The organism is Pararhizobium sp. A13 (genome assembly GCF_040126305.1).
Taxonomy (GTDB): domain Bacteria; phylum Pseudomonadota; class Alphaproteobacteria; order Rhizobiales; family Rhizobiaceae; genus Pararhizobium.
Window position 1 is genome coordinate 386,098 of record NZ_CP149510.1, and the last position, 115,343, is coordinate 501,440.

106 protein-coding genes and 2 pseudogenes (1 of these 108 running past the window's edge) are annotated in these 115,343 nt (G+C 61.7%); 44 read left to right on the top strand and 64 right to left on the bottom strand.

All coding sequences use genetic code 11. The annotated features are described in order from the left end of the window. The 3 genes from WI754_RS01895 to WI754_RS01905 form a co-directional block, all read right to left on the bottom strand. Positions 1–145 carry the start of a metallophosphoesterase gene (locus WI754_RS01895; protein ID WP_349435955.1) on the bottom strand. The gene continues 989 nt to the left of window position 1, outside the view, so the window shows 145 of its 1,134 coding nt (coding positions 1–145); the start codon lies at positions 143–145; its stop codon lies beyond the left edge, outside the window. Between the two features lie 87 nt (positions 146–232). Continuing rightward, positions 233–1,825: a DHA2 family efflux MFS transporter permease subunit gene (locus WI754_RS01900; protein WP_349435957.1), complete on the bottom strand. Its 1,593-nt coding sequence runs from the start codon at positions 1,823–1,825 to the stop codon at positions 233–235. A 162-nt stretch (positions 1,826–1,987) separates the two neighbouring features. After that, positions 1,988–3,214 (bottom strand): HlyD family secretion protein, encoded by a 1,227-nt coding sequence (locus tag WI754_RS01905; protein WP_349435958.1) that lies wholly within the window; start codon positions 3,212–3,214, stop codon positions 1,988–1,990. 131 nt (positions 3,215–3,345) lie between these two features. Here WI754_RS01905 and WI754_RS01910 point away from each other — a divergent pair, with 131 nt between their 5' ends. The 3 genes from WI754_RS01910 (at position 3,346) to WI754_RS01920 (ending at position 5,913) form a co-directional block, all read left to right on the top strand. Beyond that, entirely contained in the window at positions 3,346–4,065 is a 720-nt protein-coding gene (locus WI754_RS01910) for a TetR/AcrR family transcriptional regulator (protein ID WP_349435959.1), read from the top strand. Positions 4,066–4,179: 114 nt separating this feature from the next. After that, positions 4,180–5,019, top strand: coding sequence for an AraC family transcriptional regulator (locus WI754_RS01915; RefSeq protein WP_349435960.1), 840 nt, complete (start codon positions 4,180–4,182; stop codon positions 5,017–5,019). Between the two features lie 144 nt (positions 5,020–5,163). Further along, positions 5,164–5,913 carry a TerC family protein gene (locus tag WI754_RS01920; protein WP_349435961.1) on the top strand — a complete coding sequence of 250 codons (750 nt, stop codon included), beginning with the start codon at positions 5,164–5,166 and terminating at the stop codon, positions 5,911–5,913. 93 nt (positions 5,914–6,006) lie between these two features. On the opposite strand, the gene WI754_RS01925 is transcribed toward WI754_RS01920, so the two are convergent. From WI754_RS01925 to WI754_RS01940, 4 genes are all read right to left on the bottom strand, one after another. Beyond that, positions 6,007–6,381, bottom strand: a complete 375-nt coding sequence (locus WI754_RS01925; protein WP_349435962.1) for a VOC family protein — start codon at positions 6,379–6,381, stop codon at positions 6,007–6,009. 450 nt (positions 6,382–6,831) lie between these two features. Continuing rightward, on the bottom strand, positions 6,832–7,368 hold the full coding sequence (locus WI754_RS01930; RefSeq protein WP_349435963.1) for an SRPBCC family protein: 537 nt from the start codon (positions 7,366–7,368) through the stop codon (positions 6,832–6,834). 88 nt (positions 7,369–7,456) lie between these two features. Then, positions 7,457–7,951 carry an SRPBCC domain-containing protein gene (locus WI754_RS01935; RefSeq protein WP_349435964.1) on the bottom strand — a complete coding sequence of 165 codons (495 nt, stop codon included), beginning with the start codon at positions 7,949–7,951 and terminating at the stop codon, positions 7,457–7,459. Next, positions 7,935–8,282 carry a metalloregulator ArsR/SmtB family transcription factor gene (locus WI754_RS01940; RefSeq protein ID WP_349435965.1) on the bottom strand — a complete coding sequence of 116 codons (348 nt, stop codon included), beginning with the start codon at positions 8,280–8,282 and terminating at the stop codon, positions 7,935–7,937. The genes WI754_RS01935 and WI754_RS01940 overlap by 17 nt, the downstream gene beginning before the upstream one ends. 279 nt (positions 8,283–8,561) lie before the next feature. Between WI754_RS01940 and gltX the strand changes: the two genes are divergently transcribed. The 3 genes from gltX (at position 8,562) to WI754_RS01955 (ending at position 12,000) form a co-directional block, all read left to right on the top strand. Continuing rightward, a complete protein-coding gene (gene gltX, locus WI754_RS01945; RefSeq protein WP_349435967.1) occupies positions 8,562–10,019 on the top strand; it encodes a glutamate--tRNA ligase in 1,458 nt (485 codons plus the stop codon). A gap of 188 nt (positions 10,020–10,207) precedes the next feature. Further along, the gene (lysS, locus tag WI754_RS01950; protein WP_349435968.1) at positions 10,208–11,704 is read left to right on the top strand and encodes a lysine--tRNA ligase; all 1,497 of its coding nucleotides are present in this window, start codon (positions 10,208–10,210) and stop codon (positions 11,702–11,704) included. Between the two features lie 122 nt (positions 11,705–11,826). After that, the gene (locus WI754_RS01955) at positions 11,827–12,000 is read left to right on the top strand and encodes a DUF1328 domain-containing protein (protein WP_349435969.1); all 174 of its coding nucleotides are present in this window, start codon (positions 11,827–11,829) and stop codon (positions 11,998–12,000) included. Between the two features lie 106 nt (positions 12,001–12,106). Here the strand turns inward: WI754_RS01955 and WI754_RS01960 are convergent, their stop codons facing one another. Further along, a complete protein-coding gene (locus WI754_RS01960) occupies positions 12,107–12,925 on the bottom strand; it encodes a hypothetical protein (RefSeq protein ID WP_349435970.1) in 819 nt (272 codons plus the stop codon). Positions 12,926–13,230: 305 nt separating this feature from the next. Between WI754_RS01960 and WI754_RS01965 the strand changes: the two genes are divergently transcribed. The 9 genes from WI754_RS01965 (at position 13,231) to WI754_RS02005 (ending at position 23,971) form a co-directional block, all read left to right on the top strand. After that, positions 13,231–14,466 (top strand): FAD-dependent oxidoreductase, encoded by a 1,236-nt coding sequence (locus tag WI754_RS01965; protein WP_349435971.1) that lies wholly within the window; start codon positions 13,231–13,233, stop codon positions 14,464–14,466. A 95-nt stretch (positions 14,467–14,561) separates the two neighbouring features. Further along, a complete protein-coding gene (locus WI754_RS01970) occupies positions 14,562–15,521 on the top strand; it encodes a nucleoside hydrolase (RefSeq protein WP_349435972.1) in 960 nt (319 codons plus the stop codon). A gap of 60 nt (positions 15,522–15,581) precedes the next feature. Then, positions 15,582–16,592: a ligase-associated DNA damage response exonuclease gene (locus WI754_RS01975; protein WP_349437693.1), complete on the top strand. Its 1,011-nt coding sequence runs from the start codon at positions 15,582–15,584 to the stop codon at positions 16,590–16,592. Between the two features lie 3 nt (positions 16,593–16,595). Further along, positions 16,596–18,245: a cisplatin damage response ATP-dependent DNA ligase gene (locus WI754_RS01980; protein WP_349435973.1), complete on the top strand. Its 1,650-nt coding sequence runs from the start codon at positions 16,596–16,598 to the stop codon at positions 18,243–18,245. Between the two features lie 45 nt (positions 18,246–18,290). Then, on the top strand, positions 18,291–18,479 hold the full coding sequence (locus WI754_RS01985) for a DUF3008 family protein (protein WP_018328029.1): 189 nt from the start codon (positions 18,291–18,293) through the stop codon (positions 18,477–18,479). Between the two features lie 96 nt (positions 18,480–18,575). Then, positions 18,576–21,248, top strand: a complete 2,673-nt coding sequence (locus WI754_RS01990) for an EAL domain-containing protein (protein WP_349435974.1) — start codon at positions 18,576–18,578, stop codon at positions 21,246–21,248. 171 nt (positions 21,249–21,419) lie between these two features. Beyond that, positions 21,420–21,638, top strand: coding sequence for a hypothetical protein (locus WI754_RS01995; protein ID WP_349435975.1), 219 nt, complete (start codon positions 21,420–21,422; stop codon positions 21,636–21,638). A 75-nt stretch (positions 21,639–21,713) separates the two neighbouring features. Further along, a complete protein-coding gene (locus WI754_RS02000) occupies positions 21,714–22,058 on the top strand; it encodes a FlxA-like family protein (RefSeq protein WP_349435976.1) in 345 nt (114 codons plus the stop codon). A gap of 476 nt (positions 22,059–22,534) precedes the next feature. Continuing rightward, positions 22,535–23,971 (top strand): efflux transporter outer membrane subunit, encoded by a 1,437-nt coding sequence (locus WI754_RS02005; protein WP_349435977.1) that lies wholly within the window; start codon positions 22,535–22,537, stop codon positions 23,969–23,971. A 143-nt stretch (positions 23,972–24,114) separates the two neighbouring features. Here the strand turns inward: WI754_RS02005 and WI754_RS02010 are convergent, their stop codons facing one another. Both WI754_RS02010 and WI754_RS02015 read right to left on the bottom strand, forming a co-directional pair. Beyond that, the gene (locus WI754_RS02010) at positions 24,115–25,374 is read right to left on the bottom strand and encodes an ATP-binding protein (RefSeq protein WP_349435978.1); all 1,260 of its coding nucleotides are present in this window, start codon (positions 25,372–25,374) and stop codon (positions 24,115–24,117) included. A 2-nt stretch (positions 25,375–25,376) separates the two neighbouring features. Continuing rightward, positions 25,377–26,090: a response regulator transcription factor gene (locus WI754_RS02015; protein WP_349435979.1), complete on the bottom strand. Its 714-nt coding sequence runs from the start codon at positions 26,088–26,090 to the stop codon at positions 25,377–25,379. A 401-nt stretch (positions 26,091–26,491) separates the two neighbouring features. Between WI754_RS02015 and WI754_RS02020 the strand changes: the two genes are divergently transcribed. From WI754_RS02020 to mnhG, 6 genes and pseudogenes are all read left to right on the top strand, one after another. Beyond that, positions 26,492–29,353 carry a monovalent cation/H+ antiporter subunit A gene (locus WI754_RS02020; RefSeq protein ID WP_349437694.1) on the top strand — a complete coding sequence of 954 codons (2,862 nt, stop codon included), beginning with the start codon at positions 26,492–26,494 and terminating at the stop codon, positions 29,351–29,353. Next, positions 29,353–29,688 carry a Na+/H+ antiporter subunit C gene (locus WI754_RS02025; RefSeq protein WP_349435980.1) on the top strand — a complete coding sequence of 112 codons (336 nt, stop codon included), beginning with the start codon at positions 29,353–29,355 and terminating at the stop codon, positions 29,686–29,688. Before WI754_RS02020 ends, WI754_RS02025 begins: the two co-directional genes overlap by 1 nt. Before the next feature lie 6 nt (positions 29,689–29,694). Continuing rightward, positions 29,695–31,318: pseudogene (locus tag WI754_RS02030) on the top strand (monovalent cation/H+ antiporter subunit D). 3 nt (positions 31,319–31,321) lie between these two features. Further along, complete coding sequence (locus WI754_RS02035) at positions 31,322–31,810, top strand: Na+/H+ antiporter subunit E (RefSeq protein WP_349435982.1); 489 nt, start codon at positions 31,322–31,324, stop codon at positions 31,808–31,810. Then, complete coding sequence (locus WI754_RS02040) at positions 31,807–32,088, top strand: K+/H+ antiporter subunit F (RefSeq protein WP_349435983.1); 282 nt, start codon at positions 31,807–31,809, stop codon at positions 32,086–32,088. The genes WI754_RS02035 and WI754_RS02040 overlap by 4 nt, the downstream gene beginning before the upstream one ends. Further along, the gene (gene mnhG, locus WI754_RS02045) at positions 32,085–32,465 is read left to right on the top strand and encodes a monovalent cation/H(+) antiporter subunit G (protein WP_349435984.1); all 381 of its coding nucleotides are present in this window, start codon (positions 32,085–32,087) and stop codon (positions 32,463–32,465) included. The genes WI754_RS02040 and mnhG overlap by 4 nt, the downstream gene beginning before the upstream one ends. 9 nt (positions 32,466–32,474) lie before the next feature. Here mnhG and cobM read toward each other — a convergent pair whose 3' ends face one another. Both cobM and cbiE read right to left on the bottom strand, forming a co-directional pair. Beyond that, positions 32,475–33,233 carry a precorrin-4 C(11)-methyltransferase gene (gene cobM / locus WI754_RS02050; protein ID WP_349435985.1) on the bottom strand — a complete coding sequence of 253 codons (759 nt, stop codon included), beginning with the start codon at positions 33,231–33,233 and terminating at the stop codon, positions 32,475–32,477. Next, positions 33,230–34,492: a precorrin-6y C5,15-methyltransferase (decarboxylating) subunit CbiE gene (gene cbiE, locus WI754_RS02055; RefSeq protein ID WP_349435986.1), complete on the bottom strand. Its 1,263-nt coding sequence runs from the start codon at positions 34,490–34,492 to the stop codon at positions 33,230–33,232. The genes cobM and cbiE overlap by 4 nt, the downstream gene beginning before the upstream one ends. Between cbiE and WI754_RS02060 the strand changes: the two genes are divergently transcribed. Beyond that, positions 34,491–35,261: a cobalt-precorrin-6A reductase gene (locus WI754_RS02060; protein WP_349435987.1), complete on the top strand. Its 771-nt coding sequence runs from the start codon at positions 34,491–34,493 to the stop codon at positions 35,259–35,261. The genes cbiE and WI754_RS02060 overlap by 2 nt on opposite strands. Here the strand turns inward: WI754_RS02060 and WI754_RS02065 are convergent. From WI754_RS02065 to cobF, 5 genes are all read right to left on the bottom strand, one after another. Beyond that, positions 35,225–35,989, bottom strand: a complete 765-nt coding sequence (locus tag WI754_RS02065; RefSeq protein ID WP_349435988.1) for a precorrin-3B C(17)-methyltransferase — start codon at positions 35,987–35,989, stop codon at positions 35,225–35,227. The genes WI754_RS02060 and WI754_RS02065 overlap by 37 nt on opposite strands. Further along, positions 35,986–36,723, bottom strand: coding sequence for a precorrin-2 C(20)-methyltransferase (locus WI754_RS02070; protein ID WP_349435990.1), 738 nt, complete (start codon positions 36,721–36,723; stop codon positions 35,986–35,988). The genes WI754_RS02065 and WI754_RS02070 overlap by 4 nt, the downstream gene beginning before the upstream one ends. Further along, entirely contained in the window at positions 36,720–37,352 is a 633-nt protein-coding gene (locus WI754_RS02075) for a precorrin-8X methylmutase (RefSeq protein ID WP_349435991.1), read from the bottom strand. The genes WI754_RS02070 and WI754_RS02075 overlap by 4 nt, the downstream gene beginning before the upstream one ends. A 2-nt stretch (positions 37,353–37,354) precedes the next feature. Then, entirely contained in the window at positions 37,355–38,725 is a 1,371-nt protein-coding gene (cobG, locus tag WI754_RS02080) for a precorrin-3B synthase (RefSeq protein WP_349435992.1), read from the bottom strand. Positions 38,726–38,862: 137 nt separating this feature from the next. Further along, positions 38,863–39,633, bottom strand: coding sequence for a precorrin-6A synthase (deacetylating) (gene cobF, locus WI754_RS02085; RefSeq protein WP_349435993.1), 771 nt, complete (start codon positions 39,631–39,633; stop codon positions 38,863–38,865). Positions 39,634–40,019: 386 nt separating this feature from the next. Between cobF and WI754_RS02090 the strand changes: the two genes are divergently transcribed. The 3 genes from WI754_RS02090 (at position 40,020) to WI754_RS02100 (ending at position 44,083) form a co-directional block, all read left to right on the top strand. Next, complete coding sequence (locus WI754_RS02090) at positions 40,020–41,723, top strand: type I secretion system permease/ATPase (protein WP_349437695.1); 1,704 nt, start codon at positions 40,020–40,022, stop codon at positions 41,721–41,723. A gap of 11 nt (positions 41,724–41,734) precedes the next feature. Continuing rightward, complete coding sequence (locus WI754_RS02095) at positions 41,735–43,048, top strand: HlyD family type I secretion periplasmic adaptor subunit (protein ID WP_349437696.1); 1,314 nt, start codon at positions 41,735–41,737, stop codon at positions 43,046–43,048. 126 nt (positions 43,049–43,174) lie between these two features. Next, positions 43,175–44,083 carry a DMT family transporter gene (locus WI754_RS02100; protein ID WP_349435994.1) on the top strand — a complete coding sequence of 303 codons (909 nt, stop codon included), beginning with the start codon at positions 43,175–43,177 and terminating at the stop codon, positions 44,081–44,083. Here the strand turns inward: WI754_RS02100 and ung are convergent. After that, the gene (gene ung / locus WI754_RS02105) at positions 44,068–44,781 is read right to left on the bottom strand and encodes a uracil-DNA glycosylase (RefSeq protein ID WP_349435995.1); all 714 of its coding nucleotides are present in this window, start codon (positions 44,779–44,781) and stop codon (positions 44,068–44,070) included. The two genes, WI754_RS02100 and ung, sit on opposite strands and share 16 nt — an antisense overlap. 185 nt (positions 44,782–44,966) lie before the next feature. Here ung and modA point away from each other — a divergent pair, with 185 nt between their 5' ends. From modA to modC, 3 genes are all read left to right on the top strand, one after another. Beyond that, the gene (modA, locus tag WI754_RS02110; protein WP_349435996.1) at positions 44,967–45,761 is read left to right on the top strand and encodes a molybdate ABC transporter substrate-binding protein; all 795 of its coding nucleotides are present in this window, start codon (positions 44,967–44,969) and stop codon (positions 45,759–45,761) included. Between the two features lie 71 nt (positions 45,762–45,832). Next, a complete protein-coding gene (gene modB / locus WI754_RS02115) occupies positions 45,833–46,534 on the top strand; it encodes a molybdate ABC transporter permease subunit (RefSeq protein ID WP_349435997.1) in 702 nt (233 codons plus the stop codon). Beyond that, the gene (modC, locus tag WI754_RS02120) at positions 46,531–47,598 is read left to right on the top strand and encodes a molybdenum ABC transporter ATP-binding protein (RefSeq protein WP_349435998.1); all 1,068 of its coding nucleotides are present in this window, start codon (positions 46,531–46,533) and stop codon (positions 47,596–47,598) included. Before modB ends, modC begins: the two co-directional genes overlap by 4 nt. On the opposite strand, the gene WI754_RS02125 is transcribed toward modC, so the two are convergent. The 8 genes from WI754_RS02125 to WI754_RS02160 all read right to left on the bottom strand — a co-directional run bounded on the left by WI754_RS02125 (position 47,573) and on the right by WI754_RS02160 (position 55,292). Then, complete coding sequence (locus WI754_RS02125) at positions 47,573–47,980, bottom strand: winged helix-turn-helix domain-containing protein (RefSeq protein WP_349435999.1); 408 nt, start codon at positions 47,978–47,980, stop codon at positions 47,573–47,575. The two genes, modC and WI754_RS02125, sit on opposite strands and share 26 nt — an antisense overlap. A gap of 100 nt (positions 47,981–48,080) precedes the next feature. Continuing rightward, on the bottom strand, positions 48,081–48,818 hold the full coding sequence (locus tag WI754_RS02130; protein ID WP_349436000.1) for an SDR family oxidoreductase: 738 nt from the start codon (positions 48,816–48,818) through the stop codon (positions 48,081–48,083). A 128-nt stretch (positions 48,819–48,946) separates the two neighbouring features. After that, entirely contained in the window at positions 48,947–50,014 is a 1,068-nt protein-coding gene (ugpC, locus tag WI754_RS02135; protein ID WP_349436001.1) for a sn-glycerol-3-phosphate ABC transporter ATP-binding protein UgpC, read from the bottom strand. Beyond that, positions 50,011–50,838, bottom strand: coding sequence for a carbohydrate ABC transporter permease (locus tag WI754_RS02140; RefSeq protein ID WP_349436002.1), 828 nt, complete (start codon positions 50,836–50,838; stop codon positions 50,011–50,013). The genes ugpC and WI754_RS02140 overlap by 4 nt, the downstream gene beginning before the upstream one ends. Next, positions 50,835–51,737 (bottom strand): sugar ABC transporter permease, encoded by a 903-nt coding sequence (locus WI754_RS02145; RefSeq protein WP_349436003.1) that lies wholly within the window; start codon positions 51,735–51,737, stop codon positions 50,835–50,837. The genes WI754_RS02140 and WI754_RS02145 overlap by 4 nt, the downstream gene beginning before the upstream one ends. A gap of 322 nt (positions 51,738–52,059) precedes the next feature. Next, a complete protein-coding gene (locus WI754_RS02150) occupies positions 52,060–53,292 on the bottom strand; it encodes a sugar ABC transporter substrate-binding protein (protein ID WP_349436004.1) in 1,233 nt (410 codons plus the stop codon). Between the two features lie 91 nt (positions 53,293–53,383). Beyond that, positions 53,384–54,286, bottom strand: coding sequence for a sugar phosphate isomerase/epimerase (locus WI754_RS02155; RefSeq protein ID WP_349436005.1), 903 nt, complete (start codon positions 54,284–54,286; stop codon positions 53,384–53,386). A gap of 13 nt (positions 54,287–54,299) precedes the next feature. Next, positions 54,300–55,292, bottom strand: coding sequence for a Gfo/Idh/MocA family oxidoreductase (locus WI754_RS02160; protein ID WP_349436006.1), 993 nt, complete (start codon positions 55,290–55,292; stop codon positions 54,300–54,302). Between the two features lie 171 nt (positions 55,293–55,463). Between WI754_RS02160 and WI754_RS02165 the strand changes: the two genes are divergently transcribed. Both WI754_RS02165 and WI754_RS02170 read left to right on the top strand, forming a co-directional pair. Continuing rightward, positions 55,464–56,501, top strand: coding sequence for a LacI family DNA-binding transcriptional regulator (locus tag WI754_RS02165; protein WP_349436007.1), 1,038 nt, complete (start codon positions 55,464–55,466; stop codon positions 56,499–56,501). Positions 56,502–56,605: 104 nt separating this feature from the next. Next, the gene (locus WI754_RS02170) at positions 56,606–57,937 is read left to right on the top strand and encodes an FAD-binding oxidoreductase (protein WP_349436008.1); all 1,332 of its coding nucleotides are present in this window, start codon (positions 56,606–56,608) and stop codon (positions 57,935–57,937) included. Here WI754_RS02170 and dhaK read toward each other — a convergent pair whose 3' ends face one another. The 20 genes and pseudogenes from dhaK to WI754_RS02270 all read right to left on the bottom strand — a co-directional run bounded on the left by dhaK (position 57,938) and on the right by WI754_RS02270 (position 77,451). Then, positions 57,938–58,933 carry a dihydroxyacetone kinase subunit DhaK gene (gene dhaK, locus WI754_RS02175; RefSeq protein WP_349436009.1) on the bottom strand — a complete coding sequence of 332 codons (996 nt, stop codon included), beginning with the start codon at positions 58,931–58,933 and terminating at the stop codon, positions 57,938–57,940. 93 nt (positions 58,934–59,026) lie between these two features. Then, positions 59,027–59,437, bottom strand: coding sequence for a hypothetical protein (locus WI754_RS02180; protein WP_349436010.1), 411 nt, complete (start codon positions 59,435–59,437; stop codon positions 59,027–59,029). A 1-nt stretch (position 59,438) separates the two neighbouring features. Next, on the bottom strand, positions 59,439–61,028 hold the full coding sequence (locus WI754_RS02185) for a putative PEP-binding protein (protein ID WP_349436011.1): 1,590 nt from the start codon (positions 61,026–61,028) through the stop codon (positions 59,439–59,441). Then, positions 61,012–61,356, bottom strand: a complete 345-nt coding sequence (locus tag WI754_RS02190; RefSeq protein WP_349436012.1) for an HPr family phosphocarrier protein — start codon at positions 61,354–61,356, stop codon at positions 61,012–61,014. The genes WI754_RS02185 and WI754_RS02190 overlap by 17 nt, the downstream gene beginning before the upstream one ends. Continuing rightward, positions 61,353–61,754 (bottom strand): dihydroxyacetone kinase phosphoryl donor subunit DhaM, encoded by a 402-nt coding sequence (gene dhaM, locus WI754_RS02195; protein WP_349436013.1) that lies wholly within the window; start codon positions 61,752–61,754, stop codon positions 61,353–61,355. The genes WI754_RS02190 and dhaM overlap by 4 nt, the downstream gene beginning before the upstream one ends. Continuing rightward, a complete protein-coding gene (gene dhaL, locus WI754_RS02200; protein WP_349436014.1) occupies positions 61,751–62,392 on the bottom strand; it encodes a dihydroxyacetone kinase subunit DhaL in 642 nt (213 codons plus the stop codon). The genes dhaM and dhaL overlap by 4 nt, the downstream gene beginning before the upstream one ends. Next, complete coding sequence (locus WI754_RS02205) at positions 62,389–64,035, bottom strand: dihydroxyacetone kinase subunit DhaK (RefSeq protein WP_349436015.1); 1,647 nt, start codon at positions 64,033–64,035, stop codon at positions 62,389–62,391. The genes dhaL and WI754_RS02205 overlap by 4 nt, the downstream gene beginning before the upstream one ends. 72 nt (positions 64,036–64,107) lie before the next feature. Further along, positions 64,108–65,118 (bottom strand): ABC transporter ATP-binding protein, encoded by a 1,011-nt coding sequence (locus tag WI754_RS02210; RefSeq protein WP_349436016.1) that lies wholly within the window; start codon positions 65,116–65,118, stop codon positions 64,108–64,110. Beyond that, positions 65,111–66,208 carry an ABC transporter ATP-binding protein gene (locus WI754_RS02215; protein ID WP_349436017.1) on the bottom strand — a complete coding sequence of 366 codons (1,098 nt, stop codon included), beginning with the start codon at positions 66,206–66,208 and terminating at the stop codon, positions 65,111–65,113. Before WI754_RS02215 ends, WI754_RS02210 begins: the two co-directional genes overlap by 8 nt. Before the next feature lie 3 nt (positions 66,209–66,211). Further along, positions 66,212–66,415 carry a hypothetical protein gene (locus tag WI754_RS02220; protein WP_349436018.1) on the bottom strand — a complete coding sequence of 68 codons (204 nt, stop codon included), beginning with the start codon at positions 66,413–66,415 and terminating at the stop codon, positions 66,212–66,214. Continuing rightward, on the bottom strand, positions 66,412–67,365 hold the full coding sequence (locus WI754_RS02225) for a carbohydrate ABC transporter permease (RefSeq protein WP_349436019.1): 954 nt from the start codon (positions 67,363–67,365) through the stop codon (positions 66,412–66,414). The genes WI754_RS02220 and WI754_RS02225 overlap by 4 nt, the downstream gene beginning before the upstream one ends. Further along, a pseudogene (locus WI754_RS02230) lies at positions 67,362–68,329 on the bottom strand (sugar ABC transporter permease). Before WI754_RS02230 ends, WI754_RS02225 begins: the two are co-directional and overlap by 4 nt. A gap of 80 nt (positions 68,330–68,409) precedes the next feature. Continuing rightward, complete coding sequence (locus WI754_RS02235; RefSeq protein ID WP_349436020.1) at positions 68,410–69,735, bottom strand: extracellular solute-binding protein; 1,326 nt, start codon at positions 69,733–69,735, stop codon at positions 68,410–68,412. A 410-nt stretch (positions 69,736–70,145) separates the two neighbouring features. Continuing rightward, positions 70,146–71,030, bottom strand: coding sequence for a formyltetrahydrofolate deformylase (purU, locus tag WI754_RS02240; RefSeq protein WP_349436021.1), 885 nt, complete (start codon positions 71,028–71,030; stop codon positions 70,146–70,148). 162 nt (positions 71,031–71,192) lie between these two features. After that, entirely contained in the window at positions 71,193–72,500 is a 1,308-nt protein-coding gene (gene glnT / locus WI754_RS02245) for a type III glutamate--ammonia ligase (RefSeq protein ID WP_349436022.1), read from the bottom strand. A gap of 108 nt (positions 72,501–72,608) precedes the next feature. Further along, the gene (locus WI754_RS02250) at positions 72,609–73,937 is read right to left on the bottom strand and encodes an FMN-binding glutamate synthase family protein (RefSeq protein ID WP_112847196.1); all 1,329 of its coding nucleotides are present in this window, start codon (positions 73,935–73,937) and stop codon (positions 72,609–72,611) included. A 15-nt stretch (positions 73,938–73,952) separates the two neighbouring features. Then, positions 73,953–74,639 (bottom strand): GXGXG domain-containing protein, encoded by a 687-nt coding sequence (locus tag WI754_RS02255; RefSeq protein WP_349437697.1) that lies wholly within the window; start codon positions 74,637–74,639, stop codon positions 73,953–73,955. Positions 74,640–74,677: 38 nt separating this feature from the next. Next, positions 74,678–75,583: a glutamine amidotransferase family protein gene (locus WI754_RS02260; RefSeq protein WP_349436023.1), complete on the bottom strand. Its 906-nt coding sequence runs from the start codon at positions 75,581–75,583 to the stop codon at positions 74,678–74,680. A 110-nt stretch (positions 75,584–75,693) separates the two neighbouring features. Next, positions 75,694–76,392, bottom strand: coding sequence for a helix-turn-helix domain-containing protein (locus tag WI754_RS02265; RefSeq protein WP_349436024.1), 699 nt, complete (start codon positions 76,390–76,392; stop codon positions 75,694–75,696). A gap of 78 nt (positions 76,393–76,470) precedes the next feature. Next, positions 76,471–77,451 carry a GlxA family transcriptional regulator gene (locus WI754_RS02270; RefSeq protein WP_349436025.1) on the bottom strand — a complete coding sequence of 327 codons (981 nt, stop codon included), beginning with the start codon at positions 77,449–77,451 and terminating at the stop codon, positions 76,471–76,473. Positions 77,452–77,541: 90 nt separating this feature from the next. Here WI754_RS02270 and WI754_RS02275 point away from each other — a divergent pair, with 90 nt between their 5' ends. The 5 genes from WI754_RS02275 (at position 77,542) to WI754_RS02295 (ending at position 82,889) form a co-directional block, all read left to right on the top strand. Then, complete coding sequence (locus WI754_RS02275) at positions 77,542–78,792, top strand: sarcosine oxidase subunit beta family protein (protein ID WP_349437698.1); 1,251 nt, start codon at positions 77,542–77,544, stop codon at positions 78,790–78,792. Positions 78,793–78,801: 9 nt separating this feature from the next. Next, complete coding sequence (locus tag WI754_RS02280; protein WP_349436026.1) at positions 78,802–79,074, top strand: sarcosine oxidase subunit delta family protein; 273 nt, start codon at positions 78,802–78,804, stop codon at positions 79,072–79,074. Beyond that, positions 79,071–82,028, top strand: a complete 2,958-nt coding sequence (locus WI754_RS02285) for a sarcosine oxidase subunit alpha family protein (RefSeq protein WP_349436027.1) — start codon at positions 79,071–79,073, stop codon at positions 82,026–82,028. The genes WI754_RS02280 and WI754_RS02285 overlap by 4 nt, the downstream gene beginning before the upstream one ends. After that, the gene (locus tag WI754_RS02290) at positions 82,021–82,593 is read left to right on the top strand and encodes a sarcosine oxidase subunit gamma family protein (RefSeq protein ID WP_349436028.1); all 573 of its coding nucleotides are present in this window, start codon (positions 82,021–82,023) and stop codon (positions 82,591–82,593) included. Before WI754_RS02285 ends, WI754_RS02290 begins: the two co-directional genes overlap by 8 nt. 155 nt (positions 82,594–82,748) lie before the next feature. Further along, positions 82,749–82,889: a hypothetical protein gene (locus WI754_RS02295; protein ID WP_018328078.1), complete on the top strand. Its 141-nt coding sequence runs from the start codon at positions 82,749–82,751 to the stop codon at positions 82,887–82,889. A 14-nt stretch (positions 82,890–82,903) separates the two neighbouring features. Here the strand turns inward: WI754_RS02295 and hutC (WI754_RS02300) are convergent, their stop codons facing one another. Continuing rightward, complete coding sequence (hutC, locus tag WI754_RS02300) at positions 82,904–83,674, bottom strand: histidine utilization repressor (RefSeq protein ID WP_349436029.1); 771 nt, start codon at positions 83,672–83,674, stop codon at positions 82,904–82,906. Between the two features lie 91 nt (positions 83,675–83,765). Then, complete coding sequence (locus WI754_RS02305) at positions 83,766–85,106, bottom strand: formimidoylglutamate deiminase (RefSeq protein ID WP_349436030.1); 1,341 nt, start codon at positions 85,104–85,106, stop codon at positions 83,766–83,768. A gap of 100 nt (positions 85,107–85,206) precedes the next feature. On the opposite strand from WI754_RS02305, the gene hutI reads away from it, so the two are divergent. The 5 genes from hutI to WI754_RS02330 all read left to right on the top strand — a co-directional run bounded on the left by hutI (position 85,207) and on the right by WI754_RS02330 (position 91,251). Continuing rightward, entirely contained in the window at positions 85,207–86,457 is a 1,251-nt protein-coding gene (gene hutI / locus WI754_RS02310) for an imidazolonepropionase (RefSeq protein WP_349436031.1), read from the top strand. 47 nt (positions 86,458–86,504) lie between these two features. Then, positions 86,505–88,040, top strand: a complete 1,536-nt coding sequence (hutH, locus tag WI754_RS02315; RefSeq protein ID WP_349436032.1) for a histidine ammonia-lyase — start codon at positions 86,505–86,507, stop codon at positions 88,038–88,040. Next, positions 88,041–88,859 carry an N-formylglutamate deformylase gene (hutG, locus tag WI754_RS02320; protein WP_349436033.1) on the top strand — a complete coding sequence of 273 codons (819 nt, stop codon included), beginning with the start codon at positions 88,041–88,043 and terminating at the stop codon, positions 88,857–88,859. Continuing rightward, the gene (gene hutU, locus WI754_RS02325; RefSeq protein WP_349436034.1) at positions 88,856–90,529 is read left to right on the top strand and encodes a urocanate hydratase; all 1,674 of its coding nucleotides are present in this window, start codon (positions 88,856–88,858) and stop codon (positions 90,527–90,529) included. Before hutG ends, hutU begins: the two co-directional genes overlap by 4 nt. 155 nt (positions 90,530–90,684) lie before the next feature. Then, the gene (locus WI754_RS02330) at positions 90,685–91,251 is read left to right on the top strand and encodes a HutD family protein (RefSeq protein WP_349436035.1); all 567 of its coding nucleotides are present in this window, start codon (positions 90,685–90,687) and stop codon (positions 91,249–91,251) included. Between the two features lie 3 nt (positions 91,252–91,254). Here WI754_RS02330 and WI754_RS02335 read toward each other — a convergent pair whose 3' ends face one another. From WI754_RS02335 to WI754_RS02365, 7 genes are all read right to left on the bottom strand, one after another. Further along, entirely contained in the window at positions 91,255–92,175 is a 921-nt protein-coding gene (locus WI754_RS02335) for an arginase family protein (protein WP_349436036.1), read from the bottom strand. Between the two features lie 2 nt (positions 92,176–92,177). Next, positions 92,178–93,335, bottom strand: coding sequence for an N-methyl-L-tryptophan oxidase (gene solA, locus WI754_RS02340; RefSeq protein ID WP_349436037.1), 1,158 nt, complete (start codon positions 93,333–93,335; stop codon positions 92,178–92,180). 26 nt (positions 93,336–93,361) lie between these two features. Beyond that, positions 93,362–94,858, bottom strand: a complete 1,497-nt coding sequence (hutH, locus tag WI754_RS02345) for a histidine ammonia-lyase (protein ID WP_349436038.1) — start codon at positions 94,856–94,858, stop codon at positions 93,362–93,364. 2 nt (positions 94,859–94,860) lie between these two features. Beyond that, the gene (locus tag WI754_RS02350) at positions 94,861–95,631 is read right to left on the bottom strand and encodes an ATP-binding cassette domain-containing protein (protein WP_037121139.1); all 771 of its coding nucleotides are present in this window, start codon (positions 95,629–95,631) and stop codon (positions 94,861–94,863) included. 32 nt (positions 95,632–95,663) lie between these two features. Then, positions 95,664–96,374, bottom strand: a complete 711-nt coding sequence (locus WI754_RS02355) for an ABC transporter permease subunit (RefSeq protein WP_349436039.1) — start codon at positions 96,372–96,374, stop codon at positions 95,664–95,666. A 16-nt stretch (positions 96,375–96,390) separates the two neighbouring features. Next, positions 96,391–97,113, bottom strand: coding sequence for an ABC transporter permease subunit (locus WI754_RS02360; protein ID WP_349436040.1), 723 nt, complete (start codon positions 97,111–97,113; stop codon positions 96,391–96,393). 142 nt (positions 97,114–97,255) lie between these two features. Beyond that, positions 97,256–98,095, bottom strand: coding sequence for a transporter substrate-binding domain-containing protein (locus tag WI754_RS02365; RefSeq protein ID WP_349436041.1), 840 nt, complete (start codon positions 98,093–98,095; stop codon positions 97,256–97,258). A 197-nt stretch (positions 98,096–98,292) separates the two neighbouring features. Between WI754_RS02365 and hutC (WI754_RS02370) the strand changes: the two genes are divergently transcribed. Then, complete coding sequence (gene hutC, locus WI754_RS02370; RefSeq protein ID WP_112847155.1) at positions 98,293–99,060, top strand: histidine utilization repressor; 768 nt, start codon at positions 98,293–98,295, stop codon at positions 99,058–99,060. A 54-nt stretch (positions 99,061–99,114) separates the two neighbouring features. Here hutC (WI754_RS02370) and WI754_RS02375 read toward each other — a convergent pair whose 3' ends face one another. Next, positions 99,115–99,708, bottom strand: coding sequence for a TetR/AcrR family transcriptional regulator (locus WI754_RS02375; protein ID WP_349436042.1), 594 nt, complete (start codon positions 99,706–99,708; stop codon positions 99,115–99,117). Between the two features lie 184 nt (positions 99,709–99,892). Between WI754_RS02375 and WI754_RS02380 the strand changes: the two genes are divergently transcribed. Beyond that, entirely contained in the window at positions 99,893–101,113 is a 1,221-nt protein-coding gene (locus WI754_RS02380; protein ID WP_349436043.1) for an efflux RND transporter periplasmic adaptor subunit, read from the top strand. A gap of 37 nt (positions 101,114–101,150) precedes the next feature. Further along, on the top strand, positions 101,151–104,381 hold the full coding sequence (locus WI754_RS02385; protein ID WP_349436044.1) for an efflux RND transporter permease subunit: 3,231 nt from the start codon (positions 101,151–101,153) through the stop codon (positions 104,379–104,381). A gap of 78 nt (positions 104,382–104,459) precedes the next feature. Here WI754_RS02385 and WI754_RS02390 read toward each other — a convergent pair whose 3' ends face one another. From WI754_RS02390 to WI754_RS02420, 7 genes are all read right to left on the bottom strand, one after another. Next, positions 104,460–106,241 carry a PAS domain-containing methyl-accepting chemotaxis protein gene (locus WI754_RS02390; protein ID WP_349437699.1) on the bottom strand — a complete coding sequence of 594 codons (1,782 nt, stop codon included), beginning with the start codon at positions 106,239–106,241 and terminating at the stop codon, positions 104,460–104,462. 730 nt (positions 106,242–106,971) lie between these two features. Beyond that, positions 106,972–108,993: a beta-N-acetylhexosaminidase gene (locus WI754_RS02395; protein ID WP_349436045.1), complete on the bottom strand. Its 2,022-nt coding sequence runs from the start codon at positions 108,991–108,993 to the stop codon at positions 106,972–106,974. 22 nt (positions 108,994–109,015) lie between these two features. Further along, entirely contained in the window at positions 109,016–109,492 is a 477-nt protein-coding gene (locus WI754_RS02400; RefSeq protein WP_349436046.1) for a GNAT family N-acetyltransferase, read from the bottom strand. Positions 109,493–109,721: 229 nt separating this feature from the next. Continuing rightward, positions 109,722–110,477, bottom strand: a complete 756-nt coding sequence (locus WI754_RS02405) for an ABC transporter ATP-binding protein (RefSeq protein WP_349436047.1) — start codon at positions 110,475–110,477, stop codon at positions 109,722–109,724. Continuing rightward, positions 110,471–111,538: an iron ABC transporter permease gene (locus WI754_RS02410; protein ID WP_349436048.1), complete on the bottom strand. Its 1,068-nt coding sequence runs from the start codon at positions 111,536–111,538 to the stop codon at positions 110,471–110,473. The genes WI754_RS02405 and WI754_RS02410 overlap by 7 nt, the downstream gene beginning before the upstream one ends. Beyond that, positions 111,538–112,680, bottom strand: a complete 1,143-nt coding sequence (locus tag WI754_RS02415; protein WP_349436049.1) for an ABC transporter substrate-binding protein — start codon at positions 112,678–112,680, stop codon at positions 111,538–111,540. The genes WI754_RS02410 and WI754_RS02415 overlap by 1 nt, the downstream gene beginning before the upstream one ends. A 78-nt stretch (positions 112,681–112,758) precedes the next feature. Beyond that, a complete protein-coding gene (locus WI754_RS02420; protein ID WP_349436050.1) occupies positions 112,759–113,895 on the bottom strand; it encodes an ABC transporter substrate-binding protein in 1,137 nt (378 codons plus the stop codon). A gap of 125 nt (positions 113,896–114,020) precedes the next feature. Between WI754_RS02420 and WI754_RS02425 the strand changes: the two genes are divergently transcribed. Continuing rightward, positions 114,021–114,827, top strand: coding sequence for a class I SAM-dependent methyltransferase (locus WI754_RS02425; protein WP_349436051.1), 807 nt, complete (start codon positions 114,021–114,023; stop codon positions 114,825–114,827). Positions 114,828–114,885: 58 nt separating this feature from the next. Here the strand turns inward: WI754_RS02425 and WI754_RS02430 are convergent, their stop codons facing one another. Beyond that, complete coding sequence (locus tag WI754_RS02430; RefSeq protein ID WP_349436052.1) at positions 114,886–115,257, bottom strand: hypothetical protein; 372 nt, start codon at positions 115,255–115,257, stop codon at positions 114,886–114,888. Positions 115,258–115,343: the final 86 nt, after the last annotated feature.

Below are 115,343 nucleotides of genomic sequence, written 5' to 3' on the forward strand. Positions count from 1 at the left end.
AGATGAATGTCGCATCGATCGGCAGAGACGGAGATTTCGCAGCGACCGCGGAGAATGCGGGACCGGCGGACGGCAGGACAAAGAGACCGGCGAATTTTTTGAGAAATGACCGTCTGCAGAGCGGGAGAAGAACGTCGTCATCCATGCAAAATGCCCTGAAGGATTGCCTTCAGGGCATTCTGACGGATGATTCAAACGGCGTACAGATAATGGTTCGCGGTTGCGATTGTCGTCAATGACCACCCCCGCCGCCGCTTGGCGCTGCCTGCGGCTTCTTGATCAGGAACGCGCAGACGACCAAGGCTCCGAACAGGCAGGTCAGGATCAGGAAGACGTCGATGAAGGAGAGGATCGTCGCCTGCTGCTGCACCATGCCGGAGAGCTTCTGGATCGCGATCGTCGCGCCATCGAGACCGTGCGAATTGTATTTCGCGATCATGTTGTTGAGCTGGTCGATGGCTTCCGGGTTGCCCCACTGAACATGCTCCTGCAGCCGGGCATAATGCTCTTCCTGGCGCTGGGTCAGGATCGTGTTGATCGCGGCCAGGCCGACAGCGCCGCCGAGGTTGCGGGTCAGGTTGAACAGGCCCGAGGCGCCGCGAACGCGCTCCGGCGACAGCGTGCCGAGCGCGACGTTGTTGATCGGCACCATGCAGAGCATCAGGCCGCAGCCGCGCAGGATCTGCGGAACGAGAAGCTCGTAGAAATCCCAGTCAGCCGTCAGGTGGCTCATCAGCCAGGTGCCGGCGGCGAAGCTGGCAAAGCCGATCGCCATCATCACGCGCGGATCGAGCTTCGTCGACAACTTGCCGGCGATAGGCGCCGTGCAGAACATCGCAAGGCCCGAAACGAACATGGTTTCGCCGATCATCAGCGAATCATAGCCGCGTATCCGGCCGAGATAAAGCGGGTAGAGATAAGTCAGGCCGTAAAGCCCGATGCCCATGATGAAGGAGAACAGGGAGCCGAAGGCGAAGTTGCGGTTGGCGAAGGCCCTTAAATCGACGATCGGAAAATCGACCTTGAAGGCGCGGTAAAAGAAGACCAGGGCACCGATCGCGGATGCAACCGCCCCCATGAGGATGTATTCGTCGCTGAACCAGTCATTGGCATTGCCTTCCTCGAGCACATATTCGAGCGAGCCGAGGAAGACGGCCATGGAGAGCAGGCCCCACCAGTCGAACTTCTTCATCAGGCCGAGTTCCGGCTTGTCGAAGTCGATGAAATTCCAGGTGATGATCGTGACGATGATGCCGGGAATGATGTTGACCAGGAACAGCCAGTGCCAGGAGAAGGCATGGCTGAGATAGCCGCCGACCGTCGGGCCGATGGTTGGCGCGAGCGTCGCGACGAGGCCGATGATCGGCGAGACGATGCTGCGCTTGGAGGGCGGGAAGATCGTGAAGGCTGCCGCAAAGACCGACGGGATCATGCCGCCGCCGATGAAACCCTGCAGCGCCCGGTAGACGATCATCTGGTCGATATTGGTGGCGGTTGCGGCGAGCGCACTGGCGATGGTGAAACCGGCAGCCGAAACCGAAAAGAGGACGCGGGTGGAGACGATGCGCGCCAGCGTGCCCGACAGCGGGATCATGATCACTTCGGCGATCAGATAGGCCGTCTGCACCCAGGCGACCTCGTCGGAGCCGGCGCTCAGGCCCGCCTGGATTTCCGCAAGCGAGGCCGAGACGATCTGGATATCGAGGATCGACATGAACATGCCAAACACCATCGCGAAGAAGGCGATCAGGCGTTTGGGGTCCATTCGCTCTTCCGCGCCGGCGGCAGGAAGGGGCATTGTACCCGCTGTAGCAGTGGCAGCCATTGGCTCTTGCTCCCGGCCCGGTTCACGTTCCAACGAACGGAGCGGCCAATGAAAATAGAAACATCAGGGTTTTCGGCGCGAGCACAGCCGAAACGACAGGGTCAACCCCTTCGGATGAACCGCGCCTCCAGGAAGCGCGGCATCATTTTTCCAATCACCCGATTACTTGACCGCGGCAATATCCTGCTTGTGCGGCGCCGTGCGGGTATCGACATCGACGACGACGCTGAGGCCCGCGCGTAACCGTCCGCTGTCCAGCACGTCCTTGGGGAAGACAATGCGCACCGGCACGCGCTGGATTACCTTGGTGAAGTTGCCCGTGGCATTTTCAGCCGGCAGCAGCGAGAAGACCGAGCCGGAGGCCGGCGAGATCGACTGGACGGTACCGACGATCGGCTCCTCGTCGAAGGCGTCCACATGGATGTTGACCTTCGAGCCCGGAACCATGTGGGCGATCTGCGTTTCCTTGAAATTGGCGTCGATATAGAGCTGCTCGACCGGGACGAGGGCAGCCAGGCGCTGGCCGGCGGACACCAGGTCTCCGTCCTGAACCGCCAGATTGCCGACGATACCGTCATAGGGCGCTTTCAGGACCGTGAAGCCCAAGTCGCGCTCGGCCTTGTCGCGCGCCAGTTCGAGCGAGCGGATGGTGCTCTCGGCCTCGGCGCGCTGCGCGGTCAGGACCGCGATGTTGGCGTTCGCAGCAACGATATTGGCGTCGGCACCGCTGAGGTTGGCCTTGGCCTGATCGAGCGCGACCTGCGCGCTGTCGAGGGAGGCGACCGTACCGACTGCCTTTGACTGGAGGTCGCTGGCTCGCCTGAGCGTAATTTCGGCACCCCGGACGGTCGCCTCAAGGGCGGTTTTCTGTGCTTGCGCCTGCTGCAGGCTGGCCTTGGCGCCGCCGATCTGCGCATCGAAACGCTGCAATGACAGCTTTTCGGTGTCGATCTGCGCCTCAGCCTGGTCGGCGGCAATCCGGTAGTCTTCGTTGTCGAGCGTGATCAGCGGGTCGCCAGCCTTCACATGCTGGTTGGCAACGACGTTGACCTTCTCGACATAGCCGGAAACCTTCGGTGAGATCGACGCGATATCGCCTTCGATATAAGCATCGTCCGTCGAGATCATGAAGCGGCCGTTGGTCCACCATTCATAGCCGTACCAGCCACCGGCGGCGAGCACGGCGATGGCAATCATGGGCATCAGAAGCTTGCGGCGCTTCGGCGCCGGCTTTTCCTCCGCCACGACAACCTGCGGTGCCGCTTGCGCCTCGACAGCGGGCTCGGTTACGCTCCTGGCTTCCGGGGCCACATTGTGTTCGTTCGGAGCTTCGAAATCGTCGCCGACGGGGCGGACGTGCGCAGCACCGGTCTTGCTTGAAACTGACATATTGCGTCACCAACCCTTATGTGGGAGAATTCGAACCGAACCGTTCAGTTCGATTGACATAGTGCCAATTCGATCGCATATCAAGGGGAAATCGAACCGATCGGTTCGAAAAAGTTAACAACGAGACAACAATGTCCGGACACGAAGAAAAATTGGCAGAACCGAATTTGACGGAGACCTTGGGCAGTGAGAACTGTCCGGCCGGCGCATACGCTCTTCCCGGCCGCCGCGCCGCCGGTGAGGATCCGGCAAAACGCGAGCAGATCATCGATGGCGCCAAGCGCGTGTTCATGAGCATGGGCTTCGACGCCGCCAGCATGAACGACATCACGCGGGAAGCTGGCGTATCGAAGGGCACCATCTACGTCTATTTCGAAAACAAGGAAGAATTGTTTGCGGCGATGATCGAGCGTGAGCGCAACCGCGTCGTTCAGACCGTCAAACATGCGCTCGACGATCACGAGGCGATCGAAGAGGCGCTTTTCGACTTCGGCCTGACGCTGACCACGCACATCACCTCCGACCCCACGATCCGCGCCATGCGCATGGTGGTGGGCGTCAGCGACCGCATGCCTCAACTGGCCAAGCGCTTTTTCGCGGCGACGCCGGAAAACGGCTTCACCGTCCTTCGGGCCTATCTCGACAGGCAGGTCGCCGCCGGCGCGCTCCACATCGAGGATACCGACCTGGCCGCCCGGCAATTCATCGAACTCTGCCTGGCTGGCATGTTGAAGCGCCGCCTGTTCAGCGAAATGACCGAAGCGCCCGAACGAGGCTATATCGAAAAAGCCGTGTCCTCGGCCATCAGGCTGTTCCAGGCGGGCTACGGCCCCAAGGCGGAAAATCGCTGACCGCCTTGCCTTGTCGCTCGCCCTGCGCCAGTTTTCTTCCTATTCAGCAACGACGATCAAACGCGGCTCGGCTACAGGCGCTAAAACGATATCCGGCTTACTGCAGGAGGTGGGATGAACGCTATCAGCAAGGCGGTGTGGTTCATCGAGAGCCATTTCGCCAAGGATATTTCACTGGATGAAATCGCGGAGACGGCGGGTCTCTCCCGCTATCACCTGTCGCGTGTCTTCGGCCTGACGACAGGCCGGTCGATCAGTGGCTATATCCGGGCCCGGCGTCTCAGCGCTGCGGCCGCAGCGCTCGCCGATGGCGCACCCAGCATTCTCGCAGTCGCCCTTGATGCGGGCTACAACTCGCATGAAGCCTTCACCCGTGCCTTCCGCGATCATTTTGGCGTGACGCCGGAAGAGGTCCGCAACCGGGGGCACATTGGCGATCTCGATCTCATGGAGCCTATCCGCATGGACACCGCACCCCTCCCCAAACTGGAAGGACCCCGTTTTGAAACCACGCCTGCCATGCTGATGGCGGGGCTGCAGCAAACCTACGACTATGGCGGCAACGCCGGCATTCCCTCGCAATGGCAGCAGTTCAACGCGTATTTCGGCGAAATTCCCGGCCAGATCGGCAACGTCGCCTATGGCATCTGCACGCAGGAGGAAGGCCAGGACGCCAGCTTCCAATATATGACCGCTGTCGAAGTGCGCGATACCGATGGGCTGCCGGCGGGCTTCCAATGCCTGAAGCTTCCCGCCCAGACCTATGCGGTGTTTGCCCATCGCGGCCACATCTCCGGCATCCAGGCCACCTGCGATGCGATCTTCACCGACTGGCTGCCCTGCTCCGACTACAAGCACACCGGACTCCCGGACCTGATGGAACGCTATGACGACCGATTCGACCCACGAACAGGCATGGGGCTGACCGAAATATGGATTCCGGTTAAGAATTAACGGTATCAACAGCCGCTGGATCAACCTCCAGCGCTTGCCATGGCGCAGATTCCGCATACATAGGGGAAGTCTTTCGCCCGCGCTGCCCACCGGTTGCGCGGGCTCCCTTATGTGCCCTTTGAATCGAGGAAGGAACCGCCCCGGATGCAGGACATTTTGCTCCTCATGCAAGATCCGACTGCCTGGATCGCCCTGATCACGCTGATCGTCATGGAAGTCGTGCTTGGCATCGACAACCTCATTTTCATCTCGATCCTGACCAATAAACTGCCGCCGGAAAACCGCGAAAGCGCCCGCCGCATCGGGATCGGCCTCGCGCTGGTGATGCGGCTTGCGCTGCTCGGGACGGTCGCCTGGATCGTGCAGCTGACGACGCCGGTGTTCGAAGCCTTCGGCCATGGTTTCTCCTGGAAGGACATGATCCTGATCGCCGGTGGCCTGTTCCTCGTCTGGAAGGCCACCAAGGAAATCCACCACAATGTCGATCCGGCTGACCATGAAGAGGACTTCATCGCCAGCTCGGTGACGACCGGCTTTACCGCCGCGATCGGCCAGATCCTGTTGCTCGATCTCGTCTTCTCCGTCGACAGCATCATCACAGCGGTCGGCATGACGCCGCACCTGCCGATCATGGTCGTCGCCGTCATCGTCGCCGTTACCGTCATGCTGGTCGCCTCCGGCCCGCTCGCCCGCTTCATCGAGAAGAACCCGACCATCGTCATGCTGGCGCTCGGCTTCCTGCTGATGATCGGCACGACGCTGATCGCCGAAGGCGCGGGCTTCCATGTCCCGAAGGGCTATGTCTATGCCGCCATGGCCTTCTCGGCGCTGGTCGAGGTGCTCAACATGCTGTCGCGCCGCAAGCGGCAGAGGGAAAAGGCGCTGAAACAGTAAGCGCGCGATAAGAACCGGGGCCAAAAAACCCCGGCTTCACAGGTTAAGGGGAGCGTCGCCGCTTGGCTGCGCTCCCCTTTTCATGACGTCATGTCACGGCCGATGGGCGAATTCCACCAGGATGTTGCCGGGAATGGTGACATAGAAGGCATAGGCGCCATGCATGTTGCGGGGGTCGGCGATCAAAAGGCCCGCGGTCGCAAGCTGTCCAAATATGCCATCCACATCAGCGGAGCTCTCCAGAAGAAAGCCAATGTGGTAGGTCTGGGCATCCAGCGCCACCTGATCAGCGCCACCGAGCTTTTCGATCGGCGGGCTGATGACGAGGACCAGGCCGGAGCCATCCGTCAGATGGTAGAATTGATCATTGCCGCGCTTGTCGATCAGCAGGAAATCGAGATGATCGAGGAAGAAACGCGCGGTGGCAGCAACGTCGGCACTGTAAAGGTCGATATGGTTCAATCGCATGTGCAATCTCCGTTTTTAAAGAATGGACGACGGATTGCACGAAACCGAAGGCACAACCCGCCGCAGGCCGGTGCGAATGCACCGGGACTACGCCGCGGGTTCGAACAGATGTTCGAGCAGAGCTTGGGGTATCCCCTCAAGGGACCGGGCTTACCATATCCGATCCTGCCTTTTTCGACGGCGTTTTCTAGCGAAAAATGTCCGTCTTCGCAATGACCGGCAGGCAACCGTGAAAAAGCCCCGGGACCGCCCATCCCGAGGCTTTTCAACGTTTGCACACAGTGAGGATACGAAGCCGAAGGGGTAAGGAGCTCGTCTGCCTTTTCGTTGGCCACGAAGAGAGACCGGAAAAATCTCCGTGTTCTCCATCTCCCTCAAGTCCGGTTGTCACGGCTCGCATTCCTCGCCGGGAAAACGGCCTGCCGCCGTAATGGTTCCACCCTTTTTCGACTATTTTTCCGTGATCGCCTTGAGGTTTTCCAACCCCTGCGCAAAGTCCTTGCCGATCATCTGATCCATATCGAAGAACAGGCCCATGACCTTGGCGATGAGCGGGTTCGCCCCGTCCATCGCCCACGTCACCGTTGTCCCTTGAGCCCCCGGCGCAAGCGTGAAGGTGGCCGTATTGTGGGCCTCGAAAGGTCGGCTGAAATCGAGCTTGATCAGGATTTTCGAAGACGGCGCCGATTCGACAATCTCCATCCGCCCTGCCCCGGCCTTGCCGCTGCCGTCCCAGGCATAGACGGCGCCCTTTCCGATTTCGGCGCCGGTGATCGAGCGCGTCATCGAAGGGTCGAGCTTTTCATAGGGCGACCAGGACTGCCATTGGTGGAAATCGTTGATCAACGGAAAGATCTTCTCCGGCGGTGCATTGATCGCCGCCGTTCGCTCAATGTGGAACACATCCGGCTTGGTCGAGGCGAACACGACAACAGCCAGCAATAGCACAACAATGACGGCGACGATAATCAGCAGAATTTTCAGCATATTCGGGTTCCTGAAACGGGATGGATTGAGACCTGCCTGAAGGCGTTGATCATATGTGCTTTCAGGCAGGTGACGGGTAAGCAAAAAGTCAGCCGGCGTTTTCCGCCGCAGCGGCGACAACCGTTGCCAGCTTTTCGAGGCTCTGGCTCCAGCCTTCCTCCATACCGTCGAGTGCGGGCAGCATGGCCTCGGTTGCTCTGAGCACGTGAGCGTGCAGCGTCATTTCGGTCTTGCCATCCTTCTCTACGAAGGTCACCGTATTCAGCGCTTCCAGCATGGTGACGCCGTCCTCGCTGTCATACGTACTGGTAAAGACCAGACGCTCGTTTTCGACGATCTCCTTGAAGGTGCCGTTTGACGGATACATGCGTCCATCGGGACCCTTCATATGGATGCGGATGACACCGCCCGGCCTGAGGTCCACCTCGCAGACGGGGTTGGTAAAGCAATGCGGCCCCCACCACTGAGCAAGGTGATACGGGTCCGTCCAGACCTTGTAGACCAGCGCCGCCGGAGCATTGAACGTCCGGGTCAATACGAGGTTGGCCTTCTCGGCCGGCACGAATTCAGCTCTTGCGGTCATTCTCATTTCCCCTTTGAAGCTTCTGCAGATAGAGGTCGAGCTTGTCGAAGCCCTCCTCCCAAAATTGGCGATAGTTCTCGAGCCAGGCGTTGAGGTCCTTCAGCGGCTCGGCTTCCAGCTTGCAGGGACGCCATTGCGCCTCCCGGCCGCGGCTGATCAGCCCTGCCTTTTCCAGCACCTTCAGGTGTTTGGAAACCGCAGGCAGGCTCATGGCGAAGGGTTCAGCCAGTTCGTTGACCGACGCTTCGCCCGACGCCAGGCGCGCCAGGATCGCCCGGCGCGTCGGGTCGGCGAGCGCTGAAAGGGTAACGCTAAGGCGATCCTGATGCATTTTACTAAACCAATAAGTTAATTAACTTTCAGGTTAAATAAAACAACTCCAATGGATTGTCAACAGCCTGCCTCGAAGAGCCTGCAGGCGATCGAGGCGCAGTTTTCCTTGACGCGCCCTTTTGAATATGGTCTCACGCCAGCCAAATGGAATTTCCGGTATTTTCCGCCATTTCAGGCATCAATCGGGCACTTCCTTCCCTTAAAAGCATGCGCCTTCGCATCCGGACAGCATTCTCCGGCAGCAGGGCCGAAAGCACGTAAAGCACGGGCCAGGATCATGACAGACAGACCAGTCCGGGTGCGCATCGCACCTTCTCCCACCGGCGAACCCCATGTCGGCACCGCCTATATCGCGTTGTTCAACTATCTCTTCGCGCAGAAACAGGGCGGCGAGTTCATCCTGCGCATCGAGGACACCGACGCGACCCGTTCGACGCCGGAGTTCGAGCAGAAGGTGCTGGATGCGCTGAAATGGTGTGGTCTGAAATGGTCGGAAGGCCCGGATATCGGCGGCCCCTATGGCCCCTATCGTCAGAGCGACCGCAAGGACCTCTACAAACCTTATGTCGAGAAGATCGTCGAGGCCGGCCATGGCTTCCGCTGCTTCTGCACGCCCGAGCGGCTGGCGGAAATGCGCGAGGCGCAGCGCGCTGCCGGCAAGCCGCCGAAATATGATGGCCTCTGCCTGCATCTCTCTGCAGAAGAAGTGACCAGCCGCGTCGCCGCCGGCGAGCCGCATGTCGTGCGGATGAAAATCCCGACCGAAGGCTCCTGCAAATTCGTCGACGGCGTTTACGGCGAAGTCGATATCCCGTGGGATGCGGTCGATATGCAGGTGCTGCTCAAGGCCGACGGCATGCCGACCTATCACATGGCCAACGTCGTCGACGACCACCTGATGAAGATCACCCATGTGGCGCGCGGCGAGGAATGGCTGTCTTCGGTGCCGAAGCACATCCTGATCTACCAGTATCTCGGTCTTGAGCCGCCGGTGTTCATGCACCTGTCGCTGATGCGCAATGCCGACAAGTCGAAGCTGTCGAAGCGCAAGAACCCGACCTCGATCTCCTATTACACGGCGCTCGGCTATCTGCCGGAAGCGCTGATGAACTTCCTCGGCCTGTTCTTCATCCAGATCGCCGAAGGCGAGGAGATGCTGAGCATGGCTCAGCTCGCCGAAAAGTTCGACCCGGCCAACCTCTCGAAGGCCGGCGCGATCTTCGATATCCAGAAGCTCGACTGGCTGAACGGCCGCTGGCTGCGCGAAGGCTTGAGTGAAGACGAATTCGCCGCACGGGTTTTGTCCTGGGCGATGGAAAACGACCGCATCAAGCAGGGCCTCAAGCTCTCCCAGTCGCGCATTTCCAAGCTCGGCGAACTGCCGGATCTCGCAGGCTTCCTGTTCAAGTCCGATCTCGGGCTTGACGCCTCCTCCTTTGCCAAGATCAAGTCGACGCCGGAAGAACTGGTCGAGATCTTCAATACTGTCCAGCCGGATCTGGAAAAGATTCTCGAATGGAACGTCGAGACGATCGAAGCGGAATTGCGCGCGATCGCCGACCGGATGGGCAAGAAGCTGAAGGTCGTTGTGGCGCCGCTGTTCGTGGCCGTGTCCGGCTCTTCGCGCTCGCTGCCGCTGTTTGATTCCATGGCGATCCTTGGTCGCTCCGTTGTGCGCCAGCGCCTGAAGGTCGCCGGCCAGGTGGTCGCCTCGATGGCAGGCAGCGGAAAGTAAGGGGTGAACCCCTCCCCCTTGTGGGGAGGGATTGGGGAGGGGATTTTCTGCCGAGAAAGAACCCATCCCCTCCGCTTCGCTCCGACCCTCCCCACAGGGGGGAGGGTTGAGACCGCGCCAGCCGCTGCGTCCGACGACTAGATTAAGACGCGAACAAAAATTCATGCCGCATCGATGAGGCGAAGACAATGAACGACAAGACCCAGGAAACTGCCCTCTCCTCCGACGTCACGGAAGTTCGCGCCCAGAAGCTGAAGCTGCTGCGCGAACAGATCGGCGACGTCTATCCGGCGCATTTCCACCGCACGATCACCAATGGCGAGCTCGCGGAAAAATACGAGAACCTCGAGCCTGACACGGAAACGCAGGATGTCGTCACCGTTGCCGGCCGCGTCTATTCCTCGCGCAATTCCGGCATGTTCATGGATATCCGCGACGCCTCCGGCAAGATCCAGATCTTTTCCCACAAGGACACGACCCCGGAAGAGGCGCGCGCGCTGCTGCCGATGATCGACATCGGCGACATCATCGGCGTGACCGGCGTCGTCCGCCGCACCAAGCGCGGCGAACTGACGATCAATGCGCAAGAGATCACCATGCTGACGAAGTCGCTGCTGCCAATGCCGGAAAAGTGGCATGGCCTGTCCGACATCGAGCTGCGCTATCGCAAGCGCCATCTCGACATCATGACGAACGAGGAATCGAAGCTGCGCTTCCAGCAGCGTTCGAAGATCGTCTCCGGCATCCGCCGCTTCATGGAGAATGACGGCTTCATGGAAGTCGAGACGCCGATGCTGCACTCGGTCTATGGCGGTGCGACGGCCGAGCCCTTCAAGACGCACCACAACACGCTGAAGCTCGACATGTACCTGCGCATCGCGCCGGAGCTTTACCTGAAGCGGACGCTGGTCTCCGGCCTCACCGACAAGGTGTTCGAGATCAACCGCAACTTCCGTAACGAAGGCGTCTCCACCCGGCACAATCCTGAATTCACGATGATGGAGTGCTACTGGGCCTATGCCGATTACGAGGACATCATGGACCTCGTCGAGCGGCTCTTCTCCGAACTGGCGATGAAAATCCACGGTTCGACGGAATTCCTGTTCGGCGACAAGGAAATGTCCTTCAAGGGTCCGTTCCGCCGCGTGCCGATGCCGGATGCGGTTATGGAAGCGACGGGTATCGACTTCCTCTCCATTAAATCTGACGAGGAGGCGCGCGCGGCCGCCAAGGCTGCCGGTTTCGCCGTCGAGAAGGACGCGACCTGGGGCGAATGCCTGGCCTTCATCTTCGAGGAAGAGGTCGAACCTACGCTGATCCAGCCGGCCCATGTCACACATTTCCCGAAGGACATTTCGCCCTTTGCCAAGGAAGTGCCGGGCGAGCCGCGTCTTGTCGAACGCTTCGAGACCTATTGCAACACCTGGGAACTCGGCAACGCGTTTTCGGAGCTCAACGATCCGGAAGAGCAGCGCGCCCGCATGGTCGAGCAGCTCGAACAGGCCCACGCCCGCGGCGAAAAGGCAAAACAGCTGGACGACGAATTCCTCGACGCCATCGACCAGGGCATGCCGCCCGCCGGCGGTCTCGGCATCGGCGTCGATCGGTTGATCATGCTGCTCACCAACGCGCCGTCGATCCGCGACATCATCCTGTTCCCGGCTCGCCGCAGCAAGGCGGACTGAGAAAATAATTCTCCGCTACGAACGCGCCGCCACCCGCACACGGCGGCGCTTCCCTTTCGGCACGTGGAACCTTTCCCGATCCTGCGCGTCAACCTCGGCAGAATCGGCAAAGGAACCCTTCCATGCTGAAATGGGCGCTTATCTTCCTCGTCATCTCCCTGATCACGGGCTTCCTCGGTTTTTCCGGCGTCTCGGCCGCAACCGCGACGATCGCGCGCGTTTTGTTCGCCATCGCGCTGATCATCTTCCTGATCTTTGTGGTTCTTGCCTTCATCGCTGGTAGCGCAGTGGTTTGACGCAGGAGCGGCCCCGATCTCAGGTATGCGGGTACATGGAGAACTCCGCGGGCGTGTTTGCCGCCCGCGGTCGCCTCAATAACACTGCTAACGCCTGGCAGGCCCGTTAATGGCCGACTGCTTCGCTTTCAGGCTTCTCGGCCGAATGATCTGCTGGCACCTCTGCGGCCGGTTCAGCGCTGTCGCCCCAGACCATCGCCATCATCGAGCCGAATACGCCCTTTTCTTCGGCCTTGATCTCGCCATGCTCCGGTATCGGCTCTCCACCATGTTCCGGCGCCGTGGCACCGGCTCCATCCTCCACGGTCGCCTCGCCATGACCGGCGGCAGCCTCTTCGCCGTGCGCGCCCGACGCCGATCCGGCGGCTCCCGCCGCGGCTGCAGCGGCTGCGGCGATGGGATCGAAACAATCGGACTTGTCGTCCATCGCCATCATTGTGCTCTTGATATCGTCCGTCGACAGAGTGACGTCGCGGCCATGGAACAGGCCTGCCGTGTTGGCCTTGCCGTCATTGTAGCGCGCGACAAACGGCGTGCTCATGCCCGGCATCCTGGTCGGATCGGGCGCGAACAGCACTTCCGCACCGATGGCGGCTCCGCGGCGCGCGGCGCGATCCTGCGGTCCGGCCTGGTCGAGAACAACGACCTGGTAGAGATCGGCCTTTTCTTCCTTGGCAAGCAGGCCGGTGATCCGCAATGCCGTGCGCACGCGATCGACACCGTTGGCAGCCTCCGTGCTCACAAATTTGCGCACCCAGCGCTGGCCGTTGCGCCGCATTTTCAGCGTCTCGACGGTGGTGCAGGCACGGCCCGAAAGCGAAGGGGCTTTCTCCCTGCCGACGCCCAGGAGCGCATCCGTGCCGGAATAGACGGCAAACGCGCCGGATGCGCCGGACAGGACCAGCACCCCGGCTATGACGAACATGACCTTCCGTGGGAGGCGTATCTTCTTGAAGACCGACTTCACGCGCGCCGCTCCGTCATTCGCTCAACTCCGACCATTGTGAAACGAGACGGCAGTCTACGCGGTCGATGTTTCGGAAGTTTAAACGCCTCCGGCGACGATGTCCGCACAAAGATAATTTCGCGACGGCCGGCATCGTGCCGGCCCGCCGCACGCTGTTCCGATTGGGACAGGGAAATTGCCGTGAAAATCGGAAGAGACGGCTTGATCGAAACCCTATGGCGGGCGAAGACAGGCGGAGGCAAAAGGTAGGCTCGGGGCAGAACATGGCGCGCATTGGCATCGCAGGAGCAGGCATCATCGGATGCGTCACCGCCATTCACCTGATCGAGCAGGGTCACGACGTCAAGGTGTTCGAAAAGGACCTCGGCGGTCTGCCCGCCTCTGTCGGCAATGCAGGGATTCTCGCCGTGCCCGAAATCGATCCGCTGGCACGTCCCGACATGATCCTGTCGGCCCCGAAATGGCTGCTCGATCCACTCGGGCCGCTCACCCTGCGCTGGCAGGACCTGCCGGCGCTCACGCCCTGGCTGGCGAACCTACTGATGGCCGCAACGCCCGCAAACGTAGCGCGCTCGCGCAAGGCACTGCTGGGACTGATGCGCGAGGCCCTTGGCGCGCACGGGGACGTTGCCCGCATGACCGGCCTTTCCGGGCACATGAAGCCGACCGGTGCACTGACGATCTTCGACAGCGAAAAGGCCGTTGACGCTGCTTTTCACCATGCAAGCGAGAACGCGGCGCTGCTTGGACATACGGTCGAGAAACTCGATGCCAAACGGGCCCGGGCGCGAGTGCCGGCGCTGGAAGGCAACTTCGCCGGCGGCGTCTTTTCCGCAGGCTACCAGACTTTCCTCGACCCGCTCGCCCTGCTGAGACACCTTCAGGCCTATGTCCGCGAGCGCGGGACGCTTGTCGATGCGGAAGTGGTCAGCGTTCGACAGGAAGCCAACGGTGTGACTTTCCTTACCAGGGGCGAAACGCCCGCCACCTTTGACAAGGTTGTAATATCGGCCGGTGTCTGGTCGCGGACGCTGGTGCGCGGTCTCGGCCTGAAGGTCCTGCTCGAGACCGAGCGAGGCTACAACACCACTTTCACCAATCCGCAGGTGACACTGGATCTGCCGGTATTCTTCGCCGAACATGGCTTCGTCGCCACGCCGCTCGAGAATGCCTTGCGCGTCGGCGGCGCGGTGGAACTAGCAAAGCCGGACGCGCCGGCCAATTTCGCCCGCGCCGCCGCCATGCGCCAGAAGATGCGGCGCTACGTTCCAAGCCTGCCGGAAACCGGCGGGACGGAATGGATGGGCCGCCGGCCCTCGACGCCGGACTCGCTACCCGTCATCAGCCTTTGCCCGGCTGACCCGCGCATCGCGCTCGCCTTCGGCCACGGCCATCTCGGCCTGACGCTTTCGGCGATCACCGGCAGGATGATCGCCGAGCTTCTGAATTCCGGCGAGAAGCCGGATCTCGCCCCCTTCAACATCCAGCGCTTCCAGTGACGCCGGCGCGCCATTGCGCGGTTGACTTTTGACGGCCATGCCGATTTCAGTCGCGGCAGTTCCGCAGCATTTCAAAACAAAGAAAAGAAGACATCATGCACAAGGTAATTTTTGATACTGACCCCGGCGTCGACGACGCAATGGCGCTGCTTTTCCTGCACAATCACCCCGAGATCGACCTGATCGGCATCACGTCCGTGTTCGGCAATGCCTCGATCGAGACGACGACGCGCAACGCGCTGTATCTGAAGCAGCAATGGAGTATCCCCGCCCCCGTCGCCAGGGGCCTTGGCGAAACGCTTGATCCGACGCGTCCGCATGTCGATTGGCCGACCGGCATCCATGGCCATGATGGTCTCGGCAATATCGGCGCGCCTGAAACGGTCGATCTTGCCTGCGATCCGCGGCCGGCGCATCGCTTCATCATCGAGACCGTGCGCGCCAATCCCGGCGAAGTGACCCTCGTTGCCGTCGGCCGGATGACCAATCTGGCGCTGGCGCTCCGCGACGATCCGGACATTGCCGTTCTCGTCAAGGAAGTCGTTATCATGGGCGGCGCCTTCGACATGCGCGGCAACATCACGCCTGCCGCCGAAGCCAATATCCATGGCGATCCCGAAGCCGCCGACGCGGTGATGACGGCACCCTGGCCTGTCGTTGTCGTCGGCCTCGACGTCACCGAACAAACGGTGATGACACGCGCAAGGTTGGCGGCGATCGTCGCAACCGGCGGCGCGCGGGCCAAGCTGCTCTCCGACATCTCGCAATTCTACATCGATTTCTACGAACAGCACGTCGAAGACGGCATGGTGATCCATGACAGCTGCGCCTGCGTCTACGTCGTCGCGCCGCATCTCTTCACGCTGCGCAGCGGTGCGATCCGGGTCGTTTGCGGCGGCATCGCCGATGGCCAGACCATCCAGAAGGCCGACGATCATCTCTTCCCCCCAAGTGCCTGGGACAATCTGCCGAGCCAGAACGTCTGCACGGCGATCGATGCGGACGCGGTGCTCGACCTGATCTCCGAAACCCTCTCGCTGAACCCGGCAGCCTGACGCATAAAAATTCAACCGCGATAGCTGGCAGCCGGTGGATTGCCAGCTATCTTCGTCTCCATGAAACCGGAAACGCTGCTCTATCCGACGCCCAAGGGTCTCTATTGCGAGAAGGGCGGCTTTTATATCGATCCAGTCCAGCCCGTCGAAAAGGCGCTGATCACCCATGGCCATGCGGATCATGCGCGCGCCGGTCATACCCATGTGCTGGCGACGCGCGAGACGCTGGACATCATGCGCATCCGCTATGGCGATGCCTTCTGCACTACATCCGAGGAAGCCGTGCTCGGCGCCCGAACCACCATCGGCGACGTTGCCGCCAGCTTTCACCCGGCTGGCCATGTCCTCGGCTCCGCGCAGATCGCGGTGGAGGCCAATGGGACCCGTATCGTCGTTTCCGGCGACTACAAGCGCCGCCGCGACCCGACCTGCCACCCCTTCGAACTGGTGCCGTGCGATGTCTTCATCACCGAGGCGACATTCGGCCTGCCGGTCTTCCACCATCCCGACGACCGCGGCGAGGTCGCGAAACTGCTCAACTCGCTGCGGCAATTTCCGGAGCGCGCCCATCTGGTCGGTGCCTATGCGCTCGGCAAGGCGCAAAGGATCATCGCGCTCCTGCGCGAAGCGGGCTACGACCAGCCGATCTTCATCCACGGCGCGCTGGCGAAACTCTGCGATTACTACGAGAGCCGAGGCATAAGCCTCGGCGATATCCGCCCGGCGACGCTTGACACGCAGGACAAACAATCCTTCGCGGGTGCCGTGGTCATCGGCCCGCCTTCGGCCTTCGCCGACAAATGGGCCAGACGCTTCCCCGATCCCGTCGCGATCTTCGCTTCCGGCTGGATGCTGGTGCGCCAGCGGGCCAAGCAGCGCGGTGTCGAATTGCCGATGATCATTTCGGATCATTGCGACTGGCCGGAACTCACCGAAACCATTCGCGCGATCAATCCGGCGCAGGTCTGGGTGACGCATGGCCGCGAGGAGGCCCTTGTGCGCTGGTGCGAATTGCAGGGCATCGTCGCCCGGCCGCTGCATCTCGTCGGCTATGACGACGAGGGGGAATAGCCGATGCGCGCCTTCGCCGAACTGCTCGACCGGCTGGTCCTTACCCCGCAGCGCAACGCCAAGATCAAGCTGATGGCGGACTATTTTCTTGACGCCCCGGACCCAGACCGCGGCTATGCACTGGCGGCGATCGCCGGCACGCTGACACTCAAGACCGTCAAGCCGAACGTACTCAGGCAACTGGTACTGGAGCGGATGGATGAGGTCCTGTTCCGGTATTCCTACGACTATGTCGGCGATCTCGCCGAGACGATCTCGCTGGTCTGGGTAAGACCGTCCGGTAGCGAGATTGCGGTGCAGAACCTTTCGCTCGGCACCGTCATGCACCAGTTGGAAATGGCCGGACGCGCCAACGTCCATGGCCTCGTCCGCAACCTGCTTGATCAGCTGGAAGGGTCAAGCCGTTTCGCCTTCCTCAAGCTCATCACCGGTGGCTTGCGCATCGGCGTTTCGGCACGGCTCGTCAAGCAGGCGCTTGCCGACATGGGCAATGTCGATATCACCGAGATCGAGACGCTGTGGCATGGCCTGTCGCCGCCGTACACGGCGCTGTTTCGCTGGCTCGACGGCAAGGCGGACAAGCCGGAACTGGACATGCCGGCCGTTTTTCACGCCGTGATGCTGGCAACCCCCGTCGGCGACAACGATCTTGCGGCACTCGACCCCAAGGACTTTGCCGCCGAGTGGAAATGGGACGGCATCCGCGTGCAGCTTGCCAATCTGGCAGGCATGCGCCGGCTCTATTCGCGCAGCGGCGACGATATTTCCGGAGCTTTCCCGGACATCCTGGAGGCGGCGGATTTCGAGGGCATCATCGATGGAGAGTTGCTGGTCGGCGGCACGATGCGCACCAATCGCGCCACCCGGACCTTCTCCGACCTGCAGCAACGGCTGAACAGAAAGACCGTGACCCGCAAGATGCTCGAGGAATATCCGGCCTTCATCCGCGGCTACGACCTCCTGTTTACCGGCCGGCACGATATCCGGCAGGAAAGTTTCCTGACGCGGCGGGCGGAACTTTCCACGCTCATCGAAAAAGCAGAGCCGTCCCGTTTCGATCTTTCGCCGCTCGTCCCTTTTTCGAGCTGGGAGGAACTCGACCGGCTGCGCGCCGACCCGCCCGATCCGGTCATCGAAGGCATCATGCTGAAACGGCTGGACTCGCCCTATACCGCCGGCCGGTCGAAGGGGCCGTGGTTCAAATGGAAGCGCGAGCCCTACAATGTCGACGCGGTGCTGATGTATGCCCAGCGCGGGCACGGCAAGCGGTCGAGCTACTACTCAGACTTCACCTTCGGCGTCTGGACGCAAAGCGACGGCGCCGACGCGCTGGTGCCGGTCGGCAAGGCCTATTTCGGCTTTACCGACGCGGAACTCGAAGTCCTCGACCGCTATGTGCGCAACAATACCGTCGAACGGTTCGGTCCGGTCCGCTCGATCCGGGCCGAGCCGGACCATGGTTTCGTCGTCGAGGTTGCCTTCGAGGGCATCAACTTTTCCACCCGGCACAAATCCGGCGTCGCCATGCGCTTCCCGCGCATTTCCCGGCTTCGAACGGACAAGCTGCCACGGGACGCGAACCGGCTTGAAACGCTGCTGGCGATGATCGGCCAGCCTGACGGCGATCTGGACGAGGTGAGGGAACCAATTTAGCTTGGCGAGTGTTGGTCGGCAGCATCTGACCAAAGGAGAAAGACGATGCCTGCCAAATCCCAAGCCCAGCAAAAGGCGGCCGGCGCCGCGCTCGCCGCCAAACGCGGCGACATGAAGAAGTCCGAGCTCAAGGGGGCTTCCAAGAGCATGGAAAAATCCATGTCGGAAAAGGAACTCAAGGAGCTGGCGGAAACGGATCGCAAGAAACTGCCGGAGAAGAAAAAATCCAAGTAAGCGCCTGCCCTGAAATCAGGACATAGCGGCACATATTGTTAAGACCGCTTTGCGACAATGCGGCCCGATTGCAGGAAGAACGGCTTTGGGGCTTGCGTGTTTTCGAAACTGTCGACCGTGTTTAGAACGTCAAAGATAGTTCGGTTTTTCAAACCGAACTATCTGCCGACCTATGTTGCCCTCGTGATCGTGGCCACGGCGGGGATGTTTGCCGAGCAGCAAAACCGCGCGGTGCATGCCGCCAGGGCTCGCGCTTCCGTTGCGGCCCAGCTTGGCCCGATCCGCTCGCGGCTCGAAGCCAACATCAATGGCGATATCCAACTCGTCCGCGGCCTGATCGCGACGATTGCGACAGAGCCCGGCATGACCCAGAAGCGGTTCTCCGATCTGGCGCGCAACCTTTTCAACGAGCGCTCGCGGCTGCGCAATATCGCAGCCGCTCCGAATCTCGTCGTCTCTCTCGTCTATCCGATTGAGGGAAACGAGAAGGTCTTAGGGCTCAACTACCGCAAGAACGAGAACCAGCGTGCCGCAGCAATGCGCGTTCGCTCCTCCGGGAAAATGGTGCTTGCCGGCCCGCTTGATCTGGTTCAGGGCGGCAAGGGACTGATCGGCCGCTTCCCGGTCTCTCTTTCCGTGGGCGGCGAAACCAACCGCTTCTGGGGCATCGTCTCCGCGATCATCGACGTCGATCGCCTCTATCGGGACAGCGGCCTTCTTTCGCAGACGCTGGACCTCGACATCGCAATCTCGGGACGGGACGGCCTGGGCGAAGAGGGCGCGTTGTTTTACGGCGACAGCACCGTGAAAAGCGCCAATCCGGTCGAAGTCAATGTCTTTCTGCCAGGCGGTTCTTGGGTGATCAGCGCCGTACCGAAGGGCGGGTGGGTCGACACGCCGCCGAACGCCTGGCTGATCCGAAGCCTCGTCCTGCTCGGTGGCCTCTTCATCCTCGTACCGATGTTCATCACCGGCCGGCTGATGCAGGAGCGGCAACGCAACATCCGGGTGCTTGAGCACAACAAGGACCAATTGCAGGAACTGTCCCATCGCCTGAAGATCGCGCTCGAGGCATCGCAGATCGGCATTTGGGAACTCGACATTTCCTCCGGCAAGCTCCTGTGGGACGAGCGGATGAAGGAACTCTACGGGCTGCGCGGCGACGTACGCGAGATCTATGAGGATTGGCGCGATGCGCTGCACCCGGACGACCTGCAAAGGGCCGAAAAGGAATTCAGCAACGCCCTTCTCCATGGTGAAAACTACGTCTCGCAGTTCCGCATTCGTCTTTCCGGCAACCGGACCCGGCATATCCGCGCGGTCGGCTCGATTTATACCGGTGCCGGAGGCAGAGAAAAAATCGTCGGCGTCAACTGGGACGTGACGGCCGATGTCGAGAACAGCGAGCGGCTCGAAGCGGCCAAAGGACAGGCCGAGGCGCACAGCGCCGAACTGGAAGCTGCCCGGCATCGCATGGAATTCAATGCCCTGCATGATCCGCTGACGGGCTTGCCGAACCGGCGCTATCTCGATGAGATTCTCGTCGACAGACGTTCCAGCGCCGCGACGCAGGACCTCGCCAGCATTTTCCACATCGACCTCGATCGCTTCAAGGAAATCAACGACACCCTCGGCCACGCGGCCGGCGATGAAATCCTGCGGCATGCCGCCCAGATCCTGCGCGACAACACCGGCGACGACGATTTCGTCGGCCGCATCGGTGGGGACGAGTTCGTCATCATCTCCCGCAATGGCGGCGTCGAGGGCCATGACGCCGCTCTCGCGCAGCGCATCATCGATGCCATGAGCGTGCCGGTCAAATACAAGGAGCAGGACTGCCGCATCGGTGTGAGCATCGGCATCGCACACCAGACGAAACGGGAAGAGGCGTTGACCCACGTGCTGGTAAACGCCGACATTGCGCTCTACGAAGCAAAGCGCCGCGGTCGCAACCGACACGAAGTTTTCACCCATTCGCTGAAGACGGCAGTTTTCAAGACGAAGCAGACTGCGGACGAAATCCTGCGGGGGCTCGAGCAAAACGAATTCATCGCCTATTTCCAACCCCAATTCTGCCCCGCCAGCCTGGACATCACCGGCGTCGAGGCGCTGGCGCGGTGGGACCACCCGACCAAGGGGTTGCTGGCGCCGCACGCCTTCCTCAAGACGGCAGAGGACATCAACGTCCTTTCCGAGATCGACCAGAGGATTCTCGAACAGGCCCTGTTCCAGTCCCGCCGCTGGGAAGCGAGCGGCATCGATATTCCAAAACTATCGGTCAACCTGTCCTATCACCGGCTGCATGACGAGAGACTGATCGACCGCCTCAGCCAGTTGATCATTCCGAAGGGTAAAGTCTCGTTCGAATTGCTGGAATCGATTTCATTCGACGAGAGCGACATGACCGTTCTGTCCAATGTCGAAAAGATCAAGAACCTCGGCATCGACATTGAGATCGACGACTTCGGCACCGGCTATGCCTCGATCGTCAGTCTTTTGAAGCTCACGCCGCGTCGCCTCAAGATCGACCGGCAGCTGGTTATCCCGATCCTCACCTCCGCGAAACAGCGCCAGCTTGTCGCCTCGATCATCGATATCGGCACGTCGCTGGGCATCGAAGTCATCGCCGAAGGCGTCGAAACGATGGAGCATGCCCGCATCCTCAAGGATCTGGGCTGTCATGGCCTGCAAGGCTATGCCTTTGCCCGACCGATGAGCGCCAACGATCTCGCCAATTTTGCGCGTGAGCGGCGGTGGCTCGCCGCTTGATTCGCTTGCTCATTTCGTGATTCGCGCACAGCACGGCCGTTGACACGGCGATCAGCCGCATCTGCAAGCTGCGCACGGGTAAATCCGACGCAGGGATCCGTATCGATTTGTTTCCGCTATCGACATTTTTGTATTGCAACGTTTCCTCTCTGTGTCTTGTCCCCACGGAACATGTCTGGAGAGCGAAATTTCCAGCCCGCCGATAAACGCGCCGTTGAGAACGTCGCCGCGCCCGCGCGCCCCGGCGGCGAAATAATCTTTCCAGAAACCTCGCAAACCGGCACCGCTGATAGTCAAATCGTCCTCGTTCAGCAGATGGTGCCAGAACAGGCACGTTTCCGGGATGTTTCCAGCGCCCATTTTCTCAGGAAAACAATGGTGATTTCCTAAAGATTGCGGTCAGCTTTCGTTAGTGGATCGATGCGTTTCCTCGTACGTCCGAAACGAAAACGCAAAGGAAACAAAATGGTTGGAGCGATTTCAAGCACCTCACTCCTATCGAGTACCAGCAGCACAAGCAGCAGCAGCAGCAGCAGTGCCCAGATCGCGTCGCTGCAGGCGCAGATCGAAGCCAAACAAACCGAACTTGAAGAAGCCAAGACCGAGGACGACAAGGCGGAAATAACCGAGGAAATCGCCGAACTGCAGGCGAAGCTCAAAGCGCTGGAAGCCGCGGAAGCTCGAAAGGCCCAGGCGCAGCAGACGGCAGCTTCGAATGGTCAAAGCGGCCAGGAAGAACCGGCCACCCTCATCGGCACCCGCAATTTCCAGGACGGCGAGCAGTTCGGCAACCGCGAGCTCTGGGTCTGACCTCCTCCTGATCGGGCAGGCGTGACATCGGGCAGGCATGACGCGGCCCGCGATCGACATCATGAGCAGCTTGAACCGTCATCGGCAATGATTGCCGGACACAAGTTGCTCTTGCAACCTCCGCCTCGCAGCGCGGCCTTCGACCATGCCGGAAGCAATTCGATACCGCATCGAAAAACTTTAGACACGCGCAACCTTTATGGATCATGCTTGTCTCTAGTGATTCGGGCTGCCCGCTGGCCCAAAAACGGAGCGATGGCTGGAAAAATGACCGCCTGCCGGGAAATTTCTCCATGCCCCTTGAAATCAGCGGCGAAGTAGCCAAGCCGTGGCACTTGGGAAACACCTGATCCTGAGGATGGCCCTTTTGCCCCCGATCTTTGCAATTGTTCCCTCGCAAGCTGCGCGGAAAATGTTAAAGACGGACAAAGTGAATCGTTTGTTACCGGCTCGGGACGGGCCGGATGGGGATCCAGATGAAAACAGTAAAAGTGCTCTTTCCCTTGAGCCTTCTTCTTCTTTCCGGCTGCGTTGTCGGCCCCAACTACCAGGCTCCCAACGCAGCACTGCCGGCAAAATTCTCGCAAGGCGGCCATGCTGAAGCTGCCGAAGTAACGCTCAACCCCTGGTGGGAAGCCTTCCGCGACAAGAAATTGAACAGCCTCGTCGCCCAGGGCATGGGCGAAAACCTTGATGTCCAGCAGTCGCTGGAGCGCATCATCGAAGCCCGCGCCAACGTTGTCGTTGCCGGCGCCGGCGGTCTGCCGAACATCGACGCCGGGGGATCAGCCACCGCCGAAGGACAGGATGGTTCCTTCATTGGAGGCGGTCACACCGAAACCAAGACACTCTCGGCCGGCGCAGATGCGTCCTGGCTGATCGATCTGTTCGGCCAGTATCGCCGCGCCAAGGAATCGGCGAGTGCGTCGCTCGACGCCGCCTACGATGACGTCAATGTCGCCCGCCTTGCCTACCTGTCCGACCTGACCACCACCTACATCGAGGCGCGCTATAACCAGGAAGCCTACGCACTACAGCAGCAGAGCCTCGCCTCACGGCGCGAAACCCTGAAGCTGACGGAGGACATCAAGGCGGCGGGTGCTGCGTCAAGCCTCGACGTGGTTCAGGCCGAAGGTCTCGTCAATACGACGCTTGCCGAACTGCCTGGCTATCAGACAGGGTTCAATCAGGCAGCAAACCATATCGCCACCCTGCTCGGTCTGCCGGCGACATCGGTGACCGCCGGCCTGCGCAAGGGTTCGGCGCAGCCCTGGCCGCGCTACAACACCAAGATCGGCATTCCCGCCGACCTGGTCCGCAACCGTCCGGATATTCGCCGGGCAGAGCGCCAGCTGGCGGCTGCCACGGCATCGATCGGCGTCGCTGAAGCCCAGCTCTATCCGAGCCTGACGCTGAGCGGCTCCATCGATGGTTCGCGCATCGTTGCTTCCGCTGCCAGCGGCGGTCTCTCCGCCTGGTCCTTCGGTCCGAGCCTCAATATACCGATCTTCAACGGCGGCCAGCTGAAGGCCAATGTCGATATCGCCAAATCCGCCGCTCAACAGCAGTATCTCGCCTGGAAGCAGGCCGTGTTGAACGGCATCGAGGAGGTCGAGAACGCACTGGTCGCGCTGCGCAACAACTACGAGACCGTTGCAGCACTGCGCAAGGTCGTCGATTCCTCCGAGGAGGCGCTCGGATTGGCGCGCGAGAGCTACAAGGGCGGCGCAACGTCGCTGCTCGACGTGCTCGATGCGGAACGCTCGCTCGCCGCGTCGCGTGTCTCGCTCGCAGCCAGTATCCGCAATCTGGCCAACAGCTACGTTTCCCTGAACGTCGCCATCGGCGGCGGCTCAGCCATCGAACCGCCAGACAGCAAGGCCAACGAGGGCAAAACGTCCGCAGCTTACTGACGACGCAACCCATGAAAATGACGAGCGCGGCTGATTTCGATCGGCCGCGTTTTCGTTTGCAGCATCGATAGGTCCGCCACGCTCCCGCAGGGTCTTAATTACGCACGAACTTCGCGGCATGGTCAGCGCAAGGAAACCTGCCATCAATCCTGTACAGGCGTACACAGCGGCAGGCGAACGGTCTGCAGGAGGCCGCCTTCGCTGCGGTTGACGATGGCGATCGTGCCGCCGTGGTTTTCGATAATCTCACGCGAGATGGCGAGGCCGAGACCGGCGCCCGGCACAAGCTGCCGACGCGCCTGATCGACACGGAAGAACGGCTCGAAGACGCGGTCGAGCAGGTTCTGTGGGATGCCGGGACCGCTGTCGGCAATCGTCAGCACAGCTTCCGCCCCATTGCTGGAAAGAGCCACACCGGCGCCCTGACCATGGGTCGCGGCATTCACCACAAGATTGCGGATGGCACGCTTCAGCGCAAAGGGCGCACCCTTGACGAAGACGGGCGCGATCGCGCCCTGCTCCACGGGCAGGCCCGTTTCGCAGATCTCTGCCGCGACCGAACGAACAACCGCGTCAAACGCCACCTGTTCCCGCGCGGCGGGGCTGACCTCTTCTCGCACCAAACGGATAGCGCTGTCGGCGATATGGTCGAGTTCGTCGAGATCCTTGAGCCAGGATTGCCGGTCGTCGCCATCGCCGACGAATTCCGCCCGAAGCCGCATACGCGTCATCGGCGTGCGCATATCGTGCCCGGCGGCCGCAATCATCCGCATGCGGCTCGACACCGCCGCATTCAGCCGTGTCGCCAGCCGATTGATGGTCTTTGCGGTGGTGCGCACTTCCATCGGCCCGGTTTCCGGCAGTTCCGGAATGATGCCGTCTGGCCGGATGTTGGCAATCGTCTCGTCGAGGAGGCGCAACGGCCGCATCATGACGTTGCTGGCATAGATTGCGATCCCCGCCATGCCGATCGCGACGAGGGTGAGGTAGGCGGCAAGCGGCAGAATCGGAAACGGGCCGGGACCAGGAAAATCCAGGTAAGCCCAGCGGTCACCATCAAGGCGAACGGCAATGCCTTTGGAATGCCGATTGAAGTTTTCGAGCACGACGACGTCGGAGGTGTAGCCCAGCCGCCTGCCTTCTGCGAGAACGTTACGGGTCTGCTCCCGATCTACGCGATTTTCCGCAGGCTTTTGCTGTATCGGAATGCGCATTGTTTCCGCTGCGGATGGATCAGCCCGCAGCAACAGGGCGGTGAGTTCGGCCTTCTCCGCCAGAGCTTGGTCAAACGCGGCTTCCGGCGGCTTGCGCAGCAGCGTTGCCGTCACGAAGGCCGCGACAACCAACACGAGCACGACCGAGGCGACGAGCAGCGCCGTAAACCGGGTGCGCAGCGACCACATGCCTAGTTGCTCCGCTCGACGGGCACCGCGAGCTGATAGCCTTTGTTGCGCACCGTCTTCAGCATGCTGAACACGCTGGCATCGCCCAGCTTGCGGCGCAGACGGCTGACAAGAATGTCGATCGACCGGTCGAAGGGGTCGGCCGCCCGCCCTTGCGTCAAATCGAGCAGCGAATCCCGCGAAAGTACGCGGCCAGGACGCTGCAGGAAGACCATCAGCAATTCGAACTCTCCGCCGGTCAGATCAACAGGCGTGCCGTCGGGAGAAAGCAGAGTGCGGCTTTCGATATCCGCGACGTAATTGGCAAAGACGTATTGCCGGCCGCCTGCGGGTTGCGGGTCGCTGCGGCCACGCCGCAGGACAGCTCGGATGCGAGCGGCCAGTTCACGCGGATTGAACGGCTTGCCAAGATAGTCGTCGGCGCCGAATTCGAGACCGATGATCCGGTCGACATCTTCCTTCAGCGCCGTCAGCAGGATGATCGAAAGCTGCGGCGCACGCTCGCGCAAAGCGCGGCAGAGATCGAGCCCCGACCCGTCCGGCAACATGACGTCGAGAACGAGAAGATCGATCTTCAGCTCTGCGAGCTTTGCCTCGCACTCGGCCTTGCTGCCTGCGAGGCTGACACGAAAACCCTGCCCGTCCAGATATTTTCCGAGCAGGCGGCGAATCTCGAGATCGTCATCGACGACCAGTATGTGCGGTGTTGTGTCCATGCCGCACTTATACCAGTAGCGGACCAAAACACACGCAGCCCGGCCGGCCGACACGGCCGTTTTCTGTGTCGAAACATTTCCGGCCACGGGGCAATTACATTCCGTTACAAAAAATTGCCCGAATATTTCCGGAAATGCGCTTCGAACCAATTGCCGCAGGCACCGGATTTTATGGCGACAACGGGTTGGCATTGCTGCCGAAATCACACATAAAAACACTTGGCCCCTGCACCGTTCGCGGCGCGCTTCGGGCACCCGCCACGGCACACGAACGCTATGGCATTCGCGGGCCCGTCGCGGTCCTTTCAGTCGGAAAGATTTGAGGAAACGGGCACATCGAGATCGCGCAAACATTGCTTCTGGTCCTCGTCCTCGCGCCTTTCGCGGGAAGCCTCGCTGCAATCTGCATTCCGACCGACAAGGGCACGCCCGCTGCCTGGCTTTCCGGAGGCGTCGCCCTCTTTTGCCTGGTGACGGCGGCGGCTCTCTATCCGATCGTCGCGTCCGGCGAGGTCCTTCGCTACGAGGTGAACTGGCTCCCGGAACTCGGGCTGAATTTCACCCTGCGCATGGATGGTTTTGCCTGGATGTTCGCGAGCCTGGTGACGGCGATCGGCCTGCTCGTGGTCGTCTACGCCCGTTACTACATGTCAACCAGCGATCCGGTGCCGCGCTTCTTTTCGCTGTTCCTCGCCTTCATGGGCGCGATGCTCGGCCTCGTCCTTGCCGGAAATCTCATTCTGCTGGCGATCTTCTGGGAACTGACCAGCATCATCTCCTTCCTGCTGATCGGCTACTGGCACCACAATGCGCATGCCCGCGAAGGCGCCCGCATGGCGCTGACGGTCACCGGCACCGGCGGGCTGTGCATGTTCGTCGGGCTGATGCTGATCGGCCATATCGTCGGGAGTTACGATCTCGATACCGTCCTCTCCTCGGGCGACGTGATCCGCAACGATCCGCTCTACATGACCGTGCTGATCCTCATCCTCCTCGGTGCACTGACCAAGAGCGCGCAGTTCCCGTTCCATTTCTGGCTGCCGCATGCCATGGCCGCACCGACGCCGGTCTCGGCCTATCTGCACTCGGCAACCCTCGTCAAAGCCGGCATCTTCCTGCTCACCCGCCTCTGGCCGGTCATGGCAGGCACCGACGCCTGGTTCTGGATCGTCGGTCTGGCGGGGTTGAGCACGCTGCTGCTCGGGGCCTATTTCGCGATCTTCCAGCAGGACATGAAGGGTCTGCTCGCCTATTCGACGATCAGCCATCTCGGCCTGATCACCGTGCTGCTCAGCCTCGGCAGCCCGCTGGCGGCGGTCGCCGCGATCTTCCACACGATGAACCACGCGACTTTCAAGGCCTCGCTGTTCATGGCGGCGGGGATCATCGACCATGAAACCGGCACGCGTGACATGCGGCGACTGAGCGGCCTCTTCAAATACATGCCGTTCACCGCGACGCTTGCCATGGTCGCCAGCGCCGCGATGGCCGGCGTGCCGCTGCTCAATGGCTTCCTGTCGAAAGAAATGTTCTTCGCCGAGGCGATCGAAACGCACAAATACAACATCCTCGACACGGTGACGCCCTATGTCGCGACGCTGGCGAGCATGTTTGCCGTGACCTACTCGCTACGCTTCATCCACAGCGTGTTCTTCGGCCCGCCGCACGACCTGCCGAAGATGCCGCACGAGCCGCCGCACTGGATGCGCGCGCCGATCGAATTCCTGGTGTTCGCCTGCCTCGTCGTCGGTATCGTCCCCTCCTGGACCATCGGGCCTTTCCTGCATACGGCGGTCAAATCGGTGCTCGGCGATGCAACGCCGGTCTACAGTCTCGCGGTCTGGCATGGCTGGAACGTGCCGCTGCTTATGAGCTTGATCGCGCTTGTCGGCGGCGTTGGCCTGTTCCTGATCATGAAGTCCTACCTTGCCACCAGCGTCGAGGGCCCACCCTTCTTCCGCCGTCTCGAAGGCCAGCGCATCTTCGAGCGCGTGCTCGTCACGCTGTCGTGGAAATGGGCGCGGTCGATCGAGATGCGGGCAGGCACGCGCCGCCTGCAGCCGCAGATGCGTATCCTGATTGCCGTTGCTTTGCTGGCTGGCTCGATCACGCTGCTGACGCAAGGGTTCAAACCGGCGGCGATCGTTCTGCGCAGCATCGATCCGGCCTTTGCGCTGATTTGGCTGATCGGCATGATCTGCGCCGTCGGCGCTGCCTATCAGGCGAAATTCCACCGGCTGGCGGCCCTGGTGCTGCTTGGCGGCGCCGGGCTTGTCACCTGCATCACCTTCGTCTGGCTTTCGGCGCCCGATCTCGCAGTCACGCAGTTGCTCGTCGAGATCGTCACCACGGTTCTGATCCTGCTCGGCCTGCGGTGGCTGCCGAAGCGGATCGAGGACCCCGACGATCCGGAAATGATGACAATGTCCGTGCGCCTGCGCCGCTTGCGGGATCTTGTGGTCGCCTTGTTTTCCGGCCTCGGCATGATGCTCGTCTCCTACACGATGATGAGCCGCGAGGCGCCCGATACGATTTCGAGTTATTTCCTCGAGCGCGCCTACAAGGAGGGCGGCGGTACGAATGTCGTCAACGTCATCCTCGTCGATTTCCGCGGCTTCGATACGCTTGGAGAGATCGCCGTGCTCTGCATCGTCGCGCTGACGGTCTTCGCGCTGCTCCTGCGCTTCCGCCCGGCAACCGAGAGCCTGGAAACGCCCGAACAGCAGCGCGTGCAGAATGCTTTCGACGACGAACATCCGGACCGCAAGAAGGGCGACAGCATCGCCGAATACCTGCTTGTCCCTTCGGTCATCATGCGCTGGATGTTCCCCGTCATCGGCATGCTGGCGGCCTTCCTGTTCTTCCGCGGTCATGACCTGCCGGGTGGCGGTTTCGCCGCCGGCATCGCCATGTCGATCGGTTTCATTCTGCAATATATGGCCGGGGGCACGCGCTGGGTCGAGGAACGGCTGCGCATCCACCCACTGCGCTGGATGGCGATCGGTCTTGTCATTGCCACGGCGACAGGCCTTGGTTCATGGCTGTTCGGCTATCCGTTCCTCACCTCGCATGCCCAGTACGCCTCGCTGCCAATCATCGGCAAGATACCGCTGGCCAGCGCGATCCTGTTCGATCTCGGCGTCTTTTCGCTTGTGCTGGGTGCCACCGTGCTGATCCTGATCGCGCTCGCACACCAGTCCGTACGTGCACCGCGGGCGCAGGCCATCCGGGCGGCGAGAGCGTCTGCGAAGGAGACCGCGTAATGGAACTCGTGCTGTCTGCAGGCATTGGCGTGCTCACCGCTTCCGGTGTCTGGCTCCTGTTCCGGCCGCGGACCTATCAGGTCATCATCGGCCTGTCGCTGCTGTCCTACGCCGTCAATCTCTTCATCTTCGGCATGGGCCGCCTCAGGGTCAACGCGCCGCCGCTGCTGGAGCCAGGCGGCGCCGGCGGGCTTTTGACGCACACCGACCCCATTCCGCAGGCGCTGGTGCTGACTGCGATCGTCATCGGCTTTGCCATGACGGCGCTCTTCCTGGTGGTGTTGCTCGCCTCGCGCGGCTTCACCGGAACCGACCATGTGGACGGCAGGGAGTAACGCGGCATGAACGAGCTGCATCACCTGATCGTCCTGCCGATCCTGTTGCCGCTGGTGACAGCGGCGGTACTGATCCCTGTCGATGAGCGCAATCGCACGCTCAAGGGCGTGCTGGGTTTTGCCTCGACCATGCTGGTCTTTTTTGCCGGCGTCATTCTCATGCGGGCGGCGGCCACGTCCGGCGATGGAGATTCCGGAGCGGTCGTCTATCTGCTCGGCAACTGGCCGGCACCCTTCGGCATTGTCCTCGTGCTCGACCGCCTGTCTGCGCTGATGCTGGTCCTCGCCTCAGTTCTGGCGCTGGCTGCACAGGTGTTTTCGATGTCAAAATGGCACCGCGCAGGGCACCATTTCCATTCGCTCTTCCAGCTCATGCTGGCCGGGCTGAACGGCGCCTTTCTGACCGGCGACCTCTTCAACCTGTTCGTCTTTTTCGAAATGATGCTGGCCGCCTCCTACGGCCTGTTGCTGCACGGCTCGGCCGATGCGGGTGAAGGCTGGTCTGCACTACATTGCCGTCAACCTTGCCGCATCCTCGCTGTTTTTGATCGGCGTCAGCATGATCTATGGGGCGACCGGCACGCTCAACATGGCCGACCTTGCACTGCGGATCGGAACGATCGGCCCGGAAAGCCGGATGCTGATGGAGGCGGGTTCTGCCCTTCTCGGCATCGCCTTCCTCGTCAAGGCCGGCATGTGGCCACTCGGCTTCTGGCTCCCTGCGGCCTATTCGGCCGCAACGCCGCCGGTGGCCGCGATCTTCGCTATTCTCACCAAGGTCGGCGTCTATATCCTCCTACGGCTTTCCTTGCTGCTCTTCGGCAGCGACGCCGGGAGTTCCGCCGGTTTCGGACAATCGATCCTGCTCTACGGAGGCTTGCTGACCATCGGTTTCGGCGCGATCGGCGTCCTTGCCTCGCAGGCGATGGGCAGGCTGGCGGGGTACTGCGTCCTGGTCTCCTCCGGCACGCTGATGGCGGCCATCGGGCTCGGCAATGGCGCCGTCATCGGCGGCGCGCTGTTCTATCTCGTCAGCTCGACGCTGACGATCTGCGCCTTTTTCCTGCTGATCGAACTGGTGGAACGCGCCCGCGACGCCGGCGCCGACGTTCTGGCCGTCACCATGGAAGCCTATGGCGACATCGACGAGAACGAGGAGGAAAAGGAGGAGGGCGTGGCGGTACCCGGCACCATGGCCGTGCTTGGCCTCTGCTTCTCCGCCTGCGCCATTCTCCTCTCGGGCCTGCCGCCACTCTCCGGTTTCCTTGCCAAATTCGCGATGCTGCATGGCCTTTTCAACCCCGGCAGCTTCGGCGGCGACGCGCCGGTTTCGGGAGCGGAATGGACCTATACCGCCCTGCTCATCCTGTCTGGTCTCGCCGCGATGATCGCCATGAACCGCGTCGGCATCCGCACCTTCTGGACCTCGATCGAAGGCACCATCCCGCGCGTCTTCCTGATCGAGATCGCCCCTGTCCTCATGCTTCTGGCGGTTTGCGCCTTCTTGAGCCTGCAGGCCGGCTCGGCGATGCGCTACATGGATGCCACCGCCAAGGCGTTGACCGAACCGCAAAACTACATCGGTCGCGTGATGTCGGCGCCGAGCGCCGGGCCGATGGCAGGGGATTGAGCCATGCGCTACTGGTTCCCCTATCCGCTGCTCTCCTTGTCGCTTCTTGCTTTCTGGCTGCTGGTCAATCAGTCGATTTCGCCCGGCCATATCCTGCTCGGCAGCGCGCTCGGCATTTCATGGGCCTGGATCATGGTCAACCTGCAGCCGGACAAGACCCGGCTGCGGCAATTTCGCCGCATTGCCGTCCTCACCAGCCACGTCGCCATCGACGTACTGCGCTCCAATCTGGCGGTCATGGGCGTGATCCTGCGCGGCGGAAACCGTCCGGTGAATTCCGGTTTCGTGACGATCGACCTCAGCCTGCGTGACGACAATGCACTGGCGCTGCTCGCCTGCATCCTGACGGCAACGCCCGGCACGGCATGGCTGGAGTTCGACCGGCAGGCCGGCGTTCTCACGATCCACGTCCTCGACCTCGAAAACGGAGAGCGTTGGTCAGACCTGATCAAGCGCCGCTACGAGGCCCCGCTGAAGGAGATATTCGAATGAACGAACTCTTCATCATCTGGTCGATTCTCGTCTCTCAGATATTGCTCGGCCTGGCGATGGGATGCGCCCTGTTTCGCATCGCCCGGGGTCCACGCGCACAGGATCGCATCCTCGGCCTCGATGCGCTCTATATCAACGCCATGCTGCTGCTGCTGACGTTCGGAATCCGCACCGCCAATTCGATTTATTTCGAAACGGCCCTGATCATCGCTCTGCTCGGCTTCGTTTCCTCGATCGCCTTTGCCAAATTCCTGATGCGCGGCGAGGTGATCGAATGAGCCACCTGACCGACCTTCCGATTTGGGCGGCGATCCCGGTCTGCCTTCTGCTTCTCTCTGGCTCGGCAATCTCCCTTGTCGGCTCGATCGGGCTGATCAGGCTGAAAACCTTCTACGGCCGCCTGCATGCGCCGACGCTCGGCTCCAGCGCCGGCACCATCCTGATCTGCCTTGCCTCGATGATCACCTTTGCCGTGCTGCAGAACCGCTGGATTTTCCATGAGGTCCTTATCGTCATCTTCGTTATCCTGACGACACCGGTGACGCTGATGCTGCTTGGGCAGGCGGCGCTCTATCGGGATCGCATCGAGGAGCGTACAGACGTGCCGCGCAAGACGGCGGGTCCGGAGCCGGATCTGTCGGCGATCGATATCTGACCGCGAAGACTATTCGCGGCCGCGGAAGCGGCGCTGGTAGGCGGCGTCATAGAGCGCGCTCTCGCGAAAGCCCTTAGCTTCCAGCGTCCGGCCGACGAAGATCAGGGCCGTGCGCTCAATGGGCTCCGCCGCAACCTTGGCCTCGATATCGCCAAGCGTTCCCCGCACCACGCGTTCGTCCGGCCAGGACGCCTTGACGACGATGGCAACCGGGCAGTCGGCGCCGTAAAGCGGCGTGAGTTCCTCGACCACCTGCGGAAGCGCGTGGATCGCCAAATGGATCGCCAGCGTCGCACCCGTCGCACCGAAACCGGCCAGCGTCTCGGCATTCGGCATCGGCGAGGCGCGGCCGGAAACACGGGTCAGCACGAGGCTCTGGGCCACTGCCGGAATGGTGAGTTCCCGGCCAAGGGTGGCGGCAGCAGCGGCAAAGGCCGGGACGCCCGGCGTCATGGTATAGTCGAGCCCGTGTTTCTCCAGCCGGCGGATCTGTTCGGCAACGGCGCTCCAGACCGAGAGATCGCCGGAATGCAGCCGTGCCACATCGTGACCCGCGGCTGCAGCCGTTACATATTCGGCTTCGATCTCGTCGAGCGACATCGGCGCGGTATCGACGATACGGGCGCCCTGCGGGCAATATTGCAGCAGTTCCATTGAGACGATCGAGCCGGCATAGAGGCAGACCGGGCAACGGGCGATCAGGTCGCGGCCGCGAACGGTGATCAGGTCTGCGGCACCGGGGCCAGCGCCGATGAAATGAACTGTCATGCTGTTTCCTCTTGAAATTCCGGCTTCACCCATGACCATTGCGTCACCGGCATGGCCGGGCGCCAGCCTGTCATCGCCCCCACCGGCAAAGCACGGGCGATATCGATGCGGATGAGCGAGCCGCCCAGTCGGGCGTGATGGTCCAGAAGCATCGCTTCCATCTGTGTCGTCACGGCATTTGCAACCACGCGGCCACCGGGCTTCAAAGCCGCAAGGGCCGCGTCCATGACACCGTCTTCGCTCCCACCGCCGCCGATGAAGATCGCGTCCGGACTTGGCAATCCTTTCAGCACGGCAGGTGCAGTGCCCTGAACGACGACCAGTCCCGGCACGCCAAAGTTCGCCGCATTGCGCTTGATGCGTTCCGCGCGTTCGGCAGAGCCCTCAACCGCGATTGCCTTCATGGCCTGATCGGAGAGCAGCCATTCGATGCCAATCGACCCGGAGCCGGCCCCGACATCCCAGAGCAGTTCGCCACGGCGTGGCGCCAGCGCCGACAGGGTCAGCGCGCGGATTTCACGCTTGGTGATCTGGCCATCATGCTCGAACAGGCCATCATCGAGCCCCTTCGTCAGCGGCAGGACACGCGCGCCGTCACCCACCGCGACCTCAACGGCGCAGATGTTCAGCGGGTTGATACCGCTCAAGGAAAACTCAGACGCAATCTGCGAGGTAACCCGCTCATGCACCCCGCCCAAAGCCTCGAGCACGGTCAATCTGGATCGGCCAAACCCGCTGCCGGCGAGCAACGCAGCCAGCACCGCCGGGCCTTGCCCGTCCGAGGTCAGCGCAAGAACACGGCTGCCGGGCTGAAGGTGTGGCCGGATCAGATCAATGGGGCGGCCATGCAGCGAAATCGTCACCGTCTCCTGCAGCGCCCAGCCGAGGCGCGAAGCGGCGAGACTGAAGGAGGATGGCGACGGAAGCACCCGCATCTCGATGGGATCGATATGCCGGGCGAGCGTGACACCGACGCCGAAGAAGAACGGATCGCCGGTGGCGAGCACCACGACGGACGCTCCCCGAAGCGCGATGACGGCCTCCATGGAACGTTCGAACGGGCTCAACCAGACATGGCGGTCGCCATGGATCAGTGGCCCGGCCAATTCCAGATGACGCGCGCCACCGAAGACGACCGATGCGCTGGCGATCCATCGCTTGGCCTCGTCGCCGAGACCCGCTAAACCATCTTCGCCAAGGCCGATGATCGTCAGCCAGGGCGCACTTTTGCCAGAAGACGGGGACTGATCGTCAGACATGAGCAAACACCGCATCCTGATTCTCGGCGGCACCACGGAAGCGCGGCAACTGGCGGCCGCCCTGGCGGATCGCGTGGATTGCGACCGGCTGCTTTCTTTGGCCGGACGGACGGCGGAGCCCATGGCCCAGCCGGTACCGGTGCGCAGCGGCGGCTTCGGCGGCAGCGACGGGCTTGCCCAATTCCTCAAGACGGAAAAATTCGATCTCTTGATCGACGCGACACATCCCTTCGCGGCGCGGATCTCGCAGAATGCGGCGATCGCGGCGAGGGAAACCGGAATTCTCTTCTTCGCCTTGCGCCGTCCCGGCTGGGAACGGCAGCCCGGCGATCGCTGGACCAGCGTTGCCTCCGTTGCCGAAGCAGCCGGAGCGCTCGGCGAAACACCGAGATGCGTCTTCCTCGCCATCGGCCGGCAGGAGGCTTTCCACTTCGAAAGCGCGCCGCAGCATCACTATCTGGTCCGCAGTGTCGATCCGGTGACGCCGCCGCTCGCCGTTCCCGACGCGCGTTATCTGCTGGCCACAGGTCCCTTCGAGGAGACGGCAGAACGAGAGCTTCTGACTAGCAACCAGATCGAGGTCATCGTCGCCAAGAACAGTGGCGGCAAGGCGACCTACGGCAAGATCGCTGCGGCGCGCACGCTCGGCATCGAGGTGATCATGGTCGAGCGCCAGCAGCCGGCCAATGTCCGTACCGCCGATACCGTTGAAGAAGCGCTCGGCCTTGTCGATCACCTTTTCTCCCCGGAAATGAATCGCGGCGTGTAGACGAGGTCCGGCTTGTCCGGACGCGGGATGATCCGTGTTTCCGGCGAGCCGATGATGACGCAGGTCGCCATGTCGGCCTTCTGTGCGTCGGCGCTTCCAAGCGGCATGACCAGCATGCGTTCGTCCGGACGACCGGCAGCGCGACCGAAGATCACCGGCGTTTCCGCAGGCAGCACCGTGCGCAGAATGTCAAAGGCTTCGCCCAGCTGCCAGGGCCGCGCCTTGCTGATCGGATTGTAGAGCGCGATCACCAGGCCGGCCTCTGCCACCAGCTTCAGCCGGCGCGTGATGACATCCCACGGCTTGAGATTGTCGGAAAGCGAAATGGCGCAGAAATCATGGCCGAGCGGGGCGCCGATACGAGCGGCCACGGCAAGCATCGCGGTGACGCCGGGCGTGATGACGAGATCGATCCCGCGCCAGTCGTCCGGTCCCTTGTCGATCGCCTCGCAGATGGCCGCAGCCATCGCGAAGACGCCGGGATCGCCGCCGGAGACGACGCAGACATTGGTTCCTTCGGCCGCGTGGCGAAGTGCTGCCTGAGCACGATCGAGCTCCTCGCGATTGTCAGAGGCGATACGGTTTTGATCCGGCCGCAGCGACAGGCGGTCAAGATAGGGACCATAGCCAAAGAAATCCGTCGATTTCGACACGGCATCGACCGCCTCGGGCGTCATCTGCTGCGGACCGCCGGGACCAGTACCGATCACATATAGCGTACCGCTCATGGCCGATCCTTCCATCCGGGCACCAGCACCAGCGAGAAATAGGGCGCCTCGTCATCGGCTTTTTCGGCAAGCGGGATCATGGCGGAATTGGCCATCGTGCCGCGCTCGACGTAAACCGCCTGGGTGAGCTTGCCGGCGGCTGCGAGCGCCCGGCGGATCTTCGGCAGATTGCGGCCGACCTTCATGATCACGGCAGCTTCCGTATCGCCGAGACGGCGAACGAGCTGCGTCTCGGCCATGGTACCGGGAAGGACGGAGAGGACGTCATCGCCCTGAACGATCGGCAGGCCGGCGAGCGACCAGCAGCCGGACATGGCGGTAATGCCCGGAATGACCTCAACCGGGAAACGTCCAGCGAGCCGCACATGCAGATGCATATAGGAGCCGTAGAACATCGGATCGCCTTCGCTGAGGATCGCGACGGTGCGTCCGGCCTCCAGATGTTCGGCAACGGCGGCGGCTGAAGCATCGTAGAAGCCAGTGATCTGGCTCTTGTAGTCTTCGTGTTCCTTGTCGATCTCGACCGTCACCGGATAGTAGAGCGGCAGCTCGATCAGGCCCGGCTTCAGCAGTCCCTCGACCACAGCGCGGCCGTTGCCACGCCGCCCTTCCTTGGCGAAATAAGCGAGCACATCGGCTGCTTCCAACGCTTTGACGGCCTTGAGCGTGAGGAGTTCGGGATCGCCCGGACCAGTGCCGACACCGATCAGCCTGCCTGGTGAAAGCGCGCTCACAGGCCCGGCCTCGCCAGCGAATTGACGGCGGCCGCCGTCATCGCGCTGCCGCCAAGCCGGCCGCGCACGATGGCATAGGGCACGCCATAGGAATTTTCAGCCAGCGCATCCTTCGATTCCGCTGCCCCGACGAAACCGACCGGCATGCCGATGATCGCCGCCGGTTTCGGCGCACCGTCACGCAGCAGTTCCAGCAGGTAGAACAGCGCGGTCGGCGCGTTGCCGATGGCGACGACCGAACCGGCCATCCGCTCGACCCACAGCCTGAGCGCCGCCGCCGAGCGGGTATTGCCGATCTCACGGGCGATATCGGCGGTCTGCGGCTCGCGGAGCGTGCAGATCACGTCGTTATCGGCCGGCAGACGCGCGCGGGTGATGCCGTGGGAAACCATGAAGGCATCGCAGAAGATCGGCGCGCCCGATTTCAGCGCCTGCCGGGCAGCCGGAACGAAGCCGGGGGAAAACTCGAAAAACCGGGCGGCATCGACCAATCCGCAGGCATGCACCATGCGAACGGCGAGATCGGCCTCGTCTTCGGAAAAGCGGGAAAGATCGGCCTCGCTGCGGATAATGGCAAAGGAGCGCTCGTAGATGGCGTCGCCATCCCGGATGTAATCGTATTCAGGCATCTCTATCCCTGTTGAACCGCGGCGGTGATGACCTCCGCTCCGAGCCGTGTAAGGCAGGAGCGTGCCGATTCGCCAGCCCGTTTCCTCTGCCGCACCAGCGCCTCGAGGCGTTCCATCGCGGATCTTATCGTTTTCTCTTCGATGTAGGCATTCGGCGCGGCCGAGGCAGGACCATTTACGACAAGGCCATAGCCTATTGGCGCAGCCGTGATCGTCAGCGCCGATGAGGAGGGTTTGGCGCACCCTTTTGCACAGCCGGAGACGTGGACGGTCAGCGAGCCATCGAGAAGCGAGGGCGCGGCGTCGATCACCGCTTGCGCGACCGCCCGTGTATCAATCAAAGCCGAAGCACAGGCGCCGATACCGGCGCAGGCGGCAATGTCATTGCGCGGATCGCCCGGAAAGGCCCTGAGGCCATGACCGAGCGCCAGTGCCTGTGCGGCGGCGACCCGGTCAGCAACGATCCCCAGAACCATCAACCCATGATCGGGCGCGAGGCGGATTTCCGTTGCCCCGAAAATTTGTAGCGCCTCAAGGAATATTCGAAGGTCCCGCGAGCGGATTTGACCGAAGGCCAAACCAACGCCCAACGCCGCACGATCTGCGCCAAGGTTGTGGATTCCGGCGGAATTCGGCGCGGGCTCCACTCGCTCGACTGCATCGAGATCGGCCATCGAAGCGAGGCTGGCCCGCAACGTGGCGGCATCGATATCCCGGGCACGCGCACTGACGCCCGTCGCGGCAAGGGTTTTCAGAATGGTCAGGACGGCCGCAAGGACCGCCGATTCGTCCAGAAAAGCGACCCGCCGGGACGTCGCTTCCGTGCCAGCAAGAGCCAGCTGCCACAGCGTCTTTCCTCCGACGCAAACGGCACGCAGGCGGATATCGGCGGTTACCCCACCGAGATGCAGGTGCCCACCACCATCGACGGTGATCGACAATTTCGGCGCAAGGGTAAGCGGCGGCCGGTGTTCGGCAACCGCGGCCCGGAGTTGTGCAGCGAGAGGCAGGGGATTGACGATCTCGGAGGGGTCCAACCCCGCCAGAGGCGGCGTTTCGATTGCGAGCCCTTCGGCAACTCCGATCCCGGCATCTGCAATTTTCGAGGCGAGGAGCGGCACCGTCGCCGCCGTCAGACCGCGGATTTGCAGATTCCCTCGCGCCGTGACTTCGAGGATACCGTTTCCGCAGATCTCGGCGGCATCGGCTACCGCGATCAATTCACCCAGCGCAAAGCCAGGCTTTGCCGGGCGCAGGCGCACGAGAAGGCCGTCACCCGTCACCATCGGCGTTGCCAGCGACGGACAAGCGCCGCGACGCATCGAGGATCGATGTCCGGCCGGATTCTCAACTGATACAGCACAGATCGTCATCGCGGTTGGCCGGTCATCTCCCGTTTCATCAAAGACGCGGCCCAGATCGCCGCGGTTCCGTCCATATAGCATTCTACAACAGGGACAAACCAGCCGCCATGCGATGCGGCGGACAACGGGGTGGACCGTGCCGGCCGCTATTCCTCGAAATCCCTGCCTTTTTGCAGGAGATAGATATCCATGATCCAGCCGTGGCGCGCCCGTGCTTCGGCCCTCGTTCTTAGAATATCGTCCCGTACGTCGGCGAGCCGGCCGGAGATGACGATTTCCTGCGCCGTGCCGAGATAGGCGCCCCAATAGATCCGCGCATCCGGATCCTCGATCGTCATGAAGGCTTGCTCGCCATCCAGCATGACGACCGCCGTCTCGGTTTTCTCCGGAAAGCTCTCGGCAAGCCGGCGTCCCGTGGTGATCTCCACCGGCTTGCCAACGAGATTGAGCGGTATCCGGTGGCTGGCGGCGAGCGCCTGGATGCTGGTGATGCCGGGAATGACCGAATAGTCGAACGTCACTGTGCCCAGGGCGCGAACCCGCTCGATGATGCGGATCGTACTGTCATAGAGCATTGGATCGCCCCAGACGAGGAAGGCGCCGGCCTGGCCGTCCTTCAGCTCGTCGAGCAGCAGCCGTTCATAGGCCGTGGCGATTGCTGCATGCCACTGGTCGACACTCTGGTGATAGGAGCGCTCTGCAGTCTGACGGACGGGAACCGCGAACTCGACGACGCGGCCTTGCGGCCGCGTGACATAACGCGAAACGATATCGCGGCGGATATCGGCAAGCTGCGCCTTTGCCGCGCCCTTCGTGGGGATGAACAAAACGTCGACGCTGTTCAGCGCGTTGATCGCCTGAATGGTCATATGTTCCGGATTGCCGGTGCCGATACCCACGATCAGAACGTTTTTCATGCCCAAGCCCTTGTCACGCCGCGTCCGTCTTTGGCCGATTGACCGAACTGAGGCAAGGCTGCGCAAGCGCCTTACCACCTGAACTGAGCTTAAGTATCCGATTAAACACAATAAATATTTTCGAGAAACACAGCGCAAAATGTGGCAATATCCAGCAAGTTCCATTAAGAACGCGAAAAATTCATATATTTAGCGCAAAAAAGCCGGAAAAGACCGCGCAAAAGCATGTTCCTGACGCGACCGACCCACGGGTCATGCGACTTTAATTGTGGCACACTGGTGCATTCCATTGAGGCGGCAGCCGTCTCGCGAGGACCTCTACAGTGAAACATTCGAAAAGTACCCAGAGCATTACCGATCCTATTCAGGCCTTGCGCGACTGCAAGATGGCCTTCGTCGGCGTGTTCATTGCGAGCGCTCTTGTCAATATTCTTTACCTGACGGGCTCCTTCTTCATGCTGGAGGTCTATGATCGGGTACTACCCAGCCGAAGCATCCCGACCCTTGTCGCGCTCTGCTTGCTGGCCCTGTTGCTCTATGCTTTCCAGGGCGCCTTCGAAATGGTGCGCGGCCGCATGTTCGTGCGCATTGCCGGCGCGCTCGATGAAGCCATGAGTGGCCGCATCTATCGCGCCGTGGTCCAGGCTCCGTTGAAATTGCGCACACAGGGCGACGGCCTGCAGGCATTGCGTGATTTCGACCAGATCCGCTCCTTCCTGTCGGGATCAGGCCCGGCAGCTTTCCTCGATCTGCCCTGGTTGCCGCTTTATATCGCCATCTGCTTCATGTTCCATTACTGGATCGGTATCGTCGCGGTCGGCGGCTCGATCATCCTGATCACGCTCACGTTCTTGACCAATCGCGGCACCCAGGCGCCCTCCAAAAGAGCATCGGAGGCCGGCAACCAGCGCAACGCCTTCGCTCAGTCCTCGCAGCGCAACGCCGAAGTCATGCAGGCCATGGGCATGCTCGGCCGCATGTCGCAGCTCTGGGACGTGCGAAACAGCAACTACCGGGAACAGAACCGCGAGACGTCCGACGTCGGCAATGGCTATGGCGCGCTCTCCAAGGTGTCCCGCATGGCGCTGCAATCCGCAGTTCTCGCCACCGGCGCCGTTCTGGTCATCGAGGGCTCGGCTTCTCCGGGCATCATCATCGCAGGTTCAATCCTGACGGCACGCGCCCTCGCCCCGGTCGAACTGGCGATCGGCAACTGGCGCAGCTTCGTTTCCGCCATGCAAAGCCGGCAAAGGCTGAAGGATCTGCTGACCGCTCTGCCGGAGCGCGACGCCCCGCTGGAACTGCCCGTGCCGAAGGAAAAGCTGAGCGCCGAAAATCTTGCCGGCGGCCCGCCAGGGGCGCAGCGCCTGACCTTCGCCGAAGTCAATTTCGTGGTGAAGGCCGGCAGCGCGCTCGGCGTCATCGGCCCAAGTGCTTCGGGCAAGTCATCGCTCGCGCGCGCTCTGATCGGCATCTGGCCATCCTATCGCGGCTCTGTCCGGCTTGACGGTGCTGCGCTCGACCAGTGGGATACTGACAGGCTCGGCCGGTATGTCGGCTATCTGCCGCAGGATGTCGAACTGTTCGCCGGCACCGTGGCGCAGAACATTGCGCGTTTTGCAGACGACGCGTCAGCCGGGGCAGTCGTTTCCGCGGCCCGGGCCGCGCGCGTCCACGATCTCATCCTGAAACTGCCGAACGGCTACGAAACCGAGATCGGCGAAAGTGGCGCAGCGCTTTCGGCCGGCCAGCGCCAGCGTATCGCACTGGCACGCGCGCTCTACGGCGACCCCTTCCTGGTGGTTCTCGACGAGCCCAACTCCAACCTCGACGCCGAGGGCGAACAGGCACTCACCGACGCGATTATGAGCGCGCGCGCCCGCGGCGGGATCGTCGTCGTCGTCGCCCACCGGCCGAGCGCGCTTGCAGCCGCCGATATGGTGTTGATGATGAACGAAGGACGGATGCAGGCCTTCGGGCCGAGAGACGAAGTGCTTGCGCAGATCCTGCGCAAACAAAACCGCCCGCCGCAAATTGCCGGCTCCACCTCACTGAAAATCGTGGGTGAAGAACAGGAGTCCGCGTCGTGACCGATATCTCCATGGAAACAAAACCGGTGAACTCCCGCCGCTCGCTTGCCCGGCACATGACCGCCGTCTCGATCCTTGCCCTCGCCCTCGTCGTCGGCGTTGGCGGCTGGGCGGCAACGACCGAACTGTCGAGCGCGATCGTCGCTTCCGGCACCGTCGTGGTCGAGAACAACGTCAAGAAAATCCAGCACCTGACCGGCGGCATCGTCGGCGAGGTATTGGTGAAGGAAGGCGATAGCGTCAAGGCCGGGCAGACCCTGATCAAGCTCGATGGCACGACCGTTCGCGCCAACCTGTCGATCGTGCAGAACACCCTGGCGCAGCTTTATGCCCGCCGCGCCCGCCTGCTGGCCGAACAGACCGGCGCCGACGAATTCACCATCCCGGAAGACCTGAACGCGCTCACATCAGGCTCAAGCACACCTGCCGCCCTTCTCGAAGAAAGTGAACGCAAGCTCTTCATCAGCCGCAAGAACGCGCTTGTCGGCATGAAAAGCCAGCTCGCATCGCGCAAGGGCCAGCTGGCCGACGAAACCAAGGGCCTGACGGTTCAGCTGGCTGCCATCGAGGATGCGCTGAAGCTGATCGAGGAGGAACTGTCGGGTCTCGACAAGCTCTATGGCCAGGGCCTGGTTTCCATGCAGCGGCTGACCGAGCTCAAGCGTAACCGCGCCCAGCTGGAAGGCGACCGCGGTGCGCGCATCGCCTCCCGGGCGCAGGCCGCCGGCAAATCCAGCGAGATCGACCTGCAGATCCTGCAGCTCGACGAAGACCGCCACACCGAGAACGCCAAGGAACTGACCGACGTCGAGGGTAAGATCGCCGAATACGAAGACCGCCGCATCGCCGCCATCGATCAGTTGAAGCGCCTCGATATCGCCTCGCCGCTGGACGGACGGATCTACCAGCTCGCCGTGCATTCGGTGAACGGCGTCATCAATCCCGGTGAGGTGCTGATGCTCGTCGTCCCTGGCGCAGACGGCCTGACGGTCGAGGCCAAGATCGCCACGCACGACATCGACCAGATACGCTTGGGACAGCCGGTTGAAATCCGCTTCAGTGCCTTCAACCAGCGCACCACACCGATCGTAGAGGCGGAAGTCGTGACCATCGCGCCGGACATTGTCACCGACCAGCGCACCGGCGCCACATATTACCCGCTGCGCATCAAGCCCAAGCCGGAAAGCCTCGCTCAACTGAAGGGATTGTCGCTCTATCCGGGCATGCCCTCGGAGGTCTTCATCAAGATCGCCGACCGCACCGTGATATCCTACCTCGCAAAACCACTGACCGAACAACTACAGCATACATTCCGCGAGGATTGAGCTGCCCTGCAACACGCGCGGCGCCACGTCGCGCGTGTTGCAGGAAAACGCTGATTGGAAACATTCCTTGCTGCCCTGCAAAAATGGCGTGGCCGCGCGCCACCCGGCAGGTGTAAGACCGTTCTGATGACTTCGAAGCGAACCGGCTACATCTTCGTCCTGCTTGCGATCTCGATTTTCTCGATCCAGGACGCGATTTCCAAGCATTTGGGCGGCCTCTATCCACCCGTCCTGATCACGATGATCCGCTACTGGGCCTTCGCGGCCTTTGCCATCGCGTTGGCATCACGAACGCAGGGCGGTCTTTCGGCGGCGGCAAAAACGAAGCGGCCGGTCCTGCAGATCTTGCGTGGCGTCCTGCTTGCCTTCCAGATCGTCGTCGTCATTTTTTCGTTTTCCACGGTCGGCCTTGCACATTCGCAGGCAATCTTCTCCTCGGGACCCCTGTTTGTAGCACTTCTCTCCATGCCGCTTCTAGGTGAGCGCGTCGGCTGGCGGCGGTGGACGGCCATCATCATCGGATTGCTCGGCGTTCTCCTCATCCTGAACCCGGGCGGCGGCAGCTTCGACCTCAAGCTTCTGATCCCGATCTCGTCATCGCTGATCTTCGCGATCTACGTGATCTCGACGCGGCTGGTCAGCCGCGTCGATACTGCCATGACGAGCTTTTTCTACACGGGTGTCGCCGGTGCCGTGGCGATCACGGCCGTCGGCCCTTTCTACTGGACGGCGCTTGCACCACAGGACTGGGTCTGGATGCTGCTGCTCTGCATCACCGGAACGACCAGCCACTTTTTCCTGATCAAGGCCTATGAACTGCTCGACGCCGCCGAGGTCCAGCCGCTCACCTATTTGCAACTCGTCTTCGCCTCGATCATCGGCGTCGTCATATTCGGCGAAACGATCGGGCTCAATGTGATTGCCGGATCGGCTATCGTCGTCTGCGCGGGGATTTTTACCGTCTGGCGCGAAAGCGTTGTCGCCCGGCGGAAAGCCAAACCACCGGAGCCGCCGTCCTCTCAGACGCTGACCTGAGCCTGCACTTCGGGATTGGCCGGCAGAGCCCAGTCGATGGGCTCGCGCCCATTCGTAGCGAGGAAATCGTTGGCCTTGGAAAAGGGTTTGCTGCCGAAGAACCCGTTATGGGCCGACAGCGGCGATGGGTGCGGCGAGCGGAGCACGAGATGGCGCGACCGATCGACGAAGGCGGCCTTCTTCTGTGCATAGGATCCCCACAGGATGAAGACGACCGGATGCTCCTGCTCGTTGATCGCGCGGATGATCGCATCGGTGAACCGTTCCCAGCCCTTGCCCTGATGGGACGCCGCGATCGCGCGCTCGACCGTCAATACGCTGTTGAGCAACAGCACCCCCTGGCGCGCCCAGCCTTCGAGAAAACCGTGGCGGGCGGGCGGAATGCCGAGGTCGCTCTGCAGTTCCTTGTAGATATTCACCAGCGACGGCGGCAACCGCACGCCGGGTTTGACGCTGAAGGACAACCCATGCGCCTGCCCCTCCCCGTGATAGGGATCCTGCCCGAGAATGACGACCCGCACCGTCTCGAGCGGCGTAAGGTCCAAGGCTCGGAAATACTCCGGTCCCTTGGGGAAAATCTGTTTGCCGTCACGTTTTTCCTGAAGGAGGAACGCCTTCAGCTCGGCCATGTAGGGGCTGGAGAATTCCGGCACCAGGACCGCTTTCCAGCTTTTCTCGAGCGTCACATTCGATTCCATCGCGTTTTCCGGCCTCTCCATTCCCGTCCGTCGGACGCGCCGAATTTAACGCCGGAATGATCCATGGCAAGCATGAACGTCGAGAAGCGGCGAATGAGTTTCAATATATTTGCTGAAATATAATGCTAGCCAATCGCGCTACACCGTTATATCTACAGGAATATCTCGAACCGATGGGGAAACGCATGCATACTGAACGTCGAAGCCTGCTGAAATTTGTTGCAGCCACCGTCGCCGCTCTCTGGATCAGCGGAATGCCGCTGCTGCAACCGGCGGCCGCGGCCGAAAAAGTTACCGTCTTTGCTGCCGCCAGCCTGAAGAACGCTCTCGATGCCGTCAACGGCGAGTGGCAGAAGGAAGCCGGCAGGGAAACGACCGTCTCCTATGCGGCGAGCTCGGCGCTCGCCAAGCAGATCGAGGCCGGCGCGCCGGCCGATGTCTTCATCTCCGCCGATCTGGCCTGGATGGACTACGTCGCCGAAAAGAAACTGATCAAGGACGACACGCGCGCCAACCTGCTCGGCAACCGCATCGTTCTGGTGACCGGCAGCCAAGACGCCGCTCCCGTTGATATCAAGCAGGACTTCGACCTGAAGGGCCTGCTTGGCGAGGAGAAACTTGCTATGGGCGCCGTCGATTCCGTTCCTGCCGGCAAGTACGGCAAGGCCGCGCTCGAAAAGCTCGGCGTCTGGTCGTCCGTTGAAAAGAATGTGGCCGGTGCCGAAAACGTCCGGGCAGCGCTTCTCTTGGTTTCCAAGGGCGAAGCACCCTATGGCATCGTCTACAAGACGGATGCCGCCGCCGACAAAGGCGTGAAGATTGCCGGCACTTTCCCCGAAGACAGCCATCCGCCGATCGTCTACCCGATTGCCATCACAGCCGAGAGCAAGAACCCGGACGCCGCTGCTTATGTCGATTTCATCAAATCGGCCAAAGCTGCAGCTCTCTTCGAAGCGCAGGGCTTTACCATCCTGAAATAAGGATAGAACGCGCTCTATCCGCCAAGGGATAGAGCGCCTATCGTCTGCCGGCAAGGACGGGAGCACGGCATTTGGACTGGCTGGTTTTGAGCGACGCGGAGTGGACGGCGATCCGCCTCAGTCTGCGCGTCTCGTTTGTCGCCATGTTCGCCAGCCTGCCCTTGGCGATCGGCATTGCCATGATCCTGGCGCGGGGTCGCTTCTGGGGGAAATCCATCCTCAATGGCATCGTTCACCTTCCCCTGGTCCTGCCACCGGTCGTGACCGGTTTTCTTCTGCTCGTCCTGTTCGGAAAACGTGGGCCGATCGGTGCGTTTCTCGCCGAATACACAGGCCTTGTCTTTTCCTTCCGCTGGACGGGGGCGGCGCTTGCCTGCGCCATCATGGCCTTCCCGCTGATGGTGCGCAGCATCCGGCTGTCGATCGAGGCGGTCGACCGCAGACTTGAGCAGGCGGCCGCAACGCTGGGAGCCGGCCCTGCCTGGGTTTTCCTGACGGTCACGCTACCCCTCGTCCTGCCCGGCATCATCGCCGGCATGATCCTCGCTTTTGCCAAGGCGATGGGGGAGTTCGGCGCGACGATCACCTTTGTTTCCAATATCCCCGGCGAAACCCAGACGCTTTCCTCGGCGATCTATACCTTTACGCAGGTCCCCGGCGGCGACGCCGGCGCGTTTCGCCTGACCATCTTTTCCATCGTCATATCCATGGCGGCGCTGATGGTCTCGGAAGTCCTGGCAAACCTCGCGGCGAAGAAGGTGGACGTCGCATGAGCCTTGAGGTCGACATTCGCCATCGCCTTGGCGCGTTCTCCATCGAGGCCGCGTTCTCCGCGGATAGGGGCGTGACAGCGCTCTTCGGTCGCTCCGGATCGGGCAAGACCTCGCTGATCAACGCCATTGCCGGCTTGCTGCATCCCGATCGCGGGTGGCTCGCGTTCAACGGCGACGTTCTGGTCGATAGCGAGACCCGTGTTTTTGTGCCGCCGCACAGGCGGCGCTTCGGCTATGTCTTTCAGGAAGCACGGCTTTTCCCGCATTTGAGCGTGCGACACAATCTCGGCTATGGACGCTGGTTCGCACGGAGCGGTCATGAGGGACCGAATTTCGATCGCATCGTCGATCTGCTCGGTGTCGGCCCACTTCTGGACAGAGCACCGGCAAATCTATCGGGCGGCGAAAAACAGCGCATCGCCATCGGCCGGGCGCTGCTCTCCAACCCGCGCCTGCTTTTGATGGACGAACCACTGGCCGCACTCGACGACGAGCGGAAGGCGGAAATCCTGCCTTATCTGGAACGGCTGCGGGACGAAACGGAAATTCCGATCATCTATGTCAGCCACTCGGTCGCCGAAGTCGCGCGGTTGGCCAACAGGGTGATCGTGCTCGAAAGCGGCCGGATCAGCGCGTCCGGGGAGGCCGCAACGATCCTGAGCACACCCTCATCAGCGGTCAGCCGCCGCGAAGCGGGGGTGCTGGTCGAAGGTATTGTCGACCAAACGGACGCCGAGCATCAAATCACGGTCATTCGCGCAGGCGGCGTGCAGATCCGGGTGCCGCATCTGGATGCACCGCCGAAAAAGGCTGTCCGGCTGCAGATCGCAGCCCGCGACGTCATGCTGGCCACCAGCCGGCCCGAGGGCCTGAGCGCGCTCAACATCCTGCCGGGCACAATCGTGGGGATCGGCGAAGCGGGACAGGGCATGGTGGATGTGCGTCTGGATTGCGGCGGCGTGACGATCGTTTCCCGGGTAACCACGCTGTCACGCGACCTGCTCGGCCTGCAGGTTGGCAAGCCGGTTCATGCCGTCATCAAGAGTGTTGCGCTGGATCTGTGACCGGTGCGTCAGCCGGCATCGCATGGGGATTGCGGTTACTCTCCAGCCATGTCAATTCTGCCGAAAGCGCCGCCTCGGCCTTTTCCTCCATCGCCCGGAAAGTGTGGATCAATTCTTCGCCGAAAGGCGTGACGACCGCGCCGCCGCCCTGCTTTCCGCCGCGCTGCGACAAGACCGCATCCTGTTTGAACATGCCGTTGAGGGCGCTCACCAGCAACCAGGCCCGCCGATAGGACATGTCCATCGCCCTGCCCGCCGCGGAAATCGAGCCGGTCTCGCGAATGTGTTCCAGCAACGCAATCTTGCCCCGGCCCAGTCGCTCAGCATGAGGAAAATCGATCCTCAGAACGGGTTTGAGACCGGTGTTTTCTTTTGGTGTCATGCGATTGCTGCGTGCCTTCTCTGGATCAGCAGAGACTATAGCGCTCGTCTGCAGATGTATAGCAGCAGCGCGCCCTGCAAGGACGGCAGGTCGCGCGGGACTACAGGCTCATGCCGCCGTCGATGACGTGCACCTGGCCCGTCGTGTAGTTGGAAACATCGCTGCCGAGATAGACGGCAAGCGCTGCGATTTCCTCCGGCTGACCGATGCGGCCCATCGGCTGGCGGGCGATGAAGGCGGCGCGTGCTTCCTCGTAGTTCCCTTGCGCCTTCATGCGATCCTCGAGTGAGGGCGATTGCACCGTGCCGGGCGCGATCGCGTTGCAGCGTATGCCCTGTTTGATATAGTCGAGGGCGATCGACTTGGTGAGGCCGATCACCGCCGCCTTGCTGGCCGAATAGGTGAAGCGGTTCGGCACGCCCATGGGGACGCCGGCCACCGACGACATGTTGATGATCGAACCGCCACCGTTTTCGATCATGCCCGGCAGGAAGGCGCGGATGAGCCGGAACATCGACTTGACGTTGAGATCGAAGGCGAAATCATAGTCCCGCTCGCTGGCCTCGAGGATCGTACCGGCGTGGACGACACCGGCGCAGTTGAACAGGACGTCTATGGTTCCGGTCTCCGCCGCAAAGGCAGAGATCGCATCCGCATTCATGACATCGAGTTTCGCGACGTTCATGCCAAGGGCGGAAAGCTCGGCCAGTTTTTCCTCGTTGATGTCGGTCGCCGTGACGATCGCGCCTTCCCGCTGGAATGCATCGGCCGCTGCGCGGCCGATGCCTTGCGCTGCCGCCGTGATCACGGCGCGTTTGCCGGCCAGAAGTCCACCCATGTCATTCCTCCCTGTCGCGGCTATGGTCCGCATCCGTTTGCCGACAAAAAACATCGCGGGGTCCCCGCTTGTCAAGGGTAGGAAACGTATTTTTATACAGAAAAAACTAAACTCGGTGTGATCTGGCTTCAGACCCTCAAGCCCGTCTCGCTGTCAAAGACATGCACATCTCCGGGGCGGATCGATACATCGATGACGTCACCGGCTCTGACCGGCCTACGGGTGGTATCGACAATCGTCACCTCAGTCGCAGTCGAAGTGGTGATATAGGTCGCAGAGCCGGTGGTCTCGACGATCCCGACCGGTAGGCGGAAGACGCCCTGCCCCGGTTCGACGAAATGCAGATGCTCCGGCCGAAGCCCCGCTGTCACCTTGCGGCCGGGCTGGAGCTGGCGATCGAGCGCAATGGTCTGCTTTTCGCCGACATCGACCTCCAGCGAGCGGCCATCCTCGCCGACCGTCGCAGGCACGAAGTTCATCGCCGGCGAGCCGATGAAGCCGGCGACGAACTTATTGGCTGGCCGGTCATAGAGCTCCAGCGGCGCGCCCTGCTGCTCGATCACGCCGTCCTTCATCACCACCACATGGTCGGCCATCGTCATCGCCTCGATCTGGTCATGCGTGACATAGACGGAAGTGGCGTGCAGCCGGTCGTGCAAAGTGCGGATTTCCTTGCGCATATGGACCCGCAACGCCGCATCGAGATTGGACAGCGGCTCGTCGAACAGGAAGGCCTTGGGATGGCGGATGATAGCGCGGCTCATGGCGACGCGCTGGCGCTGGCCGCCGGAGAGCTCACGTGGATAGCGTCCGAGAAGATGCGAAAGCCCAGTCGTGGCGGCGACTTCCTCTGCCGCCTTCTTGGCCTCGGCCTTGGCGACACCGCGAATGCGCAGGCTGTAGGTGAGGTTCTGCTCGACCGTCATGTGCGGGTAGAGCGCGTAGGACTGGAACACCATGGCGATGTCGCGCTTGCGCGGCGGCACCTTGTTCATCAGTTCACCGGCGATCTTCAAGTCGCCCGTCGAAATGCTCTCAAGCCCAGCCAGCGAACGCAGCAACGTGGACTTGCCGCAGCCGGAGGGGCCGACGAGCGCGACGAAGCTGCCCTTCTCGATGCTGAGATCGATATTCTTCAGCGCGTGGAAGGCACCGTAATATTTGTTGACGCCCGAGAGTTCGATCTGCTTGGTCATTTGATGGCTCCCGAGGTAAGGCCGGAGACGATGCGCCGCTGCAGCAGCACGAAGATGGCGAGAATGGGGGTCACGTAGATCGTGGCGTAGGCCATGATGTTGTTCCATTCGTTGGTATTCGGCCCCATGAAGGAATTGAGCCCGACGCTGGCGGGCTGAAGTTCCACCGCCTGGATGATCGACTTCGAATAGACGAACTCGCCGAAGGCCTGCATGAAGATCAGGATGGCGCTGACGAGAATGCCGTTGCGGGCGAGCGGCAGCACGATGTTGAAGAAAGCGCCCACACGCGAGTTGCCATCGACCAGCGCCGCCTCCTCCAGTTCCATCGGCACGGCCATGAAGGTGGCGCGCACCAACACCACGAAGAACGGCATGCTCTTGGCGGCAATGGCGATGATCACGGCAAGACGGGGATATTCCAGCATGCCGATCTGCGAAAAACCGACGAAGATCGGTGTGATCATCAAGGAGGCCGGCAGGACCTGCAGCATGAGGATCAGAAACAGGCCAATGTCGACCCAGACATTGCGGTAGCGCGCCAGCACATAGGCACAGCCGACGCCAAGCACCGTGATCAGCACCACGGCTCCGGAGGCGATGACCAGCGAGTTCCAGAGATAGCGCCCCATGCCCCGGCTTTCCCAGACATGAGAATAGGTGCTCCACTGCGGCACGGACGGCCAGAAGGTCGGCGGCGTGGCGAACATCTCGGAACCGCTTTTAAGCGCGGTGATGTACATCCAATAGAGCGGAAAGAGATAGATCGCCGCCATGATGATGGCGATCACGAACATCAAGCGGTTGCGGGCAGTATCGCTCATCCGCGCACCTCATGGCGTGTCGAGCGGACATAGACGACCGAGGCGATCATGACGAAGATGATCATCAGGACGGAAATCGTCGCGCCCTTGGCAAAGTCATACTGCCGGAAGGACTGCTCCCAGGCCCAGTATTGCGTGACGTTGGACGAATTGTTCGGCCCGCCCGAGGTGATGGCGGCAAAAAGGTCGAACTGCTGCAGCGTGAAGATCAGGCCGAGCGCGATGATGGCGCCGATGGTGGAGCGCATCATCGGCAGGGTGATCGTCCAGAAGCGCTGCCAGGCGTTTGCCCCATCGAGCTCGGCAGCCTCGTAGAGGTCGGTGGGGATGCCCGAAAGGCCGACCGAGAGCAGGATCATGTTGAACGAGGTGCCGAGCCAGATGTTGGCCAGGATCACCGCATAGAGCGAATAGTTCGGATCGGAGCGCCAGAAAATATTGCCGGAGATGATGCCGCTTTCTTTGAGTATGAAGTTCAGAACGCCGAAATCCCCCGAGAGTATCCAGTTCCAGATGGCCCCGACGACGAGACCCGGCATGACCCAGGACACAAGAAACAGGCCACGCAGCCAGGAGGCGCCGGGAAAGTTGACCCAGAAGAACAGCGCCAGCCCGAAGCCGACCAGGAATTGCCCGGCGATCGAACCGACGACGAAGATCGCCGTATTGGCAAGAATCGGCAATGTTTCCGGCTGGGCGAAAAGATCGCGATAGTTCTTGAAACCGACAAAGGGGCGCATCAGCGTGCCAAGGCTGAACATGTCAACCTCTTGAAAGCTCATCAGGACGTTGTAGATGAGCGGCAGGCCCGCCATCAGGAACAAAAAACCGAGCGGGAAGGCGACCAGCACGATATCGAAACCGCGCCCGTCCCTGATGCTGGAAAGGAGCCTCTTCATGGGGCCTCCGATGCTCCGAACGGGGCTGCCAAGCGCTTGAGCGGATGACAACCCCTTCCGGGAGGAAATGCTGGATGGCGGAAGGGAAGCCATCCGGTTTGTCCCCTTCTCCCCAGCCGGGAGAAGGTGGCCTCCCCGGGACTTGCCTTCGGCAAGCCCGAGGACAGTCTGCGGGCCGGATGAGGGGGAGTGCGGCATAGGCTATCCTCGATTATGCTCGGGGCATTCGCGTGTGCTGACGCTCCCCCCTCATCGCCTCGCTCTGCTCGGCTCTTCTCCCGCTGGGAGAAGAGGAACAAGAGCCGCTTCAGCGTCTATAAGATCAGCCCAAGACAGCCTTGATCTTCTCGGCAGCCTGATCAAGCGCGTCCTTCGGGCTTGCCTGACCGGTCAGGGCGGCCTGAATGGCATCCTGGATCGCCTTGGAGATCTTCGGCCATTCCGGGTGCGGGCCGCGCGGCTTGGCGTATTTCAACTGCTCGAGGAAGACCTTGAGGGCCGCGTCCTTGAGCGGCTGGCCGGTTTCGGGGATGGAGATGTCGGAACGGGCCGGAAGCTGGCCATAGTTCTTGAACATCTTGTCGTCCTGCGAAGCGAAGAATTCAAGCGCCTTGAAGGCTTCCTGCGGATGCTTGGAGGAAGCGAAGATAGCCCAGTTGAAGTCGCCCATGGCCGAGGAGCGTTCGGCGCCGTCCTTTGGCACTGGAAGCAGCGTCACACCCCAGTCGAACTTCGCTTCCTGGGACATGCGGTCGAGTTCCCACGGCCCGGAAATCGCCATGGCGGCATTGCCGGAATTGAAGGTACCGGTCGAATCCCACTGGCCGCGCGTCAGCGTGTCGGGCGAGGCGAGCTTCTCGTCGATGATCGTCTTCCAGATTTCGAGCGCCTTCACCGCGCCTTCGGCATTGATGTTCTCGTAGCTGCCACCGCCCATCTGCGCCCAGGGCAGGAACTGGAACGTGCCCTCCTCGTTGGCCTTGGCCGAGAACGCGAGACCATAGACGTTGGCGGCCGGATCGGTCAGCTTGCGCGCAGCCTCGACCAGCTCGTCCCAGGTCTGTGGCGGCTTGTTGGGATCAAGGCCCTTCGCCTTGAACATGTCCTTGTTGTAGTAGAGCGCGATCGTGTTGGTCGCCTTCGGCACGCCGTAATACTTGCCGTCCCACTCGACCGACTTCAGCGGGCCGGGGAAGTAGTTTTCCGGCTTGATCACCGTCGATTTCGAAACCATGTCGGTGAGATCAAGGAAGGCGCCGTGCGACGAAAACAGCGCATGCTCCGGATTGTCGACGGCGATGATGTCGGGCGCCTGGCCGGTGGCGTAGGCACGCATGGCTTCGGTGACGACATCATCGAACTGGATAAGCCGATATTCGATCTTGATGCCGTTGTTCTGGGCGTTGAATTCCTTGATCAGGTTCGGCGCCGGCTGAATGTCCCGGTCCAGAGACCAGAGTGTCAGGGTGACGTCTTCCGCCTTGGCGGACAACCCAAACAGCGACACGCCTGCAAGCGCCAGCGCACCGATGACTGCATATTTGCGGATACCCATAGTTTCCTCCTGTTGGTTACCCTTTGCGGCCGCCATCCTCCATGCCGGCCTTCTTCAGTCCATGTCAGTCCTTTCAGACCTGCCTGACTGGTCAGGCAGCATCGACGACGAAATCGCCGCCCCGGCACGTCTTCAGATGGTTGAGGCCGTGAACCTGGCCGGTCATTTCCAGTGCATCGCGATAGACCGGGTCGTGCCAGCCCTCGATGTCGATGGAGCCGGACCAGCCGGCAAGCCGCAGCTCGGAAATCACGTCCGTCCAGTTGGTGTCGCCGAAGCCCGGCGTGCGCATGAACACGAACTTTTCCTTGCCGAAAATGCCGTGCTCGCGAATGACGTCCCAGCGGATGGTCGCGTCCTTGCCATGCACGTGGAAAATCTTGTGTGCCCATTTGCGGATCTGTGGCAGCGGGTCGATCAGATAGACCATCTGGTGGCAGGGCTCCCATTCAAGGCCGATATGATCGTCCGGCGTCTCGTTGAAGATGAGCTCCCAGGCATCCGGATTGTGGGCGATGTTCCAGTCGCCGGTCGCCCAGTTGCCGTCCATGGCGCAATTCTCAAACGCGATCTTCACGCCCTTGTCGGCGGCGCGCCTGGCAAGTTCGCTCCAGATTTCCTTGTAGCGCGGCAGGCTATCGGTCAGCGGTTTATTACGGATACGTCCCGTAAAGCCGGCGACGCAAGTGGCGCCGAAATGGTGGGCGTTGTCGATGCAATCCTTCCAACCCTGCAGCGTGTCGCGGTCGATGTCCGTCGTCTCCAGCGGATTGCCGAACATGCCGAGCGTCGAGATGGTGATGTCGCGATCGCCGATCGCCTCGACGCAGCGCTTGCCGAGTTCGGCGAGATCCTGGCCGTTGGTCGTCTGCCAGAAGAAGGGCTCGAAGCTCTCGAAGCCCATGTCGGCGATCTGGCCGATGCGGTCGGCAGCCTTGCCGCCGGATGCGCTGATCATGGTGCCGATGCGAATGGCTTTTGCCGGATTGCTCATCAAAAGATCCTGTTCATAGGGTCACGCGCTGCCGGGTGCGGGCGCTTTCGATCGCCGCAAACACCATGGCAAGGCTGTTGATATTGTCATTGCTCGCCGTTTCGGGCTGGCGGCCGGTTTTGATGGCAGCAAGGAAATCGGCGATGACGCTGGCATGGCCATGGGTCTCTCCCTCATTGGCGGGCTCAGGTACCGGAATGGCATCGACCGGTCGAAGGAAGCCTTCCGTTCCCGCCACCCTGCGCGCCTGGAAATCCTCGGCGCCGTCCCAGAGCAGCGTGCCCTTCGTGCCGATGATCCGCCACTGACTTTCCCAGCTGGTATTGGCACCTTCGGCACACCAGGAGCCGCGATAGGTAAAGGTCACGTCATCCTTGAATTCGAAGATCGCATTGGCCGCGGCACCATGCGCATACCACGAGCCGCGCGGGTTGCTTTCGTGGCAATAGACGGCAACCGGCACCTTGTCGGCGACGAAGCGGGCGGCGTCGAACGTGTGGATCGCCATGTCGAGCAAAAGCACATTGTCCATCTCTTCGCGAAAACCGCCAAAATGCGCGCCGATGAAGAAATCGCAGTGGATGGCAGTGAGTTCGCCGAGCACGCCGCTTTCGACAAGCCGGCGGATGCGGCGAGTGCCCGATATGAAGCGACGGTTCTGGACGATGGCATGGACTTTTCCGGCGGCAGCGGCCTGGGCGATCATCGCCCGCCCCTCCTCGATCGAGGACGCCATCGGCTTCTCGCTCAGGACATGGCATCCATGCGCCAGAGCGGTCGCGACGACGTCGTGACGGGCGGCGGGAATAACGACGTCGAAAACCATGTCTGCCGAGGTTTCTGCAAGGACGGCCGCCAGGTCGCGACCGATGACGGCATCGATCAGACCAAACTCTTCGGCAAGCGCCTTTGCTGCCATCGGGTTGACATCAACGAGGCCGATGACATCAACCGCGGCTCTGATTTCAGGGGTGTCCGCGATCGCTTTCAGCCAGCCTTTGGCCATAGCTCCGCATCCGCACAAAACTGCACGCAAAATGGGATTCTCCTCCATAAAGTCTACGGTTTTCGCTCCTTTTCGATCACCGTAAACGTTTACGGTACTATGAACGAATTTTGAAACGTGTCAATAGATGGACATCGGGCACACCGAAATCGCACGTTGAAAGCGGCTGGAATGACGGGCATACGCAGGCTTGCACAACATCTGGACATTTCCATCGGAACCGTGTCGCGGGCGCTGAACGGGCGGCCGGACGTGAACGAGGAAACGCGCAAAAGAGTGCTCGAAGCCGCAGCCGAACTCGGCTATGTACCGAACCAGTCCGGCCGCAGCCTGCGCCAGGGCACAACCAATATCATCGGCTTCATGATGCAGACCGGAGCCGAGATCACCGGTCAGGGCGACACCTTCTTCATGAGCGTGTTCGACGGCGTGCAGACCGTTTTTGCGCGCCATCATCTCGATCTCGTCGCACTCCTCTGCTCGTCGCAGGAAGACCCGGACGACTATCTCCGGCGCGTCGTCGCCCGCGGGTTCGCTGATGGTCTCATCCTCTCCGCGACCCAGCGGCACGATCCCCGCCTTGAGTTCCTGGCCAAGCGCAAAATTCCGTTCGCCACGCTCGGGCGCAGTCTCACTGACGTCGGCCAGCCCTGGCTCGATCTTGATTTCGAAGGCATGGCGCAAACCTCGATCGACAGGCTGGTGGCGAAGGGCCACCGCCGGATCGCAGTCACCAGGCCCCATGACGATACAAATCTCGGTTATCTCTTCGTCGACCAGGCCGCCAGCGCGCTTGCAGCGCATGGCCTTTCCCTGGATCCCGACCTCATCTTCCGCTCGACGCCCAATGAGACGGGCGGCTATCAGATCGCCCGCGATCTGCTCTCGAAGGAGGACAGACCGACCGCAATCGTGCTGGTCAACGAAACCAATGCAATCGGGTTCTACCGCGGATTGAACGAAGCCGGTCTGAAGCCGGGGCGCGATATTGCCATTATCGGACGTCACAGCCCGCAGTCGCATTTTCTGTCGCCGAGCCTCACCGGCTTTGCCCTGTCGCGACGCGATCTCGGCATCGCGCTCGCCGAAACGCTGCTCGCGACGATGCCGGCCTTCAGCCATTTCTACCCGAATGCGGAACTACGGAAGATCTGGCGGGAGGAGCTGATTGAAGGCGAAAGCGACGCCTTCACATTACCTCATGGTTGATCGGCGCCAGAGCCGGTATCGCAGTTATTCTTCGCGGCTTGAACACCGGCAATATCCGGTGCAAATCGGACAGGCTCTCCTCTGACACTGGAAAAACAGCCCACATGCCCGGACCGACACTCGACCCGATTGAAACCGATCACATCCTGCCGAAGAAGGCCGGCGTCGTCGTCATCGGCGGTGGCATTATCGGGACAAGCACCGCGCTATTCCTTGCCGAGCGTGGCATCGATGTGGTGCTGTGCGAAAAGGGCGTTCTCGGCGGCGAGCAGTCCAGCCGCAACTGGGGCTGGGTCCGCGTCATGGGCCGCGACCGGCGGGAGATACCGCTGGCGATCGAATCCCTGAAAATCTGGGATGGATTGGACGCACGCGTCGGCAGCCAGACCGGGTTTCGCCGTTCGGGGATTATCTATATCTCGGAGAACGAGACGGACATCGCCAACCGCGATGCCTGGTTGAAACTTGCTCAGGCCCACGGGCTCGACACGCGCCAGATCGGCCCCGACGAGACGGCGGCGGTGATGCTGGACTCCGCACGGCGATACAATGGCGCGCTTTACACGCCAAGTGATGGCCGCGCAGAACCGCAAAAGGCAGTGCCGGCGATTGCGATGGGCGCGCGCCGGGCCGGCGCCCGCATCGTGACAGGCTGCGCCGTGCGCGGCATCGAAAAAAGCGCCGGCCGCATCAGCGCCGTCATCACCGAGAAGGGCCACATCGAAACTTCCGCCGTCGTGCTTGCCGGAGGCGCCTGGTCGCGTCTGTTTTGCAAGGGACTTGGCATCCGGCTGCCGCAACTGAAAGTGCGCAACTCGGTTCTGCGCACCAGCGCGGTGAACCGAGGGCCGGATGGCGCGGGTGCCACCGCGACCTTTGCCTATCGGAAACGGCTGGACGGCGGCTATACCATCGCCAATGGCGGCATCAACATGCATGCGCTGGTGCCGGACAGTTTCGCCTTCTTCCGCGATTTCCAACCCGCCAGGAAGGCCGAGGGCGAGGCGGTGCAACTCGGTCTCAGCGCACGAAGCTGGCAGGAACTGTTCGAAATCCCCACCGTCCCCCTCGACCGGCCCGGCGCCTTCGAACGGCACCGGATTCTCGACCCGAAACCGGACGGCAGATCCGCCTTGAACGCGCTGCGGGCCGCCACGGAAGCCCTACCGGTGCTGCGCGATGCGAAAGTGGAGCAGATTTGGGCTGGCCTGATCGATGTGACGCCGGATGCGGTGCCGGTTATCTCAAAGCTCGACAGCCTTCCCGGGCTGGTTATTGCAACCGGCTTCTCTGGCCACGGCTTCGGTATCGGCCCAGGCGCAGGGCATCTCGCTGCTGATCTGGCCACCGGCAACACGCCAATCGTTGATCCGGCCCCCTTCGGCTTCACGCGCTTTTCCGATGGAACGCCGATCGAAATCGCGCCGCCAGTCTGATTACCAGCGCAAAGATGCGGTCAGAACCGGCGCATCCCAAAGCGCTGTCAGACGCTCGTCCAATATGGTGACGGTAATGGAGACACCGGCCATATCGAGTGACGTGACATAGGTCCCGACAAGGCTGCGAGCGATGGTCACGTCCTGCCCTTCGAAAAAGGTCCGAGCAAGACCGAAGACCAGATAGAGTTCAGACAGCGGCGTTCCGCCAAGGCCGTTGACGAACAGCAGGACCGATCGTCCATCGAGCGAACCGAAGTCTTTAAGAATATGTCCGCAGATCAGATCGACGATCGCCGATGCATCTTTCATCTGGTCGCGCGAGCGGCCGGGCTCCCCATGGATGCCGACGCCGACTTCCATCTCGTTCGGCCCCAGCACGAAGGTTTCGCGCGTCGTCTGCGGCACCGTCGTACCCTTGAGCGCCACGCCCATCGTCCGCGTCGCGGCAACGACGGCATCGCCGAGCGCTTTCAACTCTTGCAGATCGGCACCGACTTGGGCGGCAGCACCGACAATTTTCTCGACAACGAGCGTGCCCGCGACACCGCGTCGGCCCGTCCCCCGCGCCGATCGCTCGACCGCGATATCGTCGTTGACGATGATCGTCTCGATGCGATGTGCTCCGCCAGCCATCGCCATTTCGGCTGCCATCTCGAAATTCATCACGTCGCCATCGTAATTCTTGACGATCAGCAGCGTGCCTGCGCCGCTGTCCGTTTCGCCGATCGCCCCTAAAATCTGGTCGGGCGTCGGCGAGGTGAAGACATATCCAGTGCAGGCAGCATCCAGCATGCCTTGACCGACAAAGCCGGTGTGCATCGGTTCATGGCCAGCGCCACCCCCGGAAATGATCGCGACCTTGCCCGGCGTCAGCACCCGGCGGCGGACGTGCTTTTTCCCTTCGCCGAACAGAACGATATCGCCATGCGCGGCAACGAACCCCTCCAGACAATCCTGCGCCAGCGTCCCGGCGCCGTTCATGAATTTTTTCATCTTCCACTCCCCGCAGCAATGCTATCCGAGCGGGGCGAATATTCCAGTGGCGTTGTGAGCACGATGCGAAGGGCAACCGAATGAGAGAGCAACTCAGTCTCCCTCGCCGGAAAGAAGGACGATCCTCTGGATGAAATCCTGGACAGCCTCGTCAAGCATCCGGTTCTTCCGCTCGTCACCGAAATCGGCGACCATCAGCGTCAATTGCCGGAGGCCGCCGGCATTGCCGAGATCAGGCAGCTTGCCCGGATGCGCCACCTGATAGGCTTCGAGGAAGCGGTCCTGCTCGACCTTGCCGACATGGCAGACCTGGAAGATCGTCGCCAGGTGCCGTGCCGGCAGCGGTGTCGCATAGCCCGGGCTGGTGATCTGCGTGACGAAGCTGCGATGTTTGCCGAGCGCCGCCGCGAGACGCTGGCGCGTCCCGGATGGCCGGTTGTCGATGATTGCGGCGAGGATGGCCTTGTACGCGGTGATGGCATCTTCGCTTACGTCGCGTGCCATGTCAGCCTTCCATCCTTGCCTGCGCCAGCACGGCCTTTACGGCAGGCAACTGCGATGGAGCAACGGAAATCTGCAGTATGCCACTCGCGATCAGCGACGGCAGCAATGCCGGGTTACCGGCCAGGTCGCCGCAGATACCGATCGGTTTGTCCATGTCATGCGCGATCCTTACCGTCTGTGCGATCAGCCTTAGCAGGACAGGGGTTGCCTGATCGTACAGGTTCGCAACGGAAACGCTATCACGCGCGGAAGCGGTCAGAAATTGCGCCAGGTCATTGGTGCCGAGCGAGAAGAAGTCGGCCGCTTCGAACGTGTCAAGCATCATCGCTGCGGCCGGAACCTCGACCATCATGCCGATATCGGGAACGCCTATGTCGATGTTCCGCTGGACCAGACCCGCCGCTTCCTCCTCGAAAATCCGGCGCGTGTCCTCAACCTCCTTGGGGAAAGTAACCATCGGCAACAGGACCTTCATCGGCCCCAATGCCGCAGCCCGTAAAAGCGCGCGGGCCTGGATTCTGAGCATCGCCGGCATCGCCAGAAGCAGGCGGATCCCGCGCATTCCGAGAAAAGGATTGCGCTCCTCGACAGCGAACCCACCGAGCGGCTTGTCTCCGCCAAGATCGAAAAGACGGATAGTGACCGGCTTGCCGGCGGCCCAATCCAACATTTCGACATAGAGATGGAACTGCTTTTCCTCATTCGCCAGATCCGCGGCCGACGACAGGAGAAACTCCGTTCGCAACAGCCCGATGCCATTGCAGACACTCGAGTCGAGGCTATGAATCTCGGCGATGTCGCTGATATTGACCAAAACCTCCAAGCGGCACGCTGGAAGACTGGCAGGGGATGGAGGCGCGAATCGGGCCGGCGTCTGCGGTGCCGTTTTTTCTCCCATCGCTGCGACCGCAATATCGGCACCGCTTGGATGTACGACGACGAGACCGGTGCCGCCATCAACCAGAACCGGGACCTCGGACTCGATGGCGAGGCCGCCGACACCGACGACCATCGGCACGCCTTTGGCGCGGGCAAGCAGCGCCACATGGCTTGCCGTGCTTCCGGCTGCAAGCGCAATGCCGCCGCCCCCCGTCCAGTCATGGGCGAGAAAAAGACTGGGCGCCATGTCCTTGCCGACGAAAACAGATCCCTTGGGAAAGTCGGCAGGCGGCCTGCCTTCGAGGATGCGAAGAACCCGATCACGGATATCGATGACATCGACGGCCCGCGCCCGAATATCGCCGTCTTCCGACTGCTCGAACCCGGCAATATATTCCTCGAGAGCCGTCACCCAGGCGAGCGCCGCATTTTGTCCCTCGGCGATATACTCGGCCGCCATGTCGCCGATCACCGGGTCGCGCAACATCTCGACCTGGAACTCGAGGATGTTCGCGCTCGACCGATCGGTCCGCACCATCAAGTCTTCAAGGGAACTGGCGGCCTCGCCAATCGCACTTCTGAGAAGATCGAATTCCAGCGAAGGCGACACGCCGCCGTCGACGGGGTTCCACGGTTCCGAAGGCACGTGCGCCGGGCCAATCGCATGCCCTTGGCCATTGCCTTGACCCTGCAGCCTAAGCGCCCCGGACATGCGGTCGTTCCTCCCCGAGATCGTTGACGAACAGAGCTTCGAGAACCGAGATCGCTTCATCGGCCCTCAAGCCATGTGCCCTGATCCTGAGTGTCGATCCCTTGCGGATGCGCGCGCCCATGACCTTGACAATGCTCTTGGCATTGAGCCAAAGGCCCGAGCGATTGACCTCGATCTCGATCACGCAGGGAAAGGATTTGGCAAGCCGGGTAAAGGTCACCGAGGGCCGCGCATGCAGGCCGACGCCGTGAGTGATCAGCAGCTCGACGGAGGCATGACCGTCCACCGAACCCGTTCCTCCATAGGCGCCATACCGCTTGTCCGTCATGACGGGGAAAGCTCCTGCGCTGTCGCCACCACCTTTGCCAGCGATGCCCCGCCGGAGGCTTCCGCCGCGGCGATCACGGCCCCTTCGACGATTGGCGCATTGCAGATGACGATGCGTGCCGCCCGCACCTTGCCGATCATTTCGATCGCCATTTCACTGTTGGTTTCCGCCCCGCCAAGATCGACGAAGATCGCCACTCCGGCGTCCGACCAAGCCTCCTCGATCGCTTTGAGAATCGTACCCGGGTCGGTGCCCAGACCACCGGCCGGATTGCCGCCGCACCAGGCGAGCGGCACGCTGTCACCGACCATCTGCCGCACCATGTCGGCAGCGCCTCTTGCCACAAGCGGCGAATGGGAGACAATGACGATGCCGACATTCTCATTCCTGCTCGTCATGCCGCACCTGCCTGTGCCAGTTCACGGCAGACGGTCTTGCAAAGAAGCGCGCAGCTGGCGGCACCCGGGTCCATATGCCCGACCGACCGCTCGCCGAGGAACGAGGCGCGCCCGCGCATGGCCTTCATGTCGATGGTCCTATCGGCAAAACCCTGAGCTTTTTCCGCAAGGTTCTGAAGAGGCGTGTCGCCCATCATCGCCTCGCTAACTGGGTAAAGAACGTCGAGCAGGGTTTTCTCTCCGGGGGACGATTTTCCGCGCCGCGCGACGGCGGCGACGGACTGTTGAAAGACATCTGGGAATTTTGCTGGCGGCGGTTCGGCGGCCAGGCCCTTGCCGATCTCCAGCAGCAGCGTGCCATAGAGCGGTCCGGCCGCGCCGCCGATGCTCATCACGAGGATCGTGCCGGCGGCAATCATCGCTTCGGAGACGGACATTGCGGCAAGCTGCTGGCTCTCCGCCGCCAGAGCCTCCAGCCCGCGCCGCATATTGGTGCCATGATCGCCGTCGCCGATCGCACGATCGAGGTCGCATAGATGGGTTTCGTGTTCCGCAACCACATTCCGGCAGGCGTCGATCACCCGGCGGATCAGGGCCGCTTGATCGATGGCAGATTTCGGCTCGCGGACAAGGATCATGCGGGCTCCAGGATACCGGCGACAGCCGCAAAAACCTCGGCCACGGCATGCGCACCCGGATCCATCACGCCGTCGAGATCGCTCTCGCCGATATAGGCGGACCGGCCGGCCTTCGCCTTGCGCATCACCTTGGTGGCTTCGGCCCCCTTGCGCGCCGCATCGGCTGCAGCGCGGATACCGCCCGCTGCCATTGCATGAAGCGCCGGAGACAGCGCATCGACCATGGTGCGATCACCGGGATGGGCGCCGCCGTAGAAGGTCATGCGATCGAGCCCGGCGAGCAGGGACGCAGCAAGGTCCCCCCCGTCCCCGCTCGCCTTGCCCGCCGCCGTAAAGAAGATCGACAGGAGGACGCCGCTGGAACCACCCATCGCCGTCGCCAGCGCATCGCCGATAACGGCAAAAAGTGCTGCCCTGTCGGCAAGGGGCAGACTGCTCGTTTGCGCCAGGATGCTGCGGGCACCGGTAGCAACCGTCGATCCGGTATCACCATCGCCCGCCTTGGCATCCAGCCGGTTCAACTCCGGCTCAAGCGAAATCAGCCGGTCGCAGATGGCGGCGAGCACGCGCTCGGCCCCTGCATCATGGCTTGCCACAGCCGTTGCCGCCAGGCTTTCGGCCTTCGGGGCAGGCAGGGTCGCAACGGAATGCGGCACGACCGCCGGCAGCCACGCATGGGGCGCGACATCGGACAGGAGAGCGACTTCACGCGCAGGGTCGAGCCGGATCAGCGACAAGGAGAAGCCGTTCATGTTCAGGGCCGTCATCATCGGTCCCGGCCCGATCGCAAGGGCAATCCGGCCTGCAAACGGAGAGGAGAGCACCGCGTTGGCGATCAGCGACATTTCCACGGGCGGAACCGCACCGAGATTGTTGATGAGAAGCGCATACCGCCCATCTGGCTTCATCGCCGCCGACAGGCGTTCCGTCATGACCCCGACGATGCTGTCGGCCTGCTGGACGGTTATCTTTTCCACCCCCGGCTCGCCATGAATGCCGAGGCCAAGCTCGCCCTGGTTCTCACCCAGGCGATCCTCATAGGGCCGGCCGGGTATGGAGCAGGAGGAATAGGAGACGCCGAGCGAGACGATATCGGCGGCGGCGGCCTTCGCGGCGGCGGCGACGGAGGCGAGGCTCTCGCCGCTTTCGGCCAGATGACCGGCAATCTTGTGAACGAAGAGCGTGCCGGCGACGCCACGCGGCTGGTTGATCTCTGGCAGCGCGATATCGTCGGCGACGATAACCATCTCGACGTCGAAACCTTCGGCGCGCGCCTTTTCCGCCGCCAGGCCGAAGTTCAGCCGGTCGCCGGTATAGTTCTTGACGACCAGCAGGCAGCCCGGCTTGCCGGTCACCGCCCGGATCGCGGTCAAAACGGCATCGACGCTGGGAGACGCAAAAATCTCGCCCGAAACAGCGGCGGTCAACATGCCTTTTCCGACGAAGCCCGCATGGGATGGCTCATGCCCAGCTCCCCCGCCGGAAATGACGGCGACGCGGGACTTGTCCCAGTCGGCGCGCACGATCACCTTGATATCGGGATAGCTGTCGAGACGGGCAAGCGTTCCGGGCGCGGCGGTCCGCAACAGACCGTCGAGAGCCTCGGTGACGATGTTTTCCCTGCGGTTGAAGAAATGTTTCATGGGCTCATCCAGTCCGTTTTTAGTTCCGCATCCTTCCGCTTGCGCTAGAGGGATGCAACCTCCCGTTTCTGCTTATACAAGCCGTTGTCCGTCGGCGCCGAAATAGAGCGGATCCTTCAAGATCAGCATGATTTTGTCGCCGGGACTGACCGGCACATAAGGATTGGCAAGTGTTACCAGCTTGTGGCCGGCAATGCGCATATGCAGGTGGCTCTGGTCGCCGAGATGCTCGATCCAGTCGATCTCGGCATTGGCATTTCCGTTCGCGGCGCGAATTTCCAGATGCTCGGTCCGCGCTCCGATCGTCGTCGTCCCGATCGGCGGCCGCCCGCCGGGGACAAGCCCTTCCGGAATGAGGTTGATGTGCGGCTGGCCGAGCCGCGCCGCCACATGCAGGTTGACCGGATTGCTGTAGATCTCGCGCGGCGTACCGAGCTGAACCAGTTCGCCGTCCTTCAGAATGCCGATCCGGTCTGCCATGGTCATCGCCTCGATCTGGTCATGGGTGACGTAGAGAAGCGTCGAACCGAGTTCGCTCTGAATGCGTTTCAGTTCAAGCCGCAATTCTGCGCGCAACTTGGCATCGAGCGACGATAGGGGTTCATCCATCAGATAGATCGCCGGCTTGCGCACCAGTGCCCGGCCGATGGCAACACGCTGCATCTCGCCGCCCGAAAGGCGCGTCGAACGATTTTCGAGCTTGTGGTCGATCCGCACCATCTTCGCCACGTCACGAACCCGGCGATCGATTTCATCGGCGGAAAGGCGGCGCGCAGGTGAACGCAAGGGGAAGGCCAGGTTCTCGTAGACCGTCAGATGCGGATAAAGCGAATATTGCTGGAAGACGAAGGCAACGTCGCGCCCCGCCGGCGCCGCACCCGCCATGTCCTGCCCGCCGATCGACACCCGGCCGCGATCCGGCTTTTCCAGGCCCGCGATCAGCCGCAAGGTCGTCGTCTTGCCGGCACCGGTCGGGCCTAGCAGCACGACGAATTCGCCGTCGCGGATCGTCAGTGTCAGGTTACGCACAGCTTCGGATTCGCCGAAGGACTTGCTGACGTTCTGGAGGGATACCTCAGCCATGACGGACCTCCGCATAGAGCGATGATTTGACGGCGCGGCCGGAAGCGCAGTCGAACAGCGAGAGTTTTTCGCTGTTGAGTTCGAGGCCGACGGTTTCGCCGATCCGGAATGTCCGGTCGGCAGGCACACGCGCCTTGAGAAGGCCCTTGGCTGTCTCGACGGCGACGATCTGGTTGGTGCCGAGGTATTCCGCGCCATAGACCGAGCCGCGCAATGGCGAACTGTCGCTGAAACGGATATGCTCCGGCCGGACGCCGAGCGCCAGTTCGCCGACGACAATATCCTGATGCACTTCGGGTACGGCGATATCGACGCCATCCAGTGAAACCGAGCGGCTGCCCTTCTGCACACCCGCCATGAACTTCAGAAAATTCATCGGCGGCGATCCGATGAAATCGGCGACATACATCGACGTCGGCCGACTGTAGATTTCCTGCGGCGTTCCGAACTGTTCGATGATGCCGTGATTCATCACCGCGATCTTGTCGGCCATCGCCATCGCCTCGTGCTGATCATGGGTCACGTAGACTGTGGTGGCGTGGATGCGATTGTGCAGCTCGCGCAGCTCGTGCACCATCACGTCGCGGAATTCGGCGTCAAGCGTGCCGAGCGGCTCGTCCATCAGGAAGCACTTTGGCCTGCGCACGATGGCGCGCCCAAGCGCAACACGCTGGCGATCTCCGCCGGCCAGCCCGGACACGGAGCGGTCGAGGATATGGCTGATCTGCAGGAGCCTTGCCGTTTCCTCCACCCGCGACCGGATTTCCGCCTTCGGAACGCCCTGCGACAGTAGCGGAAAGCCGATGTTCTTGCGTACGTTCATATGCGGATAAAGGGCGAAAAGCTGGAAAACGAAGGCGATGTCGCGGGCGCTGGCGCGGTTGAAGGTTACGTCTTCACCGTCGAGAAAGATCCTGCCGCTGGTCGGCAGTTCCAGGCCGGCGATCATCCGCAGCGTCGTCGTCTTGCCGCAACCCGATGGTCCGAGCAGCGCCAGGAATTCGCCATCGCCGACGGTGAAGCTCGAATCCTCCACCGCGACGAAATCGGCGAATTGCTTGCGCAGGTTTTCGATCCGGATCTCGGCCATGGTTCACTCCGGAAATTTCGAGACGATGATGAACATCAATGTGCCGGCAAGCAGCGTCACCAGCGAATAGGTGTAGAGCGCCAGCGCAAACGGCTGGAACAGCATCAGGAAGCCGATCGCGATCAGCGCCGTCGCGATATTTTCCATCGGCCCGCGCCGGAAAAAGAAAGGCCGTTTCTTGGCGGTTTTCGTCGTGTCCATGGTCATTTCCGCACCGCTCCGAAGGTGATGCCGCGCAGCAATTGCTTGCGCAGAAGGATGGTGAAGACGAGGATCGGCACGAGGAAGATCGTCGTTCCGGCGGCGACGGCCGGCCAGTCCATGCCCCCCTCGCCGATGATCGTCGGAATGAAGGGCGGCGCGGTCTGTGCCGAACCCGACGTCAGAAGCACTGCAAACGCATATTCGTTCCAGGCGAAGATCAGGCAGAAGATCGCGGTGGCAGCAATGCCCGTCGTTGCTTGCGGCAACACGACCTTGCGGAAGGCCTGCAAGCGGGTGTAGCCGTCGATCATCGCCGCCTCTTCATATTCCCGCGGAATTTCGTCGATGAAGCCCTTGAGCAGCCAGACCGCAAGCGAGACGTTGACGGCCGTGTAGAGCAGGATCATGCCGAGTGCCGTGTCGGACAGGCCAAGTTCCCGGTACATCAGATAGATCGGGATCGCCACCGCGATCGGCGGCATCATCCGCGTCGACAGGATGAAGAACAGGAGATCATCGGCCAGCGGCACCCGGAAGCGCGAAAAACCATAGGCCGCGAGCGTGCCGAGAAAGACGGCAAGGAAGGTCGAGCCGAAGGCGATCACCATCGAATTGGTGAAGCGCGGCCAATAGTTGGAAGGACCGGCGATCACCATGTTGCGGCTGCGGGTGATCTCGTCGCAGGTCGAGACCGGCGGCCCGAGCGACTGGATATACTCCGGCGTCTGGCGCGTGCGGGTCGTGAAGAGATTGCAGTAACCCTCCAGCGTCGGCTGGAAGACGATCTTCGGCGGATAACTGATGGAGTCCGGCGGCGACTTGAAGCTCGTCAGGAAAATCCAGGCCAGCGGCACCATGGTGATCACCGCATAAAGAATGACGATGGCACCGGCGATGCGTTTGGTGGTGATGCTCGGCTCGACCACGGAATGGGCGGATGTCGCGTTGCTCATCTCTGTTTCACCCTGTTCAGCGCTTTGACATAGATATTGGCGAGACCAAAGACGGCGACGAAGAGAATGATGGCAAAGGAGGAGGCGCGGCCGGTCCGCCAGCTTTCGAAGGCCTCGCGTTTCAGCGTGATCGAGGCGACCTCCGTCGTCGATCCGGGCCCGCCCCCCGTCAGAAGCATGACCATGTCGAACATCTTGAAGTTCTCGATGCCGCGGAAAAGCACCGCGAGCATGATGAAGGGCAGCGCCATCGGGATGGTGATCGACCAGAATTGCCGCCAGCCAGACGCCCGGTCGACCTCGGCCGCCTCGTAGATATAGTCGGGGATCGACCTTAAGCCCGCCAGGCAGATCAGCATCACATAGGGCGTCCACATCCAGGTATCGACAATGATGATGGACCAGGGGGCGAGCGACACCGAGCCGAGCATTTCGAATGAGGATGGCGGCAGGCCGGTGGCGTAAGAGACGATGTAGTTGAACAGCCCGATCTGCGGCTGATAGAGGAACCGCCAGAAATTGCCCACCACCGCCGGCGACAGCATCATCGGAATGAGAATCACCGTCGTCCAGAAGGCATGTCCTTTGAACTTCCTGTCGATCAGATAGGCAAGCGAAAAGCCGATGAGCGTCTGCAGAAGGATCGTCCAGAAGACGAAATGCGCCGTCGTCTGCATGGCGATCCAGATGTCCGGATCGTTGAGAACCCGCTGGTAGTTCGTCAGGCCAACACCTCGACGATCGCGTTCGGCCGGTTGGCGCGATAATTGGTGAAGGAGAGCCGCACCGCCCAGATCAGTGGAAAGATATTGATCGCCAGCAGCAACAGGATGGTGGGCGCGATAAAAAGCCAAGCAATAGCCCGGTCGGACAGGCCGCGCACGCGGTGAGCAAGCGGCACCGGCGTTGCGCGCACCATGCGTTCGGTCGCCTTGTCCAGTATCGTCGTATTGGTATCGGTCACGGACTTCACCTGAAATCGGGATGGCGGTCGTCAACAGGGCCGCCCGAGCGCACGCGCCGGACGGCCCCACCGGGAGGAAATCAGAGTTTCCCTTCATCCCCGAAGATTTCGGCCCAGTCCTTGACCAGTCCGTCGAGCGCTTCCTGCGCCGTGCCCTGATCGGCGACGACATAGTCATGCATGCGCTTCTGCATGGCCTGCAGCAGGATGGCGTAGGACGGCTCCTGCCAGAAGTCCTGCACCTGGTTCATCGCGACGAGGAAGTCGGCTGCAAACGGCTGGCTGTCCTTGAAGGAAGGATCGTTCAGCACCGCGTTGTGCACGGCATAACCGCCGAGTGACCACCACTTCTTCTGCACGTCCGGCTGCGCGAACCATTTGATATAGGCAAGCGCGCCATCCATGTTGTCGGTGTTGGCGACGACTGAAATCCCCTGCCCGCCGAGCGTCGATGCCGCCGTCGTGCCCTTCGGATTGACGAAGAAGCCGATCTTGTCGCCGCCGACATTCTCGTCCTTATAGAGGCCGGGGAAAAAGGCAAACCAGTTCATCGCCATCGCCGCCTGCCCGGACTTGAAGGCATCCAGCGTCTCGCCCATGTAGGCGTCGGTGTAGCCCGGCGGGGTGCAGCACTTGTAGAGTTCCTTGTATTCCTCAAGCCCCTTCACGGCATCGGGCGAATTGACCGCCCCGTCCATGTCGTATTTGCCAGGCGTCTTCTCATATTTGAACCCGTTGGCGTAAAGCGCCTGCGTGACGCCCATGGTAATGCCTTCCGATGCGCGTTCGGTGAAGATCGCCGCGCCATAGACCTTCTTGCCGTCGATCTCCTTGCCATTGAAGAACTTCGCTGTTTCGATCAGCTCGGGCCATGTTGCCGGTACGGTCAGATCGCGACCGGTCTGTTTCTTGAATTCCGCCTGCAGTTCCGGTTTCGCAAACCAGTCCTTGCGGTAGAACCAGGCATTGGCATCGCCCATCGCCGGCAGCGCCCAGTAGTTCGGCGTACCCTTCGGCCAGGTAGCATAGGCGTTGACGGCGGCTTCGGCAAAGTCGCTCATCTTGATGCCTTCCTTGTCGAAGAAATCGTTGAGCTTGACGTAGTAGCCATTCTCGGCGGAGCCACCGAGCCACTGGCTATCGCCGATCAGGAGATCACAGAGCTTACCGCCAGAGTTCAGTTCGTTGAGAATGCGGTCGGCGAAATTCGGCCACGGCACGAATTCGAATTTCATGTCCGTGCCCGTCTGGGCCGTAAAATCCTTGGACAGCTCCACCAGCGCGTTGGCCGGATCCCAGGCCGCCCAGCACAAGGTCAGTTCCGCCGCCTGCGATACTGTCGGCAAAGCCGCGGAGATTGTCAGCGCAGTTGTTGCCCCCAGAAGGGCCTTGGTCATTTTCCGCATGTATTCCTCCCAGATACAGAAGCCGGCACCACGCCGTCTTCGGGAATTCCGACTGCTTTTGCGCAGTTGCCTGTCTCCGATGCGGGAGAAATGCGCCGGCGCCACTGTCACCTGTCGGGGACCGTATCAAATTGGAATTTTTACCGGGCTCCCCGCCCTTCGCTCACCCGGCCTCACTCTAACCGTGTTGAGCAATATGTTTAGTGAAACTCAATTTACTAAACATGACAAGAGGCAATCGTTGCTGCACTGCAACCGTTGCAACGCAGCAAACTCAGGAAATCCAGCTACGCCAACCAATAACCATGACTGAACAAAGTGTTGAGCCCCACGCGAAAATAAAAATCCCCGGTAGCGTCACGCGACCGGGGATATGAAATTCCAGCAGTATCAGCGAAAAGTGTACGGGCTCAGCCCATGCGCTCCGACGCATAGGAGCCCGGGCTTGCCGGGAAGACGACGGTGCGGTTGCCGTTGATGAAGGTGCGGTGGTGGATGTGGGCGTGCACGGCCCGGGCCAGCACCTGGCTTTCGACGTCGCGGCCGATCGAGACATAGTCCTCGGCGCTCTGGGCGTGGGTGATGCGGGCGATATCCTGCTCGATGATCGGGCCTTCATCGAGGTCAGCGGTGACGTAGTGCGCCGTCGCGCCGATCAGCTTGACGCCGCGCTCATAGGCCTGCTTGTACGGGTTGGCACCCTTGAACGACGGCAGGAAGGAGTGGTGGATGTTGATGATCTGGCCCGACATCTTCTGGCACATGGAATCCGACAGGATCTGCATGTAGCGGGCCAGCACGATCAGCTCGGTGCCGGTCTGCTCGACCACGTCCATGATGCGGGCTTCGGCCTGCGCCTTGTTGGCCTTGGTCACCGGGATGTGGTGGAAGGGGATGTCGTGGTTGACGACGACCTTCTGGTAATCGAAATGGTTGGAGATGACGCCGACAATGTCGATCGGCAGCGCGCCGATCTTCCAGCGATAGAGCAGGTCGTTGAGGCAGTGGCCGAAGCGCGACACCATCAAAAGCACCTTCATGCGGTGCTCGCTGTCACGAATGTCGGCGACCATGCCGAAGCGGGTCTTCACCGCCTCGAAGCCGGCCGTCAGCGTGTCGAGCGACGCCCCCTCCTGGCTGATGAAGGTCAGGCGCATGAAGAACAAGCCGGTCTCCAGATCGTCGAACTGCGAGCTGTCGGTGATATAGCAGCCTTCCTCCGCGAGATAACCAGTGATCGCCGCGACGATGCCGCGGGTGGATTTGCAGGAAACAGTCAGCACATAGCTTTTCATCGGTATCGGTCTCTTGGCTCGAGGTATTGGCTGGCCCTCCCGGCCAGTATCGTGGAACGGAAGCTAGCGCGGCGCCGGCCCGCCCGGCCATCCGTTTAGCGACATCGGATAGCAGGAACAGGCCATGCCGTCTCTTCTGATCTTCGAACGCCCGACCGACGCTCAGATGTCGAGCGTCGTCTGCCGCTCCCATTCGGTGAAGTGGGACGTATACGTGTTCCATTCCTGATGCTTGAGCTTCAGGTAGGCGCTGGAGAAACTCTTTCCGAGCGCGACCTTCAGCTCCTCGTCCTTGTCATATTCGCGGAGCGCGTCCAAAAGGTTCAGTGGCAGCTTGGGCGCATCGGTGACGGTGTGCCCTTCCTTGTACATGTCGATGTCGTAGTGACGGCCCGGATCGGCATTGTGCCTGATGCCGTTGAGACCAGCCGCGATGATGATCGCCTGCAGCAGATAGGGGTTGACCGCGCCATCGGGCAAACGCAGTTCGAACCGGCCTGGGCCCGGCACGCGAACCATGTGGGTCCGGTTATTACCCGTCCAGGTCACCGTATTCGGTGCCCAGGTCGCGCCGGAAATGGTGCGCGGAGCGTTGATGCGCTTGTAGGAGTTGACCGTCGGATTGGTGATGGCCGCCAGCGCCGAGGCGTGCTTCATGATGCCGCCGAGGAAGGTCTTGCCCTTGGCGGAAAGGCCGAACGGCATCTCCTTGTCGGCAAACGCATTGGTCTTTCCCTCCAGATCCCAGACAGAGATATGGGCGTGGCAGCCATTGCCGGTGAGGCCCTTGAAGGGTTTGGGCATGAAGGTTGCCCGAAGACCGTGCTTCTCGGCGACCGATTTCACCATGAACTTGAAGAAGGAGTGCTTGTCGGCCGTCTGCAGCGCATCGTCATATTCCCAGTTCATCTCGAACTGGCCGTTCGCATCCTCGTGGTCGTTCTGGTAGGGCTTCCACCCAAGTTCGAGCATGTAGTCGCAGATTTCAGCGATAACGTCGTAGCGGCGCATGACGGCCTGCTGGTCGTAGCAGGGTTTCTCGGCCGTATCGAACTCGTCGGAAATCTTGCCCCCATCCGGAGAGATCAGGAAGAATTCCGGTTCGACGCCGGTCTTGACGCGAAGGCCTTCCTTGGCGGCTTCCGCGATCAGCTTTTTCAGGACGACGCGCGGCGCCTGCTCGACCGGCTGGTCTTCCATGACGCAGTCGGCGGCAACCCAGGCGACGTCCTTCTTCCATGGAAGCTGGATGACGGAGGAAGCATCCGGCAGCGCAAAGAGGTCCGGATGGGCGGGGGTGAGGTCCAGCCAGGTGGCGAAGCCGGCAAAGCCCGCACCGTCCTTCTGCATGTCGGCGATCGCCTCAGTCGGAACCAGCTTGGCCCTCTGGCCGCCGAACAGGTCGGTATAGCTGATCATAAAATATTTGATGCCACGGTCCTTGGCAAAGCTAGCAAGATCGAGTGTCACTGTGTTCCCCTTTGGATTATTCAGACACTTTTTCATGGAGATGGCCGCCGCCTGATTTTAAACATCAAGTCTTGGGAGATCAGACGACGACCGTATGTGGTTTGAGGGTCAGAACCCTCCCTTGCCCGGGATCCAGCTCGTGCCGGCAAGCGGCACCTGCGCCATGGCGGATGCCTCGAGCGTCAGCGCGACCAGATCCTCCGGTTCCAGATTGTGCAGGTGGTTCTTGCCGCAGGCGCGCGCGATGGTCTGCGCTTCCAGCGTCATCACCTTGAGGTAGTTGGCAAGACGGCGGCCGGCCGCGATCGGATCGAGGCGCTTCATGAGTTCCGGGTCCTGCGTCGTGATGCCGGCCGGGTCCTTGCCTTCATGCCAGTCGTCATAGGCGCCGGCCGTGGTCCCGAGCTTCTGATATTCCTCTTCCCAATGCGGATCGTTGTCGCCGATGGCAACGAGCGCCGCCGTGCCGATAGCAACCGCATCGGCACCAAGCGCCAGCGCCTTGGCAACGTCGGCGCCCGAGCGCACCCCGCCCGAGATGATCAGTTGCACTTTGCGGTGCATGCCGAGGTCCTGCAGCGCCTGGACGGCAGGGCGGATGCAGGCGAGCGTCGGCATGCCGACATTTTCGATGAAGACGTCCTGCGTTGCCGCCGTGCCGCCCTGCATGCCGTCGAGCACGACCACGTCGGCGCCGGCTTTGACGGCAAGAGCCGTGTCGTAATAGGGCCGTGCGCCGCCGACCTTCACGTAGATCGGCTTTTCCCAGTCGGTGATTTCGCGCAGTTCGAGGATCTTGATTTCCAGATCGTCCGGACCGGTCCAGTCGGGGTGACGGCAGGCCGAGCGCTGGTCGATGCCCTTCGGCAGGTTGCGCATATTGGCGACGCGGTCGGAAATCTTCTGGCCGAGCAGCATGCCGCCGCCGCCGGGCTTGGCCCCCTGGCCAACCACGACTTCGATCGCATCGGCGCGGCGCAAGTCCTTCGGGTTCATGCCATAGCGCGAGGGAAGATACTGATAGACGAGGGTCTGGCTGTGGCCGCGCTCCTCGTCCGTCATGCCGCCGTCGCCGGTGGTGGTCGAGGTGCCGGCGATCGTCGCGCCGCGCCCGAGCGCTTCCTTGGCATTGCCGGACAGTGCGCCGAAGCTCATGCCGGCAATGGTGATCGGCGTCTTCAGCGTGATCGGCTTCTTGGCGAAGCGCGAACCGAGAACGACGGTCGTGTCGCATTTTTCGCGATAACCTTCGAGCGGATAACGCGAGATCGAGGCGCCCAAAAACAGCAGATCGTCGAAATGCGGAACCTTGCGCTTGGTGCCGGCGCCGCGAATGTCGTAAATACCTGTCGCCGCAGCCCGGCGGATTTCAGCCAGCGTATAGTCGTCGAATGTCGCTGACTTGCGCGGCGGGGTATAAGGGTTGTGATAGCTCATCTCTATGTCCCTGCCTTAGTACGCTTCGGCGTTATCGATGTTGAAATTGTAGAGTTTTCGGGCCGAACCGTAGCGCTTGAATTCCGCCGGCCTCACATCGGTGACACCAGCCTTTTCGAGCAGTTCGGCAAGCTTCTCCAGATGTTCGGACCGCAGCTCCTTCTCGATGCAGTCGGCGCCGAGGCTCTTGACCTCGCCACGCACGAAAAGTTTGGCCTCGTAGAGCGAATCACCAAGCGCATCACCGGCATCGCCGAGAACCACCAGATGGCCCGACTGACCCATGAAGGCCGACATATGGCCGATATTGCCATGCACGACGATATCGATGCCCTTCATCGAGATGCCGCAGCGCGAGGCGGCATTGCCCTTGATGACCAGCAGGCCGCCGCGGCCCGTCGCGCCCGCATATTGGCTGGCATCGCCTTCGATGACAACGGTTCCGGACATCATGTTTTCAGCGACACCGGGGCCGGCAGAGCCGTGAACGGTTACCGTGCCGCCGTCATTCATGCCGGCGCAGTAGTATCCGACGCTGCCGCGCACCTCGACGCTGACCGGCTGGTCGATCCCGACAGCCACCGCATGGCTGCCACGCGGGTTGACGACTTCGAAGTTCGTGTCATTCGTGCCGGGAGCGATCGCGTGCAGCGCACTGTTCAACTCGCGCAGCGGCGTGGTAGCAAGGTCGAACACTCGCATCGCTTCCAGACTTTCTCGGTTTACGCTGATATCCACGATTAAGCTGCCTTCTCATGATCCCAGAAATAGACGGTGGCGGGCTCCGGCTCCCAGACACGCGCGTCTTCGATGCCCGGCAGGTTGACGAGCGCGCGGTATTCGGAACCGAAGGCGATGTATTGATCGGTTTCGGCCATGACCGCAGGCTTGCAGGCGATCGGATCACGCACCACGCCGAAACCGGATTTGGTGCCGACAACGAAGGTAAAGAAACCGTCAAGGTCGTCGAGCGCGCTGGTCAGCGCCTGCCCCAGATCCTTGCCCTTGGCCATCTCGGCGGTGAGATAGGCGGCGGCGACCTCCGAATCGTTCTGTGTCTCGAAGGTCATGCCTTCGCGAACCAGTTCGCGGCGCAGGTTGTTGTGATTGGACAGCGAGCCATTGTGCACTAGGCACTGGTCGGCACCGGTTGAGAATGGATGCGCGCCAAGGGTAGTGACGGCGGATTCCGTTGCCATGCGCGTATGGCCGATCCCATGCGTGCCACCCATCTCGCGAATGCCGAAACGGGCAACCACATCCTTCGGCAAGCCGACTTCCTTGTAGATCTCGACGCTGTCGCCCGAGCCCATGACCCGCACGTCCGGCCGCTCCTGAGCGAGCAGTCCCCGCAAGGCTGCAGCCTGCATGGCATCCGCCTCGATCACCGCATGCGTGCTTTTCAGCTCCACGGTGACGCTGGCGTCAACGGGCTTCAGGAGAGCTTCAAGCCCTGCGAAATCGGTCGCCGGCTTCGCCGATTGAACGGTGATTTTTGCCCGGCCATCCGAAGGTGCCCCATAGATTGCGATGCCGGCGCTATCGGGGCCGCGGTCGGTCATGATGACCAGCATATCGGACAGCATGGCGCCCAATTTGGGCTCCAGTGACTTGTCCTTCAAAAACAATCCGACAATTCCGCACATGGGGACGATCCTTCGTTTCGTTGCTGAAAAGATGGATAGCAGTTGCCGTTTCGAATTTCAACTGAGAAGAAAGTTTTTTTCTTTTAAGGCAATATTTGTGCACTGCAGCGTCAGGAGATCGTGCCCCGCGTCTGTGGATAGGAGATGATCGAGAGATAGCGAATCGGCAGTTTAACCAGTTGCTCCGGTCCATGGCGCGCGTCGGCGTCGAAAAACAGGCTGTCACCCGGCTGCATGGTGAAGAGCCGGTCACTGTGGCGGTACACGACTTCGCCCTCCAGCATATAGAGAAACTCCATGCCCTCGTGTTGAAAGGCCGGGAACGTATCGGAATCTGCAGTCAGCGTGATCAGGTAAGGCTCGACGATCACGCCAGCGGTATTGTTGTCGATGTGGCCGAGCAGATTGTATTGATGCCCGGCGCGCGTGCCGCGCCGCTCAAGCTCCACCCCCTCGCCCGCCTTGACGAAAACGGCATTGCGCGGCTCTTCGTAGCGGCGGAAGAAGGCCGTGACAGGAACGCCAAGCGCCCGTGAAAGGGATTGCAGCGTCGTCAGCGACGGGGAGATATTGCCGTTCTCGATCTTTGACAGCATGCCGAGCGAGATGCCGGTCGCGGTGGCAAGGTCGGTGACGGTGATGCCGAGCTTCTTGCGGAAGGCCCGGACTTCATGGCCGATGGCGATCTCGAGGTTGTTCTCCTTCGGCTCGCGCAGCGCATGCGGATCCTGAGAGAAAGCAGCCTTCAGCGCCGGCCGCTCGTCATCCGTCGTCCGGCCAATATCGATTTCAGCTGATTTTTTCGCCATGCTCGCTTGCCCTGCCTCAATACTCGCTTCGGAAAAGAAGCCTATCCTGAGAGTGAAATTTTCTCAACCGAGAAGAAATTAATTCGCTGGCGCACCAGGGGCGGATTGCCGCCCCTGGTGCGGCGCCTCTCCGAAAGCCTCTCGGTAGCTGCGTGAGAAATGCCCCGCGCTGGAAAAGCCGGTGGCAAAGGCAATTTCGGAAATGGAAAGCGGGCTTTGCAGAAGCAGTCGCCGCGCATGGTTGAGCCTGAGCTTGCGATATTCCGCCAGGAAAGACGACTGCATGAGGCGTGAGAACAGCCGGTCCAGATGACGCGGCGACATTCCGGCCAAAGCGGCCATAGCCCGGCGGTCGAGCGGCGCCTCGATCGTTGCTTCCATCTTCTCGAGAACGGTGAGCAGGCCGGGGTGGTTGACACCGTAGCGCTCGGCCATCGACGCGCGCTGCGGCGCACTGGAAGCCTCCACATGGGTGTGCAGATACCAGTCGCTGACCCGGCGGGCGAAATCCGACCCCATGCGCTCGGCGATCAGGGCATGCATCATGTCGAGCGGCGCGACGCCACCGCCGCAAGTAATGCGATTGCCGTCGAGAACATAACGGGCCTGGCGCGGGGCGAGATCCGGAAAAGCCTCCATCAGGGCCGGCGCGTGCTCCCAGTGAACGGTAAAGTCACGATCGCTCAGCAGGCCCGCAGCCGCCATCAGATAGGGTCCGCCGGAAATGCCGCCGATGCGAACGCCGTCCCGCGCCAATTGGCGCAGACAGGCGAGAACCGCCGGCACGTTCCAATCGACTGGCGATCCACCGGCACAGACGAAGACGGTGTGCAGGCCGGAACCGCGTCTGGGCAGCGGCTGTGAAGGCACGGGAATGCCCGACGACGATAGCGCCATGTCGCCATCCGGCGCGTGAGCCGACAGGTTGTAGATTTCTTTGCCAGCCAGAAGATTGGCGGCGCGCAGCGGCTCGATCGCCGACGCATAGGACATCAGAGCAAACCCCGGGACAAGGATAAATCCGATCTTCTGCACGTTTTTGAGGTCTTCTGCCGCCATGTCCTATTTATGACGCGATGCGTCTCTTTTCTGCAAGTGATGAAAATCAATCCTGTCATGATCGCCGTCAGCTCCCACGGTGAATCGATCATGCGCTACTCCGCCTTTTCCGTTTTTCTGAATGCCCTGCGCGGCAATAAAAGCTGGCAACCTGCATGGCGCAGCCCGGTTCCGAAAAATCACTACGATGTGGTTATCGTCGGGGGTGGCGGTCACGGCCTTTCGACCGCCTACTATCTCGCCAAGGAATTCGGCATCACCAATGTCGCGGTTCTGGAAAAAGGCTATGTCGGCTCCGGCAATGTCGGCCGCAACACGACGATCATCCGCTCCAACTATCTCTTGCAGGGCAACAACCCGTTCTACGAACTGTCGATGAAGCTCTGGGAGGGGCTGGAGCAGGACTTCAACTTCAACGCCATGGTCTCGCAGCGCGGCGTGCTCAACCTCTATCATTCCGACGCCCAGCGCGACGCCTATACACGCCGCGGCAATGCTATGCGCCTGCACGGCGTCGATGCCGACCTGCTCGACCGCAACACGGTGCGGCAGATGCTGCCCTTCCTCGATTTCGACAATGCCCGCTTCCCGATTCAAGGAGCGCTGATGCAGAAACGCGGCGGCACCGTGCGGCATGACGCGGTTGCCTGGGGCTATGCCCGTGGCGCCGACAGTCGCGGTGTCGATATCATCCAGAATTGCGAAGTCACCGGCATCCGCCGCGAAAACGGCCGGGTCCTGGGCGTCGAGACCAGCCAGGGTTTCATCGGCTGCGGCAAGCTGGCGCTGGCGGCAGCGGGCAATTCCACCGTCGTTGCCGATATGGTGGACATGAGGCTGCCGATCGAAAGCCATGTGCTGCAGGCTTTTGTCTCGGAAGGATTGAAGCCGTTCATCGACAATGTCGTCACCTTCGGCGCCGGCCATTTCTACGTCTCGCAGTCGGACAAGGGCGGCCTCGTCTTCGGCGGCGATATCGACGGCTACAATTCCTATGCCCAGCGCGGCAATCTGGCGACGGTCGAGCATGTCGCCGAGGCCGGCGTCGCGATGATCCCGGCGCTGTCGCGTGTTCGGGTGCTCCGCTCCTGGGGCGGCGTGATGGATATGAGCATGGACGGCTCACCGATCATCGACCGCACCCATATCGACAATCTCTATCTGAACGCCGGCTGGTGTTACGGCGGCTTCAAGGCAACGCCCGCTTCCGGCTTCTGCTACGCCCATCTGATCGCCAGAAACGAACCGCACGAAACGGCAACGGCCTTCCGGCTCGACCGCTTCGCGCGCGGCCGGATGATCGATGAAAAGGGCGTCGGCTCGCAACCCAATCTGCATTGAGGACTTTATATGGCCAGCCTGATCGCCTGCCCCCATTGCGGGCCGCGCCCCAAGGAAGAATTCACCGTCAAGGGTGACGCCGCAATCGCCCGCCCGGCAGCCGACGCCAGCAAGGATGCCTGGTATTCCTACGTCTATCTGCGCGACAACCCGCGCGGCCGCCACAAGGAATATTGGCATCACACATCCGGCTGCCGCCGCTGGCTGGTGGTGGAGCGCGATACCGTGACCCATGCGGTCTATGCCGCATCGGACGCTGCCGCGCAGGGAGAAACCGCATGAGTTCCTCCCGTCTCTCCAAGGGCGGCCGCATCGACCGCTCCAAGCCCCTGGATTTCACCTTCGACGGCAAGCCCATGCAGGGCTTTGCTGGCGATACACTCGCCTCCGCCCTGCTTGCCAACGGCCGTCAGCTTGTCGGCCGCAGTTTTAAGTATCATCGCCCGCGCGGCATCCTGACGGCGGGGGCGGCGGAACCCAATGCCCTTGTCACGATTGGCGAAGGCGGACGCACCGAGGCCAATACGCGGGCTACGCTGGTCGAGCTTTACAGCGGCCTCACCGCAAAAAGCCAGAACCGCTGGCCTTCCGTCGACTTCGACCTCGGCGCCGTCAACAGCCTGCTCTCGCCCTTCCTGGGTGCCGGCTTCTACTACAAGACCTTCATGTGGCCCGCGGCCTTCTGGGAGAAGGTCTATGAGCCGATCATCCGCAAGGCAGCCGGTCTCGGCCGCGCGACCTACGAGCCCGATCCGGACACCTACGAGAAATGCTGGGCGCATTGCGACCTGCTGGTGATCGGCGCAGGCCCGACCGGCCTTGCAGCAGCGCTCACCGCCGGCCGGGCAGGCGCGCGCGTCATCCTCGCCGATGAAGGTTTTGAGCCGGGCGGCTCGCTTCTCGCGGAGACCGCGGCAATCGGCGAGAAAGCCGCGGCCGACCTCCTTAAGGAAACGCTTGGCGAACTGATCAGCCTTCCCAATGTGCGCATCTTCTCCCGTACCACCGTCTTCGGCTGGTATGACGGCAATGTCTTCGGCGCAGTCGAGAGCGTGCAGAAAAATACGGCCGCCATCGACCCGAACCGACCGGTAGAGCGCCTGTGGCGTATTGCCGCCAAACACGCGATCCTCGCGTCTGGCGCGGAAGAACGACCGCTGGTCTTCGGCGGCAACGACATTCCGGGCGTCATGATGGCAAGCGCCATGCGCTCCTATCTCAACCGGCAAGCCATCGCGCCCGGCAAGAGTACCGTTATTTTCACCAACGACGAATCCGGCTACAGGACGGCGGCCGATTTGGAAGCCGCAGGGGTTGACGTCGCAGCGATTGTCGACGCCCGCGCCAGCGGCGCTTCGTCCTGGAGCGGCCGCGCACCCGTCTTCCCAGGCGCCATGGTGCAGGACGCCAAGGGCGGCAAGGCCCTCGCCAGCGTCACCTTCGTCAAAGATGGCGCGCCGGTCACGATCAACGCCGATGCTCTTGCCATGTCCGGTGGCTGGAGCCCGATCATCCATCTCGCCTGCCACCGCGGCGCAAAACCAGTATGGTCGGACGCAAAGGCCGCCTTTCTCGCGCCGGAAACGCAGGCCGGCCTGAGCATCGCCGGTTCGGCAGCGGGTCTCGGCGCAAAGGAAGCCTGCCTTGCCGATGGTGGCGAGAAAGCCGCACGCGCGCTGCGAGCACTCGGCTTTTCCAATGCCGCCCCTGCCTTCGTCGCCGCAACCGACACCGTGACCATCGCCAAGTCGCTCTGGTATGTGCGCGGCGCAAAAGGCAAGGCCTTCGTCGACTACCAGAACGACGTGCATCTGAAGGACCTCGGGCTTGCCGTCAGCGAGGGCTACGGCCATGTCGAGCTTGCCAAGCGCTACACCACCAACGGCATGGCGACCGATCAGGGCAAGCTGTCGAACATCAACGCCATCGGCATTCTCGCCGAGGCCCGCAAGGTCTCGCCGGCCGATGTCGGCACGACGACCTTCCGTCCCTTCTATACACCGCTCTCTTTCGGCGCATTGACCGGCGCTTCCAAGGGCAAGCATTTCCAGCCGGTGCGCAAATCGCCGCTGCACGACTGGGCAAAGAAGAACGGCGCCGTCTTCGTCGAAACCGGCCTCTGGTATCGCTCCTCATGGTTCCCGAAGCCGGGCGAAACGACATGGCGCGAAAGCGTCGATCGCGAAGTGCTGAACGTGCGCAAGAACGCCGGGATCTGCGATGTCTCGACGCTCGGCAAGATCGAGATCTTCGGCAAGGACGCCGCGGAATTCCTCAACCGCATCTACTGCAACGCCTTCCTGAAACTGCCGGTCGGCAAGGCGCGCTACGGCCTGATGCTGCGCGAAGACGGCATGATCTATGACGACGGCACGACGAGCCGGCTCAGCGAAAGCCATTTCTTCATGACGACGACCACGGCCTATGCCGCCGGCGTGATGAACCATCTGGAGTTCTGCGCCCAGGCGCTCTGGGCCGACCTCGACGTGCAGTTCGCCTCCTCCACGGACCAGTGGGCGCAGATTGCCGTCGCCGGGCCGAAGTCGCGAACCATCCTGCAGGCGCTGGTCGACGACGATATGTCCGACGCGGCCTTCCCGTTCCTCGGCGCCAAGGAAGTCTCGCTTTTCGCTGGCAAGCTGACTGGCCGGCTGTTCCGCATCTCCTTCTCCGGCGAACTGGCCTATGAGCTGGCAGTCCCCGCCGGCTACGGCGAAGCCGTGGCAGATGCGATCATGGCCGCGGGCACCCCGCACGACATCTGCCCCTATGGCGTCGAAGCCCTTGGCGTCATGCGCATCGAGAAGGGCCATGTCACCCATTCCGAGATCAACGGCACCGTCATTCCCGCCGACCTCGGCTTTGCAAAGATGGTGTCGACGACGAAGCCCGATTTCATCGGCAGGGCGATGCTGTCGCGCGAAGGAATGCTGGCGGACGACCGACTGTCGCTGGTTGGCGTCAGGCCACTCGACCCGGCAACGACCTTCAAGACTGGCTCGCACGTCCTTGTCGACGGCGCCACGCCGTCACTGGAAAATGACCAGGGTTACGTGACCTCCAGCTGCTATTCTCCCAATCTCGGCTCGACCATCGGGCTGGCGCTGGTCAAGCATGGACCGAAGCGGCATGGCGAGCACGTCACGGTCTGGAACGACCTGAAAAACGAATACACCAAGGCCGTGCTCTGCAGCCCTGTCTTCTTCGATCCGGAAAACGGAAAGCTCCATGGTTGATTTCGCCCTCCTCCACCGCTCTGCCCTTACGGGTGCAAAGACCGGCTTGTTCGGTGCCACTTCAACGGGCTCAAGGATCGCGCTTACTGCCCTCCCCGAGGGTCACGTGCTGCACGTACTCGCAGCGCATGGAAGTGGCGATCTCCAAAGCCTGGTCGCGCAGATTGGCGATGGCGGTCCTTATGCGGTCCGCGCCTATGGGGCCGGGCAATGGTTCGTCGTCGGCGATGCGGCTCTTTCCGTCGCAGATATCTCCGGCAAGGCCGCGCTCCTCGCAAGCAAGGGTTCCATTGCAGATCAAAGCCACGGTCGCGTCCGGATCGGCATCAGCGGAGCATCCACCGAAGCCGTCCTCGCCAAGGGCACGGCAGTCGATCTCGATCGGGCGAGCTTCGCCATCGGCCATTCGACCATGACCCTGATCGGCCACATCTCGGCGCTGATCACGCGAACCGGTGTGGATAGCTTCGAACTCATGGTCTTGCGCGGCTTCGCCGAAAGCCTGTGGGACGAACTCGTCCAGATGAGCCTCGAATTTGGCGTGGACGCAAAAACGGCGGATTGATTGGCTGCTTTCGTCCCGCCAATTCCTTTCAAATTTTCCGATTGTCTCGAACCACAGCATCGTTCATGGTCGGAATATCCGCCGCGCTCGGTGCCTCTGTTTGCAACGGCATCACGCGCGCGGACGGTTCATTTTTCGCACGAGGAAGACACGCCATGGCCAAGGGACAAGCAAAAAGCAACAAGGAAGTCAGGAAACCGAAGAAGGACAAGGTTGCGGCCAAGGCAGCGACACCCTTCAGTGCAACCCTCACGAAGGAAGTTCCCAAACTATCCGGCGCCAAGCCGAAGAAATAATCGGCAACTTGCCGTCACTTCGGCTGCGACGGCGTGAAATTGGCAACCAGTGAATGCCGCTCGCCCGGATAGATCAGGCGCACATGGGTGATGTAGGAACCATTGCTCCAGGTGCGCCGTTCCACCGTAAGGCAGGCGGTTCCAACGGCAATACCAAGGGCGGCGGCGACGGGTTCATCCGCCGCCACCGCCCGTATCGTATGTTCAGCTGCACTCCACGGCACCCGGTTCAAGAGCCAGGGGCCAGGCGCTACCTCTTCGAAACTCTCCGCCGCCGCGTCCGGCACAGCCGCCAGATTGATCAGGCGCTGTTCGACGCAAAACGGCCGGTTGCCGGCAAGATGCGTGCAGGTCACATCCAGAATGGTTGCTGCCGCGTCGAGGCCGAGCCTTGACCGATCTTCGGCATTGCTCCGGCGCCGCGTCTTTGCGATCAGCCTGTAGTCATAGGCAAGGCCGAGCGATTGCACTTCGAGCTTAATGTCCCGGATTTCAAGCACCGCCGACTGGGCGCGCGGCTGTGTTACATAGCTGCCGGATTTCCGGCGACGCTCGATCAGCCCCGTTTTCGCCAGTTGCGTCAGCGCTTTGTTGACAGTCATCCGCGAGCATTTGTACTGCTCGGCAAGATCGACCTCGAACGGAATGCGAAAGCCCGGCTGCCATTCACCGGAAAGGATACGATCCTCGATGTCGCCGAGAATGCGCTGATGCAGCGACAGGTCGCTTGCCACGTCGGCAAACGGCGTTTCTGCCTCCAGATCTGCCTCACCCTGCGATTTCAAAACGCACTCACTTTCATCAAACCAGATTGGTCCTAGCAGAAATTCTTCAACGCCGCTTGCCCTCAAAAGAAGCGACGCCGAACCAAATCCATCACGCCAAAAGATCGTTCATCACCTTGCGGAACCGGGACGATATCTCGTCGCGTCGATGATGACGCCCGCCTTCGACCTGCTTGCGGCCAGCGACCCAGACGCTGTCAGGTTTCGTTCCATTGGCAAAGAGCCAGGAATCGAGAACCGCGTCATCGGCCAGACCGCCATCCGGCACCGCCACGCTGACGAAATCCGCCGGGTTGCCGGCGGCAATCCCCGACTTCGATGCCAGTGCGATACCGCCGCCGTCAACCGCGCCGTCGAACAGAGCACGACCGGTCGATTGACCAGGCACCGCCAGAACGTTGCGCGAGCGATGCAACAGGCGCTGCGAATATTCCAACTGCCGAAGCTCGTCGGGAAGACCGATCAGGACATTGGAATCCGAGCCAATACCGAATTTTCCGCCCGCTTCGCCGAAGACGACCGCGTTGAACGTGCCGTCGCCAAGATTGGCCTCGGTGATCGGGCAAAGGCCGGCAATCGCCTTGCTTTGCGCCATGCGCCGGGTTTCGTCGTCCGTCATATGCGTCGCATGGATCAGGCACCAGCGGCCATCAAGGCCGGCATTATCGAGCAGCCATTCGACCGGCCGCGCACCGGACCATGCGATGCAATCCTCCACTTCCTTGACCTGCTCGGCCACATGGATATGGATCGGGCCTTGCTTGGCCATCGCAACGACGGCCGTCAATTCTTCCGGCGTCACCGCCCGCAAGCTATGCGGCGCCACGCCAACGCGTCCATCCGGCAACCCCTTGACTGCCAGATGGCAGCCGTCGAGCAGCCGCTCGAAGCTCTCGACCGTGTTGATGAAGCGCCGCTGCCCCTCATTCGGCGCGGCGCCGCCGAAGGTCGAATGCGCATAGAACACCGGGAGCAGCGTCAGGCCGATGCCTGTCTGCGAGGCCGCTGCTGCAAGGCGCTGCGCCATCTCGGCGATGTCGGCATAAGGCCTGCCGTCGATATCGTGATGGAGATAGTGGAATTCGCCGACGCGGGAAAAGCCAGCTTCCAACATTTCCATATAGAGCTGGCTGGCAACGGCCTCGACATGATCCGGCGTCATCGACAGGGCGAAGCGATACATCACATTGCGCCAGCTCCAGAAACTGTCGGCGCCGGGCCCACGCGTTTCCGCAAGCCCCGCCATGCCGCGCTGGAATGCGTGGCTATGCAGGTTCGGCATGCCGGACACGAGTATATGGTGGCACTCATCACCCGCCTGCGCCGCCACTCCGGTTTCGACCGAAGCAATCCGCCCGCCATCGAACGATATCCGCGCATCCTTCTGCCACCCTGCCGGCAACAAGGCCGATTTCACATGAATGCTGTCCAAGGCCGAACCCTCTCCCGTTTTCGATAAAATCAAAAAACCACTTGCGCTCATTTTCTTTATGTCTATACATAATAGCACGAAAAGGAAAGGCTAGAAAACGATGTCTTCCATAAAATCGACACCAGACGGATCTCGGCCAACCGCCTGCGATCGCCTTTGGCGAAACGCGCGGCTCGCAACCTTGAACCCGGCCTTGCCGGGTCTCGGCCTTGTCGAGAACGGCGTCATCGCGGTTGAGGACGGGCGCATCGTCTATGCCGGCAGCGAAGCAGATCTGCCTTTCTCCATTGAAAATGCCGGCGAGGTGATCGATTGCGGCGGCCGCTGGATCACGCCCGGCCTGATCGACTGCCACACGCATCTCATTCATGCCGGAGACCGCGCCAACGAATTCGAGATGCGCCTTGCCGGGGCAACCTATGAAGAGGTCGCGCGTGCCGGAGGCGGCATCGTCTCGTCGGTCCGTGCGCTGCGCGAAGCCAGCGAAGACGAGCTTGTACGCCAGACCCTTCCTCGCCTGGATGCCCTGATGGCTGAAGGCGTGACCACCGTCGAAGTCAAATCCGGCTACGGGCTTGACCTCGAAAACGAAGCGAAGGCCCTGCGCGCCGCGCGCCGCCTTGGCGAAGAACGCGACGTGGCGATCCGCACCACCTTCCTCGGCGCCCATGCGCTGCCGCCGGAATTCAAGGGCGACAAGGCCGGTTATATCGCCAAGGTCGCCGACGAAATGCTGCCCGCGATCGCCGCCGAAGGACTGGCCGACGCGATCGACGGCTTTTGCGAGGGCATCGCGTTTTCGACGGACGAAATGCGGCTGGTTTTCGATGCGGCGAAGGCGCATGGCCTGCCGGTCAAGCTGCATGCCGACCAGCTGTCAAACCTTCACGGCGCAGCCCTTGCCGCCGAATATGGCGCTCTTTCGGCCGATCATCTCGAATATACCGACGAAGCCGGAGCGCAAGCGATGGCGAAGAGCGGCACGGTCGCCGTCATCCTGCCCGGCGCCTTCTATTTCATCCGCGAAACCAAGAAACCGCCGATCGACCTGTTCCGCAAGGCCGGCGTTGCGATGGCGATCGCCACCGACAGCAATCCCGGCACCTCGCCGCTGACTTCGCTGCTTCTGACCATGAACATGGCGGCGACCTTGTTCGACATGACGGTCACCGAATGCATCGCCGGCGTGACGCGGGAGGCAGCACGCGCACTCGGGCTCGTCGACGAGGTGGGGACGCTCGAACCCGGAAAATGGGCCGATTTTGCCATCTGGAACATCGAGCGGCCCGCTGAACTCGTCTATCGCATGGGCTTTAACCCGCTGCATGCGCGCGTCCGCAACGGACATTGAAATTGGAGACGCGTGAGCCTGGCTCCGCGCATTGGTGAGGATTTCGCATGACCTTGACTCTTCAGCCGGGCTCCGTCCCGCTTTCGACACTCGAAACCATCTACTGGACCGGAGAACCCGCCCGGCTTGATCCCTCCTTCGACAAGGGCATCGAGAAAGCCGCTGCCCGCATTGCCGAAATCGCCGCGGGCAATGCGCCGGTCTATGGCATCAACACCGGCTTCGGCAAACTGGCGAGCATCAAGATCGATGCCGCCGACGTCGCCACCCTGCAGCGCAACCTGATCCTCTCCCACTGCTGCGGCGTCGGCCAGCCACTTGCCGAAAACATCGTCCGCCTGATCATGGCGCTGAAACTCGTCTCTCTGGGACGCGGCGCATCGGGCGTCCGGCTCGAACTCGTCCGCCTGATCGAAGCAATGATGGAAAAGGGCGTCATCCCGGTCATCCCGGAAAAGGGCTCCGTCGGTGCATCCGGCGATCTCGCGCCGCTCGCGCATCTGGCCGCAGTCATGATGGGTCATGGCGAAGCCTACTTCGACGACGAGCAGTTGGACGGCGGCACCGCTCTCGAGCGCGCCGGCCTGACGCCGGTCGTGCTGGCTGCCAAGGAAGGCCTGGCGCTGATCAACGGCACACAGGTCTCGACCGCGCTGGCGCTCGCTGGCCTGTTCCGTGCCCACCGCGCCGCACAGTCGGCCCTCATCACCGGCGCGCTTTCGACCGATGCCGCCATGGGCTCCTCGGCGCCGTTCCATCCGGATATCCATACGCTGCGCGGCCACAAGGGACAGATCGACGCGGCCGCCGCGCTGCGCAGCCTCCTCAAGGGCTCGGTGATTCGCGAAAGCCATATCGAGGGCGACGAGCGCGTTCAGGATCCCTACTGCATCCGCTGCCAGCCACAGGTCGACGGCGCCTGCCTCGATCTCATGCGCTCCGTTGCCCGCACGCTCGAAATCGAAGCCAATGCCGTCACCGACAATCCGCTGGTGCTGTCCGACAATTCCGTCGTCTCCGGCGGCAATTTCCACGCCGAGCCGGTCGCCTTCGCCGCCGACCAGATTGCGCTCGCCATCTGCGAAATCGGCGCTATCTCGCAGCGCCGGATCGCGCTGCTAGTCGACCCGGCACTGTCCTACGGCCTGCCGGCGTTTCTGGCCAAGAAGCCGGGCCTCAACTCCGGCCTGATGATCGCCGAAGTGACCTCGGCTGCACTGATGTCGGAAAACAAGCAGATGTCGCATCCGGCCTCGGTCGATTCCACCCCGACCTCGGCCAACCAGGAAGACCACGTCTCCATGGCCTGCCACGGCGCCCGGCGTCTTCTGCAGATGACCGACAACCTGTTTTCGATCATCGGCATCGAGGCGCTGACGGCCGCGCAGGGCATCGATTTCCGCGCGCCGCTCGTCACCAGCCCGGAACTGACCAAGGCCATCGCCGCGATCCGCTCCGTTGTCCCGACGCTGGAGATCGACCGCTACATGGCGACCGACCTCAAAGCGGCGAGCGACCTCGTCCGCTCCGGCGCCCTGAACGCCGCGGTTTCGTCTGGCATCCTGCCCGTTCTGGAGGCTTGAATGAGCGTCTTTGAAGTCAAACAGGGCTCATCGCCCGTCATTCTCGGTTTTCCGCACACCGGCACCGACGTTCCGGCCGCCATCTGGGAGCGGCTGAACGACAATGGCCGCATCCTCGCCGACACCGACTGGCATATCCATCATCTCTATGATGGTTTGCTGCCGGAAGTGACGACGGTGCGCGCCACCTTCCATCGCTACGTCATCGACGCCAACCGCGATCCGGAGGGGGTGAGCCTCTACCCCGGCCAGAACACCACCGGCCTCGTTCCCGGCACCGATTTCGACGGCGTCTCGATCTGGAAGGACGGCGAACAGCCGACCGAAGCTGATATCGCCGTCCGGCTTGCCGACTTTCACGCGCCCTATCATGCAGCGCTTGCCGCCGAGATCGAACGGGTAAAGGCAATCCATGGCGTCGCCGTACTCTACGACTGCCACTCCATCCGATCGGATATTCCCTTCCTGTTCGACGGCACGCTGCCCGATTTCAACATCGGCACGGATAGCGGCAAGACCTGCGATCCGGCCATTCAGGATGCAACTGTCGATGTCGTCCTGAATGCGCAGGGCTACACCAGCATCCTCAACGGCCGCTTCAAGGGCGGTTGGACGACGCGTCACTATGGCCGGCCCGAAACCGGCGTGCACGCGATCCAGATGGAGCTGGCGCAGTCCACGCATCTAGCCAGCGAAATGCCGCCCTTCTCCTATGACGAAGACAAGGCGGCCAAGCTTCGCATTCACCTCAAAGACATTCTCACGCGCATTGAAACGACAGCGCTGACACTGGCACACACCAAAAGGGGAACCAAATGACCAATCCTCGTCACAACATCCGCGACGTCCGCGCAGCCCGCGGCACCGAACTGACCGCGAAATCCTGGATGACCGAAGCGCCGCTTCGCATGCTGATGAACAATCTCGACCCGGACGTGGCCGAGAACCCGCATGAACTGGTCGTCTATGGCGGCATCGGCCGAGCCGCCCGCACCTGGGCCGACTTCGACAAGATCGTTGAGACGTTGCGCGACCTCAACGAAGACGAAACCCTGATGGTGCAGTCGGGCAAGCCGGTCGGCGTGTTCCGCACCCACAAGGATGCACCGCGTGTTCTGATCGCCAACTCCAACCTGGTGCCACACTGGGCGACCTGGGACCATTTCAACGAGCTGGATAAGAAGGGTCTCGCCATGTACGGCCAGATGACCGCCGGGTCGTGGATCTATATCGGCAGCCAGGGCATCGTGCAGGGCACCTACGAAACCTTCGTCGAAGCCGGCCGCCAGCACTACAACGGCGACCTCAAGGGCAAGTGGGTGCTGACCGGTGGTCTCGGCGGCATGGGCGGCGCCCAGCCGCTCGCCGCCGTCATGGCCGGCGCGTGCTGCCTTGCCGTCGAATGCAATCCCGACTCGATCGATTTCCGCCTGCGCACCCGCTACGTCGACGCCCGCGCCGAAACCCTCGACGAAGCGATGGAGATGATCGCGCGCTGGACCGCCGCCGGCGAGGCAAAATCCGTCGGCCTGCTCGGCAACTGCGCCGAAATCCTGCCGGAAATGGTCCGCCGCGGCATCCGTCCCGACATGGTCACCGACCAGACCTCGGCCCACGACCCGATCAACGGTTACCTGCCGAAGGGCTGGACCATGGCTGAGTGGAAGGCAAAGCGCGAAAGCGACCCCAAGGCCGTCGAAAAGGCTGCCCGCGCCTCGATGCGCGAACATGTCGAAGCGATGATCGCCTTCCAGGACATGGGCATCCCGACCTTCGACTACGGCAATAACATCCGCCAGGTCGCCAAGGAAGAAGGCCTCGAAAACGCCTTCGCCTTCCCGGGCTTCGTTCCGGCCTATATCCGCCCGCTGTTCTGCCGCGGCATCGGTCCGTTCCGCTGGGCTGCCCTGTCGGGCGATCCGGAGGATATCCGCAAGACCGATGCCAAGGTCAAGGAACTCACCCCCGGCAACAAGCACCTGCACAACTGGCTCGACATGGCCGCCGAGCGCATCGCCTTCCAGGGCCTGCCGGCACGCATCTGCTGGGTCGGCCTCGGCGATCGCCACCGCCTCGGCCTCGCCTTCAACGAGATGGTCAAGAACGGCGAACTGAGCGCCCCGGTCGTTATCGGCCGCGATCACCTCGATAGTGGCTCCGTCGCCTCGCCGAACCGCGAGACCGAAGCGATGAAGGACGGCTCTGACGCCGTCTCCGACTGGCCGCTGCTCAACGCGCTCCTCAACACCGCATCGGGCGCCACCTGGGTGTCGCTGCATCACGGCGGCGGGGTCGGCATGGGCTTCTCGCAGCACTCGGGCGTCGTCATCTGCGCCGATGGCACTGACGATGCTGCCCGCCGCCTGGAACGCGTTCTCTGGAACGACCCGGCGACCGGCGTCATGCGCCACGCCGACGCCGGCTACGACATCGCCCTTGATTGCGCCAAGGAAAAGGGCCTGCGTCTGCCGGGCATTCTCGGAAACTAAAAGGACGGCCCGGACCTCGGCGTTTTACGAGGTCCGGGAAGCCTTGTAGAATGATAGCGGCTTTCTCTACTGCAACTTTGCCAACGAAGACGTCGCATTCAGTATTTGGCTGAGCGCGACAGACAAAAGGGATCCCACCTTCGAGGATTATGGCCATGCAAGTTCTTCGCTCGGAAAACTACCGCCGCATGCCTTGGAAAAACGGCGGCGGCGAAACCACGGAGATTGCGGTGTTTCCGCCGGAGGCTGATCTGGCAGCCTTCGGCTGGCGCGTCAGCATGGCTACCGTGGCGACTGATGGGCCGTTTTCCGTCTTTGCCGGCATCGACCGGACCTTGTCGATTCTTGACGGACACGGGATGGAACTGAACATTGAAGGAAGGGCACCGGTCGTGCTGACGCAGGCATCCCGCCCGCTCGCTTTTCCGGCTGATGCCCCGACATCCGCGCGACTGGTATCGGGTGCGATTGTCGATCTGAACGTCATGACCAGGCGCGGACAATGGGCGCATCAGGTCGAAAAGCGGATCGTCGAGGGACAGCACCACTTGGATGCCGAGGGCGGAGTCACGATGCTTCTGTCGCTCGGCAACATACGGATCGATGCGGGAGATCACGCTGTTGAGCTGGGCAGGCTCGATTGCGCCATACTTGAAGGTGTTGTCTTGATCACATCCGACATGCCGACGGAGGCCTATCTGATCCGCATCGGTGCAGCCTGAGCGCTACTTTTTGCGGGCAAGATGCCCCAGGACATGGGAGATCAGTCGTCCGACAACCGTCGCTGTCAAGTCGTTGATATCGCGCTTTGGCTGAAATTCAACAATCGAAAATCCGGCGAGCGTGCGGCCCGCCATAGCCGATGCGATCAGGTCCGTCACCTCATCCAACCACAGGCCCCCGGGCGATAGCGCGTTGACGCCCGGGCAGATCGACGGGTCGAGCGCATCGACATCGATGTGAATGAGAAGCTTGCCATCACGCGGTATGGCAGTGGCAATTTCCGCCATGCCGTTCGCCCGCGCTTGGCGAACCGTGACGAGCCTTGAACCCCAGCCTTTCGCAGCCTCCACCTCTTGCGCGCGGGCGCTGCCGACAGCGCGGATGCCGACCTGCGTCATCGAGCGGACAAAGGGGAGTTCCGAAGCGCGCCGCATCGTGCTGGAATATCCGAGCGTCTCGTCGCCGATCCTGTCGCGCCAGTCGATATGCGCGTCGATCTGCAGGATGTGCAGCGCATCAACATCGCCAAGGCCGCACATGAAGGGGATTGCAGTGGAATCGTCGCTACCGATCAGAATCGGAACGGCTCCGGCTGCGCGGATGTCCCGCGTGACCGCTTCAATGGCCGCACGATTGCCAGGATTATCATCCGGTTTCGTCGCCACGTCTCCGTGATCGAAAACCTCCAGGGCGCCATCGTTCAACAGCGGGCCGTCGAAATCGAAGTCCCAATGATCGATATGAACGGAGGCCGCCGTGATGGCACGGCGGACAGCATCCGGCGCTGAGATGCCATTCTCGTGCGCTGCTTGCGCGCCATATGCTGTGCCGTGAACAGCGCCGAAGATCGCAACCGAGCCCGGTCGAGCTTCAGCCGCCACGGGTATGCCGAGAAATGTTTCGGATGCGAGGACGAGGGTCATGGTTAGGCCGCCCGCGCTGCCAGAAACCGGTCCATCGCCTCGAAGGAAAAGGCACCGATCGGCAGGTCCGTGCCACCATCCAGAGCCAGATCGGCAAGAATTTCGCCAACAACGCTGGTGAACTTGAAGCCATGGCCCGAACAGGGGGATGCGACGACAACGCGTTTGTCGCCGGGCAGACGATCGAGCAGGAAATCCTCGCTCGGCAGCATGGTATAGCGACAGGTGGTGGACCGCACCCGAAGACCCGCAGCCACCGGAAGCCGGTGCCGGATAAACGCATCGAGCAGGTTCGTGTCCCTGTCGTTGACAGGTGGATTGGGCTGGTTCGGGTCGATCGGCTCGCGAAAATGCGCATGACGGCCGACCTTGACGCCGTCCACGCCGATTGCCGGGAAGCCGAAGAAGGAGCCGTTTTCTCCCTCGTCACGAATGAACACCGGCATGCGCTGCGGCATGGTGACGAACCCGTCGGTGGGCTGATACCAGGCGACGACCTGCTTGATCGGCACCGCATGGTCACGCAGCGCCGGCACCAGTTCGCCGATCCAGGAACCGGTCGCCACGATGACCTTGCTGGCCGCATAACGCCCCGTATCGGAGACAATTGTAACGCCGTGGTCGCTCGGCTCAATCGCCACGACCTTCTCGCCGAAATGCAGCGCAGCGCCATCGGTGGCTGCGAGTTTAAGATGGCCCATGACGGCCACCTCGGGCCGAAGATAGCCGCCCTGCGGATCAAGCAATGCGATCTCGTCTTCATCGAGCGAAAAGACCGGAAAGCGGCGGCGCATCGCGTCCGGATCAAGGGTCTCCAGCGGCAGATTGTGAAGGGCACAGCTTTTCTTCGTGCCATTGACGATCTTGCTGTCCGGCTTGCCGATCTGCAGGACACCGGTAATCGTCAGAATATCTTCCCGCAGCCGCGCCTCCAGCGTCCGCCAATTCGCATAGGCCCGCTGCAACAACGGCACATAGGACGGATCCTCGAAATAGCCGAGTCGGATCAGGCGACTGTCGCCGTGCGAAGAACTCAGCGCATGCGCGGGATAATAGGCATCGATGCCGATTATCTTCGCGCCCCGCGCCGCAAGATGCGCGATGGCAGCACTTCCCATGGCGCCAAGGCCAACAACGGCAACGTCAAAATGAGCAGTCATCAGCAGTATCCTTTTAAGGAAGGGCTTTAAACGCCGGCAGGCGGTGGTTCGATGCCCAGGAGATCGCGTGCCTTTTCCAGATCCCAGCCAAGCGGCCGGTCATCGGCATAGGTTGGCAGAACAGCGCGGAGATGGCGATAGAGCACGTCCGTGCCTGTTGCACGCGGGGCAATCGCCGCCTTGAAATCCTGGGCCTGCGCGGCGGCAGCAAATTCGATGCCAAGAATCTGCTCGGCATTGTCAATGACTGCTAGCAGCTTGACGGCCGCAGCCGTCGGATGCGCGAGAAAATCCTCCTGCAGCGCCGAGGTGACGCCTCCGTCGAGGCTAGCCGGCGCACCGAGCCGCCGGTTTTCTGCGGCAAGGGCCGCCGCCGTATATTGCGCGATCATGAAGCCGGACCCGGCACCCGGATCGGTCGCCAGGAAGGCCGGCAGGCCGCTCACTAGCGGATTGACCAGCCGGTCGATCCGCCGCTCGCTCATCGCCGATATCTGGGCGATGGCGACCGCAAGGCTATCGAGCGCCTGCCCGAGAGCGGGTGCGACGGCATGCGCTTCGGACGAAACAAGGGGGGCTTCCGGCGTGCCGGATACGGCGGGATTGTCTGTTACGGACGCAAGTTCCTGATCGACGATCGAACCGACAAAATCGAACACATCCCAGCCGGCGCCGTGCGCATGCGGGACTGAGCGAAGGCTCAAGGCATCTTGCGTGCGCGCGCCCTTGGCTGCCTCGATCAGGCCGCTGCCAGCGAGGCGTTCGCGCAGCACCCTGCCGACCTTCTCGATACCCTTCGACTTGCGAAGCGCCAGCACCGGTGCGTCGAACGCCGCCGCCTGACATCCGAGTGCCTCGACGGTCAACGCCGCGATGGCATCGGCCCATTCAAGAAAGCGCTCGGCACGCGCCAGAGCCAACGAGCCGAGCCCCGTCGAGCAGGCAGTACCGTTGACGAGGCTCAGACCTTCCTTGGCCTGCAGCACCAGCGGCTCGATGCCCAGTGTTTTCAGGGCTTCGGCGCCGCTCATCAGTTTCCCCTTCAACAGCACCCTACCCTCACCGATCAGTACCAGCGCGATGTGAGCGTTGTGGGAGAGATAGCCGGCGGAACCTTTCGTGGGCACATCGGGAATGCAGTCTTCGCGCAGGAAAGCCTGCAACGTCTCGACGATCGCCGGGCGCACGCCGGAATGGCCATGGGAAAAATTGGCGATCTGCGCCGCGATGATGGCGCGCACTTCGCGCGGCTCCAGCAGCGGGCCGACGCCGCAGGCGTGGCTGAGGATGATGTTGCGCGACAGGCGGCTCTGGGATGGACGATCGACGACCGTATCGGCCAGCGCGCCGACACCTGTATTGACGCCATAGGCACGCACGCCGCTTTCGACGATTGCTGAAACGATGCGGCTCGCTGTCTCCACCCGTTGAGCCGCCTCAGCGGACAGTGAGAGATTTGCGCCATCGGCAACCGCCGCCACGGCGCGCCAGTCGAGCGCCGTTTCGAGCACGATATCCCGCACGATCAGCCTCCGAAATTGCCGATGAACTGGCGGAAGCTGGGGGAGCCGCCCGAGCCGAACAGTTCGTCCGGCGCGCCGTCGCTGTCGATCTCGCCGGATTTCATGAAGATCACCCGATTGGAGACGTTGCGGGCAAAGCTCATTTCATGGGTGACGACCAGCATGGTCATCCCTTCTTCGGCAAGCGAGCGCATGACGCGCAGCACCTCGCCGACCAATTCCGGATCGAGCGCCGAGGTCGGCTCGTCGAACAGCATGACCTTCGGCTTCATTGCCAGCGAGCGGGCGATCGCGGCGCGCTGCTGCTGGCCGCCCGACAGATGCGCCGGATAGGCATTGCGCTTTTCGACGATGCCGACCTTTTCAAGCAAGACTTCGGCCTCGGCGATGCATTCGGCGCGCGGTCGCTTCAGCACGTGCACCGGCCCCTCGATGACGTTTTCAAGTATGGTCATATGGGACCAGAGATTGAAAGACTGGAAGACCATGCCGAGTTCCGAGCGGATGCGGTCCACCTGGCGCCGGTCGGCCGGAACATTCTTGCCGCCGCGCTGCTCCATCTGGATCAGTTCGCCATCGACGGAAATCTCGCCGTGGTCAGCGATTTCCAGAAGGTTGATACAGCGCAGGAAAGTGGATTTGCCCGAACCGCTGGCGCCGAGAAGCGAAATGACGTCGCCATCGCGGGCATCGAGTGAGATGCCGCGCAGCACCTCATGCGTGCCGAAGCTCTTGCGGATGTTGCGGACGGAAAGCCGGGTCGTGCCTGCCATGGTCGTTCCAGTCTGGTTGAGGGTCGCGGGGGTCATCGCTGCGGCACCGGGAAGAGCGGAGCCGCGCGGCGGTGGGGAGTGAGCTTGTACTCAAGCAGCGCCATGGCCTGCAGGATCAGGAAGTTCAAGATGAGATAGATGGCGGCGGCGCAGAGGAAGACTTCCATCGTGCGGTAAGTCTGCGAGATCAGCCGCTGGGCAACGCCCGTGACCTCCCAGACCGTAACGAGGCTGGCGAGCGCAGTTGATTTCACCATCATCACCACCTCGGTCGAATAGGCCGGCAGCGCATGCCGGAAAGCGATCGGGGCCAGGATGCGGCGGGTCAGCAGGAAGCCGGACATGCCAACCGAGCGGGCTGCCTCGATCTCCTTGGCCGGAATGGCGCGCAGGCCGAAGCGAAAGATTTCAGCCGTATAGCCCGCCGTACAAAGGGCCAGCGACAGCACGGCACAGACGAAGGGTTCGCGCAGCGCTGGCCAGAGGAAGCTGTAGCGGATGAAGCCGAACTGCCCGAGGCCGTAGAAAATCAGGAACATCTGGATCAAAAGCGGCGAACCGCGGAAGACGAAGATGTAGCCCTTGGCGAAATTACGGGCGATCACATTGCCGCTCACCCGCATCCAGACGATGACGAGGGCCAGCAGACCGCCGAAGGCGATAGAGAGAATGAACAGCGCCAACGTCATCGGCAGCGCGGCCAGCAGCGTTTGCATGGTCTCGAGCATGAAGGCGATATCCATCGCGCGTCTCCTTGGGTCAGGCCTGGCCGAGGCTGGTCGGCATGCTGCGATTGGCGCGCTTTTCGGCGCTGGTGAAAATCCGGTCCGAGAAGCTGGTGAGGATCAGATAGAGGCAGCCCCCGACGATGAAGAACAGGAAATGCTGTCGCGTCGAGCCAGCCGCAACCTGGCTGGTCCGCATCAGGTCTGCGAGCCCGGTTACCGATACGAGCGCCGAGTCCTTGAGGCTGAGCTGCCAGACATTGCCGATGCCGGGAAGAGCAAACCGGAACACCTGCGGCGCAATGATGCGCCGGAAACGCAAGAACCGGTGCATGCCGATCGCCTGCGCCGCTTCAAGCTCGCCCCTGGGGATGGCAAGGAAAGCGCCGCGATAGACCTCGGCCTGATAGGCGCCGGAGATGATGCCGACGGCAAGCGCGCCGGCCGCGAAGGAGGGAAGACCAAGAAAGCCCTCAAAGCCCATTGCCGTGCCGATGGCGGTGACTGCGCTCGATCCGCCGAAATAGACCAGATAGATGATCAGCAGTTCGGGAACACCGCGAAACACGGTGGTATAGGTGCCGCCCAGCATGCGCATTATCTTGCTGCCCGACAGCTTCGCCCAGGAGACCAGCGAGCCGAGGATCGCGCCGATCAACAGCGCAACGGCGGTGACGCAAAGCGTCATCAACGCTGCCAGGAGAAGCAGCCCGCCCCAGCCGGTGGGGCCAAATCCGATCATTTGAAATAGTGCCATGCCGCAGGCGTCCCGTCGTTTCCGGCAAAGCCGGGTTCCCGATCGTCAGATGGATGTGGAAGGCCGCGCCTTGTTAGAGGCGACCTGCCGCAGCAAGTGTGCCCGCCGCGGGCGAAATAGCAAGCGACGGGCAAACTTGAGATCAGGGGGTAACGTCAGTCTTGAACCACTTCATCGACAAGGTCTTGATCGTGCCGTCGTCGAGGGCGGCCTGGATCGCCTTGTTGAACATGTCGCGCAGATCGGTATCGGCCTGACGGATGCCGAGGCCTTCGCCGCTGCCGAAGATCGTGCCGCCGATTTCAGGGCCGGTGAAGGCGAGCGTGCCGTTGGCTTTCTCGAAAGCCGAGATCAGGTAGACGGCATCGTCGAAGACGAGATCGATACGGCCGGTTTCGAGATCGAGGTCACGCTCGGCACCGGTCTTGTACTCGCGCACCGTGGCAACATCACCGAAGTTGTCATAGATGAACTTGGAATAGACGGTCGCGGCCTGGATGCCGATCGTCTTGCCGGCGAAGGCTGCTTTCATCGCATCGACTTCCTTGACGCCGGTTGCGCCCGGATCGAGCTTGACGACCGTGCCGGTGCCGGCAGCGTTCGCCAGCGGACCGTCCTTCAGCGTCGCGAAGGCGGCGTGCGTATGAGCGTAGGGGATGGTGAAGTCGATGATCTTCTTGCGCTCTTCGGTGATCGACAGCGCGTCCATGATCACATCGAACTTGCCAGCATTGAGCGCCGGGATCATGCCGTCCCAGTCGGAGGCGACGAGATTGCATTCGACCTTCATGTGGTCGCAGAGATATTTGGCAAGCTCCGGCTCGAAACCGCCGAGCGTGCCGTCGGGGTTGGTCAGGTTCCAGGGCGCATAGGCGCCTTCGAGCGTGATGGTGACGGTCTTCCAGTCCTTTGCCTGAGCCAGCGGAGCAGCAAGGGTTGCACATGCGACGGCGCCAGCCATCAGAAATTTGGTCAGGTTCATGTTCAGGTTCCTCTGAGGTTTATCTTCACAACGTCCGCCGATCTCCGCCGGCTTTACAAATCTATTGACGGATGAACCGGCTTGAAAAACGCCCCTGAACATCCATGTTGTATATGGTACCATATGCGAATTTTTGTGGTATGCAAGAGGGCAGCCGTATTTGGATGCAAATTTAATTTCGCCCAAGGAATGAGCATATGAAACGCAGCAACGACCAGAACGCTCAACTGAAGTGGGACAACAGCGACAATGACGGCGCACCGCTTTATGCCGGCGTCAAGCAGATGATCCTCGACCGGATCCAGAGCGGCGAGTGGCCCCCCAAACATCGCGTTCCCTCGGAGAACGAACTGGTCGCCGAACTGGGCGTCAGCAAGATGACCGCCAACCGGGCGCTGCGCGAACTGGCAAGCGAGGGCGAACTGGTACGCATCCAGGGCGTCGGCTCCTTCGTTGCCGAGCGCAAGGGCTATTCCGAACTCTTCGAAGTGCGCAACATTGCTGAAGAGATCGATGAGCGAGGCCATGTGCATCAGGCTTCCGTGATCGTTTTGGCGCAGGAGACGGCAGCACCCGATGTGGCCGACGCGCTCGGCCTGCCGATCGGCGCACCGGTGTTTCATTCGCTGATCGTGCACAGCGAAAACGGCGTCCCGGTGCAGATCGAGGACCGCTTCGTCAACCCCGAAGCAGCGCCGGGCTACCTCGAACAGGATTTCACGACACTGACGCCGAACGCCTACCTGACCGCCGAGGCTCCGTTGAGCGGCTCCGAACACATCGTCGAAGCGGCCATGCCTCAACCTTGGGAATGCAAACTCCTGGTGATCCTTCGCACCGAGCCATGCCTGCTCATCCGCCGGCGCACATGGTCGTCCAAGCGCGTCGTCTCCTTTGCCCGGCTGGTCTATCCCGGCAACCGATATCGGCTGGAATCACGCAGCGGAAAAATGGCCGACGACTGATTAATCGCCAAAACACCCATGACGTTGTATATGGAACTTAAATGCCCCGCTTGATCAACCGTCTTGAGCGGCGGGCCAGAATTGCAGCGCCATGTCGATGACGCGATACAGTGCCGCCCGATCCGCACCGGATGCCGCCTGAATGGCCGTCCCCTGCGAGATCGTCATGATATAGCGGGCGAGATCAAAGGGTTCATGACCGGGCGGCAAATCGCCCTCCTGCGCAGCGCGCTCGAAACGCTTGCCCAGCTCCCGCTCGCCGCGGTGGCGGTTTTCGATCAGGCACTTCTGAATTTCGGCCGCAGCTTCGCTGCAGGCGAGCGCGCCATTGATGCCCATGCATCCGCTCGGGTCCTTTTCCGCCGTCTGCGCATCGGCAAAGCCGCGCAGAATTTTCTCGGCGACGGCGCGGGCCTTCGGCTCATTGAGAGCCTCATGAAAGAAGTTCATCTTGGTGCGTTCATAGCGCTCCAGCGCCTTGAGAAAGAGGCCTTCCTTATTGCCGAAAACACCATAGAGGCTCGGCTTGGTGATGCCCATTCCCTCGGTCAGATCGGTTAGAGACGTGCCTTCGTAGCCCTTTCGCCAGAACAGTTCCATGGCCGTTTCAAGTGCTTCGTCGACATCAAACTCTCTTGGCCGTCCCATGGGCCGGACCTCCCGAATTTTTTATACCGATCGGTATATAATTCCATTGACAGTGATCGGTTCAGGGCCCTATTTTTATACCGACCGGTATTGAACGTCAATGCAACCCTCGCCCAAATCTCTCGCCTCCCACGAAAGATGACCGGCAGGCCCTCCCCCGAGGCCAGAAATTCAGGATAACGCCATGTCTTTCGGAACTTTCAGAAACAAGCTTCTCGCCACCGGGCTCGTTCTTGCCGTGGCGACCATTGCACCGACGATCTTCTTCGAAATCCAGGGCAGCCCGTCCGGCACCGGCAACGCAGCCGACGCCACGGCCGCGGCGCCCGCCGCCGTTCCCGTCTCCGTCGCCGTCGTCGAGGCAAAGCCCGTGACGCAGTGGAGCGAATTCTCCGGCCGGCTGGAGGCCATCGATCACGTTGAGCTGCGCTCCCGCGTGGCTGGAGCGATCCAGTCCGTTCATTTCCAGGAAGGCGCAATCGTCGAGAAGGACGATCTGCTCGTCACCATCGACCCAGCCCCCTATCAGGCAGAGGTGGCACGCGCCCGGGCGAGCGTGACCGCGGCCGAGGCCCGGGCGTCGCTGGCCCGCACCGAACTGAAGCGCGGCAAGCAGTTGCTCGCCTCCAACGCCGTATCGCAGAGCGACTACGATCAGCGCCTGAACGGTGAGGCAAGTGCCGAGGCCGATCTCGAGGCAGCCCGCGCCGTGCTGCAATCGGCAGCGCTCAATCTGAGCTACACCGAAATCCGCGCGCCGATCACCGGCCGTGTCGGCAAGATCGAGATCACCGCAGGTAACTTGATCGCTGCCGGCCCATCTTCGCCGATCCTCACCCGGCTGGTGTCGCTGAGCCCCATCTATGCGAGCTTCGAGGCGGATGAGCAGATCGTCTCCGGCATCCTTGCCGAACTGCCCGAAGGCGTGAATGCCCGCAATTTCCTCGACCGCGTTCCGGTGCAGATGGATGTCGCCGGCCACCCGGACATCAAGGGCAAGCTCCAGCTCGTCGACAACAGCGTCGACCCCGAGAGCGGAACCATCCGGGTCCGCGCCGTGTTCGACAACGCCAATGGTGCGCTGATGCCGGGGCAGTTCGCCCGGCTGAGCTTGGGTCAGGCGAAGACGGAGGACGCCGTGCTGGTCCACGAACGGGCGATCGGCACCGATCAGAACAAGAAATATGTGATGGTCGTCAAGCCGGACAACACCACCGAATACCGCGAAATCACCGTCGGCATGAAATCCGATGGCCTGCGGGTGGTGACGTCAGGGCTGAAGGCTGAGGAACGCATCGTCGTCAACGGCCTGCAGCGCATCCGTCCCGGCACGCTCGTCGCACCCGAAATGGTCTCGATGAGCGCCAGCGCAATCCCTGCGCTGCAGGCTTCCATAGCACAATAAGCCGTTACCGGCACTTAAGAACAAGGGCGATCGCGCCATGAATATCTCCAGATTCTTTATCGATCGCCCGGTTTTCGCGGGTGTTCTATCTTTCCTCATCTTCCTCGGCGGCCTGATCGCCATGACGATCCTGCCGATCTCGGAATATCCGGACGTCGTGCCGCCGTCCGTCGTGGTGCGCGCCAACTATCCGGGCGCCAACCCGAAGGTCATCGCCGAAACGGTCGCAACGCCGCTGGAGGAATCGATCAACGGCGTCCAGGACATGCTCTATATGAGCAGCCAGGCGACCACCGACGGCCTGATGACGCTGACCGTCACCTTCAAGCTCGGCACCGATCCGGACCAGGCCCAGCAGCTCGTGCAGAACCGCGTCAGCCAGGCTGAGCCGCGCCTGCCGGAAGAGGTGCGCCGCCTCGGCGTCACCACCGTCAAGAGCTCGCCCGACCTGATGATGGTCGTGCACCTGACCTCGCCCGAGGGCCGCTACGACATGACCTATCTGCGCAATTACGCGCTGATCAACGTCAAGGACAGGCTCGCCCGGATCGATGGCGTCGGACAGGTGCAACTGTTCGGCTCGGGCGACTATTCGATGCGCATCTGGCTCGATCCGCAGAAGATGGCCGAGCTCGGCCTTTCGGCTTCCGACGTCGTCAACGAAATCCGCGCCCAGAACATCCAGGCCGCTGCCGGCGTCATCGGTTCCTCCCCCAATCTCGAAGGCGTCGATCTGCAGCTTTCCGTCAACGCGCAAGGGCGCCTGCAGAGCGAGGAAGAGTTCGGCGAAATCATCATCAAGACGAGTCCGACCGGCGCGATCACGCGATTGCGCGACGTTGCCCGCATAGAGCTCGGTTCAGCCGAATATTCGCTGCGCTCGCTGCTCAACAACAAGCAGGCCGTCGCCGTCCCCGTCTTCCAGGCCCCCGGATCGAACGCGATCGAGATCGCCGATCAGGTCCGCACGGTGATGAAGGAGATCAAGGCGACAATGCCGCAGGATGTCGACTACGAAATCGTCTACGACACGACGCAGTTCGTACGCGCCTCGATCGAGGCGGTCATTCACACGCTGCTCGAAGCCATCGCCCTCGTCGTCATCGTCGTCATCATCTTCCTGCAGACATGGCGCGCCTCGATCATCCCGCTGATCGCCGTTCCCGTGTCGATCGTCGGCACCTTTGCGATCATGCAGCTCTTCGGATTTTCGATTAATGCGCTCAGCCTGTTCGGGCTGGTGCTTGCCATTGGCATCGTCGTCGACGACGCGATCGTGGTCGTCGAAAACGTCGAGCGAAACATCGAAAACGGCCTTGCCCCCCGCGAAGCGACCTACCGGGCGATGTCCGAAGTCTCCGGCCCGATCATCGCAATCGCGCTGGTGCTGGTTGCCGTCTTCGTGCCGCTTGCCTTCATCTCCGGCCTCACCGGCCAGTTCTACAAGCAGTTCGCCCTGACGATCGCCATTTCAACCGTCATCTCGGCCTTCAACTCGCTCACCTTGTCGCCTGCCCTCGCCGCTTTGCTCCTGCGTGGACACGATGCGCCAAAGGACCGCCTGACCCGGATCATGGACTTCCTGTTCGGCTGGTTCTTCCGCGGTTTCAATGCCGTCTTTTCGCGCGGCTCGCGGGCTTATAGCACCGGCGTCAAGGGCGTAATCTCGCGAAAGACGCTGATGATGGGCGTCTATCTACTCCTCATCGGCGCGACCGTCTTCTTCTTCAAGGCCGTGCCGGGCGGCTTCGTGCCGCCGCAGGACAAGCAATATCTGGTCGGCTTCACGCAGCTGCCGGATGGCGCTTCGCTTGACCGGACGGAAGAGGTTATCCGCCGCATCAGCGACATCGCGCTCAAGGTGCCTGGCGTCGAAAACGCCATCGCCTTCCCCGGCCTGTCGATCAACGGCTTCACCAACTCATCCAACGCCGGCATCGTCTTCCTGTCGCTGAAACCGTTCGAGGAGCGTACGACACCGGATCTTTCGGCCGGCGCAATCGCCGGACGGCTGAACCAGGAGCTGAGCGTCATTCAAGACTCCTTCAGCGCCATCTTCCCACCGCCGCCCGTCCAGGGTCTCGGCGCGATCGGCGGCTTCAAGCTGCAATTGGAGGACAAGGCGGGGCTCGGATACGAGGCTCTTGATGCAGCCGTCAAGGGCTTCATGGCCAAGGCCTATACCGCACCCGAACTGGTCGGCCTGTTCTCGAGCTACCAGGTCAACGTTCCGCAGCTCTATGCCGACGTCGACCGCGCCAAGGCACGCCAGCTGAACGTGCCGCTGACGGAGATCTTCAATACATTGCAGATCTATCTCGGCTCGGTCTACGTCAACGACTTCAACAAGTTCGGCCGCACCTACTCCGTCCGCGTCCAGGCCGATGCAGCTTATCGCGCGCAGGCCGAGGACATCGGCAAGCTGCAGGTACGGTCGAATTCCGGCGAGATGATCCCGCTGTCGGCAGTGCTGAACGTCAGTTCCACCGCCGGCCCGGAGCGGGCCATGCGTTACAACGGCTTCCTCTCGGCCGATGTCAACGGCAACACGGCGCCCGGCTATTCTTCCGGCCAGGCGCGTGCCGCCGTCGAACGCATCGCGGCGGAAACCCTGCCGGCGGGCGTCAGCTTCGAATGGACGGAACTGACCTATCAGGAGATCATTGCCGGCAATACCGGCGTGCTGATCTTCCCGCTGTCGATCCTGCTCGTCTTCCTGGTGCTGGCGGCGCAGTACGAAAGCCTGTCCCTGCCGCTGTCGATCATCATGATCATTCCGATGGCGCTGCTCGCCGCCCTTGCCGGCGTCTGGCTGACGGCGGGCGACAACAACGTCTTCACCCAGATCGGCCTGATCGTGCTGGTCGGGCTATCGGCGAAGAACGCCATCCTGATCGTCGAGTTCGCGCGTGAACTGGAGTTCGAGGGAGCCAAACCCTTCGATGCGGTGATCAAGGCCAGCCGTCTTCGCCTGCGCCCGATCCTGATGACGTCGATGGCCTTCATCATGGGCGTGGTGCCGCTGGTAACCTCTACCGGCGCCGGCGCGGAAATGCGTCACGCCATGGGCGTCGCGGTGTTCTCCGGCATGATCGGGGTGACGCTGTTCGGCCTGTTCCTGACACCGGTCTTCTACGTCGTGGTCCGCGCGCTTTCCGGCAACAGGCCATTGAAGATAACCGGGGCGCACGTAGCTCCCACTGAGACGGCCACCGTGACGCCGTTGCACACACAGCCGCTCCTGCCTGGGCTGGAAGCGGCGGAATAAGGCCTCATTGGTCTCCACGTAAAAACGGCGCCGCAATCATGTGGCGCCGTTCCATTTTATAGATTCGGCTACGCCGGTTTAAAACTCTTCCCAGCTTTCCTGGGCCGGGGCCGCGTTTCCGGAAAAGGCCCTGATCACCTGCCCCGCCACCTTCCGCGCAGGCGAGGCGACCGGCCGGGAATGATGGCTAGCATCAACAGCGCGCGGCGATGAGCCCCGCTGTCCGACCTTGAACTGGCCCAGAAGAGCAAACAGCGCTTCCGCCTCACGCGCCAGACTATGGCTGGCGGCAGTTGATTGCTCTACCATCGCGGCGTTCTGCTGCGTGCCCTGATCCATCGCATTCACCGATTGGTTGATTTCCTTCAAACCCGTCGCCTGTTCCCGCGCGCCTTCGACAATGGCAACGACGTTGGCGTTGATTTCCTGAACCTGCTTGACGATTTGTTCGAGCGCTCTGCCGGTTTCGCCGACCAGTGAGACGCCGCTTTTCACCTGTTCGCCGGAGGCATTGATCAGTGCTTTGATTTCCTTGGCGGCCTTGGCAGAGCGCTGGGCAAGCTCACGCACTTCCTGTGCCACAACGGCAAAGCCCTTGCCCGCCTCGCCAGCGCGCGCCGCTTCCACGCCGGCATTGAGTGCCAGCAGGTTGGTCTGGAAGGCGATATCGTCAATGACGCCGATGATGTTGGAAATCTCGCGCGACGAATTCTCGATCTGCCCCATAGCCATGATGGCATTGCGAACCACTGCGCCGGACCGCTCCGCGTTTTCACGGGTGGCGGCAACAAGATTGCCGGCATCCTCGGCCCTGCGGCTGGAGTCGGCCACTGTCGTCGTGATCTCCTCCAGCGCTGCCGCGGTTTCTTCAACAGATGCGGCTTGCTGCTCCGTCCGCTTTGACAGATCGTCCGCCGCGGAGCGGATTTCCGTCGATCCAGCCGCAATGGCCTGAGCGTTGGCGCCGACCGATTGCATCGCCGAGCGGAGCTTGGCCACCGCGTCGTTGAAATCGTGCCGGACCTTTTCCATCGTCGGCACGAATGGCCTGTCGAGGCTTTGGGTGAGATCGCCGTCGGACAAGTCTTTCAGAGCCGTTGCGAGAGCGGCGACGGCCCCCATGCGCTTGGTCACATCGGTCGCGAACTTGACGACCTTGAAGACCTTTCCCTTGTCATCGACGATCGGGTTGTAGGCCGCCTGGATCCAAATTTCCTTGCCACCCTTGCCGAAGCGCAGGAACTCGTTGGCGCTGAATTCGCCGCGTCCGAGCCGTTCCCAGAATTGCCGGTATTCCTCGGTCTGCACATAGGCGGGATCGCAAAACATGCGGTGATGCTTGCCCTGGATTTCCGACAGCTGATAGCCAAGCGCACCGCAAAAATTCTCGTTCGCGGTAAGAATCTCCCCCGCCGGCGTGAATTCGATGACCGCCTGCGAGTGCGAAATCGCCTTCAGCTTGCCGGCATCTTCCGTTGCCTGCTGTTTGCCAGCAGTGATGTCAGTCGCCACCTTTACCACCTTGTAGGGTTTGCTACCCCGGAAGACAGGATTGTATGACGCCTCGATCCAGATTTCCTTGCCGCTCTTAGTGATGCGCTTGTACTGCCGCTTGTCAAATTCGCCGCGGCCGAGACGCGTCCAGAATTCGCGGTAGTCCGCGCTCACCACCTCCGCCGGATCGACGAAAATCCTGTGATGTTTGCCTTTGATCTCCGAAAGCTCGTAGCCCAGGGCCGCGCAGAAATTCGGGTTAGCATTGAGAATATTGCCTGTCAGATCGAATTCGATAATCGCCTGGGACTTATGCATCGCAGCGAGGATGGCTGCGAAATCACCACCAAAACGTGGGAAAAGCATGCTCATGAAACGCCTCCTTCGGCATCTGATCGGTTCCAGCGCCATTTGGGCGCGACGAAATGCTCATGCGTCGGCCGGTCAGAGCCCCGAATGTCGGTGTGTTCCAATCTTCTCTTGTGGCCGTGAAACCTGACTGCAGCGATCGCACCCGCACAGGACCACCCGCGACGCAATCAGGCTTCTGAAAAGCGACATGCCGGATATCCCGGCTTATGCATTCGCATCATGCCCGAGCGGTCACTCGGCTGCACGGATACAACTATTAGTGTTATTCCTAAAGGAACAATTAACGTTGTGGCGAAATTGAACGATCGGCATTCGCAAAGAGGAAAATTCCAGAACCCACAATTTTGAACTAGAGATCGCAACAGTTTCGCGATATCTACCTAAATATGGATCACAGGAACGATAACGGCCCAAAGAAATCTTCTTTTTTGGAAGATTTTTGCGTTTTCGTGCCGAAGAGCTTTTTACAGCGAGCGCAGAAAAACACAGCTTTTAATTGTATTCTTTTTCCGTCATGTTTTCGACCAAACGTGAACGAAGCCCCGGGCATAAAATGCGTTATAGACTAGGCGGACTGCATCACAGGTCCGCGGCAAGGCGGCCTTTCGCCCCTACCGCTGCGGGATCTGTGAAGGACCGGTGCTAGATCCGGCCTTCCCAATGGACAACGATTGCTTCCGGCAAAGAAAACAGCATTGTCCCAGTGGCGCTTCTGCTCGACCTGCTACTCAGCGTAGATCCCGTAGAGGATCGGCATCAAGCCCACCAGCGCCTCGAAACGCTTGAAGGACTTGTGCTCCGGAAGCGTCCAGCCGGTTTCGGCGAGCGCCGACAGGCGAGGGAACACCAGCCGGTCGAAGACGCCGCGATCAGTCATCGGCTCCGACCAGATGCAGCATTGCACACCGAGCAGATGCTTCTTCTGAGCGTCGCTCCAGCCTTCGACGGGATCGAACGTGTAGAGTTTTTCCGGATCCGACCAGCCGGCCCAGCTGGCGCCTGGCTCCGACCATGCCTGGCTGTTGGCCATGTCGAGGTAGTACACTTGGCCGGGGCAGACGACCATGTCGTACCCCTCGCCCGCAAGCGCCGCCGACGCTTCAACCGTACGCCAGCCGAAAAGCAGGCTCTTGGCCTTGTCGATGACGTTGCCATGCGCCGCTTCCTGCCAGCCGCCGGTGATGCAACCGCGCGAGGCAAGAAAGACCTGGACGCGCGCCAGAAACTCCGCCTGCAACACCGCAGCACCCGATCCGTCGATCTCGTCGGCACCGTGCGTATTGGTGATGACGTTCAGCCGCGCGGCGTGTGCCGCCGCCACGGCGTCGCCACTGATATCGCGCAGCCGCGCCAGCGCCTCCGGCGAGCCGGACCATGCGCCAAGCGGTACCTCGTCGGCGCCGATATGAATGATCCTCGACGGGAACAGCTCGATCAGTTCATCGAAGATCGTTTCGAGAACGCGATAGGTCTCTTCCAGGGCAGGATTGATGCAATTGTCCGGGAACCCCTGAACGGAATAGTAGCTGCCCGCCTCATTCGGATCGCGCAGGTCCGGGATGGCCTGCAGCATCGCGTAACAATGGCCAGGAACATCAATTTCCGGAACCACGTCGATGCCAAGACTCCGCGCCAGCGCCACGATCTCGCGGATCGCAGCCTTGCTGTAATAGCCGCCCGTCACCTGGGGGCCGGAACCCAACAGCGGCGGGATTTTCAGGCCATGACCGCGCCAGGCGCCGATCTGCGTCAGCGCGGGATAGGCGTCAATCTCGACGCGCCAGGCCTCGTCGTCGGACAGGTGCCAGTGGAACCGGTTGAGTTTGTTCCAGGCAAGGATCCGCAGAAAATGCTCGATCTCCGCCGTCGCGTAAAACTGCCGGGCGACATCCAGATGCACTCCACGCCAGCCAAGCGCCGGCTCATCGGCGATTTCGCCGGCGACCGGGAACAGGAAGGTTTCGGGGTGGAGCCGCGCGCCGCGCAAAATCTGTCCGAGCGTGATCAAGCCATAGAGCAGGCCGGTACGGGTGCTGCCCGAAACGGCAACGCCGGCAGCGGAAAACCGGACGCTGTATGCTTCCGGCGCAAAGCCGTCCGCTAACGACAGGGAAACCGGAAAGCCACCCTCGGCGACCGGCCGGACGATACCTTCGACGGGAAACAGGCACTCGGTTAGGGCTTCGAACGCCCGCACAGCCGCGTCGGCTTCGGCTCCCTCAGGCTTGAGATCGAGCCCGGCAGGAGGCGCCAGCCGGCCGGAGACGGAAACAGCACTCGGCCACGGCACGACGGAAACGGACACTGGGGCGACCTTCGGAACCCGATAGACGACGGCGCCACGTGTCAGGGCGGCATTGTCGCCCTTCGCCCGCGTCGGCGCAACGGATACCGGCGCCGTGTCGTTGTCCGACAGCACCACGTAGGCGGCATTGGCGCCATCGGTCCAGTGCTTCGGGTGGTAGCTCATCCCGCACGCCTTTATGGTCCAGCTCTCCCCAGGCTGGAGAACGAGGCCTTCCGGCGGCGCGAACTCGGCGTGGTTCGACAGCCGCTTCAGCAGCCTTCCACCCTCCACGGTCGCTTCCGGATCAATACGTGCCGGGCCGGAAACGCACAGCGTGAACCCTTCCAGCGGCTGATCAGTGTTGTTGGTCAGGCTGAGCGCGTAGGCCGGCTGCTCGTCCAGCCCCGCCGGTACCCAGACTGTTTCCAGCTGATATCTGCTTTTCGCTACAATCGTCATGATGTTCACCCCTGGGACAATGTCAGTCGGCGCTCTTGAGCAGGCCGGCATAGACGCCGGGCGCGGAATTCGGGATCGGCGTGGCGCCCACGGTGCGCTCGTAGAATGCGGATGGCCCGACATCGCCGATAATCGCGTAGCCGTAACCCATCGTCTTCAGGTCCAGAAGGCAGGCCAAAAGCAGCGCATGACCTATGCCCTCGCCGCGCGCCGCCTCATCGACGCCCGTCGGCCCGAAGAACCCGCGAGCGATCGATTCATGGCAGGCAAAACCAATGAGCTTTTCAGCCCGGGTCGCGAGAAAGCAGGTGGGCGGCTGGCGGGCAAAGGCGACGGTGGTCTCGCTCGCCCAGCCGGAGCCGAACTTTTCCCGCACCCAGCCGGTCACTAGTTCGAGTTCCGGCGCAAGTGCCCGCCGGATGGTGACGCCCGCCTTTTCCATTCGCGCGTCGAGACCGGAAACCGGCTTAACCACCGAGAGGTTGACCAGATAGTCCATGTTGAACCTTTTGCGATCACGCTTGGCATAGGCCAAGAACACAGGCCGATGCTCTACATTAAGTCAAATAGCTTGACTTAATGTAGAGGGGAAAACAAAGGCCCGTCAACTCACCTTTGGCGGGCTGGCCAAACCACAACAGCCTAAATTTTTTAGGTGCAGAAAAGCAACCGGCGCCGGAGGGCGCCGAAAGTCAGTAAGGATCGCGGCTTCCGCCTTCCCTGTATGATCAGATGATGGAGCTGTCGACGATCACCAGCGGTTTCCCCTGCGAGCAGGCTTCGAGCCGCGCCTCGACCCGGTAGATGTCGCGCAGCATCGCCTGCGTTATGACATCGGCCGTCGGACCGCTCGCGGCCATTTTACCGTCGGCGATGACGATGGTGTTGTCGCAATAGCGGAGCGCATGATTGAGATCGTGCAGCGCAATCAGCACCGCCATGCCCGATCGGGATGCCAGTGCCTTCATGAAACCCAGCACTTCGATCTGCCGGAAAAGGTCGAGAGCCGAGGTCGGTTCGTCCATCAGAAGAACCTCGGGCTTGCGCACGAGCGCCTGGGCGATCGACACCAGTTGGCGCTGCCCGCCGGAGAGCTCGCCGAGCCCGCGAAAGCCGAGATCGTCGATCCGGAGTGCCTGCAGAACGTGGTCGATGTCCGTCAGATCCCGGTCGTGAACCTTCCAGCCGGTTCCCTGCTTGGCTGCCAGCAAAATCGATTCGTAGACCGTCAGGACCGCATTGGCACCGGTGTCCTGCGGCATGTAGCAGATCGTTTCCGGACCCTTGTCGGTATCGCTGAGATACACAGTCCCCGGCCCGGAGGTGAGGCCTGCGATACGCTTGAAAAGAGTGGATTTGCCGGCGGCGTTGGGCCCGATCACGGCGGTGATGACGCCACCGGCGAGCACGCCGGTATCGACGCCGGACAAAACGACGTGCTTGCCGTATTTGGCGCCAAGGCCTTCGAGTGCCAGACTTACCACGACCGCCTCCGATTGCTGAAGATGAGCACAAAGAAGAAGGGAACACCGACTAGTGCTGTGATGACGCCGATCGGCAGAATGGCACCGGGAATGATCGTCTTCGACACGACCGAGGTCGCAGATAACAGCAGCGCACCGCAAACAAGCGAGGCCGGAAGAAAGAAACGCTGATCCTCACCGACCAGCATGCGCGCAATATGCGGCCCGACCAGACCGATGAATCCGATTGTACCGACGAAGGAAACCGGGATCGCGGCGAGAAGGCTGACCAGCATCATGGTTTCGAGGCGAAGCGCGCGCACATTGATCCCGAAGCTCGCCGCCTTGTCGTCGCCGAGCCGCAGCGCCGTCAGCGCCCAGGCGCGGTGGGCAAACAGCGGAACGGCGAAGACGAGTATAGCCCCGGTCACCCAGACCTTGACCCAGGTCGCCTTGGTGAGACTGCCCATGGTCCAGAAGACGACGGCAGCCAATGCCTGCTCGGAGGCGAGATATTCAAGCAGCGAGAGCAGGGCATTGAAGGTGAAGACAAGTGCGATGCCGAGAAGAACGATGGTCTCGACAGTGACGCCACGCATGGTTGAGGCGAAATGAATGAACAGCGCCGCGACCATCGCCATCAGCAAGGCGTTGATCGGCACCATGTAGTGGACGGCGACCGGGAAGATCGCGACCCCCCCGACAAGCCCCAGCGCCGCGCCGAAACTCGCCGCGGCGGAGATGCCGAGCGTGAACGGGCTTGCCAACGGATTGGCAAGGATCGTCTGCATCTGCGCGCCGGCGACCGAAAGCGAAGCACCGACCGTGACTGCCATCAGCGCGATCGGCATCCGGATATCCCAGATGACGACGCGCAACTGATCATCGACCGATGCAGGCTGAAACAATGCCCTCAGAACATCCGAAAGCGTGTAATTTGCCGGCCCGAGCGCCATATCCACTGCGACGCTGACGAACAGCGCCGCGACAAGACACAGGATCAGGACAATACGGCGGAAGGCAAGGGCGCGGTAGCGTCCGCCGCCAGCATCTTCAATGGGGTGCGCAATCGCCAACGTCATCACATGTCACCCGCTTCAAGAGAGACGAAATAGCCCGTGCGATAGGCAACCGGCAGGAACTTTTCGTGGAAGTCCCTGAAGGTTTCCTCCGCGTCGAGGTCGGCGAAAAGCTGCGGATGGAACCACTTGGCGAATTGCTGGATCGCGACAAAGTCATAAGGGTTGCCGTAGAACTGGTGCCAGACGGCGTGGACCTGGTGCTGCTTCACCGCCTTCAGGCCTGGAAAAGCGGCCCGTTGCATGAGATCCGCAAGCCTCGCGCGCGCCGCCTTTGGATCGGCCCCCGGTCCGACATTGACGAACTGGTTGATGTCGGATTCGGCTGCCCAGTTGGCCCCGGTCAAGATCACATGATCCGGGTTTGCCACAACGAGCTGTTCCGGGTTGAGATCGCCGAATGTACCCGTGATCACGTCGGAACCGATATTATGCCCGCCGCCGAGCTCGACCATCCGGCCGAAATTGACCGGCCCGAATGTGCGGCAGCAGGCGACATCGCCGGAAATGCCCGGCGAGCGCTCGATGAACACTTTCGGATACGCGGGCTTTGCCTCGGCAAGCCGGCCCGTCACCCGCGCGATCTGCGCACGGCGATAGTCGGTCAGTTCCTTGGCCTTCTCCTCGGCACCGAAAATTTCGCCGAGCAGGGCAATGCTGCCTTCGGTGTTCTTCTCCGGATCAACCCGGAAATCGAGATAGACGACGGCGATACCGGCGGCTGCGGCCTTCTCGAGGAGTGATGCCTCCTCGGCCGCCTTCACCGATTCCAGATTGAGCGTCAGCACGTCCGGCTTGAGCGCGATGGCCGCTTCCAGATCGAATGTGCCGTTGCCGACATAGCCGAAGCGCGGCAGTTTTTCGATGTCAGGAAAGCGCTCGCGATAGCTGACATAGGTGTCGGCGTCCTTCTTCACCAGATCGTCACGCCAGCCGACGATCGTTTCGAAGGCCTTGTCGCTTTTCAGCGCCGCAATCACATGGACTTGCCGGGCCTCGCCGAGGAGGACACGCTTGGCCGGCAGATCGAGCTCCACCTTGCGGCCAGTTACGTCGGTGATGACGGTTTTCTCGGCCACGGCCGGTTCCGCAGCAAGGCCGATGAGGCCGGTGAGCGCCAGCAGCGCGATCGTCAGCGTCTTCATTGTCTTGGTCCTTCGACAGCAGTTCGACCAAATGCAATCGGGGCGGAAAGCCCGCCCCGTGCCGGTCCGTCCTTCGGATCAGCCCGCAACCGCGAGCGAGGCGAAATAGCCGGGCTTGTAGTCGACAGGCAGGAAGCGCTCGTGCAGTTCCTTGAAGGTGGCGTCCGGATCGAGATCCTTGAACAGTTCCGGATGCAGCCACTTGGCGATCTGCTGCACGGCGACGAACTGATAGGGATTGTTGTAGAACTGGTGCCAGATGGCGTGGACATTGCCGTCCTTGACCGCCTTCACGCCGGTGAACGCAGGGCGCTGCATCAGGTTGGCAAGCTTGCGGACCGATTCCTTCGGATCCGCGCCCGGGCCGACGCCGACCCAGTTGCCGCCGGGAACATAGAGCTCCCAGTTGGCGCCGGTGACGATGATCTGGTCCGGGTTGGAGGCGATGATCTGCTCGGGATTGACCGTGCCGAACGTGCCGGGAATGATGTCCTTGGCCATGTTGGCACCGCCGGCGAGTTCAACCATCTTGCCGAAATTCTCATTGCCGAACGACATGCAGCAATCGTCGGAATAGCCGCCTGCACGTTCCATGAACACCAGCGGCTTCTTCGCATCGGCCTTCGCCAGCACGTCGGTGACGCGGGCAATCTGCTCTGCCCGGAACGAGATGAATTCCTCTGCCTTCTCCTGCTTGCCGAACAGCGTGCCGATGACGCGCATGCTGGCCTCGGTGTTTTCCATGGGCTTTTCGCGGAAATCGACATAGACGAGCGGGATGCCGACCTTGCCGAGCTTTTCGATATAGCCGGCTTCTTCGGTCGCGGTCTTGGCATCGATGTTCATGATAATGACGTCGGGCTTCAGAGCGACGGCCTGCTCGATGTCGAATGTGCCGTCCTTCATGCCGCCGAAGGTCGGCAGCTTGTCCATTTCCGGAAACTTGGCGAGATATTCATTGTAGCCGTCGAGGTCGGCCTTCTTGAAATCGTCACGCCAACCGACGACCCGCTTGAACGGCGCGTCCGTGTCGAGCGCGGCAACGAAATAGATCTGCCGGCCTTCGCCGAGAATGACGTGCTCGACCGGGACGCTGATTTCGACATCGCGGCCAGTCACATCCTTGATGGTGACTTTCTCACCGGCAAAGGACGAGCCGGAAAAAAGCGCGCAGAAACCCACGGCGGCCAAGGCCACCCTACCGAACAAATTCATTGTCATCACTCCATCGGGGAAACTGGGGCGCTTTTAGTATTTCATGATATTGACAGTCAAGTTTTATCTTTTAGAAGGATTCCAGGAAGTTACTTAACCTGCACGGCGCAATCCGGGACCTGACGATGAGCAATACCGAAAGACTGACGAACTATGACCTGCGCGCCGAGATCAAGGCATACTGGTCCGAACGGGCCGCCACCTTCGACCAGTCGCCCGGCCACGAAATATTTTCGGAGGATGAACGGGCCGCCTGGCACCAGCTGCTCCTCCGGCACCTGAGCTCCGGCGACGGGCGGGCCGCACTCGATCTTGCCAGCGGCACCGGTGTCATTTCGCATCTGATGGACGATCTCGGCTTTCGGGTAACGGGAATGGACTGGGCGGAGCCCATGATGGAGCGCGCCCACGCCAAGGCAAAGACCCGCAAGCGCAGCATCAGCTTTCGGCTGGGCGATGCCGAGAACACGATGGAGCCAGACAACGCCTATGACGTGATCGTCAACCGGCATCTCGTCTGGACCCTGGTCGATCCGAAGGCGGCATTCGCCGAATGGCTGCGCGTGCTGAAACCGGGCGGAACACTGCTGATCATCGACGGCGATTTTGTCAGTTCGACACCGCTCGAGCGGCTTCTCTCCAAGCTTGCCGTATTCGGCCAGCGCCTTGGCATCCTGAAGAGCGATACGGTACAAGCGTCGGCGGCAATGATGGATACGCATCGCAGCATTCTTTCGCGCGTCTATTTCTCGCAAGGTGCACGCGCGGAGGCGGTCGCCGATCTCCTTCGGCAGAGCGGCTTCGACACTGTGACCATCGACACCGATCTGGCCGGGATTCATCGCGCCCAGGCAAAACATTGGAACCTTTTCAAAGGCTTGGCCAGAGGGATTCAGCACCGCTACGCGATCAGGGCGACGAAGGCTGGCTGAACGACGCTTTCCGCACGATGAAAAGGCTTCACACTCCGCCCGGCATTGTCGGTACGGATTATATGCGAATGCGCCGGATCATCGCGACATGTGAACAAAGACACGCAAGGAATACGACAACAAGCAGCACCGTCCCGAGCAGTGAATCGGTTATCTGGAGCATCGACCAATCACCGCGCAGCACCTGCGGCAGCGAAAAGCCGAAAAGACCGGCTTGCGCGTTTGCTACCCGGACCATGGCAAGCGCAGTTACGATGAGCGCGACATGCGCATGAATGAAACCCGTCGTCGGGTATCGTTCTGGGTGTCTCGCAAGGTAGATGCCGAAAAGCGCTGCAAGCGTTAGTATCGTCAAAGCACTCCAGAATGCGACGCCGGGAACGGCCAGAAGCAGATAGATGGTTTCACGCATGACCGGAAGTATCGTCATATGGAGCCACCATGCCCATGCGCTTGAGGGATAATTCGTGAGCAGAATCATGCTGATGAGAAAGATCGCCGCCAACGCGTAGACGG

Coding starts and splice junctions, on each gene's coding strand:
- WI754_RS02095 (WP_349437696.1), top strand. CDS start 41,735: ATGGAAACAAAACCGGTGAACTCCCGCCGCTCGCTTGCCCGGCACATG.
- cobM (WP_349435985.1), bottom strand. CDS start 33,233: ATGACAGTTCATTTCATCGGCGCTGGCCCCGGTGCCGCAGACCTGATC.
- WI754_RS01955 (WP_349435969.1), top strand. CDS start 11,827: ATGCTGAAATGGGCGCTTATCTTCCTCGTCATCTCCCTGATCACGGGC.
- solA (WP_349436037.1), bottom strand. CDS start 93,335: ATGACTGCTCATTTTGACGTTGCCGTTGTTGGCCTTGGCGCCATGGGA.
- WI754_RS01965 (WP_349435971.1), top strand. CDS start 13,231: ATGGCGCGCATTGGCATCGCAGGAGCAGGCATCATCGGATGCGTCACC.
- cobF (WP_349435993.1), bottom strand. CDS start 39,633: ATGAAAAACGTTCTGATCGTGGGTATCGGCACCGGCAATCCGGAACAT.
- WI754_RS01915 (WP_349435960.1), top strand. CDS start 4,180: ATGAACGCTATCAGCAAGGCGGTGTGGTTCATCGAGAGCCATTTCGCC.
- dhaL (WP_349436014.1), bottom strand. CDS start 62,392: ATGATCCTTGTCCGCGAGCCGAAATCTGCCATCGATCAAGCGGCCCTG.
- hutU (WP_349436034.1), top strand. CDS start 88,856: ATGACCAATCCTCGTCACAACATCCGCGACGTCCGCGCAGCCCGCGGC.
- WI754_RS02360 (WP_349436040.1), bottom strand. CDS start 97,113: ATGGCACTATTTCAAATGATCGGATTTGGCCCCACCGGCTGGGGCGGG.
- WI754_RS02035 (WP_349435982.1), top strand. CDS start 31,322: ATGCGCTACTGGTTCCCCTATCCGCTGCTCTCCTTGTCGCTTCTTGCT.
- WI754_RS01940 (WP_349435965.1), bottom strand. CDS start 8,282: ATGCATCAGGATCGCCTTAGCGTTACCCTTTCAGCGCTCGCCGACCCG.
- WI754_RS01925 (WP_349435962.1), bottom strand. CDS start 6,381: ATGCGATTGAACCATATCGACCTTTACAGTGCCGACGTTGCTGCCACC.
- WI754_RS02425 (WP_349436051.1), top strand. CDS start 114,021: ATGAGCAATACCGAAAGACTGACGAACTATGACCTGCGCGCCGAGATC.
- WI754_RS02215 (WP_349436017.1), bottom strand. CDS start 66,208: ATGGCCGAGATCCGGATCGAAAACCTGCGCAAGCAATTCGCCGATTTC.
- WI754_RS02025 (WP_349435980.1), top strand. CDS start 29,353: ATGGAACTCGTGCTGTCTGCAGGCATTGGCGTGCTCACCGCTTCCGGT.
- WI754_RS02155 (WP_349436005.1), bottom strand. CDS start 54,286: ATGAGCAATCCGGCAAAAGCCATTCGCATCGGCACCATGATCAGCGCA.
- WI754_RS01900 (WP_349435957.1), bottom strand. CDS start 1,825: ATGGCTGCCACTGCTACAGCGGGTACAATGCCCCTTCCTGCCGCCGGC.
- dhaK (WP_349436009.1), bottom strand. CDS start 58,933: ATGAAAAAATTCATGAACGGCGCCGGGACGCTGGCGCAGGATTGTCTG.
- WI754_RS02225 (WP_349436019.1), bottom strand. CDS start 67,365: ATGAGCAACGCGACATCCGCCCATTCCGTGGTCGAGCCGAGCATCACC.
- WI754_RS02150 (WP_349436004.1), bottom strand. CDS start 53,292: ATGGGTATCCGCAAATATGCAGTCATCGGTGCGCTGGCGCTTGCAGGC.
- WI754_RS02390 (WP_349437699.1), bottom strand. CDS start 106,241: ATGCTTTTCCCACGTTTTGGTGGTGATTTCGCAGCCATCCTCGCTGCG.
- WI754_RS02010 (WP_349435978.1), bottom strand. CDS start 25,374: ATGTGGTCGCTGCGCACCCGGTTTACGGCGCTGCTCGTCGCCTCGGTC.
- WI754_RS01920 (WP_349435961.1), top strand. CDS start 5,164: ATGCAGGACATTTTGCTCCTCATGCAAGATCCGACTGCCTGGATCGCC.
- WI754_RS02265 (WP_349436024.1), bottom strand. CDS start 76,392: ATGGCGAAAAAATCAGCTGAAATCGATATTGGCCGGACGACGGATGAC.
- WI754_RS02410 (WP_349436048.1), bottom strand. CDS start 111,538: ATGACGTTGGCGATTGCGCACCCCATTGAAGATGCTGGCGGCGGACGC.
- WI754_RS02365 (WP_349436041.1), bottom strand. CDS start 98,095: ATGAACCTGACCAAATTTCTGATGGCTGGCGCCGTCGCATGTGCAACC.
- WI754_RS01985 (WP_018328029.1), top strand. CDS start 18,291: ATGCCTGCCAAATCCCAAGCCCAGCAAAAGGCGGCCGGCGCCGCGCTC.
- WI754_RS02295 (WP_018328078.1), top strand. CDS start 82,749: ATGGCCAAGGGACAAGCAAAAAGCAACAAGGAAGTCAGGAAACCGAAG.
- WI754_RS02220 (WP_349436018.1), bottom strand. CDS start 66,415: ATGACCATGGACACGACGAAAACCGCCAAGAAACGGCCTTTCTTTTTC.
- WI754_RS02075 (WP_349435991.1), bottom strand. CDS start 37,352: ATGCCTGAATACGATTACATCCGGGATGGCGACGCCATCTACGAGCGC.
- WI754_RS02270 (WP_349436025.1), bottom strand. CDS start 77,451: ATGGCGGCAGAAGACCTCAAAAACGTGCAGAAGATCGGATTTATCCTT.
- WI754_RS02385 (WP_349436044.1), top strand. CDS start 101,151: ATGAATATCTCCAGATTCTTTATCGATCGCCCGGTTTTCGCGGGTGTT.
- modC (WP_349435998.1), top strand. CDS start 46,531: ATGAGCCTTGAGGTCGACATTCGCCATCGCCTTGGCGCGTTCTCCATC.
- WI754_RS02165 (WP_349436007.1), top strand. CDS start 55,464: ATGACGGGCATACGCAGGCTTGCACAACATCTGGACATTTCCATCGGA.
- WI754_RS02060 (WP_349435987.1), top strand. CDS start 34,491: ATGAGCAAACACCGCATCCTGATTCTCGGCGGCACCACGGAAGCGCGG.
- WI754_RS02415 (WP_349436049.1), bottom strand. CDS start 112,680: ATGAAGACGCTGACGATCGCGCTGCTGGCGCTCACCGGCCTCATCGGC.
- WI754_RS02125 (WP_349435999.1), bottom strand. CDS start 47,980: ATGACACCAAAAGAAAACACCGGTCTCAAACCCGTTCTGAGGATCGAT.
- WI754_RS02400 (WP_349436046.1), bottom strand. CDS start 109,492: ATGGACTATCTGGTCAACCTCTCGGTGGTTAAGCCGGTTTCCGGTCTC.
- WI754_RS02190 (WP_349436012.1), bottom strand. CDS start 61,356: ATGACGGACAAGCGGTATGGCGCCTATGGAGGAACGGGTTCGGTGGAC.
- WI754_RS01995 (WP_349435975.1), top strand. CDS start 21,420: ATGTCTGGAGAGCGAAATTTCCAGCCCGCCGATAAACGCGCCGTTGAG.
- WI754_RS02015 (WP_349435979.1), bottom strand. CDS start 26,090: ATGGACACAACACCGCACATACTGGTCGTCGATGACGATCTCGAGATT.
- WI754_RS02395 (WP_349436045.1), bottom strand. CDS start 108,993: ATGACGATTGTAGCGAAAAGCAGATATCAGCTGGAAACAGTCTGGGTA.
- purU (WP_349436021.1), bottom strand. CDS start 71,030: ATGAAAAGCTATGTGCTGACTGTTTCCTGCAAATCCACCCGCGGCATC.
- WI754_RS02185 (WP_349436011.1), bottom strand. CDS start 61,028: ATGTCCGGGGCGCTTAGGCTGCAGGGTCAAGGCAATGGCCAAGGGCAT.
- WI754_RS02420 (WP_349436050.1), bottom strand. CDS start 113,895: ATGAATTTGTTCGGTAGGGTGGCCTTGGCCGCCGTGGGTTTCTGCGCG.
- WI754_RS02375 (WP_349436042.1), bottom strand. CDS start 99,708: ATGGGACGGCCAAGAGAGTTTGATGTCGACGAAGCACTTGAAACGGCC.
- WI754_RS02205 (WP_349436015.1), bottom strand. CDS start 64,035: ATGAAACATTTCTTCAACCGCAGGGAAAACATCGTCACCGAGGCTCTC.
- WI754_RS02260 (WP_349436023.1), bottom strand. CDS start 75,583: ATGTGCGGAATTGTCGGATTGTTTTTGAAGGACAAGTCACTGGAGCCC.
- WI754_RS02005 (WP_349435977.1), top strand. CDS start 22,535: ATGAAAACAGTAAAAGTGCTCTTTCCCTTGAGCCTTCTTCTTCTTTCC.
- ugpC (WP_349436001.1), bottom strand. CDS start 50,014: ATGACCAAGCAGATCGAACTCTCGGGCGTCAACAAATATTACGGTGCC.
- WI754_RS02235 (WP_349436020.1), bottom strand. CDS start 69,735: ATGCGGAAAATGACCAAGGCCCTTCTGGGGGCAACAACTGCGCTGACA.
- dhaM (WP_349436013.1), bottom strand. CDS start 61,754: ATGACGAGCAGGAATGAGAATGTCGGCATCGTCATTGTCTCCCATTCG.
- hutC (WP_112847155.1), top strand. CDS start 98,293: ATGAAACGCAGCAACGACCAGAACGCTCAACTGAAGTGGGACAACAGC.
- WI754_RS02180 (WP_349436010.1), bottom strand. CDS start 59,437: ATGGCACGCGACGTAAGCGAAGATGCCATCACCGCGTACAAGGCCATC.
- WI754_RS01960 (WP_349435970.1), bottom strand. CDS start 12,925: ATGTTCGTCATAGCCGGGGTGCTGGTCCTGTCCGGCGCATCCGGCGCG.
- WI754_RS02130 (WP_349436000.1), bottom strand. CDS start 48,818: ATGGGTGGACTTCTGGCCGGCAAACGCGCCGTGATCACGGCGGCAGCG.
- lysS (WP_349435968.1), top strand. CDS start 10,208: ATGAACGACAAGACCCAGGAAACTGCCCTCTCCTCCGACGTCACGGAA.
- WI754_RS01980 (WP_349435973.1), top strand. CDS start 16,596: ATGCGCGCCTTCGCCGAACTGCTCGACCGGCTGGTCCTTACCCCGCAG.
- WI754_RS02170 (WP_349436008.1), top strand. CDS start 56,606: ATGCCCGGACCGACACTCGACCCGATTGAAACCGATCACATCCTGCCG.
- WI754_RS02065 (WP_349435988.1), bottom strand. CDS start 35,989: ATGAGCGGTACGCTATATGTGATCGGTACTGGTCCCGGCGGTCCGCAG.
- WI754_RS02255 (WP_349437697.1), bottom strand. CDS start 74,639: ATGCGAGTGTTCGACCTTGCTACCACGCCGCTGCGCGAGTTGAACAGT.
- WI754_RS02275 (WP_349437698.1), top strand. CDS start 77,542: ATGCGCTACTCCGCCTTTTCCGTTTTTCTGAATGCCCTGCGCGGCAAT.
- mnhG (WP_349435984.1), top strand. CDS start 32,085: ATGAGCCACCTGACCGACCTTCCGATTTGGGCGGCGATCCCGGTCTGC.
- WI754_RS02285 (WP_349436027.1), top strand. CDS start 79,071: ATGAGTTCCTCCCGTCTCTCCAAGGGCGGCCGCATCGACCGCTCCAAG.
- WI754_RS02330 (WP_349436035.1), top strand. CDS start 90,685: ATGCAAGTTCTTCGCTCGGAAAACTACCGCCGCATGCCTTGGAAAAAC.
- hutG (WP_349436033.1), top strand. CDS start 88,041: ATGAGCGTCTTTGAAGTCAAACAGGGCTCATCGCCCGTCATTCTCGGT.
- WI754_RS02140 (WP_349436002.1), bottom strand. CDS start 50,838: ATGAGCGATACTGCCCGCAACCGCTTGATGTTCGTGATCGCCATCATC.
- hutI (WP_349436031.1), top strand. CDS start 85,207: ATGTCTTCCATAAAATCGACACCAGACGGATCTCGGCCAACCGCCTGC.
- WI754_RS02040 (WP_349435983.1), top strand. CDS start 31,807: ATGAACGAACTCTTCATCATCTGGTCGATTCTCGTCTCTCAGATATTG.
- modA (WP_349435996.1), top strand. CDS start 44,967: ATGCATACTGAACGTCGAAGCCTGCTGAAATTTGTTGCAGCCACCGTC.
- WI754_RS02160 (WP_349436006.1), bottom strand. CDS start 55,292: ATGGCCAAAGGCTGGCTGAAAGCGATCGCGGACACCCCTGAAATCAGA.
- WI754_RS02000 (WP_349435976.1), top strand. CDS start 21,714: ATGGTTGGAGCGATTTCAAGCACCTCACTCCTATCGAGTACCAGCAGC.
- ung (WP_349435995.1), bottom strand. CDS start 44,781: ATGGAATCGAATGTGACGCTCGAGAAAAGCTGGAAAGCGGTCCTGGTG.
- WI754_RS02100 (WP_349435994.1), top strand. CDS start 43,175: ATGACTTCGAAGCGAACCGGCTACATCTTCGTCCTGCTTGCGATCTCG.
- WI754_RS02210 (WP_349436016.1), bottom strand. CDS start 65,118: ATGGCTGAGGTATCCCTCCAGAACGTCAGCAAGTCCTTCGGCGAATCC.
- WI754_RS01905 (WP_349435958.1), bottom strand. CDS start 3,214: ATGTCAGTTTCAAGCAAGACCGGTGCTGCGCACGTCCGCCCCGTCGGC.
- WI754_RS02350 (WP_037121139.1), bottom strand. CDS start 95,631: ATGGCAGGCACGACCCGGCTTTCCGTCCGCAACATCCGCAAGAGCTTC.
- cbiE (WP_349435986.1), bottom strand. CDS start 34,492: ATGTCTGACGATCAGTCCCCGTCTTCTGGCAAAAGTGCGCCCTGGCTG.
- WI754_RS01970 (WP_349435972.1), top strand. CDS start 14,562: ATGCACAAGGTAATTTTTGATACTGACCCCGGCGTCGACGACGCAATG.
- WI754_RS01930 (WP_349435963.1), bottom strand. CDS start 7,368: ATGCTGAAAATTCTGCTGATTATCGTCGCCGTCATTGTTGTGCTATTG.
- WI754_RS02290 (WP_349436028.1), top strand. CDS start 82,021: ATGGTTGATTTCGCCCTCCTCCACCGCTCTGCCCTTACGGGTGCAAAG.
- WI754_RS02335 (WP_349436036.1), bottom strand. CDS start 92,175: ATGACCCTCGTCCTCGCATCCGAAACATTTCTCGGCATACCCGTGGCG.
- WI754_RS01935 (WP_349435964.1), bottom strand. CDS start 7,951: ATGACCGCAAGAGCTGAATTCGTGCCGGCCGAGAAGGCCAACCTCGTA.
- WI754_RS01975 (WP_349437693.1), top strand. CDS start 15,582: ATGAAACCGGAAACGCTGCTCTATCCGACGCCCAAGGGTCTCTATTGC.
- gltX (WP_349435967.1), top strand. CDS start 8,562: ATGACAGACAGACCAGTCCGGGTGCGCATCGCACCTTCTCCCACCGGC.
- cobG (WP_349435992.1), bottom strand. CDS start 38,725: ATGACGATCTGTGCTGTATCAGTTGAGAATCCGGCCGGACATCGATCC.
- WI754_RS02090 (WP_349437695.1), top strand. CDS start 40,020: ATGGCCTTCGTCGGCGTGTTCATTGCGAGCGCTCTTGTCAATATTCTT.
- WI754_RS02380 (WP_349436043.1), top strand. CDS start 99,893: ATGTCTTTCGGAACTTTCAGAAACAAGCTTCTCGCCACCGGGCTCGTT.
- WI754_RS02280 (WP_349436026.1), top strand. CDS start 78,802: ATGGCCAGCCTGATCGCCTGCCCCCATTGCGGGCCGCGCCCCAAGGAA.
- WI754_RS01910 (WP_349435959.1), top strand. CDS start 3,346: ATGTCCGGACACGAAGAAAAATTGGCAGAACCGAATTTGACGGAGACC.
- WI754_RS02430 (WP_349436052.1), bottom strand. CDS start 115,257: ATGACGATACTTCCGGTCATGCGTGAAACCATCTATCTGCTTCTGGCC.
- WI754_RS02355 (WP_349436039.1), bottom strand. CDS start 96,374: ATGGATATCGCCTTCATGCTCGAGACCATGCAAACGCTGCTGGCCGCG.
- WI754_RS02145 (WP_349436003.1), bottom strand. CDS start 51,737: ATGAAGAGGCTCCTTTCCAGCATCAGGGACGGGCGCGGTTTCGATATC.
- hutH (WP_349436032.1), top strand. CDS start 86,505: ATGACCTTGACTCTTCAGCCGGGCTCCGTCCCGCTTTCGACACTCGAA.
- WI754_RS02250 (WP_112847196.1), bottom strand. CDS start 73,937: ATGAGCTATCACAACCCTTATACCCCGCCGCGCAAGTCAGCGACATTC.